We start from the raw sequence: 115,343 nt of genomic DNA, 5'->3' as shown, positions 1-115,343 counted from the left end.
GGTTTTTCGGCCTTCTGCGCTGCGCGTTTGGTTTTTTCGCTGCGGCGTGTGCGTGTTACCCCTTCGGCAGCCAGTTTCTTGGGGGTATGCGGCTCTGAGGGCTTGCGTATCGCCCGGGTGGCGTTCTCGGTTTCGGCCTTGGCTTTCTGGGCGGCAAGATCGGGCCGATAGATGATCAGCGTTTTACCCAAGTGATGAACCAGTGCGCACGATAGTGATTCGCAAATGGTTTCCAGCATGGCATTGCGCGCTTCGCGCTCTTCGCCGGCAATACGAACCTTGATCAGTTGGTGGGCGTTCAGGTTGAGGTCGATTTCTTTAAGTACAGAATCCGACAGGCCCCGGTCGCCGATCAGGACGACGGGACGCAATGGGTGGGCGGCAGCGCGCAGTGCGCTACGCTCTTGGGAAGTTATTTCGAGTTTGGGCATAGTGAGATTGTACGGGAATGGCCAAAAAAAAATTCTCAAAAGATTGGGTTATGCAGCATATTAATGACCCATACGTCAAAATGGCGCAACAAAAAGGGTATCGGGCCCGCGCTGCGTTCAAATTGACGGAAATTCTTGATGCCGAAAAGCTGATGCAGTCGGGTGATATCGTGGTCGACCTGGGGTCGGCACCTGGCAGCTGGTCGCAAGTGGCTCGTGAGCGCTTGACGGGTGCTGGCGGCGTGGTCGACGGTCGTATCGTCGCACTCGATATGCTGCCCATGGAGCCTATTGCCGGTGTCGAATTCATACAGGGGGATTTTCGCGAAGATGCCGTCCTGGAGCAACTGAAGAATCTGCTGGGCGATGCGCAGGTGGATCTTGTTATTTCCGATATGGCCCCCAACTTATCTGGTGTGAGTTCTGCTGATTCAGCTAGAATTCAGCATGTGTGTGATTTGGCCCTCGACTTTGCATGCCAGCACCTCAAGCCCGAGGGGGCACTGATCGTCAAGGCATTTCACGGCAGCGGCTTTTCACAGATCGTGGAATCGTTCAAGCGCCACTTCCAGCGAGTGGTCGAGCGCAAACCCAAGGCGTCCCGTGGCAAGTCTTCTGAAACATTCCTGGTGGCGCGCCGCCTGAAACCCTAAGAATGTGCTGTACGGACTGACCCAGGGTTTCTTAAAACATCATTCTTTCTATCAGGTAGAATGAGTTATTGACATACTTGTTGTGCTGCCGTTATTGCGGAAGTCTGGCAAGCCGAAGTTACAAGTAGGAGGTTGGCTTTGAACAACTCGTTTTCCAAAGTCGCGATCTGGATGGTGATTGCGCTGGTTCTGTTTACTGTTTTCAAACAGTTCGACGGCCGCGCCAGCACCACCGAGACCGTTACTTATACCCAGTTCATGAAAGATGCACAGGCTGGGCGCATCAACAAGGTAGATATCCAGGGCGATACGCTGCACGTCACGCCCGATGCCGGCCGTCCGTACAGCCTGACTTCACCTGGCGATCTCTGGATGGTTCCCGAGCTGGTCAAGTCCGGTGTGCAGGTGTCCGGCAAGGCTCGCGAAGAGCCTTCCTTCCTGACCAGTCTGTTCATATCCTGGTTCCCCATGCTTTTGCTGATTGGGGTCTGGATTTTCTTCATGCGCCAAATGCAAGGCGGTGGCAAGGGCGGGGCATTCAGCTTCGGCAAGTCACGCGCTCGCATGCTTGACGAGAACACCAATAATATTACCTTTGCTGACGTGGCGGGTTGCGACGAGGCCAAGGAAGATGTCCAGGAACTGGTCGACTTCCTGCGTGATCCCACCAAATTCCAGCGTCTGGGCGGCCGTATTCCGCGTGGCGTACTGATGGTGGGCTCTCCCGGTACAGGTAAAACCCTGTTGGCCAAGGCCATTGCCGGTGAAGCCAAGGTTCCATTCTTCAGCATTTCAGGCTCTGATTTCGTTGAAATGTTTGTGGGTGTCGGCGCCGCCCGTGTGCGCGACATGTTCGAAAATGCCAAGAAGCAGGCTCCGTGCATTATCTTCATCGATGAAATCGATGCAGTGGGTCGCCAGCGCGGTGCAGGCCTGGGTGGTGGCAACGACGAGCGCGAACAAACGCTCAACCAGTTGCTGGTCGAAATGGATGGTTTCGAAACGGGCCAGGGCGTGCTGGTGGTTGCTGCCACTAACCGCCCCGACGTACTCGATCCGGCGCTCTTGCGTCCGGGCCGCTTCGACCGCCAGGTCGTGGTTTCCCTGCCCGATATCCGTGGTCGCGAGCAAATCCTGAAAGTGCATATGCGCAAGGTGCCGGTGGCAACCAACGTCGACGCCATGGTGCTGGCACGCGGCACACCCGGATTTTCGGGTGCCGATCTGGCCAACCTGGTCAACGAAGCTGCCTTGTTTGCCGCACGGCGCAATGGCCGCACCGTCGACATGAGCGACTTCGAAAAGGCCAAGGACAAGATCATCATGGGCGCCGAGCGCCGCTCCATTGTCATGCCCGAAGAAGAGCGCCGCAATACCGCATACCACGAGTCTGGTCATGCACTGGTGGCACGTCTCTTGCCCAAAACAGATCCGGTCCATAAGGTCACCATCATCCCGCGTGGCCGGGCGCTGGGGGTCACCATGCAGTTGCCGGAAGGCGACCGTTACAGCATGGACAAAGATCGTCTGCTCAATACCATTGCCGTACTGTTCGGCGGTCGAATTGCCGAAGAAGTCTTCATGAATCAAATGACGACCGGCGCATCGAACGACTTCGAGCGAGCCACGGCCATTGCGCGCGATATCGTTACCCGCTATGGCATGACCGACTCCTTGGGGCCGGTAGTGTATGCCGAGAACGAAGGTGAGGTCTTCCTGGGTCGCAGCGTGACCAAAACCACGCATGTCTCCGAGGCGACCATGCAAAAGGTCGATCACGAAATTCGGATCATCATCGACGAGCAGTACAACATCGCACGCAAGCTTATCGAAGATAACCGCGACAAAATGGAAGCCATGGCAGCCGCCTTGCTCGAGTGGGAAACCATCGATGCCGATCAAATCAACGACATCATGGAAGGACGTCCTCCTCGTGCGCCGCATGTGCCCGCATCCAATAACGATGCATCCGACCACACGCCGCCTACCGGCCTGACATCGGCTGGCGGCAGCAATACTGCTACAACACCTGTATAGACTCAACCCCCAACCTATGAGTCCAAGTATGCTTTGTGGGCGCTTCGAGTTGCATCTCGAGCGCCCATTCATAATGGGGATCGTCAATGTCACCCCTGACTCATTCTCAGATGGCGATCAGCATTTCGAGGCCGACGAGGCAATTGCCCATGCACGGCTGCTGATCGAGCAGGGTGCAGATATTCTTGATATTGGCGGCGAGTCGACCCGGCCCGGCGCTGATCCGGTATCGGTTCAAGAAGAGCTTAAGCGTATCCTGCCTGTCATCGAAGCCTTGAGATCGGCCGATATCCCTCTTTCCATTGATACCTTCAAGCCCGAAGTCATGCGCAAAGCGCTTGATGCTGGCGCAGACCTTATCAACGATATCTATGGATTCCGGCAGCCCGGGGCTCTCGAGGCGGTGGCTGATTCAAATTGCGGCTTGTGCATCATGCATATGCAGGGCGAACCCAAAACCATGCAGCATACGCCGCGGTATGACGATGTCCTGCGCGATGTTGAGCAGTTCCTGCACGAACGCCTGGCGGTCATGCTGGCTGCTGGCGTCAATAAGCGGCGAATCAGCCTGGATCCGGGCTTTGGCTTTGGTAAGACACCAGAACAGAACTATCTTTTACTGCGCCGGCTACAAGAGCTGGACAGCCAGGGTTGCCCCTGGCTTGTCGGGTTGTCACGCAAATCCATGATCGGCCATGTGACTGGGCGGGTCCCGGCCGAACGGGTAGCGGGTAGCATCGCCGCCGCTTTGGCGGCTGTGGCCCGGGGTGCACATATTATCCGTGTGCACGATGTTGCGGCGACGCTGGATGCGATAAAAGTACAAAATGCAATTGAACACGGAGCTTTTTATGACTGAGCGTAAATATTTCGGCACCGATGGGGTGCGCGGTGAAGTAGGTGGTTCGACCATTAACGCCGAATTTGCCTTGCGTCTGGGTTATGCGGCCGGACGAGTCCTGGCGAACAAGCATCCGGGCAGAGGCCGCCCTGCGGTGGTCATTGGCAAAGATACCCGTATTTCGGGTTATATGCTGGAGTCCGCCCTGGAAGCAGGCTTATCGGCGGCCGGCATCGACGTACTGTTGGCCGGACCCGTGCCGACGCCCGCTGTGGCCTACCTGACGCGTGCTTTACGCCTGGTGGCAGGTATTGTGATCAGCGCCTCCCACAATCCTTATCAGGACAACGGCATTAAGTTCTTTTCAGCTTCGGGCATGAAACTGCCCGATGAAATTGAAGCCGAGATCGAGGCTGCGATTCATGAGCCACTGGGCTGCGTAAGCTCCGAAAACCTGGGCCGGGCACGTCGTATCAACGATTCGGCCGGACGCTATATCGAGTTTTGTAAAAGTACTTTTCCCAACGAGCTTGATTTGTCGGGGTTTTCCATTGTGGTCGATGCGGCCCATGGGGCTGCCTATCAAGTCGCTCCACATGTCTTTCGCGAATTGGGCGCCGAGGTATTCGCCATCGGGTGCCAGCCTGACGGACTCAATATCAATGAAGGTGTAGGCGCCATGCATCCCGAGCGCCTGATCTCCGAGGTCCAGGCCAGGGGCGCCGATCTGGGTATTGCACTGGATGGCGATGCTGATCGCTTGCAGATGGTCGATGGCAGTGGGCGTCTGTATAACGGCGACGAACTGCTTTACGCCATTGTGCGCGATCGCATGACCCAGGGGCCGGTTGAAGGCGTGGTGGGCACGCTCATGACCAATCTGGGCTTCGAAAAGCAGATGGAGGCATTAGGTATTGGCTTTGCCCGCGCCAAGGTCGGCGACCGTTATGTGCTGGAAGGCATGCAAAGTCGCGGTTGGCTATATGGGGGTGAAAGCTCTGGTCACTTGTTGTGCCTCGACTGTCATACTACCGGCGACGGTATTATTGCCGCGTTGCAAGTGCTGACTGCCATGAGCCGCAGTGGCTCGAGTCTGGCTGAACTCGTGTCGAGCATAACGATGTACCCACAAAAAATGGTCAATGTGCCGTTGGCTCCCGGCATTCAGTGGCAAAAGCATTCAGGCCTTCAGGATGCTCAAAAAAATGTCGAGCAAATGCTCGGGGATCGCGGCCGTGTATTGATACGCGCATCAGGCACCGAGCCCAAGCTGCGTCTGATGGTCGAGGCCGAGAATGCCGAGCTTGCTGAAGAGGGTGTGCAGCAGCTACTTGCTGTTGATTTAACAAACGCGTAACGTAGCCATAAAATACCTGCAACATTGTGGGTGCAGAATGGCAGGATGTTTACGGAGTTACATGCATGTTAGAGCTTACACGTATTCAATCAGACACGATGGTCGATGCCAGCTGGGCCAGTCCCGGGCCGCGAAGCCTGGTTCTGGGCTTGGCCCGGACCAACGAAGAGCTTGAAGCCATTCAGCGCTTGCGCTACAACGTTTTCACCGAGGAAATGAACGCCGTATTTCCAAATGCGGTCGACGGTCTGGATACAGACCGGTACGATCCCTGGTGCGAGCACCTGATGGTCAAGGATGTCAGCACCGACTTGGTCGTCGGAACCTACCGGCTACTGACTCCCGAGCACGCGCGTAAGGCTGGTGGCTACTATTCGGAAACAGAGTTCGACTTGTCCGGCTTGCGTCATTTGTATGGCGAACTCGCCGAGGTCGGTCGTTCGTGCACGCACCCCGATTACCGCAGCGGGACGGTCATCATGCTGTTATGGTCCGGCATAGCGAATCTGCTGCAGCGGCGCGGATTCCGGTATGCGCTGGGCTGTGCCAGCGTTAGTTTGCGCGACGACGGCGCTACGGCCGCCGAGGTTTGGCGTGTGGCCAGAAAAGCCATGGCCAAGCAGCCCGAGCTATATCATGTTGTGCCACGGCATCGTTATCCGGTAGAGCGTCTGAACAGTGTTTTGCCGGCCCGTATGCCACCGCTCATAAAGGGCTACCTCAAGCTGGGGGCCACCATTTGCGGCGAGCCTGCCTGGGACCCCGACTTCAATACTGCCGATTTTCCGGTGCTGCTCGATGTGCAGAAAATGGACACACGCTATCGTCGCCATTTCGGCATGGGCTGATTCATTGCGGGCTTAGCTCAAAGCTGAACTCGCCTTTGTTCCATTCGTCTTGCTCGGTCAGCAAAGAGTATTCAGACAAGGGGTGGGTAGCAAGCCAGTTGCTCTCGACTTTGACACATATATGGTTGTTCTTGGCGGAAATGGCAATAGGAAGCCGTTCAATATCTTCGCGGCGCCTGGCCAGCAGGACGGCCAGACGCAGGCATAGCAGTGTCAGCCAACGGTTGCGTGTGGGTTCTTGCCGTGGAAATTTGCTTAGCTTGCCATGATGGCCCAGCGCCAGTCTGGCCAGCAGCAACTGGTCATCGTTCGAGAAGCCGGGCATGTCGGCGTGTTGCAGGATGTAAGCGCTGTGCTTGTGGTACTCGGCGTGGGCGATACTCATGCCGATTTCGTGCAGATCGGCGGCCCATTCCAAGGTGCGCTCAAGATCCTGAACCTCGGTGTCGTCGGGCAGCTCCAGCTGCTTGAACAAGTTCATGGCTACCTGCTTTACCCTTGCCGACTGGCGAACGTCGACATGGTAGCGCTTGATGAATTGCCTTACCGTCTCGTGGCGCTTGTCGTGCTTGGAGTCACGGCCCAGCAGATCGTACAGCACGCCCACGCGCAAAGCGCCTTCGCCGGGGCCCATGGCCTTTATATGCAGTTCCTTGAAGGCGCCCATCATGATGGCCAGTCCGCCCGCCAGTACCAGGGAACGATCATGTTTCAGGCCTGGTAGTTCGCTCATGATGACTTTGCCGTCGCGTACCAGTTTGTCCTTGAGCTTTTCCATGCCTTCCAGCGTGATGCCTTTCTTTGACATCCCTCCTTCTTGCAGCACGGCTATCAGGCCTTTGGCTGTGCCTGACGAGCCATAAGCCTCTTGCCAGCCCGTCTTGCGGTATCGTTTCGAGATAGCTTCGATTTCGCGTTGTGCTGCCAGTTGCGCCTCTTGCATGCGCGCCTCGGTGATGCGGCCATCGGGAAAGAACCGGCGGGTATAGCTGACGCAGCCCATGTACAGCGAAGTCATGTGCTGTGGCTGAAAGCCCTTGCCAATAATGACCTCGGTCGATCCACCGCCTATATCGATCATTAGACGGTTTTTGTCGGATGGCGGTAATTCGTTCGTAATACCCGAAAAAATGAGCCGTGCTTCTTCGTGGCCGGAAATGACTTCGATGGGGAAGCCCAGTGCCTCTTCGGCCAGTGGCAATATTTTGTCGACATTGCGGGCAATACGAAAGGTGTTGGTGGCCACGGCTCGTACCCGGTTCGGGTGAAAGCCTTGCAAGCGTTCGCCAAAACGTTTCAAAACCGTGACCGCACGCTGTATGGCCTCATCGTCGAGTATTTTGTCATCGTTCAGGCCTGCCGCCAGCCTGGTGGATTCTTTGAGACGATCAACAGCATAGATTTGTGCGTTGCCATCTTGCTGTACGACACGTCCGATTGAGAGTCTGAAGCTATTCGAGCCCAGGTCAATGGCGGCAAGGAGGTGGTCCATGGTGGATAAACTCGGGTGTAAACGGATGAATTATAAAGACCGTCTACCAGTTTCTGTTTGAAACTATCACAAAACCCTGAAAATCGGGCATATTAATAAGTATTGAGTCGATAGCGCAGGTTTTTCGTGCCGCGTCATATAGGCGTAATAAAAATGAAGTAAAACGATTTCTTCCTACTGATAGGCCCGTTATATATGCTTCCTTCCTCATCCGATCCTGCATTGTTGAATCGGGAATTGTCTTTGCTCAAATTCAATGAGCGGGTATTGGCGATGGCCGAAAACAGCAGCACGCCTGTCCTGGAACGTTTGCGGTATTTATGTATCGTGAGTTCCAATCTGGATGAGTTTTTTGAAATCCGGATATCCAGCCTGAAAGAGCAACAGCGTCAGACACCTGGGGTGATTGGTGGTGATGGCTATAGTCCGGGCGAGGCTTTTGAGCGTGTGCAGGCCGCGACGCATGAGCTGGTAGACCGCCAAAACAGTCTGCTGACCAAACAGGTATTACCTGTTTTGAAGGCTGAGGGCATAGCGCTACTTGATCCCCCCGAGTGGAGCGACGCTTTGCACGATTGGGCGCATGCCGGCTTTGAGCGCGAAGTCATGCCCTTGCTGACGCCCATCGGACTGGACCCTGCTCATCCCTTTCCACGCGTCTATAACAAAAGCCTGAATTTCATTGTTTCCCTTGCTGGGCAGGATGCGTTCGGCCGCAGCGCTTCCATAGCGATTGTGCAGGCGCCACGCGCCTTGCCTCGGGTCATCAAGGTGCCGGCCGAAATTTCCGGCATTCCGCATGGCTATATCTTGTTGACGGCGCTCATCAGTGCTTTTGTGGGCGAGCTTTTCGTCGGGCTGGAGGTCAAGGGCGTTTATCAGTGGCGTGTAACCCGTAACAGTGATCTTTTCGTCGACGAGGAAGAAATCACCAATCTGCGTCAGGCCCTGCAGGGCGAACTGTCGCAGCGCAATTTCGGGGCAGCAGTCCGATTGGAAATCGACCAATTCATGCCGACCGACCTCGAGACGTTTCTCCAGCAGGAGTTCCTGCTTCAAGCGCAAGACACCTATCGGGTCAGCGGTCCGGTCAATCTGTCCCGGCTGATGCAACTATGCAATATGGTCGACAGGCCCGAGCTTCTATTTCCCGACCATCGCCCCAAGCTGCCTGCGCCCTTTGATACTGTCGGCGATTTGCCCGAGCAGCTTTTTGCCGCCATCGCTGCACAAGACAGGCTGCTGCACCATCCCTACCAATCATTTCAGCCTGTACTCAACTTTCTCACCGCGGCGGCTATGGATCCGGCCGTTGTGGCCATCAAGCAAACCATTTATCGTACCGGCGAAGACTCAGAGCTCATGCGGCTGCTGCTGGCTGCCGCCAAGGCCGGTAAAGAGGTCACTGTGGTGGTTGAGCTCATGGCGCGCTTCGATGAACAGACCAATATCAACTGGGCGGCTAAGCTCGAAGAAGTGGGCGCCCATGTCAGCTATGGCGTGGTAGGGCACAAGACGCATGCCAAGATGGCTCTGGTGCTACGGCGCGAAAAAGGATACATACGCCGCTATGGGCACTTGGGTACGGGTAACTATCACCCCAAAACGGCCAGGCTATACACTGACTTTGGCCTGCTGACCGCCGATCAAAAAATGTGCCAGGACATGGACAAGGTATTTTCGTTGCTGACCGGCCTGGGTGCGCGGCAAAATTTGAAATTGCTGCTGCAATCGCCTTTTACCCTGCATGAAACCATGCTGGCGATGATACGCAGCGAAGTCGCTCAAGCCAAGGCCGGAAAGAAAGCCCACATTATGGCAAAAATGAATTCTTTGCTGGAACCCACCATTATTGATAGCCTGTACAAGGCCAGCAAGGCGGGTGTGAAAATCGATCTCGTCGTACGGGGTGCCTGCGCCTTGCGCGCCGGCGTGCCGGGCCTATCCGACAACATTACGGTCAGGTCCATAATAGGCAGGTTTCTGGAACATTCACGCGTATTTTATTTTTACAGCAACGGTGCCGAGAACGTCTATTTGTCGTCCGCCGACTGGATGGACCGGAATTTCTTCCGGCGTGTCGAGGTCGGTTTCCCTATTCTGGACAAAGTCTTGAAGAAACGAGTCATCAGTGAAGCATTTACTTACGCTTTGCGGGATAACCAATTGGCTTGGCGTGCTTTGCCCAATGGTTCGTACGCCAAGGTGACGAGTCGCGGAAAACCTTTTAATATGCATGAGTACCTGGTCCAACAGCTGGGCGACTAAAAGTTTCATGGCTGTCACGAACATGTCATATTGCTTGCTTAATATGTCGTCTGTGCAGGCTTAGTCCTGTCTTAACCAGTCACAGATCAAGAGGATGCCTCGATGTTTAAGCGCGTTTTATTACAGGTTTCGGTCGGTATCGCCTTTGGCGCGGCCTCACTGACGGCTCATGCCGCCGACATCACTGGTGCCGGCGCGTCGTTTCCCTATCCCATTTACGCCAAATGGGCAGCCAAATACCACGAGGAAACCGGCAACCGCATCAACTATCAGTCTATCGGCTCGGGTGGCGGACAACAGCAAATCATTGCCAAAACTGTCGACTTCGGTGCTTCCGACGACCCCATGAAGGGCGATAAGCTCGACGAAAACAATTTGTTCCAGTTCCCCGCCATCGTCGGTGGAACGGTTCCCGTTGTCAACGTCGATGGCATCAAGCCCGGCGAATTGAAGCTGTCGGGCGAAATCGTTGCAGATATCTTCATGGCCAAGGTCAAAAAATGGAACGACCCTGCCATCCAGTCCATGAACCCCGATATCAAGCTGCCCGATGCCTCGATTATCGTTGTGCACCGTTCGGACGGTTCGGGTACGACTTTTGGCTGGACCAACTACCTGTCCAAGGTGTCGGCCGATTGGAAAGAAAAAGTCGGTGAAGGTAAAGCTGTAAAATGGCCCACAGGCCAGGGTGGCAAGGGTAACGAAGGTGTTGCCGCGTATGTTCGTCAGCTCAAGAACTCCATCGGCTATGTCGAGTACGCTTATGCCAAGCAGAACAACCTGTCCTGGACACAACTGAAGAACCTTGACGGCAAGTTTGTTCAGCCTACACAAGAGGCTTTTGCAGCCGCAGCCGCCAATGCCGACTGGACAAGCGCTCCTGGCATGGGTGTTGTACTGACTAACGAACCTGGTGCTGAGTCCTGGCCTGTTACGTCCGCCAGTTTCATCCTGCTGCACAAAAAGCAGGACAAGCCTGAAAACGGCAAGGAAGTCCTGGCTTTCTTCGATTGGGCTTTCAAGAACGGCGATAAACTGGCAGAAGAGCTCGATTACGTGCCTATGCCCGACAGCGTTACCAATAAGATTGCTGAGGCCTGGAAAGCAGAAATCAAGGCAGCTGACGGTAGTGCAGTCTGGAAGTAATAGGTGAACAGGGCTGCATGCAGCCCTATTTGCCTGGCAAGACGGTGCTGTGCAGACGGCGCCGTCTTTCTTATGTTAAAAACCGGCAGTTCACGTGCGATCACTTTTATTTGATGTCCGTGCATTTATCTTACTGGTCTTCGCTCAATGCTAAAAAACCGACATGAAAAATAACCAAAGTGCACTGATGGACGCCGTATTCAAGAACCTGACGCGCGCGTTTGCGTTCTTGGTGTTCGCCCTGCTGGGAGCCATCATGGTATCCCTGGTATACGGCAGCCGGGAGTCCATTGCCGAATACGGCCTGAGCTTTCTCTGGACCAACAATTGGGATCCGGTCCAGAACATCTACGGCGCCATGGTTCCTATTGTCGGTACCTTGCTTACCTCGGTCATTGCCCTGGCCATTGCCGTGCCTGTGTCTTTCGGCATCGCTATGTTTCTGACCGAGTTGTCTCCGGTCTGGCTACGCAGACCGCTGGGCACGGCTATTGAAATGTTGGCGGCCATTCCCTCCATCATCTACGGGATGTGGGGGCTTTTTGTCTTTGTGCCGCTGTTTCAGCAGTACATCCAGCCGCCTATTATCGACCTCTTCGAGGGCGTGCCCATTCTTGGTGACATCTTTGCCGGCCCCCCCTTCGGGATCGGGGTGTTCACGGCAGGCTTGATTCTGTCGATTATGGTCATGCCCTTTATCACGGCCGTCATGCGCGACGTATTTGAAGTAGTGCCTGCCATGTTGAAGGAGTCCGCTTATGGCCTGGGTGCAACCACCTGGGAAGTGGTCTGGCGAGTGGTACTGCCCTATACCAAAAATGGTGTAATTGGCGGCATCATGCTGGGGCTCGGGCGAGCCCTGGGTGAAACCATGGCCGTCACGTTTGTAATAGGCAACGCCTTTAACCTGCCCAATTCCATTTTTGCTCCCTCCAACTCAATTGCCTCGGCCCTGGCCAACGAGTTCAACGAGGCCGGGGGCATGCAAAAGTCGGCCCTCCTAGAACTGGGCCTGATCCTGTTCCTGATCACCACTGTGGTCCTGGCTTTCTCCAAACTTCTGCTGTTACGCCTGCGTAAAAGCGAAGGCACCACTCACTAGGCCGGAAAAACATTTATGTTCACTTCAGATTCTGTCGTCAACGCCTCGAACTCGGTCTACAAAAAACGCCAGCGTGTCAATCGGATGCTGCTTACCTTGTCCAGCGCCACTGTGGTGTTTGGGCTTTTCTGGCTGTTCTGGATTATTCTCACCTTGCTGCTTAAAGGCGGTTCGGCGCTTTCGCTGAGCCTGTTGACGCAATCCACTCCCCCGCCAGGCGCCGACGGAGGTCTGCTCAATGCCATATTCGGCAGCGTGGCCATGGCGGTGGTCGCCACCCTGGTAGGCACCCCCATAGGTGTGCTGGCCGGTACTTACCTGGCCGAATATGGCCAACGGGGTTGGCTGGCACCTGCTACTCGATTCCTGAACGACGTCTTGTTGTCTGCGCCGTCCATTGTTATCGGTCTGTTCATCTACGCTGTCTATGTGGCTCAGGTAGGGCATTATTCTGGCTGGGCGGGCGCCTTTGCCCTGGCCATCATTGTTATCCCCGTTGTGGTGCGCTCCACCGACAATATGCTGTCGCTGGTTCCCAACAGCCTGCGCGAGGCCGCTGCGGCACTGGGCTGTCCGCAATGGCGCATTGTGATGTTCATCTGCTATCGCGCGGCGCGCTCGGGCATCATCACGGGGGTGCTGCTGGCGATCGCCCGTATCTCGGGTGAAACCGCACCGTTGCTGTTCACCGCCTTGAACAACCAGTTTATGTCCCTGAATATGAATGCGCCGATTGCCAACCTGCCTGTGGTGATCTTCCAGTACGCTGCGAGCCCCTTCGAGGACTGGAACCGCCTGGCATGGGCCGGCGCCGTACTCATCACGTTACTGGTCCTGGGCATCAATATTATTGCTCGCAGTCTCTTTCGCAAATAACACATAGGCTCAAGGGGCCTGCCCCTTGGACTGGGAAATGACCATGCACACCACACCACCTGCAGAACGTACCAAGTTGGAAGTCAAGAACCTGAATTTCTATTATGGCAACTACCAGGCCATAAAAGATGTGAATCTGTCCATCAAGGAAAACAAGGTTACGGCTTTCATTGGCCCTTCGGGTTGCGGCAAATCCACACTGCTGCGTACCTTCAACCGCATGTACGAGCTTTACCCCGGACAGCGGGCAGAAGGCGAAATCAATCTCGATGGCGAAAACCTGCTGACCTCAAAGATGGATATCTCATTGATTCGGGCCAAGGTGGGCATGGTGTTTCAGAAGCCTACCCCGTTTCCAATGAGCATCTACGACAATATTGCCTTTGGCGTCCGTTTGTTCGAAAAGCTCAGCAAAGGCGAGATGGATGAAAGGGTAGAGTGGGCGCTGTCCAAGGCGGCTCTCTGGAATGAAGTCAAGGACAAGCTCAACCAAAGCGGCAATGGCTTGTCGGGCGGTCAACAGCAGCGGCTTTGCATTGCCCGGGGTGTGGCCATCAAGCCCGAAGTGCTGTTGTTGGACGAGCCTTGCTCGGCGCTAGATCCCATTTCAACTGCCAAGATCGAAGAGCTGATCGCCGAGATCAAATCCGAGTACACCGTGGTTATCGTTACCCACAATATGCAGCAGGCAGCGCGCTGTTCCGACTACACGGCCTATATGTACCTGGGCGAACTGATGGAGTTCGGTGAAACCGACCAGATTTTCGTCAAGCCGGCCCGCAAGGAAACCGAAGACTACATTACAGGTCGCTTCGGTTAAAGACACTACTGCGCCGATACTCGCCCGGGGTGTTCCCGGTCCAGCGCTTGAAGGCACGATGAAAAATCGACACCGATGCAAACCCATGGTCGTCGGCGATGCTGTCCAGGCTCTTGTTTGTATTGATGAGCTCGAAAATCGCGACGTCACGCCGTAAAGCGTCCTTGATGCCCTGAAAAGACGTGTGCTCGGCGGCCAGACGCCGGATCAGTGTACGCGGCGATATATGGAAGGCTTGCGCCGTCTCTTTCAACGACGGGTTTCCACGGCTGGCATTGCTCAGGAAGCCGCGTACCTTCATGGACAGCGTGTGTTCCTTGTAGGTGGTGAAGATCCAGTCGCGGGGTGCTCGCAGCAGAAAGGGGCGCAGGTCTGCGTAGGGGCGCTCAAAGCGCCGCTCGGCCAGTTCGCAATGGAAGTGGATAGTGGAGCAGGGCGCCTCGTACTCGACTTCTGCAGGAAACAATACTCGGTAGTCTTCAGCAAAATCAGGTCGGGAAAAGGTGAAGCGGACGTGCCGCAGGGGGACTTCATGGCCCACCAGCCACGACACGACACCATGGGCCAGTTTCAGCATTAGCATGTGGCCGAAGCGATTGACCTCAGACCCGGCGTGGCGTGGCAGCAGGCTCACGCCAAAGGATCCTGCTTCGGGAGTAAGTACGAGCTGGTAATCATCGAGCATCAAGTTCCAGACCTGGGTGAAGCGGTACAGTGCTACCGCCACCGAGCTGGCATCCCGCACGCTGCGACAGATGACCTTGAGGGCACCTGTACGAATAGGGCGTGACCATAGGCCCATCATCTCGTCACCCGTTTCTCCGGCGGCAATCTGATAGAAGCGCACCAGCTGCTCGTGCGTGATGCGGGCATGCTTGCGCGCCACCAGCTCAGGAAAAATACCGGCTTCGGCAAGAAAGCCGCGCAGGCGGGCTTCATCGCAAATGCCTTGCAATGCCAACAGGAGATCGCGCAGCAACTCGACCGAAACGGTCGACGTAAAGACCTGTTGGTCAATGGCTCTGCTCAAGTGGAGTCCTTGCTTTGTTGATGGGCGACAATACGGACGATTTGGCACTTTATGCAAGTCCGTCGTCATTATGTGGTATAGCTATACCACATCATGCTTTATAGAATTAAAAGCAAAACCTTACAACGAAAATCGGAGAGAGACACTATGGCTGTACTGGGCAACATGATGAATCGCCCACTTTTGGTATCGTCCATCCTGACGCATGCAGTTAATAACAACCCGCGCCAGTTGATCGTGACAGCAATGGGCAATGGTGTCATACATCGCTATACCTATACGGAGTTTGCGCAGCGCGCCAGGCAACTGGCCATCCGCTTGCTGGCGCAGGGCATTCAAGCTGGCGACCGGGTTGGCACCTTGGCATGGAACACTCATCGCCACCTTGAAATCTACTACGCCACAGCGGGGGTAGGCATGGTCTGCCATACCGTCAACCCCCGGCTGCACGTCGAGCAGATCGCCTTCATCATCAATAATGCGCAAGATACCGTGCTGTTCTACGACAGGCAATTTGCCGGGTTGGTCGAACAGCTTCGGCCACAATGCCCCAGCGTAACGCAGTGGGTGCTGCTCGATGAACCCGACGACGCTGTTGCCGACGGCCTGTCCGTCTATGCCAATTGGCTGGGCTCCGATGACACCGGATTCGAATGGCCAGAGTTCGACGAGAACACGGCTTGCGGTCTGTGCTATACCTCGGGCACCACGGGTAACCCCAAGGGAGCCCTGTATTCGCATCGCTCGACACTGCTGCATGCCTACGCTTCATGCCATCCGGACGCGGTCGGTGTTTCGTGCCGCGATGCTGTGATGCCGCTGGTGCCCATGTACCACGTCAACGCCTGGGGGCTGCCCTATTCGAGTCTCCTGTCGGGCGCAAAGCTGGTCATGCCGGGTGCAGATCTCAGCGGGCCCGCTCTACACAAACTCTGCGAGACGGAAGGCGTCACGCTTTCCGCCGGCGTACCCTCCATCTGGCAAATCCTGCTTGAGTACGTGCAGGCAGAGGGCCTGGGCTTCAGCTCCTTGTGTCGTGCCATCATCGGCGGTTCGGCCTGCCCGCCCGCCATGATCACAGCGCTTGCTCAATTGAATGTATCGGTACGGCACGCTTGGGGCATGACCGAAGTCTCGCCCTTGGGTACCGTGTGCTTTCTCTTGCCCGAGCATGAGTCCTTATCTGAAAAAGAAAAGCTGCATGTACTGGCTTCGCAGGGGCGTCCGCTGTTCGGTGCAGAGTTTCGTATCGTCAGCGAAGGCACGGTGCAGCCGCACGATGGCGTTGCCACCGGCGACCTCATGATTCGGGGTAATTGGGTAATCGAGCGCTATAGCGGCCAGGCTCAGACCGCGCTGAACAACGGCTGGTTCCACACGGGCGACGTGGCAAGTGTTGATTCTCATGGCTATATGCGCATATCCGACCGCAGCAAAGATGTCATCAAATCGGGCGGCGAATGGATTTCCTCCATCGAGATCGAGAACATCGCCTCGGAGCATCCCGACATCAAGATGGCTGCCTGCATTGCCAAGCCTGACAAGAAGTGGGGCGAGCGTCCCATTCTGGTCGTCGTAAAAAGAGAGTCCAGCTCGCCAACAGCCGAAGACATTCTGTCCATTTATACCGACCGCGTTGCCAAATGGATGATTCCCGACGAAGTGATCTTCATCGACAATATGCCCATGACGGCGACCGGCAAGGTGCAAAAGACAGCTTTGCGAAAAATTTTTTATGAATCCCAGGAGATCCATCCATGACAATGAGCAGTTTGAAGATACACGAAGTAGGTAACGTTGGCGTCGTGACGCTGGCGCGTGCGCATAAGCGCAATGCGCTTGATGACGCTACGGTACGGGAAATCGACGACTATTTTTCGAATGTGCCGTCGCATATCCGTGTCATAGTCATGATGGCGGAAGGCGATCACTTCTGCGCTGGCCTCGACCTCAAAGAACACCACGATCAGGAACGGGGCGCGGTCGAGTTTCTGCGCGTGTGCCAGGCCTGGCACCGAGCGTTCGACAAGATTCAGCATGGCGGCATTCCAGTCATCGCCTGCCTGCAGGGGGCGGTAGTAGGAGGCGGGCTTGAACTGGCCAGTGCGGCCCATATCCGTGTGGCCGATGCCAGCACGTACTTCTCGTTGCCCGAGGGCACCCGCGGCATTTTCACAGGTGGCGGTGCCACAGTGCGCACGGCGCGCATTATCTCCGCCGATCGCATGATCGAAATGATGCTGACCGGCCGCGTCGTAGGTATCGATGAAGGCCATCGTATCGGTCTTGCGCATTACGTGTGCAACACCCCCGAGAACCCCGTATCTGCACAGGATTTTGCCATGTCGCTGGCCGAGCGCATCGCACAAAACGCTTTCCTGTCCAATTACGCTATCGTGACGTCCATCAACAAGATCGCCGACATGTCAGCCACTGACGGCCTCTTTGCAGAGGGGTTGATGGCTGCGGTGGTCCAGACCGGACCCGACGTGCAGGGCCGGCTCAACGAGTTTGTCACGAAGAAGGCACACAAGGTCAAGCCTGGCGTAGACGCCATCGCATAGACAGCTTGACCCCGTCGTAGCAACCGGACTCGTCCGGACATTATTACAACATCAGGAGACACATATGATTACTGGTTTACGTACTCTGGCACTGGGATGCGCGCTGGCGTTCACCGGGCTCTCTACCCAGGCATCCACAACGCTGACGCCAAAAATCGGCGTCCTCACCGACATGACAGGAACCTATTCCGACATCGCTGGCCGGGGTTCGGCGGTAGCTGCGGAAATGGCCGTCGAGGACTTCTTCGCCAGGCATCCAGAAGTAAAAGCCAGCGTGATTTCGGGCGACCATCAGAACAAGACTGACGTGGGTGCTGCCATGGTGCGCGACTGGATCGACAACCAGGGCGTCGATGTGGTGGCCGAGCTTACGTCGTCCGGTGTGGCGTTTGCCGCTCAGCGCGTCACCAAAGAGAAAGACAAACTGTTGCTGATCACCAGTGCTGGCTCGTCTGACCTGACCGGCAAGGGCTGCAGCCCGAATACAATTGCCTGGGTCTACGATACCTATGCCACCGCCAACGGTACTGCCCGGGCCATGGTGCGGCAGGGTGGCAAGAGCTGGTACATGATCATGGTCGACTACAACTTCGGCGAAGCTCTGGCACGAGACGCCATGGATGCCGTGAAGGACGAGGGCGGCACCATCGTCGGTACGACCAAGCACCCATTGGCGGCAGCCGATCTGTCTTCCCAGATTTTTTCTGCCAGTGCTTCCAAAGCCGATGTGATCGGGCTGGCACATGCCGGGGGTGACCTCACCACCTCGATCAAGCAGGCCAAGGAGTTCGGCCTGACAGATTCCGGTCAGAAACTCGCAGCCTTGCTCATGTACATCACCGACGTACATGCCATCGGTCTGGATGCCGCCCAGGGCCTGTACCTGACCACAGCGTTCTACTGGGATCGCAACGAGGCGTCCCGCGAATGGTCCAAGCGCTTCTACGAGCGCATGAATGCCATGCCCTCCATGGGCCAGGCAGGCGTGTATTCAGGTGTAATGCACTATCTCGAGGCGGTGCGCCAGGCTGGCACCACCGATACCACGGCAGTACGCAAAAAAATGGGTGAGATCAAGGTAAACGATATGTTTGCCGAGAACGCCTACCTGCGTGAAGATGGTCGCCTGATGAACGATCTGTACCTGGTTCAGGTGAAATCGCCCTCCGAGTCCAAGTATCCGTGGGATTACTTCAACATCGTGGACACCATTCCGGCCAATGACGCTTTCCGCAAGCCTGCAGCCAGCGAGTGCCCGGTCTTCAAGAAGTAAAGGTTCATACTCATCGACCGGCGCCGATTCCCGGCGTCGGCGCAAAATGTAGCAGTTTCAACTTGACGCACCGATTGAGTGCTTGCATGCTGTCTGGATAAAAGAGCGTTGCCTTGCCCACGCTCTTTTTCGTCCCGAGGAGACCACCATGCCACTCAATAAACATAAAGTAACGGGTCGCTATTTGGTTCTGTTGTGCGAGGGCCGGACCCAGGAAGGTGTAACAAAACTCATCGATATTGCCGGCCTCAGTCTTGCCCGTGCGCCATCACGTCGAAGCAAAACGGGTAAAAGCGGCGTACTTACCGCGCAATGCGCCATTGTCTTCAACAGCATAGGCGTTGCACTCATACGTTGCACCTTAGATAAGCAACCGTTGCTGGACCGCGCCATGGCCGAAAGTGGCGGTGCGATACTGGCCATAGAACCCGAGAGGCGGGTGTACGCGACGGGGCGGCGCCAGGTATCGGTTCCCACGCCGGTCCAACCCGGCTCAAAGTCTGAAACGATTTTCGGCGACGCTTTGCTTCAGACCTATCTGAAAGGCTATCGCGATGCGGTAGACGACCTGGCCGGCCGATTAGGGGCTGTGCCGCGGCAGCCAGGGGAGCCGCGGCCAGGTGCTGCTGTGGACGAGTCTTTGTCGACCTGGGGTATTCAGGCAACTAAGGCTGTACTGTCTCAATATAGTGGAACAGGGGTGCGCCTGGCTGTCCTCGATACCGGACTGGACTTGCAGCATCCTGATTTTTCCAGTCATAGCATCACCTCCCGTTCCTTTGTTGACGGCCAGACCGTACAGGATGGCAATGGGCACGGTACGCACTGTGCGGGCATTGCATGCGGTCCTGTTCAACCGTCGGCGGCACCGCGCTATGGCGTTGCCAGTAGTGTGCAACTTTATGTTGGTAAAGTATTGAGCGACGAGGGCAGTGGAGACGATGGTGGTGTACTGGAGGGCATTAACTGGGCCGTCGAGAATCAGTGCCAAATCATATCGATGTCGTTGGGCAGCCCGGTGCAGCCAGGGCAAGGGTATTCCAAAGTATTTGAAGAGGCTGCCCGGCGGGCCTTGAAAGCCGGAACGGTGGTTATCGCTGCTGCGGGCAACGACAGCCAGCGGGATACCTTGATTGCGCCGGTATCGCATCCCGCCAATTGCCCGTCGATCATGGCGGTGGCCGCCATTGATAAGCATATGCAGATAGCTCCTTTTTCCAGCGGCGGGCTTGAGGGGGATGGTGGGCAGGTCGACGTTGCAGGCCCGGGGGTAGATATACTATCGTCCTGGCCTGGACCCGAGCATTACCGCAGCCTAAGCGGTACCAGTATGGCGACACCGTTTGTTGCCGGTGTTGCCGCTTTATTGGCCGAGGCAGACGGTGGCATCAGTGGGCATGTCCTGCTGAGCCGTATCGTCCAAAGCACGCTTCGGCTGGCGCTACCCTCACGCGATGTGGGGGCGGGCCTGATTCAGGCCCCTCATGAAGAAAAGGTGGCTCTTTGACGCATGTACAGCTATCGATATCTGTTAAAGAAGACTACTTGAGCCGATATGCTGAAGTGGTCGAAGGTTGCCGCAGGGCGGGTATGGCGGTTGAGCGAGAACTGGTCGCCATAGGCATTATTGCGGGCACGATAGAAGTATCCCGGGTACAAGAGCTTTACAAGATCGCTGGCGTTCGCGATGTCGAACCGTCACGCAGCAACTATCGCCTGGATACGCCGCAAAATCAAAAATCCTGAATCCTTTTGTCCGTATTCCTGTGATTCAGTACTCACGTTAACCCTTGGCTTTATTTTTAAAGTCTGATTCAAGATAGTTTATGTCCGTTTCAAGGGAGTGCTTGCGACTTCCTTTTGATAATCTCGGTCGCGTCCGTAGCAGATAACCATAAGCAATACGGATTCGTTCTTGATAACAACACGGCAGACAAAAACTCTTTTGCGCTGGTTTACTTGCCTCGCAATAAAAAATTCTTATGCATGGATGGAGCTTTCCCGTACCGGGAAGGGCGCAGCTTTGCACAGGAAACTTGTGTGGCGACTATCTCGCGTCACAGGAATATTAAAAGGAGACTTACGGTGGAAGACAAAAAAGTTCAAAATCAACAGGCAGAAAACACTACGAATCGTCGTGGATTTTTGAAAACCGGCTCTGCAGTTGCCGGGGGACTGCTGGTTCCGGGGGCGTACAGTTCCGCCGCGTTCGCTCAAGCAAAACAGTATCCAAAACTGGGCAATTACCCCGATGGGGTCGCCGGTGATACTGTCGTTGCAGGTCTTACTCTGGACTTGACCGGCCCCTATTCGGCCGAAGGAGCAGGGCAAAAGCGTGGCTTCGAGCTGGCTGCGGAAATGATCAACAATGGTGATCCACGCGTAAAAAAGGTGTCGCCGCTGACCAAACAGGGCATTCTGGGCAAGAAAATCGAGTTGGCTATCGGCGATGCCGAGACCAAGCCCAATAGTGCAGTACAGGCGGCTACGCGTTTCATCCGCCAGGACAAGGCCATGATGATTGCCGGCAGCGTCAGCAGTTCCGTGGCGATCGCGCTGCAAAATACCTGCGAGCGTGCCAAGACCTTGTACTTTCCCATCATCAGCGGCTCCAGCGATACCACCGGAAAAGACTGCCGGCGCTATGGTTTTCGTTTGTGTCACCATGCCTATACGGCATCCAAGGCCATTGCACCCGTCCTGGCCGAAGCCTATGGCAAGGACATGAAAGCCATTTACCTGGTCCCCGACTATAACTACGGTCACTCCATCCATGACCATATGCGTGAATTCACTGAGGCGCAGGGGTGGACCACTATCGATACGCCCCAGATTCATCCCCTGGGTGCGACTGACTACAGTGCCTATTTGCTGAACGTGGCCAACAGTGGCGCCGATATCCTTATCAACCTTGACTATGGCGCGGACGCGGTCAACTCGGCCAAGCAAGCTCACCAATTTGGCGTGCTCAAGAACATGAAGATGTGCGTGCCTTACATGCCTGCCTACATGCTCGAAGAGGTCGGGCCCGAAATCATGGAAGGCGTGCACGGCACCATGGTGTTCTGGTGGACTGAAGCCGACAAGAACGAAGTGGCCAAGGACTTCGTCGAGGCCTACGAGGCGAAATTCAACGCCAAGCCACGTGATCCCGAGCACAATGCCTATATGACCATGCTCTTGTGGGCCGATGCCGTGGAGCGCGCGGGTACTTTCTACCCCGCCGAAGTTGTCAAGGCCTTCGAGGACAGCATTAATCACAAGCGGCCTTACACCATGGGTGGCGAGGTTTACTTCCGCGCCGAGGATCACGATGGCGCAGCCAACTTTGCCGTCGTCAAGGGCAAGAAACCTTCCGACATCAAGAACAAGGATGACCTGGTCGATGTGGTCGCCGTAGCCAACGGGGTGGATACGCTGCCGCCCATAGGCTATGCCGGTTGCAAGATGTCTCCGGCAGTCTAAGCCGGGACTGTGATTCTTTCGTTGTTATAAAAATAAGGGGGAGACTAGCATGCCTAGCCTTGGCCTAATCATGTCACAAGTTTTCAATGGTCTGGCGCTGGGGGTGCTGCTCTCCCTCATTGCTGCCGGTCTGACCATTATCTACGGCACGCTTGGTGTAATCAATTTTGCACATGGCGCGTTGTTCGTAGTGGGCGCTTATGCCGGCTTTTCTGTGTTTACCAGCACAGGTTCCTTTGTGCTAAGCATTATTGGTGGCGCTGTGGCCGCCATGATCATTGGCCTCATCATGGAGCGTGGTTTGATCAAGCGCTTCTATAACCGGCCCGTCGAAGACCAGATTCTGGTCACATTTGGCGTCAGTATTGTCATCGTCGAGATCATCCGCGCCATTTTTGGCGGAGTAGGACAGCGCGTGCCGGTGCCTGTTTGGGGTGAGGGCGTGGTCGATATGGGGTTTGTCGTCTATCCCCTGTATCGCATCCAGATTCTCGCCATCGCTGCGGGTGCGTTGGGTTTGTGCTGGATGGTGCTGTATCGCACACGTCTGGGCCTGATCATCCGCTCGGGTATTGAAGATGCCCTGATGACTCGGCTGCTTGGGATCAATATACAGCGCGCCTTCCTGATCGTATTTGGTGTGGGTGCCGCCGCGGCGGGGTTTGCGGGCATGATCTACGCACCTATCGTTTCCATCGTTCCCGACATGGGTTTCCGCGTGCTGATTCAGTCTTTTGTGGTCGTTGTGCTGGGTGGTGTTGGGTCGTTCCCAGGGGCAATACTCGGTGGCCTGATAGCGGGGCAGATCCTTAGCCTGACCTCGCTGTTCAATCCGGTCTATTCAGATGTCATGCTATTTGCAGCCATGGCGGTCATTCTAATTTTGCGGCCACAAGGGCTGTTGGGCGTGGAGGGCAGAGCATGAGCCAGACTGATAACTCTGTTGCAATTGAAGCGGGCGAGAACGTGGGAGACATGCAATCTGCTCACATGCCCAAGGGTAATACAGGTGCATTCCGGGCCCGCTATGGTGTCGAAGTCATCGCAGCCATGGTGCTTTGCGTCGCGCCTTTCATGGCGCCACTTATTGGCGCGGGCCCCGATTTGCTTGGGCGCGTCCTGATCTGGGGCCTGTTCGGACTGGGCTTCGACTTGCTGTTTGGCTATGCGGGTCTGTTGTCCTTTGGTCAGGCAGCATTCTATGGAACTGGTAGTTTCGTGACGGCTTACCTGCTCACCACCGGCATTATTCCCAATATGCTGCTTGCCCTGGTAGTGGCGATGCTGGTTGCTTCGGTGCTGGGCCTCGTGATCGGTTACCTGACACTCAGGCGTAGCGGCATTTACTTTGCCATGAGTACGCTCGCTTTTGCCGAAATGATTTACTTCCTGGAGTTCGGCCCCTTGCGAGACTGGACCGGTGGTGAAAATGGTATTCCAGGCATTCCTGAGCCAGCTGTTGAACTGGGTTTCTTCAGCTATACGATCCAGCCTGGCTGGCCCATGTACACCTTCCTGGCCGTCATGTTCTTTGTCGGATTCGTGATTGCACGCCGTATTTCGCTGTCGCCGTTTGGTGTCATTCTTACTGCTATTCGGGGCAATCCGGTGCGGGCGATGGCAGTGGGCCACAAGATACAGCGCTACAAGCTTGCCGTTTTTGTTGTTGCTGCTGCTTACGGCGGTGTAGCTGGAGGCCTGCTGGGATTGTTTCAGGGATACATGCCACCTGATGCCTTCAACCTGCATACTTCAGCAGAGCTTGTCATCCAGACCGTCATGGGCGGTGCAGGGACCTTGTTCGGCCCTTTGCTGGGTGCATTTATCTGGCTATACCTGTTCGAGGTGTTGCAGTTTGTGGATGCGGTTGGTCCTTACTGGCGGCTGATATTGGGCGTGATCTTTGTCATTCTTGTCACGGTGTTTCGTCGGGGTATTTGCGGCGAATTCATCGCATGGCGCAACAAACGCATGACACGCCGCATTGCACGTGCCGAAACAGGTTCACGGCAGCAGGTCAAAGGGCAGCGTAGTGTTCCGCTCATCATGCGCGAGGCAGCTTCGGTCAAACCAGGCTCCCCCGTATTGCAGGCCAACAATATTGCCAAGCACTATGGCGGCCTGAAAGCAGTAAAGGGGGTTTCCATCTCGGTTGCCGAGGGTGAGCTACGAGGTCTTATAGGTCCTAACGGCGCGGGTAAATCCACTTTCTTCAAGATGCTGGCGGGCGAAATTCTGCCCACTTCGGGGGAAGTCTTTCTACGTGGAGGCAACATCACCGGCATCGGTGTTACCCAGGTGTGCCAATTGGGCATGAGCAAAAGCTATCAGGTCAATGAGTTGTTCGATGCGCTGACCGTGCGCCAGAACATTCTGATGTCGGTGTTGGGCCAGAAGCGGGGCTCGTTCCGTTTCGACGCCTTGGCCAGCTTGAATGGTGTCAGTGGCTACGGAGAGCAGGTCGAAGCTGCCATGGCGCTGGTGGAGTTGAGCCACAAGGCCGATACGCCGGTCCATGAGTTGTCTTATGGCGAAAAGCGCCGGGTTGAAATAGGCCTGGCGCTGGCAACCGGTGCCAACGTTTTGCTGCTCGACGAGCCCTTGGCCGGCATGAGTCCCGAAGAACGCGTGCATGCCGTGGCCCTGCTCAAAAGCATACGCCGTGGCCGTACTGTGCTGATTGTTGAGCACGATATGGATGCCATGTTCGAGCTGGCCGACAAAATCACTGTTCTTTATGACGGCAACTTTCTTGCAGAAGGTACCCCTGAAGAAATTCAGGCCAATAAGGCCGTGCAGGAAGCTTATCTCGGAGGCGTAGTCGAGTCATGAGTCTACTAGAAGTCGATGGCATCAATACCTTTTACGGCGATTCGCATATTCTGTTCGACGTATCGCTCGAGGTTAAGGAAAACGAAGTCGTGGCGCTGCTGGGCCGGAACGGTGCAGGCAAGTCCACCTTGCTGAAAACCTTGGCAGGGGCGCTTACGGCCAGGTCCGGGAACATCACTTTTTCCGGTACACCCATCCAGAAAATGCCGGCACATCTGATTGCTCGTCTGGGTTTGCAACTGGTTCCCGAAGAGCGCCGGGTATTCGGTGGCATCACCGTTCACGAAAACCTGAAGCTTGCTGCGATGACGGCCAAGAAGCCTTTGAGCTTTTCGGAAATTTATCGCACCTTTCCGCGCCTGGATGAGCGGCGCGGCAACAAGGGGCGCGAGCTGTCCGGAGGAGAGCAGCAAATGGTTGCGATTGCGCGCGCCATGATACGCGACGCTCAATTGATTCTCCTTGATGAGCCCTTCGAGGGGCTTGCCCCGCTGATTGTGCGCGATCTCATGAATATCTGCCAGGACCTGGCGCGCCAGGGGCGAACCATCGTGGTGGTCGAGCAGAACGTGGCAGCGGCATTGTCCATGGCAGATCGCTGCTATTTGCTCAATACGGGGCATATCGTGTTCGGGGGGGCTTCAGAAGAGCTGCAAAGCAAGCCCGAAATCATGAACCGCTATCTTGGAGCAGCCGCGTAACTTTCAGGTTACGCAGATTTAGGAGTATATGTAATGTCCTCTACTATTGATTCCATTCTGGTCGAGCATAGGGTGTTTTCGCCGTCGGCCAAGGCCGTTGCAGGGGCAACAGTTGCGGGTATGGAAAGCTACAAGGCCTTGTGTGCCGAAGCTGAGCAAGACTTCAACGGCTTCTGGACACGTATGGCCAATGAGCACCTTGTCTGGCGCAAGCCATTTACCAAGGTGCTGGATGAGTCTGAGGCGCCGTTCTATACCTGGTTCGATGATGGCGAACTGAATGTCTCCGAAAACTGCCTTGATGTGCATCTGACCAACGGAAACGCTGACAAAACGGCACTGATCTTCGAGGCTGATGACGGCTCGGTAGATAAAGTAACGTATCGGCAATTACACGCTCGTGTCTGCCGCATTGCCAACGGTATCAAGTCGCTGGGCTACAAGAAAGGCGACAGAGCCATCATTTATCTGCCCATGTCCATTGAAGCGATTGCATGCATGCAGGCCTGCGCCCGCCTGGGCGTGATTCATTCAGTGGTGTTTGGAGGGTTTTCGGCCAAGAGCTTGCACCAGCGCATTGTGGATGTGGGTGCAAAGCTGGTCATTACCGCTGATGCACAGTTGCGAGGCGGGCGAGCTATTGCACTCAAGAGCGCTGTAGACGAGGCGTTGGCTGATGAGGGCGGCGATATTGTTCAGCACGTTATCGTTTACAAGCGGGCCGGCAGCGAGGTCAACTGGAGTGGGTCACGCGATGTCTGGTTGCACGAGCTCGAAGATGGGCAGCCAGACAGCTGCGAAGCCGTGGCGGTCGAAGCGGAGCATCCCCTGTTCATTCTGTATACGTCGGGCTCAACCGGAAAACCCAAAGGTGTGCAGCATGCTTCGGCTGGTTATCTGCTTTGGGCATCGCTGACCACCAAGTGGGTATTCGATGTGCGTCCCGACGATATCTTCTGGTGTACGGCCGATGTGGGCTGGGTAACCGGGCATAGCTATATTGCTTATGGCACCCTGGCTGCCGGCCTGACGCAAATCATATTTGAAGGGATACCGACTTACCCGCATGCGGGGCGTTTCTGGGAAATGATACAACGGCATAAGGTCAGTATTTTCTATACTGCACCAACGGCCATCCGTTCCCTGATCAAGGCTGCACAGGCAGACCCCGATACGCATCCGCAGCGCTACGATCTCTCCAGCCTGCGTTTGCTGGGGTCTGTCGGCGAACCGATCAACCCTGAAGCTTGGATCTGGTATTACCAGAACGTGGGCCAGGGCCGTTGTCCTATTGTTGATACGTGGTGGCAAACAGAAACGGGTGGCCATATACTGAGTCCGTTGCCCGGTGCCACGCCGCTCAAGCCAGGGTCCTGCACCTTGCCATTGCCGGGCATTATCACCGGGGTGGTCGATGAGGCTGGCAACGATGTGCCCCAGGGGCGGGGCGGTTTCCTGGTCATCAAGCGGCCCTGGCCTGCCATGATACGTACCGTGTGGGGCGACGAGGAACGCTATAAAAGCAGCTACTTTCCCACAGACCTCAAGGGATATTACCTGGCAGGAGACAATGCCCAGCGTGATGCTGACGGGTATTACTGGATCATGGGGCGCACCGACGACGTCTTGAGCGTATCGGGCCATCGATTGGGTGGCACTGAGATTGAGTCGGCCTTGGTGGCGCATGAAAAGGTCGCCGAGGCTGCGGTCGTGGGACGGCCCGACGCTACGACGGGTGAGGCCATCGTAGCCTTTATTATGCTCAAGGATCCAGTGCCCGATGGGGTGCAAGCCGATGCTCTGGCCAAGGAACTGCGTGACTGGGTTGCCAAAGAGGTGGGGGCTATTGCCAAGCCTCGCGACATCCGTTTTGGCAATAATCTGCCCAAGACACGCTCGGGCAAGATACTCAGACGGTTGCTGCGTGTCGTGGCTGAAGGCAAAGAGGTTACCCAGGACGTATCCACGCTCGAGAATCCCGATGTATTGAAGCAGTTCACAGGGGTGTATTGAAATGCTGGTCGTTTACGCCTGAGAGTGGGGGTTTTCCTCCATGGTTATAACTACAGGTTCTATTAGTATCAACATGCGGATAGCGCCAGCGTAAGCAATAGCGAATCTGTCGTCTTGATCAATATGTGTTTGAAAGCCATTTTGGTTCTGGGGGTGGGTAGTCGTTATGGAAACGCAACTGGGCGTCAGCATGACGCGTAGATACGCAGGGATCCTGGCAGGCAGCATTAGCCGAGACTTTGCTGACTCCACGATTCTGTCCGATCATTCCCACGAAATGGGGCAGATCAAATACGCTTTAAGCGGAATTATGGTGGTCTCGAGTACAGACGGGCATTGGGTGGTGCCACCCACCCGCGCCCTTTGGCTTGCGCCTAACGTCCGGCATCAGGTTCGCATGCTGGGAAAGGTGCGGTTGCGTTCCGTGTTCGTGAATCCGGCTTTTTCACATGGCTTGCCCGAGCAAAGCTGCATGCTCCCGGTTTCCCCTCTTTTTCGGGAAATTATTGCGGCTGTCGCCAATGCCGGTTTCAGTACCGAACCCAGTCGCCGGGTGAAGTTGCTCATGAACCTTTTGCTCGAAGAGGTGAGCGACGAGTCCGGCTTGCCCTTGCACTTGCCCACCCCCAAAGATCATCGTCTGGCTACCATCTGTACACATATCCAGGAACACCTCGATGAGATGAAAACGCTTAAGGAGTGGTCCAGGGATATGGGCTACGATCAGCGTACCTTGCATCGCTTGTTCGTGCAGGAACTGGGTATGTCTTTTGGCCAATGGCGACAGCAGGCGAAACTGCTGACGGCACTGGAGTGGCTGGCCGAGGGTAAGCAGGTGCTTGCTATTGCGCTTGATCTGGGCTACCAGAATCAAAGCGCATTCACAGCTATGTTTCGGCGTAACCTGGGTCTTACACCCAGCGACTTTCTTAAATCCATCGAGGCAGCGTAGCCGACCGTACTGAGTTGGCTCTCTTGCCCCGTTGGGTCTGGTCAGTTAGTTCCAGCGGCCGCCGCGGCCACCAGCACTAAAGCGGCCCGCGCCCAGCATAGCTACTGCTAGTCCGCCAAACAGGTACAGGCCTTGCAGTTCGAGGCGCCATCCGCCGCTGCCTGTAAATTGTGCCAAGTGCCCCATATGAGCCAGTACGATGGCCACCAGCATATTGGCGACAATCAGCAAGCCGCCCATGCGTGTATACAGGCCCAGAATCAGGCATAGCGGAGCGATGACTTCTCCGATGTACACCGCCCAGGCAAAAAATGCCGGCAGTCCGCGAGCGGCCACCATGGCTTCGATAGGACCAATACCGTGAAAAAGTTTTGCCAGGCCATGAAAGAGCAGCAGCAGGCCTATGGCCAGACGCAAAACAAGCTTGCCCAGGTCTTCAAGAGTGGTGTTGGACATATTCAGGCCTCTTGTGTGGTGCTGCTTGTGTTACCGGTGGCGTGGCGCTCGGGTGTCTGGCCGCGATAAGTGAGTACCAGGCCTTCCAGTTGCGAGAATAAAATTGCGAAATCATCATCCGCATTGATTTTTTTCTGGCCTATTTCATCTACCAGAAGCGTTGAGCACTGCGTGTCGTTAAGCATTTGATGCAGGTTTTCGGTGCTGCCGTATGGACTGAGCGGTACAGGGATCTTGCCAGCAGCCAGTATGGCCAACATGCTGACCTGATATTCCAGCGACTGTTCGGCGCATAAGCCTACACGCGAGCCTGGCGTAGGGTCTTTGGATTGCAAGGCGACAGCCAGGGCGTTGACCGACACCAGCAGTTCGGCGTAAGTGACCTGGGTATGGTCGTTTTCAAGGGCAGCCGCCTGGCCATGTTGCTCTGCCATGCTTGTCCAGAAATCAAGTGTGCGTATCATATGCAAAAAGACCTTAGCGCTAAGAAAAATGATAGTGTCGAGTATAAGGCCGTAATATAACAATACGATCTACTTAAAAGAAAAGCAGGAGCACATGCATGTTGCCATTGAATCCCAAGAGCTACGATGACGCCCTACAGCAATTTTCCTGGGACATTCCACAGCGCTACAACATAGGCGTCGACGCATGCGATAAATGGGCCGAGCAAGATTCACGACGGCTGGCACTGATTCATATAGGGCATGATGGCTCCGTCCGGAATTACAGCTTTGGTGAGCTTCTTGAAATGTCGAACCGGGTCGGCAATCTGCTGTTGGCGCAGGGCGTCGAGCGCGGCGACAGGGTGGGTATTCTTCTACCGCAGGCACCCGAAACCGCTTTGGGTCACATTGCCGCCTATAAAACAGGCTGTATCGCTATTCCGCTGTTCGCGTTGTTTGGAGTAGAGGCCTTGCAATATCGCTTGAAAGACAGCGGTGCGCGCGTTGTCATTACCAATGCCGAGGGGGCAGCCAAGCTGGCTCAAATACGCGAACACCTGCCAGATTTGCAGGTTGTGTTCACCATAGACGGTGCCCACGACGGCACGCTGGACTTGCATCGCGAGGCAGCAAGGCATAGCTCTGACCTGACGCCTGTCGATACGGCGCCCGACGATCCCGCCGTCATTATCTATACCTCCGGTACGACAGGCCAGCCCAAGGGTGCCTTGCACGCGCATCGCGTACTGCTTGGCCATTTGCCGGGTGTGGAAATTTCACATAACCTTTTCCCTCAGGAAGGTGACCGGATGTGGACGCCGGCCGATTGGGCCTGGATCGGCGGCCTGTTCGATGTGCTGTTGCCGTCCTGGCATCATGGCATTGCCGTTGTTGCTCATCGCTTCCAGAAGTTCACACCCGAAGCGGCATTTCAACTGATGCAAGACCATGGCATACGTAATACATTCTTGCCGCCTACCGCCTTGAAAATGATGCGTGCGGTGGTTGAGCCTGAAAAACGCTGGAATTTTCAATTGCGTTCAGTGGCCAGCGGCGGTGAGTCATTGGGCGCTGAATTGCTCGATTGGGGGCGGCGCACCTTTGGCCTGACGATTAATGAGTTCTACGGCCAGACAGAATGCAATATGACGGTGTCGTCTTGTTCCGACTTGATGCCTGTCACACCCGGCGCCATTGGAAGGCCCGTTCCGGGTCACCAGGTTGCCATCGTAGACGAAGGCGGAAATGTGCTTGGGTCAGGCGAGACCGGCAATATTGCCGTGCATAGCCCCGATCCGGTCATGTTCTTGCAGTACTGGAACAATACCGCGGCTACCCGCGAAAAATACATAGGCGACTGGCTGCTCACGGGCGACACCGGTAGCATGGACGACAATGGCTACGTTCATTTCATGGGCCGCAACGACGACGTCATTACCTCGGCAGGCTATCGCATTGGCCCTGGTGAAATCGAAGACTGCATCCTTCAGCACCCATCGGTAAAGATGGTGGCCGTGGTTGGGGCTGCTGATCCGCAGCGTACCGAGATCGTGGCAGCCGTGATCGTGCTGAAAGAAGCTTATGAAGCCAATGAAACGCTAAAGCGGGAAATCCAGGACTATGTAAAAAATCGGTTGGCGGCGCACGAGTATCCGCGTGAAATATTCTTTGTCGACGAGTTGCCCATGACCACCACCGGCAAGGTTATTCGTCGCGAATTGCGTCAACAAGTCGAGGCATGGCGGCGCGATTGATTCTTCACCACCAAATAAAAAAGCCCACGCAAAAATACGTAGGCTTTTTAAGGTGTTATGTGGTCGGGGCGAAAGGATTCGAACCTTCGACCCTCTGGTCCCAAACCAGATGCGCTACCAGGCTGCGCTACGCCCCGAATTCATAACAGCCAGCTACTATAACATGAAAATCTAAGCAGCGTCTGCCTCGGCGTCATCGGCCTGCTGGTCCGAGTCCGTTGTGCGGCGCCGAACCTGTACCTTGGCGATACGCCGTCCTTCGAGTTCCAGTACCTTAAAACGAAACTCGTGGTCTCCATGCCTGAACCTGAGCTTGTCGCCTACCTCGGGCAGGCGACCGAAGCGGCTCAGCATATAGCCGGCCAAAGTGCTGTATTCGTCCTCGTCGTCGAGCAGGCCTTCTATTTCCAGTGTTTGTTCGAAATGATGCAGATCGGTGCCGCCGTCGACTATCCATTTATCGTCGCCGGCCGGGATAATGTCGCGGGTTTCATCCTCATCGGGGAAGTCGCCGGCGATGGCCTCGAAGACGTCTATGGGTGTGACCAGGCCTTCTACAGCACCAAACTCGTTGATCACAATGACCAGTTGGCCGCGCGCCGCCTTCAGGGTTTCGATCAAGTCAAGGATGCGCACGGCTTCGTGCACGATGATCGGAGGACGCAATGTGTTCTGATTTAACGTGCCGTGCTGTATCAGATCGGTGATCATGTCCTTGGCGCGGCCTATGCCCACGATGTTGTCCAATGAGCCCCGGCACACTGGAAAGAACCCGTGCGGGGTGCCGCTGATCTCTTGGCGGATTTGCTCGGGATCATCGTCCAGGTTGAGCCAGGTGATGTCGTTGCGCGGCGTCATGATGGAGTGGACGTTGCGATCCGCCAGGCGCAGCACGCCGCTGACCATATTGCGTTCTTCCACGGCGAAGGGCACGTTGTCAGGCGTGTCGAGTGCCGTGTCGGTTGCTTCGTCGGTAGCAGCAGGCCGTTTTCCAAGCATGCGCAGTATCCCTTCTGCGGTACGCTCCCTCATGGGACGCTGGGTGTCGGAGTTGCGCAGATTGCGCCGGGCAATCTGGTTGAGCGCCTCGATGGCAACCGAGAAGCCAATGGCGGCATACAGATAGCCCTTGGGTACCTTGAAACCGAAGCCTTCGGCAATCAGGGCAAAGCCTATCATCAGCAAAAAGCCCAGGCACAGAATCACCACGGTGGGGTGGGCGCTCACGAAGCGGGTCAGGGGTTTTGATGCCACCAGCATAATGCCTATGGCAATAATGACGGCGGCCATCATCACGGGCAGATGGTCAACCATACCGACTGCAGTGATGACTGCATCGAGCGAGAAGACAGCATCCAGCACGACAATTTGCGTCACAATGACCCAGAAGCTGGGATACATGCGCGAGCCGGACATGGTGTGTGTCTTGCCTTCGACGCGTTCATGCATCTCCATGGTGCCCTTGAAAACCAGGAAGAAGCCACCCAGAATCAGGATCAGGTCTCGACCCGAAAAGTCCAGAGAACCTACCCAGAATAGGGGGGACGTCAGCTTGAACAGCCACGATATGCCTGATAGCAGCGCCAGGCGCATGACGAGCGCCAGCGACAGACCAATGACGCGGGCGCGATCGCGCTGGGAAGGTGGTAGCTTGTCTGCCAGAATGGCAATGAAAATCAGATTGTCTATGCCCAGGACAATTTCCAGGACCACTAGTGTCAGTAAGCCGACCCATACGGAGGGGTCAAGCAGCAACTCCATTATTAATTCCTTTCAGTTTGGTGTAAGTATTGTAGTGTGCTTATTATTTTTTTACATGGCATGACTGGGAAAAGGCAGGAGCTTGAGGTCAGTGTATCTAAGTTTTTTGTCGTAAATGTGGCAGGGTGTAGGCTTGATTGCGGTAAGCCCAGTACGGCCAGAGCACATGAGCCAACGCCTCGCGTGACAGATCGGGATCCAGGGTGATCGGTGTATAGATGGCCGGCGCAGTGTAGCGAAACTGCGTAGCCTCTTTGTAGGGTTCCAGGACAATCAGTGCATCGTCCTTCAGATACCCATAGTTTTCGCCATATTGCATCATGGCCCTGCCTCCGCCGGTTTGCGTAAGGTCGTGGCCTATCATGGGGTGTTCCGTATTCAGTCCCATCAGCGACAGCAAAGTGGGGGGGAGATCTATCTGGCTGATCAGGCGATCGTCGCGCCTGGCGGTGACATCTGCGCCGAGAATCAGGGCAGGTATATGAAAATGCCGTAAAGGAACCAGGCTGGCGCCACCCACCCGGGAGTCGTGGTCGGCCACAATCAGGAAAACGGTATTTTCCCAGTAGTCGGATTGTTTGGCCTGCTCGAAAAAGCGACCGATAGCCCAGTCGGCATAACGTACGGTGTTCTCTACGGTGGCTGGGTTGCCGTCTGGAACAATGCGGCCAGCGGGGTATTCCCACGGTGAGTGATTGCTGACCGAAAAGGCCAGGGTCAAGGTGGGCTGACTGGGTGGCTCGGCAAGCAGACCATGCAGCTTGTTGAACATATCTTCATCGCTGGCGCCCCATGTTCCTATAAAGGCCGGATTTTTGAAGGAAGAGCGTTCATGCAGTTCGTCGAAACCATTACCCAGGAAAAAGCTCTTCATGTTGTCGAAGTGCGCTTCGCCGCCATAGATGAAGCGGGAGCGATACCCATGCTGCTTGAGCAACTGAGCCAAGGTAAAGAAATTGCTTTGGGCACCCGACAAACGTAGTACGGCGTCTGAGATAGTGGGAGGAAAGCCTGCCGTGACGGCTTCGAGGCCGCGTACAGAGCGCGTACCCGTGGCATAGGCGCGCGTAAAGTTCCAGGCTGTCTTGGCCAGCTCGTCAAGTTCGGGGGTCAGGCCTGCACCGCCCAGGTTGCCTACATACTGGGCGCCCAGGCTCTCTTGCACGATCAGAACCAGATTCAGTGGTCGGCTGCGCGGTCGTATGGAGGTTTGTTGATGCAGTGTGGGAATGTCGGCCGGCCCGGCGGGCAGCCCTGAGCATTGCTGAACGATGCGGTTGGTTTCATCGCTGGACAGCTTGCCGTATATGTCGGCAGCCGAACGCTCATTTTTCATGCTGTATATGGCATATGTGACGCTGTACAGTGAATTCAGCGGCAGCGTGTTGAGCATGCTGTCACCGCAGTAAGCCACGGTGGACGGGTTGATAGGCCTGTGTTTCAGCGTGCCGCGTATAGCCAGAAAGATCAGCGCTGCAGCCACCAGGAAAAACAAAATGTCTTGCCACCATGGCATGGTCGCATCGGGCATGCCGTGCCCGAACAGGTAGTGGGCCAGCCAGGCAAACAGTCCCAGTACCACCACAGCAGCCAGTATCACGATCTTGTAGCCCTTCCAAAGCATGCCGAAGACCTCTTGCGGATGCTTTAGGTATTCGACATACAGACGATTGGGGCGCGTGTCGTATTCGTAAATAAACTGGGGTGTGGACACTTCCAGCAAAACCAGCAGAAACCAGGCAATCTGGAACCAGATACCGGTCAGCTCGACAGCCGGGATGGAATGCCCCAGCCAGGGGGCCAGCAGCAGAGGGATGCCGACAATGATGGCGATCTGGTTCGCATCGATGCGCAGGCCACCTATTAATATAGGCAGCAAGCCACCAGCTTGCTGAACGCGTTGCCATTGCCAGGCCGCCAATGCACATCGGCTAAGGGTAAGCAAGCACAGACTGGAAATAATAAAAACAAGAGAAAGGTCGAGCATGGGCGGGCGAAAAAGCCTTGTGTTAATGGATTATGCCGGCTTGTGCAGCCAAGTACACGCTGCCATGCTGATATTGCGTACAATTTATCAGGTTTTTCTCGTACGCAACGCTCAGGAACTCGTTATTATGCACTCAGCCATACCTTATTTGAAACTAGCGGGGGCTATTACCCTTGCTACAGCCAGCGCCCTGGCCTATTCCCAGGACGTCATCAAGATTGGCGAGCTTAATAGTTACAAAACACAACCGGCCTTTCTGGGCCCTTATAAAATGGGTATGGAGCTTGCGGTCGAACAGATCAATGAGGCGGGCGGCGTCAACGGGAAAAAACTCGAACTGATCGTCCGTGACGACAACTCCAATCCGGGCGATGCGGTGCGCGCCGCCGAAGAATTACTCACGCGCGACAAGGTCGACGTCCTGACTGGTACCTTTCTCTCGCACGTGGGCTTGGCTGTTACTGATTTTGCCAAGCACAAGCAGCGGTTTTTCCTGGCCAGTGAACCCCTGACCGACAAAATCGTCTGGGAAGACGGAAATCACTACACCTATCGCTTGCGTGCTTCGACCTATATGCAGGTGGCCATGCTGATCCCCGCGGCCGTCAAAATGAACAAGAAGCGTTGGGCTATTGTTTATCCTAATTACGAGTATGGACAATCGGCCGTCACAACCTTCAAGACTTTGCTGAAACAGGCCCAGCCAGACGTTGAGTTCGTGGCTGAGCAAGCAGCGCCACTGGGCAAGATCGACGCAGGTAATGTCGTACAGGCACTTGCCGATGCCAAACCCGAAGCCATGTTCAATGTGCTGTTTGCCACCGACCTGGCCAAATTTGTGCGTGCCGGTACGCAACGTAACTTCTTTGAAAATCTTTCGGTGGTCAGCTTGCTTACGGGCGAGCCCGAGTATCTTGACCCTTTGGGGGCCGAGACGCCGGTAGGCTGGGTCGTTACAGGTTACCCATGGTATGCCATCGATACGCCTGAGCATAACCGTTTCCTCGAGGCCTACCAGAAGCGCTACGACGATTATCCCAGGCTGGGCACCATCATAGGATACAACGCCATTCTGTCGTTGGCTGCGGGTATCGATAAGGCTGACACAACCGAAACCGAAGCCCTGGTAGAAGCGTTCAAAGGACTAGAGGTCGACACGCCGGTTGGTCGCATCACATACCGTGGCATCGATCATCAATCGACCATGGGTGCTTATGTAGGTACTCTTGCCATCAAGGATGGCAAGGGCATCATGACCGATATTGAATATATCGATGGTGCAAGCGTCCTGCCATCTGACGAGCAAGTCAGGCAATGGCGGCCTGCATCGGCCAACTGATTGACTTCTTTCCCTAGCGAGGCCCGGTGTTGGTAGACACCGCCACACTATGCAGCTTACTGGTTACCTCGTTCAGATTCTGAACGGCCTGGCGGAGGCGTCGTCACTGTTTCTGGTAGCAGTGGGCCTCTCGCTGATCTTTGGTGTCAGCCGCATCGTCAACTTTGCCCACGGCTCCTTATATATGCTGGGCCTGTATGTCGCCTACACCATAGTCGGCATGTGGGGGCACAGCCCATTGGGATTCTGGTTCAGCCTCCTTTGTGCGGCGCTCATCGTGGGCGTATTGGGTGCACTGATTGAAGCCATACTTTTGCGGCGCATCTATCATGTACCCGAGATGTTCCAGCTTTTGGCTACCTTCGCCTTGGTGCTGGTGTTCAATGACATGGCCTTGTGGCTGTGGGGTCCCGACGATCTGTTGGGGCCGCTCGCGCCCGGGCTGAACGGATCCATACAGATATTCAATCGCTATATGCCGGTGTACGACCTGGCCTTGATTGTCATCGGTCCTCTGGTGCTGTTGATGCTTTGGCTGATGCTTACACGCACGCGCTGGGGTACGCTGATACGCGCAGCAACACAAGACCGCGAAATGCTGGGCGCTCTGGGTGTGAATCAGGAGTGGCTGTTTACCAGCGTGTTTGCCCTGGGCGCCTTCCTGGCCGGCCTGGGAGGCGCACTGCAGATCCCGCGCCAGCCAGCCAGCCTGATGCTGGACCTGAGCGTAATAGGAGATGCCTTTGTAGTGGTGGTGGTCGGAGGCATGGGTTCCATACCTGGTGCTTATCTGGCCGCCTTGATCATTGCCCAGCTTAAGGCTTTGTGCATTGCCCTGGGTGTGGTCGATGTTGCAGGAATCAGCATAGCCTTCCCCAAACTGACTCTGGTGGTGGAATTTATCTTCATGGCTTTTGTGCTGGTGTTCAAGCCATGGGGCTTGCTGGGCAAGCCGCTGGCCTTGGTGCGTCAGGCCGCCATGCCCGATATGCCACTGCGTCCGGCCAATCAGGCATTCAAATGGATGGCAGCCATCTTGCTGATCATCTTTCTGGTCTTGCCCTTGTTGTCGGCCTCTTTCCCCTATGCGGCCGTACTGGCCCAAGACATGTTGGTTGCCGTGCTGTTCGCAGTCAGCTTGCATTTCATGATGGGGCTGGGAGGTATGCCAACTTTCGGCCATGCCGCTTATTTTGGTATTGGCGCCTATGCCGCTGCCTTGTTGTTCAAATCGCTGGGGCTGGGGATGGTAGGTTCCATGCTGGCAGCCCCGCTGGCGGCCGGCCTGGCTGCCATTGTGTTCGGGTGGTTCTGCATACGCTTGACGGGTGTCTACCTGGCCATGCTGACGCTGGCTTTTGCGCAGATCGTATGGTCTATTGTCTTTCAGTGGGACGACGTTACTGGTGGCTCCAACGGTATAGTCGGCATCTGGCCCGAAGCCTGGTTGTCGGGCGATGCCTATTATTACTTTGTGCTGGCCGTGGTGGTGCTGGCTGTGGCCGCAGTGCGGCGTATGGCGTTTTCTCCTTTTGGCTACGCCTTGCGCGCGGTGCGCGACTCGGCCTTGCGGGCTGATGCCATAGGCATACATGTGAAAGGCATGCAATGGGCCGCATTTGTGGTGGCGGGTTTGTTGGCGGGTTTGGCAGGTGCCCTGTATGTTTTTTCCAAAGGCAGCACATCGCCTGAAGTCATGACGGTGGGCAAATCAGTAGACGGCCTGGTCATGGTGCTGCTGGGCGGCATTCAAACCTTGTTTGGCCCGGTGGCGGGCGCGGCGGCCTTTACCGTGATGCAGGATTATTTTGTGGGCGTTACCGAATATTGGCGAGCCCTGTTTGGCGGAGTCATTCTGCTGATCGTACTGGTGTTTCCGCAGGGCATTGCCGGCTTTGCCGCCTTGTGGACGCAAGGCAGGAGGTCGGCATGAATCTGCTTGAAGTCAGGCAGCTCAGCAAGCACTTTGGCGGCAATGCCGCCGTCGATCAAGTCAGCTTTGTCCTGAACCCAGGTGAGCTGCTGGCGTTAATCGGACCCAATGGGGCGGGCAAATCGACGACCTTCAATATGGTGGGAGGGCAATTGCCGGCTTCGGGAGGGTCAGTCCTGCTCGATGGTGAGGAGCTGCGGGGCCTGAGCTCCAGAAGTATCGCGCATAAGGGGGTAGGACGTACCTTCCAGATTGCCGCCACGTTCGCCTCTCTGACCGTTATTGAAAATGTACAGATGGCCTTGCTGTCACATCATCGGCGCGTGTTTTCCTTTTGGCGCCCGGCTGCTGGTCTGTACAGGGACGAGGCCATGCAATTGCTGGACCTGGTCAGCATGCAGGATCAGGCAGATCGTCCTTGCAGCGAATTGGCTTACGGTGATGTGAAGCGCGTGGAGTTGGCCATGAGCCTGGCAGGCAAGCCCAGGGTCTTGCTTATGGATGAACCCACCGCAGGCATGGCTCCGGCTGAACGTCGTGCCTTGGTGGGCCTGGTCAAACAGCTGGTCATGCAGCACAGACTGGCGGTCCTCTTTACCGAGCACAGTATGGATGTGGTGTTTTCTTATGCGGATCGCGTCATTGTGCTGGCGCGTGGCAAGTTGATTGCTGAAGGCAGCGTAGAGCAGATACGCCAACATCCCAAGGTTCAGGAAGTGTATTTCGGTACCGGTAAAACCATACAGACAGATGCCGTGCAGGAAGCGGTGCCATGAGCCTTGATAAGCCATCCGCGATGCCCGTGCTGTCGGTCTCCGGGCTACATGCCTGGTACGGCGCGGCGCATATCCTGCACGATGTCAGCCTGGAAGTAGGGCGTGGTGAAGTGGTGGGCCTGATGGGACGCAACGGCGCGGGCAAGTCGACGACGCTCAAGGCCATCATGGGTTTGCTTGCGCGACGCCAGGGTGACGTACGCTTCATGGGCCAGCACCTGATGAAGCGGCAGCCATACGAAATAGCACGTCTTGGGCTGGGTTATGTGCCTGAAGAAAGGCGCATTTTTACTGAGCTGACGGTAAAGGAGAACCTGATCGCCGGGCAGCAGGCTCACCGAACCTGGCCTGACGGTACGCCGGGCCTGAACTGGACTTTTGAATCGGTATTCGACTTGTTCCCGCCGCTGGCCGATATGCAGGAACGGCCGGCGGGAGACATGAGTGGCGGCGAACAGCAGATGCTGGCCGTTGCCCGTACTCTGATGGGCAATCCATATTGCCTTTTGCTCGACGAACCGTCCGAGGGTGTGGCGCCATTGATCGTGGAGCAAATGGCCGAGATGATACTGGCACTGAAGATGCGTGGCGCAAGTGTGCTGCTGTCCGAGCAGAATATTCATTTTGCCCAGTTGGTGTCCGATCGTGCCTATGTACTTGAAAAAGGCGTGATTCGATATAGCGGCACGATGCACGAACTGGCTGGCAACGAGGTCGTACGCCGGGAACACCTGGCGCTGTGACGAGTGTGGGCCAGGCACAGAGCCCGGCCCACGCCTTTAAGCGACCTTGTTCAAGTCACCTGTCTGCCGGTAGGCGTCCAGCAGTTGCAGGCGCCGCGCCTCAGCTTGCTTCATATTGCTTTCTTTAATATGGCCGAAGCCCCGGATGTCTTCGGGGAGCCTGGCCAATTCAATGGCTGCAGCCAGATTCTGGTCTGTCAGGCTGTTGAGCAGTTCGTCGACAAACTGGAAATAGTCATCTATCAGTTTGCGCTCCTGGCGTCTTTCATGTGTTTTACCGAAGATGTCGAGCGCGGTGCCGCGCAATCCTTTCATGCGTGCCAGCAGCTTGAAGACCGACATTACCCAAGGTCCGTATTGCTGCTTGATGAGCTCGCCTCGCTCATTTTTTTTGGCTAACAAAGGGGGGGCCAGGTGAAAGTGCAGCTGGTAATCCTTGCCTGGCTCACCCTCGAACTGTGCCCTGAGCTTATCGGTGAATGCGGGATCAATATACAGTCGCGCAACTTCATACTCGTCTTTGTAAGCCATAAGTTTGGCCAGATTCCGGGCCACCGCTTGGGTCAGATGCATGCCCCGCGCGGTGGGTAGTGCAGCTTCGCGTACGCGAATTTTGTCTATCGCCTCGCGATAACGGTCTGCATACGCAGCGTTCTGGTAGTCGGTGAGCCAGCGTGTATTGCGCTCGATGGTGTTGTCCAGTGTTTCGGGTAGTTTGAGTACCCGGGCAGGGGCTTGTGCTGGCATGATCACTTGCTCACCCAGGTGGGCTGCTGCACGGCCCCATTCGAATGCGGCCAGATTTTTTTCTATCATTATCCCGTTGAGCTCGATTGCGCGGGTCAGGCTTTCGTGCGAAAGAGGTATCCAGCCTTTTTGCCATGCGTAACCCAGCAACAGCGGATTGGCATAGATGGCATCGCCCATCAGCTGGACAGCAAGCTGGTTGGCATCGAGAAAGTCGCAATGAGTGCCGATGGCTGTGGTCAGTTCGCCCTCGATCGCAGCCTCGGGGTATTGCCAGTTGGCATTCTTGATGATGGCGGCCGTGGGAACATTGGCCTTGTTGACGACCGCGGCGCTCACATTTTTCTGTGCCCGGGAGAGTACGTCGGCCGAACTCGTTACGATGGCATCGCAGCCTATGATCAGCGCGGCCTCGCCAGTAGCGATGCGGGTAGCGTGGATGTCTTTGGGTTCGTTGGCAATCTGGACGTGGCTGAGTACGGCACCGCCTTTCTGGGCCAGGCCTGCCATATCGAGTACGGTGACGCCTTTTTGTTCCAGGTGTGCCGCCATACCCAGTAGCCCACCAATGGTGACCACGCCCGTACCGCCTATGCCGGTAATCAGGATGCCGTAACTGCCTTCAATGGCGGGCAGGGCAGGCAGCGGCAGCGAGGTATCTTGCACTTGGCTGTCTGCCGTAGACGACGGCTTGGGTTTCTTGACTTGTGCACCCTCGGCCGTGATGAAGCTGGGACAAAAGCCATTCAGACAGGAAAAGTCTTTGTTGCAGGACGATTGGTTGATCTTGCGTTTGCTGCCTTTTGCCGTATTGACTGGCTCCACCGACAAGCAATTGGACTTGGCTGAGCAGTCGCCACAACCCTCACAGACTTCATCGTTGATGAAAACACGACGGGCGGGATCGGGGTAGGTGCCGCGTTTGCGGCGCCGGCGCTTTTCGGTGGCACAGGTCTGGTCGTAGACCAGCACTGTGGTGCCCTCGATGTCACGCAGTTCGCGCTGTACGCGATCGAGCTCGTCGCGATGGTACACGGGTGGATTGCCCACCAGCGCCACACCTTTATATTTTTCGGGTTCATCGGTCACGACGACGACCTTGCGTGCGCCTTCGGCGTGAACCTGCGCGATCACATCGGTGACCTTAAGCACGCCATCAACAGGCTGGCCGCCTGTCATGGCCACGGCGTCGTTATACAAAATCTTGTAAGTAATGTTGGCATTGGCAGCGATCGCTGCCCGAATGGCCAATATGCCCGAATGGAAGTAAGTGCCGTCGCCCAGGTTGGCAAACACATGCTTCTCGGTGGTGAACGATTTTTGGCCTATCCACGCTGCGCCTTCGCCGCCCATATGGCTGAAGGTTTCAGTGTTGCGATCCATCCAGATCGTCATGTAGTGGCAACCTATGCCGGCCAGCGCACGTGAGCCTTCGGGCACTCGGGTCGAGGTGTTATGCGGGCATCCCGAACAGAACCATGGTTTGCGATCGGTTGATACCTGGGCCTGAGCCATTTCGCGCTCTTTTGCGTCGATAACGGCAATGCGCGCGGTGATGCGGGTGCGTAGCTCTGCAGGCAAATCGGCTTTTTCCAGCCTGCGGGCAATTGCGCGAGCGATCAAGGCCGGAGAGAGTTCTCCGCGTGCGGGCAGCAACCATTGGCCGCGTGGTACAGACCATTCTCCGCCCGCATTGTCTTTTTCGTTGAACTTGCCATAAACCTTGGGACGTACGTCGTCACGCCAGTTGTAGAGTTCTTCCTTGAGCGCATACTCAAGTATCTGGCGCTTTTCCTCTACCACCAGGATTTCTTCCAGACCTGTGGCGAACTCGCGTGCATCCTGTGCGTTCAGGGGCCAGACACAGCCGACCTTCATGAGGCGGATGCCCGCCTGGGCACAGGCGGTTTCATCGAGCCCCAGATCAGCCAGTGCCTGTCGGGTGTCCAGGTAAGCCTTGCCGGCGGCCATGATGCCAAAGCGGGGGCGAGGTGAGTCGATGACCACCTGGTTCAGTTTGTTGGCTCGGGTATAGGCTAGTGCCGCGTACCACTTATAGTCCATCAGACGGGCTTCCTGCTCGAGCGGAGGGTCAGGCCAGCGTATGCTCAAGCCCTCGGGCGGCAGTGTGAAATCGTCGGGTATGACGATGCGGGTGCGATCGGGATCGATATCGACCGATGCCGTCGACTCGACGATCTCGGTGACGCATTTCATGGCCACCCACAGGCCCGAGTATCGGCTCATGGCCCAGCCATGCAGGCCGTAATCCAGATATTCCTGGACATTGGCAGGATACAGAACGGGTATGCCTGCCGACAACAAGTCGTGCTCGGATTGATGTGCCACGGTAGATGACTTGGCACCATGGTCGTCGCCAGCCAGAACCAATACGCCGCCGTGTCTGGAGGTGCCTGCAGAATTGGCGTGCTTGAAGACGTCCATCGAGCGGTCTACCCCGGGACCTTTGCCATACCACATGCCAAAAACCCCTTCGTGTGTGGCGTCAGGGTAGAGTGTGACCTGCTGGGTGCCCCAGATGGAGGTGGCAGCCAAGTCTTCGTTCAGGCCGGGTTGAAAGACGATTTCGTGGTCTTGCAGGTGTTGCTTGGCTTTCCATAAGGCCTGGTCGAGCGCGCCCAGTGGGGAGCCCCGGTAGCCGGAAATAAAGCCGGCGGTGTTCAGCCCGACGCTCTGATCCCGTGCCTTTTGCAGCATGGGTAAGCGTACTAGTGCCTGGGTGCCGCTCATGTAAGCGCGGCCACGCTCCAGCGTGTATTTATCGTCGAGCGAGACGGAAGCAAGTTTCGATAACGCGGCCTGACTCAAGGGGGCGTTCATTGGGGTAGTCTCCTGTGGTGTTTCTTTGTTGCTACCCCTAAGTGTATGCACTTCCTGTCTAAGGCACCAGAGCTATCCCCACGCGCACCTGTCCGGAACTTCTTTGGTTGTAGCCCAGCAGGGTTTCACCATAGCCTTCGAAATACTGGACATGGAGATAGCCATTCATATTTAGGAAGGTTCGCCTCAAGGGCCAGGCCGCTTCAATCTGGGTAGTGTTGTGGCCATTGCTGCCGTGGCGATACATACCCGTCAGGACCAGGCCGTTATCCTGGGCATAGCGCAGTCGCCAGTCTATATTGCCGGCATAATCCCTATAGTCGGCATTTTCATCCTCGACCCCAAAATAGCCTTTGATGCGAGGCGCGAAGGTCAGCGTGCTGCCGCCGTCGAAACGGTAGTTCAGTTCGGGCTGTATATAGCCATAGTTCAAAGACCGGGAGTCTTCGTCGTTTTTGCCATTGGACTCGTGCTGAACACCGGTGGCCAGCCCCACAAACCAATTTTTCTGAGGTGATTGCCACAAGGCGCCTTTGTGCCAGAACAGGCTGGGTTTGAATGAGGTATCGACAAAGGGGAGAGAGTCTGACTCGAGATCCCACAGGGCAGTTTGGGTATAGCCCAAGTAAAGGTTGTCGAAAAAGCCTGGATCTTCAGGATTATTGGGTGTGAACAGGCGATATTTGAAGCTCACCTGGAAGCGGGCGTTATTGCCGTGCTTGGTGCCGACGTCAAAGTAAATAGGCTCGTAAGCCGAAAAGGCGCTGCGGAATTTCTCGAACTCCGAATGGGTGTTGCTGGCCAGCTGGTGAGTGGAGTTCACCGATGGGCCTTGCTCAACGGAAGCGCCGGCTGCGGCAACGACGTTTTCGGGCAATGGGGGATCGTGACGGGCTCCATCGTCGGCGGCGCCTGCATCAATGACGGGTACAGCGGCCGGGGTGCCTGCGATCAGGCTATTCTCGCGTGGGCTGGTGTCCAACGCAAGGAGGATGGGCTCGCCTTCAATGTTGACGGCTTGCAAGCCTTCAGCTTCAGTAGGTACCACCGCTCGCCAGGACAATTTGACGAAATTGTTGACTGGCACGTTGATGGCAGCGGGCGTGCCATCGAGGTAAGCCATGCTGCGTATGGTTTGATCTCTTTCGTTACGCCACTGCAAAACCAGGTTCTTGGGAGAACGCCATTCTATGGCGTTCTCGGTGTCGTTGAACAGCACCGCCTGAATGTTGATCGTCTCGCCGGGAACGGCGTGCGATTGCTTTAATGTGTAGGTGATGCCAGCGGATGCCGTCGAGGCCAGGAGCAGTACGCCAAGTAGGGTAAAGAAGAGGAACAGAGTGCGGGGATTGCGAAGTAGCAGTGCCATAACTGGTCGGCGTTGGTGGGAAGACGAAAGAGACTGTAGCATTCGTCGGGAATGTTTGCGCTACCTAATGTAAAATGCGGGCCTCACGCTGATTAGCGACGCGGCAGTAGCTCAGCTGGATAGAGCACGGGCCTTCTAAGCCCGGGGTCGGGGGTTCGAGACCCTCCTGCCGCGCCATTATTTTTTTGCTGGTTTTTCGGCCACCGGAAGCCCTGCTTCCTTCCATGCCTTGAAGCCGCCCTCAATATGGCTTACGCGAGGCAGGCCCATGTCGGCCAGTGCCGCCGTAGCCAGGCTTGAGCGCCACGCCGAAGCGCAGTACAGCACGAACTCTTTGTCCTCGGCAAAAATAGGCTTGTGGTAGGGGCTTTCTGGGTCTACCCAGAATTCCAGCATGCCGCGTGGTGCATGGAAAGCGTTTGGGATAAGGCCTTCACGCTCAAGCTCACGTACATCGCGAATATCCACGAAAACAGTGTCGGGGCTGCCCAGCTTGGCCTTGGCTTCGTCGAGCGATAACGTGGTGATCCGTTCGCGGGCTTCACGGATGAGATCTTTGATTCCTTTAGTGACTGGCATGTTGTTTCCTTCGGATGGTCGTTGTGACAAGACTCGATGAATCTGTTTTACCTTTACCTATTGGCAGATGTCTGATGCAGTACTCATACGCCACCATACATCATCTTTCTGAATTCTTTCGAAGATCCCAGCCTGCCTGAAAGTTCACTGGCAGCCTTCAACAGAATGCATTCAAAACGCTGGGCATCTACAGTACGCAAACGCTCCGAGGGGCCTGCCAATGTCAGTGCCCCTGCAAAACGATCCTCTACTCCAATGATAGGCAAACTCCACGATGATGTGTAGGGATCACGCACGCCACATGAAAAATAAGGTAGCGGAGCATCTTCAAGTGTTTCGAGCTGAGCCCATTTTTTGAAGACACGGCCCGTGGCAGAGTTGTCAGGGATCATGACGCTACCGGCCAGAACGTTGGGGTGCAGTCCTTCGTGAGGCTGTGCTCGAAAAAGACATAAGCGTGTTCCGGTTTCAGCGCCTTCGACATAATAGGCTGTGCTTTCTCCGGTGTCTGCCGACAACTGTTCGAGTACCGGCATGACTGCGCCTGACAAATCGAAGCTGCGCTGATAGACGCGGCCCAAAAACAGCAGGCGGGGGCCAGGTGAATAGCGGCCATCGTTGCCACGGACTGCGTAGCCACATCGAACCAGTGAGTTCAGGAGACGGAAAATAGTCGTTTTGTGTAGCGGCAGACGTTCTGCAAATTGGGCCAGGCTGAGTTTTTCGTCGCCTGGCTTAAAACAATCGAGTACTGAAAGTGCACGTTCGACCGCGGTAACGCCGTCATTGCTCATTGTTGTATGCCTTGATTTCTGAGATATTTACGATGTGTGTTGTACTGGATACAACGGCATTGTACAAAATTACAATGCCGTTGTTTACTAACCTATTGTCAGAAGAGGGTTCAAAAGCATGTCGTCATCTATCGTTGTAGTGACCGCTCATGTCGGTGATTTTGTATGGCGCTGCGGTGGGGCGATGGCTTTGCATGCCGCACAGGGGCACGACGTGCATCTGGTCTGCCTGAGTTTTGGCGAAAATGGTGAATCGAATCTGGTCTGGAAAGAAGAGGGTGCAACGCTGGATAAGGTCAAGGAAGCTCGACGCCTGGAAGCGCTTGAGGCGGCCAAGATGCTGGGAGCAAGCTCATCAGAGTTTTACGATCTTGGCGACTACCCACTTACCATCACTCCGGAAGTGGTTGATCGCTTGTCGCGTGCTTTCCGACAGCATCAGCCTAGCCTGGTGATCACACATCCCGAGAAAGACCCGTCGAATCTCGATCACTGCCGTACGTTCGAGGCCGTGCTTCTGGCACGCATGAAGGCAATTGCGCCAGGGCATGGAAATGACTTCATCAAACCGCCACAAGTGCTGTGTTTTGAGCCGCATCAGTCAGAGCTATGTGGGTTCAAGCCAAACATGTTGCTCGATATCACCAGCGTTTGGGATCAAAAGAAGGCAGCCATGGAAACCATGCATGCCCAGCGGAATCTTTGGGGTTACTACGAGCGGGTAGGCATGCAGCGTGGGGCGCAAGCCGGCCGGCGTGCCAGTACTGGCCAGTTGTATGGCGAAGCCTACCAAAGCATTTTCCCGTCGGTGCATACATCGTTTATATCCAATTAAATCAGGACAGGTATGACAGAGCTATCAACCCAAGATCTCAACCAGTCTTCTGCCCAGTGGCTGGCCAGTACCTTGCTTGCCGATCGTGGCGCTTGTGTGCTTGACAGCCGGATCAAGCCATTGCGCCGTGACGTTCGCCTGCACGGACGTGCTTTGACCGTATCGGTGCCACAAGGGGACAACCTTGCCATTCACGCTGCCTTGGCCTTGGCCAGGGCCGGAGACGTTCTTGTGATCGACGGCGCGGCGTATACCGAGCGGGCACTGATGGGCGGCATCATGTGCACTCAGGCGCTCAAGGCAGGTATTGCCGGCATAGTCATCGACGGCGCCATTCGTGACGTGACAGAGTTGCGAATGATGGACTTGCCGGTATTCGCAATCGCTGCCGTTCCAGCAGGCCCGGCCAAGAATGGATCAGGCAGTATTTTGCGACCAATCGAATGTGGAGGCGTGTCTATTAATCCTGGCGATTGGATTTTTGGTGACGATGATGGTGTTGTGGCCTACCGGCATAGTGACCGTGAGAGTTTGCTCGATGCGGCTAAAGAAAAGTATGCCGCCGAGCAAAAGCGGCTTGCTGCAATAGCAAGCGGTGTTCTGACACCGCCCTGGCTGCAGGAAGCACTGAGCAAAAGCCCAATAGATGTGGCTGCACGCTCAGATTTTTAATGCCAAGTGAATTTAATTTAGGAGACCTTATGATGAAAATACACAAGATAATCATGGCTGTGGCCTTGTCTTTTACCTCTCTCGGTGCGTTTGCCCAAGCAAGCTACCCTGAGCGCCCGATTCGCATGATTATCCCGTTCGCCGCCGGTGGCCCGGCTGATATGGTTGGTCGAGAAGTTGCGCAGTTGCTGAGCCAGGAGTTGGGGCAGCCTGTTGTTGTGGCAAATGCCGGAGGCGGTCATGGCGTGCCTGCGCTCAACCAATTGCTTGGAGCGCCTGCTGATGGTTATACCTTGCTCATGCCTGCATCGGGCAATATGACAATTCCATCCAAGGCGATGGAAGGCAAGGACGTGCTCAATTTGCTGGACCCAGTCAGTCAGGTAACGCAAAGTCCCCATGTGCTGGTGGTCAGCAAATCGATTCCTGTTACCTCCGTCCAGGAGCTGATCGATTACGCAAAGGCGAACCCCGGTAAGGTCAATTTTGGATCGGCAGGGGTAGGTGGTGTTGCCCATCTTGCCATGGAAATGTTTAAAGATCAGGCAGACGTGGATGTTGTGCACGTGCCGTATCGAGGTACATCGAAAGCTGTTGTCGATCTTGGAGCGGGTCAGATACACGCCCTGTTCAGCAGTATGCCGTCTTTGAAGCCCATGATAGATAGGGGTGTCGTCACACCTATAGGCATGAGCTCGGCAAGCTCAGGCTCCGAGACATCAAAGCTGCCTGTGATTTCCGAAGCAGGCCTGCCGAATCTTGAATATACGACTTGGTATGGTGTTTTCGCCAAGAAAGGCACGCCAGAGGAAATTATTCAAAAGCTGAATAAGGCTGTGCTCAGCGTAGTGGAAAATCCCGAGCTGAACAAGAAGTTTGAGCCTCAGGGTGTTGAGTTCGTGTCAAGTACGCCTGAAGAATTGGCTGCGCTTGTACGCAAGGACAGCGCCAAGTGGCAGAAAATCATTGATGAAGCGGGCATTCAGATCGAATAAAAAGGAGCAGGTGGCTTGAACGCCACCTGCCACACTACTAAAGAATACTTTCTTCCGCCTCTTCGCGCTGCAGATATTCCCGCACGGGCACCTGTGGCTTTTTCTTGCTGGCAAACATGCACTCGTGGTCAATTTGATGCATGTGCTTGCAGCCCGACATCAGCGCGCAATGCTGGAATAGTTCGCTGACCCAGTCAACGAACACGCGCACCTTGGGTGATAAATGCCTGTTGTGCAGGTAGACCACCGAAATTGGTTGAGGCGGCGGAGTCCATTCGGTAAGGATTTCACGCAGTTGGCCGGACTCAAGTAAAGGGGCGACCATATAACGGGGTGGCTGGATCAGGCCAAAGCCCTTGAGGCCGCACTGCACATAGGCTTCTGCATCGTTGACCGATACCTTGCCATTGACCTGTACGTCTATCGGCTTGCCGTCGACCGTAAAGGACCAGTCTATGACTCTTCCGGTGCGCGAAGAAAAATAATGGACAGCATGGTGATTGACAAGGTCTTCAATATTTCTTGGCTCGCCATGTTGCTCCAGATAAGCGGGGGCAGCGCAGGTAATGCCTTCGAATGTGCCGATGCGGCGCGCCACCATGCTGGAGTCTTCCAGTTCGCCGACACGAATGACGCAATCGACGGCGTCTTGCACCATGTCTATGACTCTGTCGCTCATGCCGATGGCCAATTCTATGTCGGGGTAGCGAGTGTGAAAATCACACAAGGCCGGCAAGAGGATCAATCGGCCTATTGATGGTGGTGTGTCTATACGCAGGCGCCCGTTCGGGCCCTGGGTGACGTCCCGAAATGCGGCGTCCATGTCTTCAATGTCGGCCAGAATCTGCACGCAACGCTCGTAGTAGGCGGCACCATCAGGTGTCAGACTCAGGCGGCGCGTTGTTCGGTTCAACAGACGCAGTTTCAGGCTGCGCTCAAGGCTTTGGATGGTGGTCGTGACCGTGGAGCGGGGCAGGCCCATGCTGTCTGCGGCCAGCGTAAAGCTGTTGGCATCGACGACACGAGTAAAAACCTGCATGGCCTGAAATCTGTCCATGGGAATCTCCATTGTTTGTTCTGGACGAATAGTGATAGCGAAAAATAGCTATTTAACTGTTTTTCCAAAAAATGAATAATACATCCTCTTTAGTGTTGTGAACAGCTGCTTGTGATTGCGCCTCACGACCATTTCCCAAAAAAGGATTTTCCATGTTTTTATTCCGTAATCGTTACGCGCTTGGCGTAGTGACCCTGGTGTTGTTGGGTGCTGGAGTGTTCTGGTTTCGTTTGGAGACTGGAGGTGCTGTTGCGGCGCTTGCCCCGCCGCCCAATGAGGCGGTGGCCGTCGACGTTGCGCGGGTAAGTAGCCGCAGTGTCACGGACTGGCGTGAATACTCGGGGCGCCTGGAGGCGGTGGATCAGGTGCAGATACGGCCTTTGGTATCGGGAACGATTACCCAGGTGCATTTCAAGGATGGCAGCCTGGTCCAGGAAGGCGATGTGCTGTTCACCATTGATCCCAGGCCGTATCAGGCCGAGGTGGACAGGGCGCAGGCCGAACTTGCCGCCGCCAAGGCACGCATGGCATATACCGGAGCTGATTTGACCCGTGCGCGCCGCTTGCTGAGCAAAAATGCGATCGCCAAGCGCGATTTCGAACAGAAGCGCAACGCATCGCGTGTTGCCGCCGCCGAAAAGCTGGCGGCAGAGGCCGCAGTGGCAACCGCCAAGCTGGATCTGGAGCACACGCAAATTGTTGCTCCAGTGTCCGGGCGAGTGTCGCGTGCCGAGGTAACCGAAGGCAATATTGTTTCCGCCGGAACTGGCGCGCAGCCCCTGACCACTCTGGTGTCGGTCGACAAGATGTATGCATCGTTCGAAGTCGACGAACAAAGCTTTCTGTCGTTTGTGAGTCCAGCCAGCAACGGAGGGGCCGGGCAAATATCAGTCAATATGGGATTGGGCAATGAGCAGGGATTTCCTCGGGCTGGCGAGGTTGCCTCTATCGACAATCGGCTGGACACCTCATCTGGAACGATACGGCTGCGAGCGGTATTCGACAATTCGGATGGCATGCTGGTGCCCGGCTTATATGCCCGCATCCGGCTGGCCGGGGGGGCGCCGCGCCCCGCCGTGCTAATCAAAGAGAGTGCCATTGGCACCGACCAGAGCAAGCGTTTCGTTGTGGTGGTCGATGAGCAGAACCAGACTTCGTATCGTGAAGTTCAGCTTGGGTCTACTCAAGATGGTTTGCGTGTAGTCGAAGCGGGACTCACGCCGGGCGAGCGTATTGTCGTCAACGGCTTGCAGCGGATTCGGCCAGGTGATGCTGTCACGCCTCATATGTTGCTGGCGGAGGGCGAGGAGCATCTGGCCGATGCGGGCACGGCGGATGACAGCGCACGTGGGCTGAACCAGAAAACTGCATCCTGATCGGAATTTCCATGAATATCTCCAAGTTTTTTATCGATCGCCCGATATTTGCGGGTGTGCTGTCCGTCCTGATCTTGCTGGCCGGCGGCCTGGCAATGATGCAGTTGCCCATCTCGGAATATCCCGAAGTCGTGCCGCCGTCTGTTGTCGTACGGGCTCAGTTTCCGGGCGCCAACCCCAAGGTACTGGCAGAAACCGTGGCGGCGCCGCTCGAAGAGTCGATCAACGGTGTCGAGAATATGCTGTACATGCAGTCTCAGGCCAATAGCGACGGCAACCTTGTGGTGACGGTGAATTTCCATCTGGGTGTCGATCCCGACAAGGCGCAGCAATTGGTGCAGAATCGGGTCACGCAGGCGTTGCCTCGCTTACCCGAAGAGGTGCAGCGGCTGGGCGTGACGACGACCAAATCATCTCCAACACTCACGATGGTCGTGCATCTGATCTCACCCGACCAGACCTATGACACGACTTATCTGCGCAATTACGCAGTACTCCACGTCAAGGACAGGTTGGCCCGCATTCAGGGAGTGGGTGAAGTGCAGGTCTGGGGTGCAGGCGACTACTCCATGCGGGTCTGGCTGGACCCTGGCAAGATGGCGCAACGTAATCTTACGGCGATGGAGGCGGTTGCCGCCATTCGCGAGCAGAACGTCCAGGTGGCTGCCGGCGTGATAGGTGCCTCGCCGACGGCGTCTGACGTGGCCCTGCAACTCTCGGTCAATGCACAGGGACGTTTGCAAACCGAAGAACAATTCAGCGACATCATCTTGAAAACCTCGGCCGATGGCGGCGTTACAAGGTTGGGCGATGTGGCGCGTATAGAGCTGGGGGCGGCGGAATATGGCTTGCGTGCGCTGCTGGATAATCAGCCGGCTGTGGGTATCGCCATCTTGCAATCGCCTGGTTCGAATGCACTGGATATTTCAGACCAGGTACGTGCCGTCATGGATGAGTTGTCGGCCGATTTTCCGGCTTCGCTGGAAAGCCGCATTATGTATGATCCGACGCAGTTCGTCCGGTCCAGCATACACGCGGTGGTCATGACGCTGCTGGAGGCCATTGCCTTGGTGGTGCTGGTGGTCATCGTCTTCTTGCAAACCTGGCGCGCTTCCATCATTCCCTTGCTTGCGGTGCCGGTATCGATTGTTGGTACGTTCGCGTTGTTGCTGGCGTTTGGCTATACGATCAATGCGTTGTCCCTCTTCGGCCTGGTGCTTGCCATAGGCATTGTGGTCGACGACGCCATTGTGGTGGTCGAGAACGTCGAGCGCAATATTGCAGCGGGTTTGTCGCCACGCGAAGCCACTTACCGCGCCATGCGTGAAGTCAGTGGCCCCATTATCGCTATTGCGCTGACATTGGTTGCCGTGTTCGTGCCACTGGCCTTCATGACGGGGCTTAGTGGACAGTTCTTCAAGCAATTTGCCATGACGATCGCGATTTCGACCGTCATTTCCGCCATTAACTCACTGACCTTGTCACCTGCGCTGGCTGCCTTGCTGCTGAAAGGGCACGACGAGAAGCAGGACTGGCTGACCCGGGTCATGAACCGTTATCTGGGTGGTTTCTTCGAGCGCTTCAATCGTTTCTTCAGACGTTCATCAGATCACTATGCGATAGGTGTGGCCGGAGTGATAGGCCGCAAGACTTCGACGCTGGGTGTGTATGTATTGCTGGTGGCGATGACGGTGGGTGTTTCCTATATTGTGCCAGGTGGCTTCGTACCGGCGCAGGACAAACAATACTTGATCAGCTTTGCGCAACTGCCCAGTGGTGCCTCACTGGACCGCAGCGAGGCGGTGATCCGCAAGATGTCTGATATTGCGCTGAAGCAGCCGGGTGTGGAAAGCACTATTGCCTTTCCTGGCCTGTCCATTAACGGATTTACCAACAGCTCGAGTGCCGGCATTGTTTTCGTGACGCTCGATCCCTTCGAGCAACGTCAGGACGACGCGCTGTCGGCAGCCAATATTGCCACGGCCCTCGGCCAGCAATATGCCGGGATCAAGGACTCATTCATTGCTGTGTTTCCGCCGCCGCCCATCATGGGCCTGGGGACAGTTGGTGGGTTCAAGCTGCAACTGGAAGATCGCGCAGCGTTGGGCTATGCGCAATTGGATGCAGTGGCCAAAGAATTCATGGCCAAGGCGGCAGAAGCGCCTGAGCTGGGTCCGGCATTCTCCAGCTACCAGATCAACGTACCGCAACTCGATGTGGAGCTGGACCGCGTCAAGGCCAAGCAGTTGGGTATTCCTGTGGATGAAGTGTTCGATACCATGCAAATATATTTGGGGTCGCTGTACGTCAATGACTTCAATCGGTTTGGGCGCGTATACCAGGTAAGGGCACAGGCGGATGCGCAGTTCCGCTCGCATCCCGAAGATATTCTTCAGCTTGAAACGCGCAGTCGTAACGGACAAATGGTGCCCTTATCAACGCTTGCGTCGGTGAAGCCAAGTTTTGGCCCTGAAATGGTCGTGCGCTACAACGGCTATACCGCTGCTGACATCAATAGCGGTCCGGCGCCGGGTTACTCCTCTGACCAGGCGCAAGCAGCGGCCGAACGCATCGCGCAAGAAGTCATGCCGCGTGGGGTTAAGTTCGAATGGACTGACCTGACTTACCAGCAAATTCTGGCGGGTAATGCGGGTGTATGGGTATTTCCCATTAGCGTATTGCTGGTTTTCCTGGTGCTTGCGGCGCTTTATGAAAGCCTGGTGTTGCCGTTGGCGGTAATTCTGATTGTTCCCATGAGTATTCTGGCGGCGCTGACGGGTGTCTGGTTGACGGGGGGTGACAACAATATCTTCACACAGATAGGCTTGATGGTGCTGGTCGGCCTGGCGTGCAAGAACGCCATTCTGATCGTGGAGTTCGCCCGTGAACTGGAACTACAGGGTATGAGCACGTTGAAGGCTGCTATCGAAGCAAGCCGTCTGCGTCTGCGCCCCATTCTGATGACCTCGATTGCTTTCATCATGGGGGTGGTGCCTTTGGTTATTGCGACGGGAGCAGGCTCGGAAATGCGTCAAGCCATGGGTGTGGCCGTGTTCTTTGGCATGCTCGGCGTCACACTATTCGGACTATTCCTGACTCCGGTGTTTTATGTTGTGCTGCGCCGCCTGGGGCGGCGTTCGCTGCACGCTGCGGCTGCCCACGAAGCGCCAGCCATAGCTGCTCACGAATAAGGGAATGATGATTATGAAAAGATTACGCTTGCATCTCACAAGTCTGGCGATGGCCTTGTTCCTGGCTGGTTGCGCCGTGGGGCCTGACTATCAGCGACCTGACGTCGACATATCCGGTGCCTTCAAGGAAGCGTCGCTGTCGCCTGAAGCGGCCAAACAGTGGAAGATGGCCCAGCCTGCCGAAGCGCTGGCGCGTGGACGCTGGTGGGCGATATTCAATGAGCCTGTTCTGGATAAGCTGGAAGATCAAGCCATGAATGCCAACCAGGATCTCAAGGCGGCAGCAGCTCGGCTGAGGCAGGCCAGGGCGTTGCGCCAGGGGGCGGAGTCGGAGCTGCTGCCGAACCTGGATGCCGGGTTTGGCCCCATGCGGCAGCGTCAGTCCAATGCCGCACAGGGCTTGACGGAAGGGGCGGACAATTCGGCACAAACGCTGTGGCGAGCTCAGGCAGGTGTTTCCTATGAGGTCGATTTATTTGGGCGAATTGCATCCGATGTGGATGCCGCCACAGCGGATGCCGAGCAAAGCGCCGCGCTCTTTCAATCGGTAAGGCTGGCTTTGCAGGCCGATGTGGCCCAGGCTTATTTTCGTATTCGGCGTCTGGACGCCGAAGAGGCTCTGTACCGGCGTACAGTGGAACTGCGCGGCAAAACGCTGGAACTGGTCCAACAACGCTACGACGAGGGCGAGATCGGAGGGCTGGATCTGGCCCGGGCCAAGTCTGCACTTTCATCGGCCAGTTCGCAAGCCTTGGGAATAGAGCGTGAACGGGCTGTGGCCGAGCATGCACTGGCAACGTTACTTGGGAAGACACCGGCACAGTTTGCTCTGGCACACGAACCTTTGGGCCGCGTGTCGGTGGATATTCCAGCCGGTTTGCCGTCTTCGCTGCTGGAGCGTCGCCCTGACATTGCCGCGGCAGAGCGCGCCATGGCCGCAGCCAATGCGCGTGTAGGCGTTGCCAAAGCGGCGTTCTTCCCGCGTCTGACGCTGACAGGCGCTTTTGGCTATGAGTCCGACGAGTTGGGCAGCTTGCTGGAATGGTCCAGTCGTACTTTTCTGCTGGGGCCGCTGGTAGGCACCGTGCTTACGTTACCGATTTTCGATGGTGGGCGCCGCGAGGCCGGTCTGGAACGGGCACGCGCGCGCTATGAGGAAGACGTGGCTGCCTATCGCCAGACTGTGCTGCGCGCTTTCCGCGAAGTTGAGGATGGTTTGTCCAGCCTGCGTATATTGAAGGAGCAGACGACAGTGCAGGACGATGCCGTGCAGCAAGCATCGCGTGCTGCAGAGCTATCACAAATTCAATATCGGGAAGGGTCTGTCAGCTATCTGGATGTGATTGATGCCGATCGTCAAGTGCTCGTGCAACAGCGCGCGTCGTTGGCGCTGGACGGAGAGCGCGCGCAGACCGCAGTGGCCCTGGTTCGCGCTATTGGTGGTGGTTGGAATATTGACGGCCGTGAGCTTGCCAGTCGTTAAGGAGCGTAGGGGCGCGCTGGCAGCGGCCCCGTATGGGCTAGTTGCGAGCGCGCAGCGGTGAATATTCGGCCGCTATCCAGCGATAGCCGTCTCCTTGCTGGCCAACATGGCCTATGCCGGGAAAGGGTAAGTGAGCGCCTGCAATCCAGAGCTTTTCTTGTGTGGCCTGTGCAAGTATTTTTTTGCGTGTGGCAATAGCCTGTTCTTGATTGCTATCGAAGTCTATGGATACCTGCGGATTTGGAAATTGCACCGCATGGCTGTGGATGACATCACCCCATACCAATAATTGCTGGCCTTCGGAGGTAAACATATACCCTTCATGGCCGGGCGTATGGCCAGGCAAGGCAAGCGACGCCACGCCTTCAGCCAGGGTATCGCCGGCTGCAAATTGCTTCAGCTTTCCGGCAGCCTGATAGGGAGCGACCGCCTCTTGTGCGAATTTGAAAAATGGTTGGGCTTCTTTCGGCGCCTTGGCGGCGGTTTCTTTGTCTAGCCAATGAGCGGCTTCGTCCTGGGAAACATAGACTGTCGCATTGGGAAAAGCCATTTTTCCGTCGTTTGTGATGCCGCAAGCATGATCACCATGCAGATGCGTCAGGAAAACTTTATTGACTTGCGCAGGTTCGTATCCCGCAGAGCGCAGGCTGCCGTTCATGGCGCCAAGCGTAGGCCCAAAGCATGCTGCTGCGCCCGCATCGACAAGAATCAGGTCTTTGCCTGTGTTGACCAAATAGCCATTGACTGCGGTTTGTACACCCTCTTTGCTGGTGGGTACAAACAGGCCGGCCAGCATGGCCTGGATATCGCTTTCACTGATGCCGTGCAATAGTGCGGTGGGGAGTGAAACAGCGCCGTCATACAGGGCGGTCACCTGGAAGTTGCCCAATTGCATGTGGTAGTAGCCGGGAACTTGCTGGGTGGATGGGGCGGGAGTTTGGGCGGCGCTCACGTTGGGCAATAAAGCCACACAGGCGGCAGTTGCCGCGAAGAGTCCGATGGAAAGCAGGCGGCGTGCCAATGGCGATGCCCCTGGGATGATGGAAATTTGCATGGCGGCCATCCTGGATATCGTTAAGGATTGCCGATCATGAGCAGAACGCTCTTTTGAAGATCAGCAGGACTCACTATATCGCATATAGCGGCTGCCGATGCATTGCAGCGCTTCCGCAGGAAGGGCTGCAATGCGGTCCGTCAATCAGGCTTCGATGTGACGGTCGAACCAGCCGTGGGCGGCGGCCTCGGCCAATTCGGTACGGACTTCCGCACGCGTCTTGCTGTCTACATCTTGTTGCGCGTACTGGTTAGGAAATTGTTCGTTCAGCTTTGCGCTGCTTTCACCCACTACGATGTTGCCGCTGCGGATGGCGTCGGCCAGCTCAGCCTGAACCTGGGTACGGGTCACTGTGGAGTGTGTTTGTTGCTCGGGGTACAAAGCAGGGAACTGTTCGTTCAGCCTGGCGCTGCTTTCGCCGGTCACGATATTGCCGGTCCGAACGGCGTCGGCCAACTCGGCCCTGACTTGATCACGGGTAAGCGTTGCGTTGGTATTGGCGGCCATGGCCTGTCCGGCAAACAAGGCGGAGAAAGCAAAAGCAATGGCGGAAACTTGAGTGCGTGTCATGATATTTATCCTTTCATTCAAAGTGTGGGTTAGGCCAGTGCGGAATCGTTTTCCGATGGCTTCAGCGAGTGGCTTAACTGTTTAGCTCGTCGATGGAGTAACTTTAATAGCTCTGTAATAATGAATAAATAGCTTGAAATGAAATATACTATTCATGATAATGAAATAATCGACGGAAGAGAGAAGACGCCATGGACCGTTTGCTTGCCATGCAGGTGTTTGAAAGGGTGGCCAATGAAAGCGGCTTTGCTGCGGCAGCACGCAGCCTGGATATGTCTCCTCCGGTCGTCACTCGTTTGGTTGCCGAACTTGAGGGCCATCTTGGAACACGCCTGTTCCAGCGCACCACACGCAAGGTATCGCTGACGGATGCAGGTGTGGCCTACCTGGCTTGCGTGCGGCAGATTTTGCAAGATGTGGACGAGGCCGATGCGCTGGCTATTGCACATACAAACCGGCTGGCGGGCCGCTTGCGTTTGCATACTTTGCCGGTACTGGCCAGTTATGTGGTCGCCCCTTTGTTACCGGAGTTTCGACGGCGTCACCCTGGCATAGTGATTGAGCTTGAAGTCGAGTCTTACAGGGATCCATCCATCGAGGATTTTGACATCACCTTGCTGGGGACCGATGCAAGTTTCGATGCCAATATCGTGGCCCGCAGAATCGTTGAATCTGATGTCATACTGGTCGCATCTCCCGAATATGTAGAGCGCAAAGGTGCGCCTCAACGTCCCGAGGATTTGGTCCAGCATGATTGCTTGCGTCTTAAAAGGCCAGATGGCTCGCTACGGGCATGGCGTATGTGGCGCTGTCAGAGTCCCGATCAGGTGGTTGAACGCGATGTCGAAGCAGTCCTTGTCGCAAACCACACCGATACTTTATTGCGCGCGGCAATTGATGGCGCCGGCATTACATCGATAGCGCTGGATATCGCAGCGCCTTATCTTACCCGTGGTGATCTGGTACGCGTACTCAGTCCATGGGTGACAGGCAGGCTCGCCATGTATGCCGCAGTGCCCAGCCGCAAATTCATTCCGCAGCGGTCGCGCGTATTCCTGGATTATCTGGTGGAGCAAATTCGTGAGCAGCACGATAAGGCATTACATGCATGCACGGCGTGTTGATTTGCCCGGATTGGCTTTGTTCTGGCCGGTGCGGCCGGTCCGTGAGGGGTGACAAACAGAGACGCCACATCGCATGGCTGGATGACGCAGCCTTGATAGACTTTTCCCGGGCTAATAATTAGACTGTTCCCACACGAACAAACAAAAAGGAACGACCCCATGACGCCACAATCGCTCGATATGATTACCAGGCTGGTGGGTTTTGATACCGTGTCGCGCAACTCCAATATGCAGTTGATTGAATACGTGCGCGATTATCTGGCAGGCCATGGCATAGACAGTCAATTGGTTAAAAGCCAGGATGGCAAGAAATCGAATCTGTTTGCATCAATAGGGCCTGATGTCGAGGGTGGTGTAGTCCTGTCGGGACATACCGATGTGGTGCCGGTAGACGGTCAACCCTGGGATACCGATCCTTTCGTCCTGACAGAGAAGGATGGCAAGCTATATGGGCGTGGCACTTGCGATATGAAATCCTTTATTGCTGTCGCGCTGGCTGCGGTGCCCGATATGTTGAGCGCTGGTCTTGCGCGCCCCATACACTTTGCACTGAGCTACGATGAAGAGGTTGGTTGCGTGGGGGCGCCCGCACTGATCGAACGCATGGTGCATGAAATCGCAAAGCCCAGTGCGGTCATTGTCGGCGAGCCGACCAGCATGCAACCGATCAGTGCGCATAAGGGCTTGGGTGCTGTGCGTACGACCGTCATAGGGCACGAGGCGCATTCCAGCCAGATGCAGCGCGGCGTAAGCGCGGTCATGACGGCTGCCAGGCTCATCACATTCCTTGACGACATGATGCTCAGCAACAAGGCCAAGGCCAGACCTGATTGTGCTTTCGTACCGCCGTACACTACTGTGCATGTAGGGTTAGTCCATGGTGGGACCGCCCTGAATATCATTTCTCGTGAATGCTCATTTACCTGGGATGTGCGCACTTTGCCAGATGAAAACTGGCGTGATTATCTTGACAGTTTTGAGCGCTACGCCAACAGTTTGCTACCTGCGATGCAGGCTATTTCTCCCAGTGCGTCCATTACGACTGAAGTGCTGGCAGAGGTACCGCCGCTGATTGACAGCGATAATGACGAAGCACAGCGGATCGCCATGAAACTATCGGGCTGCTCGTGTTGCGGTGTGGTGCCTTATGTTACCGAAGGCGGCCAGTTCAGTGCGCATGATCTGTCGGTGGTGGTATACGGCCCTGGCTCTATAGATCAGGCGCATCAACCCAACGAGTACATCGAGGTATCTCAGGTTGACGAGTGCGAGGTGTTTGTAAGCAAGCTGATAGATCAGCTAAAGCAATAGCAAGTGCTTATGGATAAGGCTTCTTATATGGTTGAGGTCACAATGTCAGCCTGATTAAGGCACCATTGGCCAGTGTCTGCCGGGGCATGCCTCCTTGTCGCCCCTCCTGCAACAGCTGTAGACCGCCCAGCCACGCACCGTGGCCAAAGGCCAGCACGGGTCCTTGCGCCCCCCTTATACGATCACGTACGCGAGCAATACGGGTGCTGAATTCGTCCATGGATTCGCCCAACGGAAGGGTATGCAGCGCATTTTGCCATGCGCCGGGGTGGGCGGCTTCCAGCTCGTCCCAGGTGCGGCCCTCCCAGTCACCAAAGGCGATTTCGGCCAGGTCAGGATCAGCTTCTGCACCGGGAAACCCATACAACTCTGCGGTTTGGCGTGCCCGGCTCAGCGGTGAGGTCAGGACCAGGGCGAAATCCTGATCAGTCAGTGCCTGCCGATTGGCGGCCAGCATGGCCAGGTCCTGGGGCCCCATTGGGTTGTCCAGCGCGATGTCGCGCTGGCCCTGCAGGCGGCCCTGGCTGTTCCATGGTGTACGGAAATGGCGAATAAACCAAAGCTCTACCATGTGTTTAGTCCGTCAATAAAGGGGCACTGTGGCTGTCTATGGTCAGGAAGACGGGAGCCCCTTCGTCGTACGGTGGAATGCCCGTCGAGTGCAGTGTATCAACGATGATCTGGCCATCGGGAGTTTCGACCAGGTAGCGGATCTGGCTGCCCAGGAATTCCCTATGTGTGACTTTGCCAGGGATGTCGCCACCTGCCGCTGTCAGTTGAACGTTCTGCGGGCGCAGTACGATGCGACTGGCATTCTCGACAGGCTTGGCAACGCTCAGTCGTTGTCCGCCAGCGGTCATGAAACTTTGGCCTTGAATCGTTCCGTTCAGAATGTTTGCCGTACCAAGAAAGCCCGCCACAAACGTATTGGCTGGATGGTCATAAAGCGCTTGTGGAGTACCGATTTGCTGGATGACGCCTTTGTTCAGCACGGCCATCCGGTCGGAGGTAGTGTTGGCTTCCTCCTGGTCGTGAGTTACAAAGATGGTGGTCAGGCCAAGCTTGCGCTGCAGGGCCAGCAGTTCACGCCGCATCTGGACGCGTAGCGCGGCATCAAGATTGGACAAGGGCTCATCCAGCAGCAGCACTTGTGGTTCGATAGCAATAGTGCGGGCCAGTGCCACGCGCTGTTGTTGACCGCCCGATAGTTGCGCGGGCATGCGGTCTGCCAGATTCAGCAGATTTACGGTTTCCAGCGCGGCTTCGACCTTGGGGCCGATTTCGCGCGCAGGCATCTTGCGCTCCTCAAGGCCAAAGGCGACGTTCTTGCGCACCGACATGTGTGGCCACAGGGCGTACGACTGGAACACCATGCCCACATTGCGCTTCCAGGGGGGCAGGTTGGCAATATCGCGATCGCCGATCAGGATGCGGCCGTGCGGCGTAGGGCCAAAGCCTGCAATGGCGCGCAGCAGCGTGGATTTTCCGGAACCCGAGGGGCCCAGGAATGCAAAGAATTCACCTGGTTCGATCACCATGTTGATGCCTTCCAGCACCTTGGTGGCACCGAAGGACAGGTGCAGATCCTCGATACGGATTCCTGCTTTGCTTGATGTCATATTTGGTCTCCGAAACTTAGTGCTGTCCGTCGCCGGTCATGGTTTGACGTGCACGCTCGCGCTCGATGATGCGCTGCGAAAGATAGGTGCCAATTGCCACAATCACAACGGCCAGGATGCCAAGGGCAGCGCCGGGCCCGCGTCCTGCAGGCGATTGCATGTAAAGGTAGATGCCGTAAGCAAGAGGTGCGTCGGACGAGCGCGCAACCAGCATGATGGTTGCCGAGAGTTCGACGGCTGCCGTAGCGAAACTGGTCACGAAGCCGGCAAGTATGCCTCCCGTCATCAAGGGCACCACGATGCGCCGTATGGTGCTGGTGCGTGAAGCGCCCAGGCTTTCGGCGGCCTCTTCAAGCGAGAGAGAAATCTGTTGCAGTGCCGCCATGCATGCCCGTAGTGCGTACGGCAGGCGACGCACGGCCAGCGCAACGATGATGATGCCCCAGAAGCTGGACATCTGACCCAGGCCAAAGGGGAGCTGAATGCTGTGGAACATGCGCAGATAACCTATGCCCAGCACTACACCTGGAACGGCCAGTGCTGCAGTTGCCATATAGTCCAACCATTTGCGTCCGGCCAGCTTGGTGCGGATCACAATATAGGCAATGGCTGTGCCCAGGACCACATCGATCACGGCGGCCGAGCTGGCATAGATCAGCGTATTCCAGACATACTGCGAGGATTGGGTGAAGATGGTGCCGAAGTGCTGGAGAGTGAACGCGTCAGGCAGCGGTGCAAAAGACCAGATTGTGCCAAATGCCAGCAGCAGCAGTCCAATATGCGGCGATAGCACCATGGCAAGTATCAGTCCGATCACGGTCCATGCCAGCCATTTCTCACGCGGCTTCAAGTCGCGGCGCGATAGTCCGCCGCCACCCTTTTGTACTGTCGCATAATCTTTGCCTCGCATGAACAGGAACGAGGCCCAAAGTGAAAACACCGAGAATGCCACCAGGATGAAAGAAATCACATAGCCCATGGGGTCATTGATTCCGACACCGGTGACACGCAGGTAGGCCTGCGGCGCCAGCATATTATTGACGTTCAGCAGCAGGGGAGTGCCCAGGTCGTCGAAGACCTTGATGAAGACCAATGCAGCGCCAGCCAGATAACCGGGCATGGCCAGCGGGAAGACGATGCGGCGGAACATCCGCATGCCATAAGAACCCAGGTTCTGCGCCGCCTCTTCCATGGAGCGGTCGATATTGCGCAAGCTGGCTGACAGGTTGATCAGGATAAAAGGGAAGTAATGGATGGACTGAACCAGAATGACGCCGGACAGTCCTTCCATGAACGGAATTCGAAAGCCGAAATATTCGTTCAGGAGCAGGTTGATGGAACCGTTGCGGCCAAACAGCAGTGACATAGCCACCGCGCCCACGAAGGGGGGCATGATCAGCGGAATGATTCCTAGTGCCTGAATTGCAGCAGTGCCGGCGAAGTTAAAGCGTGTGGTGATATAGGCCAATGGCAGTGCGATCGCGGTCGCGACCACCACTGACATTGCAGAAACATAGAACGAGTTTACGAAGCTTTCGCGAAACAGCGTCGTGTTGAAGAAATCCTGAAAGTTCTGCAGTGTAAAGACGCCCGTGCGCGCGTCCAGAAAGGCGACATAAATCACCTGCGCCACCGGCAGGATAAGGAACGCCATCAGAAAGATCGCGATCAGGATGCCGGCGACTGCAGCACCTGACAGGCGCGGGAACAGCGTGAAGCGGCGCGGGGCGGCGTCCCGGAAAGTAATGTCTGTCATGCTCGTCCTAAAGGGAATGGGCGGGCCAAGACCCGCGCTCGATCAGGGCGCGGGTCTTGGCGGAGCTGAGCGTGTGTATTACAGCGCTGCTGCTTGCTCGGCCAGTTCGCGGGCCTTGCGATAGTTTTCCACCGCAAAGCTGTCCCAGCCCTGTTCAACTTCAGCCTGACGACCGACGACCTTGGTTTCGGCCTTGGCACGCGAGGTGGTGAAGACGTTTGCGAATGCAGGGTCTGATGCTTGCTCTGCGGTAATAGGCATGGCTTCGATCAGCTTGCGGGCCTCGGCGATGAGGGCAGCAGCCTTGTCGTTGCCGTTTTTCTCATGTGCTGCTTCGGCTTTATGTATGGCCGATACTGCTTCGCGCAGATCTTCCAGGCGGTAGGTTATCAGCACATCGAACAAGGAGTTCACGAGGTTATAGCGTTCGCCCGATGTATCCACATCGAACTCAATCGCACCGGGTGCGAAATCTTTGGAGAAGGGGTTGGGGAAGCCTTCAGGTGTGTTCTCGTAGGCGGCAGGATTGACCGGCAGGCGCATGATGGCCGGGTTCAGCAGTATTTGCTGGCCCTTGGGTGACAGCAGGAACTCGATGAACTTCACCGCACCTTCTTCATTAGGCGCATTTTTGATGACGGCGATATTCGCAGGTACGATGGCGGTCACGCTTGGGTAGACCAGCTCGACCGGAAAGCCTGAGGCCTTGGATGCCAGACCAAAGAAGTCGATCACAATACCGAAGCCGGTAGCGCCCGAGTTCACTGCATCAGGTACGCCGAAGCTGCGTTCGGTCACGGTGTTCATATTGCCCGCGATCCATTTCCAGGTGGCCCAGCCCTTATCCCAGCCTTCGCCCTGCAACAGGGTTTCGACCGTCAGGTGGGTGGTGCCGGAGCGTGAGGGCGCGGACATCGCGACATGGCCGCTGTATTCTGCACGTTTCAGATCGTCCCATTCTTTGGCTGGGGGCAGGTCGTTGGCTTTGGCATAGCGGGTGTTGTACATGATCCCATAGCCTGAGGCCGCGAAGCCATAATAGTAGCCATCGGCATCATTAATGGGATAGCCACCGATCGCATCGGGAATGCCTTTGGAATCTATATCAACCTTGGCCAGGAGTCCATCGGCTTTCAATACTTCGAAGGCGTCGGGCGCCGAGGCCCACATCAGGTCTACACTATTGGCGCTCTGGGTTTCCTTCAGGTGAGAAACAGCAGCATTGGTGTTGCGGCTGACCACTTCCAGCGTGGTGCCCGGATTGGCGGCCTCAAAGGCGGTCTTGAACGGATCGGTCAAGTCTCGCGGGAATGATGTGACGACTGTTACCGTATCGGCAAAGGCCAAGGCAGACGTCATCAGTAGCGCGGCGGCAGTGGCGCTGAGGGTCAAGATTTTCTTCATTTACTCCTCCTGGTGTTTGTTTGTTCTTTCCATGCTGTGTCAGACGGATCATGGCGATGCAGAACCGGATTACGCCTGTACGGACAAGACTATGCATGAATATTCTAAAACACTCAAGTATTTGTTTTTAAAGAATAAAATGGGTTAAACCTGACTCATTTCATGGGTCACTTCTGACCCGAATCTGCGCCCTCCAGTAGCTTGTGATGACGCAACCGCAGATAAAGCCGCTTGCGCGGAATGCCCAGCAAGTTGGCTGCCTCGGTTTTGCGGCCGCCGGTTTCCATCAGTGCGGCGCGCAACAAGCGCGATTCGAAATCTTCCATAGCGGCGTCATAGCCAGGGTGGCTGGTTACCGCCGTGCGCTCACCCTGAGCGGGTAGGCCGGGATCCATGCCTATAACCAGGCGTTCGGCCAGATTGCGAGCCTCGCGCACGTTGCCGGGCCAGTCATGCCAGGCTATTCGGCGACGCAGGGCTTCGTCGATATGGATTTTGGGCAGGTTGTGGCGTGCGGCGGCATGAGTGGCAAAATGGGCGACTAGCAGTGCTGCGTCGTCGTTGCGCTGGCGCAGTGGCGGCAGTTGCAGTGCGGCATTGAAGCGGTGAAACAGATCGGGTCGCAACAAGCCATCAGCCATCAGCGTATCGGGCGGGCGTTTGACACTGCCGAAGATACGGAGGTCGACGGGGCGTGGTGCAGCACCTAGCGGTGTGATTTCGCGTGCATCCAGTACTCGCAGCAAACGTACCTGAAGATCTTCAGGCATGGATTCCAGCTCGTCCAGATACAGCGTGCCACCCTCGGCCCGTGCAATAAGACCGAGGGAGTCGCCGGTGCCAAACAGTTCGCGGTCAACCTCGGCCGCATTCAGCGCTCCGCAATTGATCGCAATAAAAGGGCCGTCTGCGCGTGCAGACATGGCATGCAGTACCTGGGCGACAAGTTCCTTGCCAGTGCCGGTTTCGCCTGCGATCATTAAGTCGACCTGCAGGCCGGCGAGTGTCTGTAATTGTCTGCGCAAGTCCTGCATGGCCGGGGAGCGCCCGATCAGTTGTTCCTCGGGTATCGTGCTGCGATCCAGGCGATCGCGCAAGTGGTGGTTTTCCAGCTGCAGGTTGCGCATGGCCTGCGCACGTCGCAGTACATCAAGCATCAGTTCGGGTGGGCAGGGTTTTTCCAGAAAATCATGCGCGCCTGCGCGCATGGCACGGATGGCGGCTGGCACGTCACCGTGTGCAGTGATCAGGATGAAGGGAACATTCGCTGCCAATTTTTGAGCCCGATCCAGAAAGTCCAGCCCCGAAAGACCAGGCATGCGCAAATCCGAGAGAATTACACCGGGAAAATCGGGATGTAGCGCCGCCAGTGCGGGCGCGGCATTTTCGAACCCCAGTACTTGAAATCCAGCCAGTTCCAACGTTTCTATTGTGGCCAACCGCAGGTCGGTGTCATCTTCGACCAGCATTACCTGTGCAATGTCACTCATTATTTTTTTCCTGCCAGCGATTCAGGCGTAGCCGTACCATGGCTCCGCCTTCCGGCTGTTGTTCTATCTCCAGGTGTCCGCCCATATCCTGCATGACGTTAAAGGCAATTGACAGGCCTAAACCCAGCCCCTTGCCTGGTTCTTTAGTCGTCACGAATGGGTCGGTCAGCGTCTGCCCGCTTTGTCCGCCCAGACCTATACCATTGTCGCGGATCGATAGCCTGACGGGATCGCCCTCATGTAATTCTATGTGTATCAGCCCCGGCTCGAGTGCCGCTTCGCGCGTAGCGATGGCATCCAGCGCATTGCCAAGGATGTTCAGCAAAACTTGCTCAAGCAGAATTTCGTCGCCGGCGACTTGCAGATCGCTGAGATCATGGCATTTTACGCGCACCCCTTCGGCACGCAAGCGGTGGTCTAGCAGTTCCAGCGCAGCCTGCATAGGCTCGGCCAGCGGTACGCAGCCATTGCGGTGAGCCGACCGACGAGCGATGCGGCGTAGATGTCCAATGGTGCGCGTGATGCGTTCCAGCAGAGCGTCAATTCGAGCAATGGCGGGGCGGGCGTCAGGATGAGCCGCACCCAGATTATGCAATCGGTGGCCGATGGCAGCCAGAGGCTGGTTGATCTCGTGACTGATGGCGGCCGACATCTGCCCAAGGGCGGCCATTTTGCCCGCCTGCACCAGATCGCGTTGTGTCAGCTCCAGTCGCTCTATGGCTTGCTGGCGCTCGCGGACTGAAGCGCGAAACACGCCTACGGCATGTGTCATATCGGTGATTTCGTCTCTTTCGTTTGGTTCAGAGGCGCTTGCATCGTGAGTCTGCAGGCCCCCTGTCAGGTCTCCTTGGGCGATGCGACGCAGATCGGCAGACAACGCTTCTATCCGCAGCAGGATACGGCGATGGACAAAAATTGCCAAAATGGCGGCGGTTGCTATTGCCCCGATCAATGTCACCAATGCCAGCCAGATCGAACCGCGTTCGATAGCGGCTGCTGCCGCATCGGCGCTTTGCTGGGCCCCAATGCGTTCGGTCCGGCCCAAGTCAGTCAGTGCAGCTTGCATCCGGGCCAGGCTCGACTGAGCTGCATGTAGTTCGGTAACGGCGGCACGATGAAAATCCAGCCGCTGCTGCTGCTGGGCGAAGACGTTGCCTTCACCTGTCGCCAGTGCCTTGAGCTTGTCCAGTGTCTGGACCAGCAGCTTGATGTCCACGCGCGATGGCAGGTTCAGTTGTGCCAACGCCAGCCTGTCCAGTGTGTCGCGGCCAAGTCCACGAGCTTGCTCCAGCGCATCGAGATTGTCAGCTGACCGCGCCTGCAACAAAAGCGCGGTCAGTGTGGCGGCCTCTGACCCAATCTGCTGCATCCGGTCACGTAGCAGCCAGTCTCGCGATAAGGCTTGCTCGGCTCGGCTGCGGGTCACTTGGTCAGCCGCGCTGACCAGGGCCGCCAGTTGGGTGTCCATATTGAAGGACAGATCGCTAAGAATTCCTTGCACTTGATCCTGCGCATCGGCATGGACCCAGCGTAGCTCTATGCCAGCCCTGGCCTCGGCCCGGGCATGCTGGGCCAGATCTGCGCTGATCCGGCTGAAATCGGTCAGGGCACGTCGCAGGTCCCGTTCAGCCACACTGGTTGCCGCGCGAGTCGCGGCCCGTTCTGGTGCTGCCTGCAGTACCGGTGAGGCCAGAACTGCCTCAACCCCTCTTGCTGCCTTGTCTATGGCCTGTTGCATCGGTGTTGCAGGCATGGCGGGATCTGCGACCATTTGCATGGCGAGTGCGGCCAGATCACCTGTTGCCTCGGCCAGCTCGCCCGCCAGGGCAACGGCAGGAATGCGATCCTGGGCCAGCGTGCGGAAGTCGTTTTCGGCCCGCAACATCACGCCCATGCCCACTGCCAGTACACCTGCAGCAATCAGCACTACCAGTATCAGTGCGGCCAGCAAGCGCCCTCTGATGGAGCCGCGCCAGTGTCTCATGGTTGTTCCAGCAAGCGGATGAGTGCCTCGGCATCACGCAGTATGGTGTGAGAGCGCTCCGACCATTCCACCAGTGTCTCGCGATTTTGGGAGGTTGAGCGCGCCTGGTGCTCGGTCAGTGGCATCCATGTCAGCAGGCGCCGGATGCGAGTGCGTTCCGCTGCGGGGGCCTGGCTCAGCGCCCGCAGGCGTCGCCACAGGTCGCGGCGCAGCAGCAGGTCGCGTGCAACAAAGGCTTCGAAGATCTGATTGACCTCCCAGTAACGCCGTGCGGCCAGCTCGGGATCGTAGCGTGACCAGCTGAAATTCAATGCCGCCCTGACTTCAGGGTTGAGGGATTCGGCCAGTTCCGCACGGACATCAGGATTGACGGGAATGCGGCGCACATCGGGACGAAGCAATATGCGCTGTCCGTCCTCGGACAATACGAAGTCCATGAAGGCGTGAGCAGCCTTATTGTGCTGACTTCCCCGCAATGCTGCGATTCGCGCCGGGATCATGATCACCGGGCGGCCATAGCGGAACACCAGTCCATCTGTGCTACGTGTGAGCGCCAGGAAGTCTATGGTCAACCCTATGGTGAAATCACCCCTGACAACGCCCTCCAGCACGCCAAAGCTGCGGGCGGAAATGGTGTTCAGTTGGCCAGTCAGCTCCAGAACCCATGCCCAACCCGCCTGCCAGCCGCGATCCTGCAGTATGGTCTCCAGTAGAGAATGCATGGTGCCTGACCGCATAGGGTGCGACATTGCGATGCTTTGGGCAAAGGCGGGATCCAGCAGATCGTTCCAGTCTTGCGGCACCGGGAATTGACCTGTGGGACCGTGGGGGCTGCGCCATGTCCAGCCCACTGCCGACCAAGCGAAATCGGCATGCGGCCCATGGCCCAGGTCCACCAGCAGGCCGGCGTGTTCCAGCACCACGAAAGCTTCGGGGGCCGACGCCCAGAACAGGTCAAAGCGTCGCTCGTTGCCAGCTAGCATCTCATCGACGGCGGCGTGCGTGTTCTTGTTCAGCACCCGGACGTGGATATCCGGATAGCGCTGCTGGAATGCCTCTAGCATGGGGTGGGTCATACTGGGCTGGTACGAGGTGATAATCCGCAGTTCTTCTACTGCCATGGAGAGGGCGGGCAGGGCCAGTGCTACCAGCAGGGATGTCAGTCTGAAAATTCGGCCGACGGCTCTGGCTGACCGGTTCTGAGTTGAACGTCGCATCTTTTTCGTGCTGCAAAGTTTTGTTGTGCTGCGGTGTGTCAGCGCAGCCAGGCGTCCTGTGCGACGCCTTCCGCATCGGCCAGCTCAGCGATAAACGGCCGGATTGCTTGAGCAACTTTCAATAGTGCAGACATATCTTACCGAAGTGTCTGGCGGCTTTCTGGTGAGCAAAGGCCTCGGCAATCTGTTCCAGCGGGTAGCTGCTGTCGATGATGGGGCGCCAACTGAAGTTTTCCAATGCGCGCACCATGTCTTGCTGTTGCTCGCGGCTGCCGACGATCAGACCACGCAGCGTTTGCTGCTTGCGCATCATTTCAGCGCTGGGAATGCTGCCCGAAAAGCCCGTAAGCACGCCGATCAGCGCAATGTGACCGCCGGGAGCGCAGGCGCGAATGGACTGGGGCAAGGTGCCAGGACCGCCCACTTCCACCACCATGTCGACACCCCGGCCTCCGGTAGAGGCCAGCACCACGTCGCCCCATTCGGGCTGGTCGTTGTAGTTGATGACCTGATCAGCCCCCAGTGCGAGCAGGCGCTCTTTCTTGGCGTCGGACGAGGTCGTGGCTATCACTCGTGCTCCCATGGACTTGGCCATTTGCAGTGCAAAGATGGAGACGCCACCGGTGCCCAGTACCAGCACGGTGTCACCTGCCTGTATGCGAGCGTCGACCACCAGCGCTCGCCAAGCGGTAAGGCCAGCCGTTGTCAGTGCGGCGGCTTCTTCGTGGGTGTACCCCTTGGGCGCGAGCGTGAATGCATGAATGGGCATGTTGACCCACTCGCGCGCAAAACCGTCTACGCCATCGCCTGGGACGGTTTGGAATGTGCTGGGCACGTCCCGGCCAGATTGCCAGTGTGGGAAGAAACACGAAACAACGGCATCACCCACGGCAAACTCTGTTACGCCGTCGCCTACGGCAGCGACAACCCCTGCACCATCGGCCATCGGAATACGGCCATTCTCTGCGCGGCCGTGGCCAGTGACTACGCCAAGGTCATGGTAATTGAGCGAGCTGGCATGGATGCGCACCTGGATCTCGCCCGCTTTTGGAGCACCCGGAGGGGCCATATCGACAAGACGCAGGAGCTCCAGACCACCGGGATGCTGGATTTGAATGGCTTTCATGAATGTCCTTGATACGTTTCGTGCTGCGAGCGCACGCCGTGAGTTTAACTACAGCCTCGCCTATCCGGGGCATTTTGCCTTCAATGGATAGGCTCCGCAAGGATAGGCACATTGATGCTGAAGCATGTCCCGGATAGGCGCAGAAAGAATATTCTGATCAATCACCAATAGAAGCCGGCGTTTCAAAGCGTTGCAGCCGTCCGCTGCCTTCGGCAATATCGGCCCAGTGATCCACCTGGAAATCTATGACGGCCAGGCCCGATGTCGGGTAGCCGCGTTCAAGCCGAGACAGGGCGGGCGAGGCTTGGTCAGTATTGATCAGACTGTACGCTACTTCGGCAAACCCTGGGTTGTGGCCGATCAGTAGCAACGCCTGCGCTGCGTCGTCGGCTTCGCGGATGACTTTTAATATATTCTCTTTTGGTGCTTCATAGATGCGAGCGTCGTTGCTTTTGCTGATGCTGGGCGGGAAGGCCGGTGCAACCAGCTCCCAGGTTTCCTGTGTACGTTTGGCTGTAGAGACAATGGCTCTATCTGGCACCAGGCCCTCTGCAGCCATGAACCTGGCCATCTCTGGGCCTTGACGCTGACCTCTTCGTGCCAGTGGACGTTCATGGTCGGCAACACCATCGGGCCAGTCGGCTTTGGCATGGCGCAGCAGCATGAGTCGGCGCATATCGATTTTTCCTTTGTCTGGATGGGTGATTCGAAATCTCATTCTAACGGGCGGGCTTTTAATTCTCTACCGCACGTTCGGCTACATAGCAGTGTGAATTTCAGGACAGTGCTTGTAGTGAAAGGCAATGAGTTGTTAACCAATAAGGGAAAACCCGATATCTGTTAACACCTGGAAAAGAGTCGTGATGGCTCATTGCATGCGTCAAGAGGCTGCGTGTTAACTCTACATTGTTTTATCAAGTGGAGCCGGCATGTCTCAGATCCGAAGTACCTTTAGCACCGCCATGGATACCGCCAGGGTGGGCGCGTGCTTTATGGTGGTGCTGTTGCATGTGGCTGCAGTCAATTTTTCTGTTTTTGACGAGCAATGGTGGGCCAGCAACTTTTATGATTCCCTGACGCGCAGCTGCGTGCCGATTTTTCTGATGATTACCGGGGTTTTGTTACTCGCCAGGGAAGAATCCATGCCCGTTTTCTTTAGAAAGCGTTTTGCGCGTATTTTGCCACCGCTTTTGTTCTGGTCGCTGTTTTACATGGCCTGGAACACATGGGAAGGCGAGCGATACGGCGCCTGGTACAACTGGATCAAGGCGCTGCTGAACGGGCCGGTCACGTTTCACCTGTGGTATCTGTATGCCATCGTTGGTATTTATTTGTTCGTGCCTTTCTTGCGAAAGATATGGCATGCGACGCAGCCTTCCGAGAAAAAAACCTATCTGATTTTTTGGGCAACAGTGTGCGCCTGGCCAACCTTGCGCGAGGCGCTGCATATTGAAGCTGATTTGTTGCAGGTTTACGGCTTCGATTCTTTTTTCGGCCTGGTCGGCTATTTATTCCTGGGTGCCTACGTGCACGAGGCTTACATGCAGCATCCCGACAAGCGCAAGTACTGGTTCGCGAATCTTGCTCTCTTCCTGCTGTTCAGTATGCTGACCATGGTGGCAACCTATGCTTACTCAACACAATCGGGTGAGCCAGAGACCCTTTTTTATGACTACCTGTCTCCGTTTGTGCTGGCTTCGTCCGTATGCGCCTTTAATGTGCTGTATGGTGTGGGGACCAAGGTGAGCGAATATTCCGGTCCAGTACACAAGGTAGCCGCCTGCACGCTGGGTATTTACTGCATACATATTTTTGTGCTGAATCTTATGGGCGATGCAACAGGGCTGACGGATACCACAAAGTCATCGTGGTGGGCCATTCCGCTTACCGCTGTTTGTGTATTTGCCGTGTCACTGGGCATGATCATGGCGCTGCGGCGCATCAGGCCTTTCCAGTACGTGACCTGATGTCGTGGGCCCGGCGGTTGCCGGGCTGCCCAGGAATTGATATTGCCGGTGCAGTGTCTTAGCCCGGCTGGTTTAAGGCCTGGTCAAGATCGCTCTTAAGATCATCGATATGCTCGACGCCCACTGACATACGGACGAAATTGGGTTCGATGCCAGCTGTCTTCATTTGAGCCTCGGTCATGGTGCCCGCCCACATGGCAGCGGTGTGCACAGCCAGGGTCTCGACGCCACCCAGACTGACTGCATGCGTGGCCAGCCTCAGGCTTGACACGAAGCGGCTGGTGGCATCAAAGCCACCTTTGACCGAGAAGGCAATGACTGCGCCAAACCCGCGCATCTGCTTGAGGGCCAGCGCATGTTGCGGGTGACTTTCGAGGCCCGGATAAAACACACGTTCTATTTGTGGCTGGGCTTCCAGCCACTGAGCCAGCGCCAGTGTATTGGCATTAATGCGTTCTATTCTTAATGACAAGGTACGTAGGCCGCGCAATAGCAGCCAGGCGTCCATGGGTGATAGCACCGAACCCAAAGTGGTGTGCATATCCCAGATCTTCTCGGCGTGTGCCTGGCTGCAGCAGACGGCTCCGGCGGTAATGTCGTGATGGCCGCCAAAATACTTGGTTGCGCTGTGCAGAACAATATCTATGCCCAGGGCATGCGGCTTTTGGTTAAGCGGCGAGGCAAAAGTATTGTCGGCGACGGTGATGATGTCTTTGGGCTTGGCCAGTGCGGCGACTGCACGCAGGTCGGTCAGCGACAAAGTTGGATTAACCGGCGTTTCGACCATGATCAGTCGCGTGTTGGGTTTAATGGCGGCTGCCATCGCTTCCAGGTCAGTCTGGTCAACGATGGTCGACTCTACGCCAAAACGGGGCAGGACTTCTTCAAATAGCCGGGAAGTGCTCATGTAGTGGCGGCGTTGTGCGATGACATGATCGCCGCGCGATACCAAGGCCAGTATGGTTGTGCTGATGGCGCCCATGCCCGATGCGGTAAGCAGGGCGGTTTCGGTTCCTTCGAGGTCGGCCAGTATGGCCTCTACACGCTTGTGCACGGGGTTGCCGTAGCGGGTATAGAAGTTCGGGTGGCGGGGCGTGTTGGCCATATCGGCAAATTCTTCCGCACTATTGGCTTTGAACGTGGCGCTGTAATGTATGGGCGGGACCACCGAAGCATCACTGGACAGCCAGGAATCGCCATGTAACACCGCAGTTTCATCGTGCCAGTCTGGTTTGTCTGGGTGGGTTTCCGGGCGTGCGGCGTCCTTCATTGCATGGCTCCTGATCAAAATAAGCGAAAAAAGAAAATGAACGCACGCAATCGCGCGCCCAAGGCTTGAATAACAAGTGATGGTGAGATGAGACTAGTTTAGACCTTCCTAGGGTTAACAATAGGAATTTGCTTATTGCCTTATCACGAAATTTCGCCATAATTATGAATTATGGGCATGCATCACATTTACGTAAACGGCCCATAACGGAGGGCACGTACGTGGGTACCCGTATCGTTCAACAAGTGCTTTACCTAGAGGTTGCCGACAGATTGCGCGCCATGATTGCGTCGCGCGAGCTTGAGGCAGGCGCCTGGATAGACGAAGTCAATCTGACCCAAGAATTGGGCATCTCGCGCACTCCGCTGCGTGAGGCTCTTAAGGTGCTGGTGGCAGAAGGCCTGTTGCGCCTTGAGCCCAGGCGCGGGTGCTTCGTCAACGAGCTATCAGCCCGCGATCTTGACGATATCTTTCCATTGATGGCCATGCTCGAAGGCCGTTGTGCCCACGAAGCGGCACGCAAAGTCACCGATGACGATCTACAGCGGCTCGAGCCACTGCATCAAGAGTTGCAGTGGCGCGCCAAGGCGGGCGATATTGATCAGTACTACGCTACGAATGCCCTTATACACGAAGCCATACAGGCATTGGCCGATAACCGCTGGCTATCCGACCTGGTCGATAACCTGCGCAAGCTGCTCAGTTTGTCACGGCATAAAAGCCTAGCTTATCCAGGGCGGGTGCAGGAGTCTTGCGCCGAGCACCTGGCCATTTTTGCAGCACTGAAAGCACGTGATTCCGACGGCGCGGAGGCCTTGACGCGCAAGCACCTGATGCGCCAGCTCAATGCGCTGCATGCCCTGGCTGCCCAAGACAGCGGCGCCTTGACGGTTGATCCGCTGTCGTCATCCGCCTTACACGACTCAGGAGTTTGATCATGACGGTCACCGATACCCGAAAGCAGGAAAATGCCGTTGCCGTAGTCGAACCTACCAGCGAGAACGATACTGACAAAGCAGCCGAAGGCTTGATCGCCCGCCTGAGCCGTTGGCTCGACCGCGATCATTTGCCAGCCCCGCTTGAAGTGCAAACCTTGTTCTCCGCCCGGCTGACTGATGTGGCGGCCAATCGCCTGGCAAAGCAATGGAGCGCGCGCTACCTGGCTGCCGAGGCCAAAGAGCGAAGAACCATGCTGACCGGCCTGGTGCAAGCCAGCGGTGGACTGGAGCCGCGAGAAGATCAAGGGCTGCGCCTGTTCCGGCGTCTTTATGCGCAGGCAGAAAGCCTGAATCTGCTGGTCGAGCTGCGTGCCGATATGCTGCGCTGGCGCAAGCAGGTATCTGGGCTGGGTGTGCTCGAGCGTGAGCTCGAGGGTTTGTTGTCCAGCTGGTTTGACGTCGGTATGCTTGAGCTGCGTCCGATCACCTGGGATTCGCCCGCTTCTTTGCTTGAAAAGCTGATTCAGTACGAAGCGGTGCACGAAATTCGTTCCTGGGAAGAGCTCAAGCACAGGGTGGCCAGTCATCGCCGCTGTTATGCTTTTTTTCATCCCCGCATGAGCGGCATCCCTCTGATATTTGTAGAGGTTGCCTTTGCAACGCAGATGGCCGGCAATGTTCAAGTATTGCTCGATCCGCAGTCGCCGCCGGACGATACCGGCAAAGCGCGTTGGGCTATTTTTTATTCCATTTCAAATACGCAACCGGGCTTGCGTGGCATTAGTTTCGGCAATTTCCTGCTTAAAAGAGTCATTGACGAGCTGTTGCGCGAGCTGCCGCGGCTTAAGTCGTTTGCAACACTATCACCCATGCCGGGCTTTGCTGAATGGCTGGGCAAGCAAGACGGTAAAGCCATGCAAGAGCTGCTAAGTGACAAGGCTGACAAGCAGCAGGCGCAAGATGACCCCGAGGCTGGGCTAAAGTGGGTAGACAGGCTTAGGTCGGCAGCGGCTGGGCAGGCTTCCGACGCGGTGCAGCGTACTGGCTTGCGTCTTGCCGTCCAATATCTGAAATCCATGAAGAACGGTCAGCCCCTTGATCCTGTGGCACGCTTTCACCTGGGTAATGGTGCACGCATAGAGCGTGTCAATTGGGCTGCCGACTGCTCAGCGAAAGGCATGGCGCAATCTTGCGGAATCATGACTAATTATCTGTATGAACTTGATCAGCTGGACGATAACCTCGCCCAACTGGCTGCCGGAAAACCAAGGCTGGGCATGAATCTGAGGTGGCGATGAGTGTTGCCGATACCAGCCTGTCGCCAGGGCGCATCCTGCTCGACTACGAGGGCCCTATTGCCTTCGTCACGCTTAGCCATCCAGGTAGGCTGAATGCCATTACCGTGTTCATGTGGCAGGAACTGCAGCGTATTTTTACCGAGCTCTCGGCTAATTCGGCGCTGCGCTGCGTAGTGTTGCGGGGCAATGAAGGTAATTTTGCGGCAGGTGCCGATATACGCGAATTCCCGGACTGCCGGGCCGATCTTGACGGCGTCCAGCATTATCACACCCAGATTCTGGCACCAGCGCTCACTGCCATCGCTTCCTGCATGCACCCCGTGATAGCGCAGATTCATGGTGTTTGTGTGGGAGGAGGGCTAGAGATTGCCGCACAGTGTGATATGCGTATTGCCTCGTCTGGTGCGCGTTTCGGGGTTCCCATCAATCGCTTGGGTTTTCCTATGGCGCCAGATGAAATGCGTGGTTTGCTGGCCTTGGTGGGACGTGCCGTCACGCTGGAGATTTTGCTTGAAGGCAGGGTGTTTGATGCCGCAGAGGCCATGACCAAGGGTTTGCTGACGCGCGTATTGCCCGAGAGCGAAGTAGATGCCGACGTCATGCGCACAGCTCGGCGGCTTGCCGACGGAGCACCATTGGCGGCGCGTCTCAACAAGCAAACTGCAATGCGCTTGTGTGCGACACCCAAGCCCTTGTCTCACGACGAGCTGCAACATTTATTCAGTTATGCGCAAAGCCGCGATCATCATGAAGGCGTGCAAGCATTTTTGGCCGGTGCCAAACCGGTATTCAAAGGAGAATGATTTGGAAGGCAATGCCAATTTGTATGCTTTGCTGGCTGCGGGCTTTCCGCAGGATCGCCAGCAGGTAGCCATAGAAACACCAGAGCAAACCTATAGCTGGAATGATATCGAGGCCATGAGCGGTCGTCTGGCGTCTTTGCTGCAGGCTTTGCACTTGCCCTTGGGTGCCAGAGTAGCGGTTCAGGTAGAAAAATCGCCCATGGCTCTGATGCTTTATTTGGCGACGATCCGTGCCGGGCTGGTCTATCTGCCGCTGAATACTGCCTATAAGGCAGCAGAGGTTGAGTATTTCCTGACCGACGCCGAACCTGCCATGATTGTCTGCGACAGCAAGAATCTCGACTGGGTGACTGAACTAGCGCGTAAAACGGGCACGACGCACGTCCATACCCTGGATCAGGACGGCAATGGCAGCCTCGCAGTCGCAGCTGCCAGCCAAAGTGACGAATTTCAGACCATGTCCAATCGGCCTGATGATCTGGCGGCCATTCTATATACCTCTGGTACGACGGGGCGCAGCAAGGGCGCCATGCTGTCTCATCGCAATCTGTCGTCCAATGCACAGGTGCTGAAAGAGTTCTGGGGCTGGCGGTCTGATGACGTGCTGTTGCATATGTTGCCAATTTTTCATGTGCACGGATTGTTCGTGGCGTCGCATGGCGCCTTGCTGGCCGGCGCCAAAATGATCTGGCTGCCCAAGCTCGACATTGATCAGGCTTTGCAATATTTGCCCGAAAGCACAGTCATGATGGGGGTGCCTACATACTATGTGCGTTTACTGGCTGATGCCCGTTTCACACGGGAAGTGTGCCGCAATATGCGTTTGTTCATTTCGGGTTCAGCGCCATTGCTGACCGAAACGTTCGAAGATTTCAAGGCTCGCACCGGGCTGACCATACTCGAGCGCTACGGCATGAGCGAAACCATCATGCTGACGTCTAATCCGTACGACGCAGCTTTGGGAGAGCGTATAGGCGGAACCGTAGGCCAGCCCTTGCCGGGCGTGTCGGTGCGTATCGTTGACGATAAGGATGGCAACGTGCTGGCAGGAACGGTAGGTAATGTGCAGGTCCGCGGTCCAAACGTATTTGCGGGCTACTGGCGCATGCCTGAAAAGACCCGTGAAGAGTTCACGGCTGACGGCTGGTTCCGGACCGGCGATGTTGGCCAGTTTGGTGGCGAAGGTGTTCCCGACAATTACCTGACTATCGTTGGGCGCAGCAAGGACTTGATTATTTCTGGTGGATACAATGTGTATCCTAAAGAGATCGAGCTGGTCATTGACGAAATGCCTGGCGTGAACGAGTCGGCGGTAATTGGTGTACCGCATCCCGATTTTGGTGAGGCAGTGGTGGCCGTGGTGGTGCCGCGCACGGGCGAGACTATAGATGTTGAAGCATTGATCGTTGCCCTGAAATCGCGACTGGCCAATTTCAAGGTACCCAAGCGCATACATGTGGTAGACCAGTTGGTGCGCAATACCATGGGTAAAGTACAAAAGAATGTATTGCGTCAGCAATATAAAGATCTATAACGAAATGGGCGGCAACAGGAGGCGTTCAGCAATATCGTCCAGCAAGGCAGTTCAGGCAACAAGGCAACTCGCATAGATAGCAAGCAGTCCTTATTAATAATTTCAGGAGACAAGCATGAAAAGCCTATTAAGCATCGTAGCAGTGGCTGCAGCCCTGGCTGCGGCAGCGCCTGTGTCGGCGCAAACCACACTGCGCGCGTCGCATCAATTTCCCGGTGGGCAAGGCGACCCGCGCGACGAGATGGTGCAGATTATTGCCCGTGAAGTGGCGGCAGCAAACGTAGGGTTGACCATCCAGGTATTTCCTTCGTCATCTTTATACAAGGCCAAGGAGCAATGGGGCGCTGTCACGCGCGGGCAACTCGATATGGCAGCCTTCCCGCTTGATTACGCTTCTGGCCGTGTGCCTCAGTTTTCGGCGACCCTTATGCCGGGCTTGGTACGCAACTACGACCACGCTCAGCGGCTCAATAAGTCCGACTTCATGAAGGACATCAAGGCATTGGTCGAGAAAAGTGGCGCCATCGTCATTGCCGATGCGTGGCTGGCAGGTGGGTTCGCATCCAAAAAGAACTGCATTACCAGTCCAGACACCATAAAAGGACAGGTCATACGCGCCGCAGGTCCGGCTTTCGAGCAGATGCTGGCAGCTGCCGGAGCCTCGATCTCTTCCATGCCGTCGTCTGAAATCTATACCGCCATGCAGACCGGTGTGCTTGATGCTACCAATACATCCAATGACAGCTTTGTGTCGTACCGGATCTACGAGCAGGTCAAGTGTCTGACGGCACCTGGCGAAAACGCACTGTGGTTTATGTACGAGCCTGTCATCATGTCCAAGAAGGTCTACGAGGGCTTGAAGCCCGAGCAGCAGCAGGCCATTATGGCGGCCGCCAAGAAGGCCGAAGAGTACTTCATTGGCGAGTCGCGCAAGGGCGAGCAGAAAATGATAGACACTTTCACCAAGGCTGGCGTTGAAGTGGTCAGCATGAGTCCGGAAGACTTCAATGCCTGGATGGAAGTCGCCAAGACATCGTCCTACAAGAACTTCGCCGAGAAAGTCAAAGGCGGAGAAGAGCTGTTGAACAAGGCACTGGCTGTCAAGTAGCAGCGGCCATATCGGGCGTCACTCAGGCATGCTGCACTCTGCTTGGGTGGCGCCCGGTAGTTCAAGTCTTCACAATAAGGATTCCTATGGCCCTAAGATTCATCAATGTGGTCCAGGCGCTATCGCGTGCCTGCGGCGTGCTCGCCGCACTGCTGTTGACCTTTTCAATGGTTGTGGTGTGTCAGATGATATTGATGCGCTATGTGTTTCGTGCTGCAACCATCTGGCAGACCGAAGCGGTTGTTTTTAGCGCCACAGCGGCAATTTTTCTGGGTGCTCCCTACGTGTTGCTGACTAAGGGGCATGTGGGGGTCGATGTCGTTAAGCTAATGGCCAAGCCACGCACGCAGCTTAAGCTGGACTGCATAGGCTCCATCATGGGCCTGCTGTTTTGCCTGATTATGGTGGTGGGTACTGGGATTCATCTCTATGAAGCGCTGGAAGGCGGCTGGACCACGCCCTCTGTGGCGGCAGTTCCCTTGTGGATGCCGTTGACCCCTATGCTGGCGGGCTTTGTGTTGTTAAGCCTGCAATACCTTGCTGAGCTGATCAAATTAGCAGGAGAACCATCATGACGCCGACTATGGCAGGTGCTGCGCTTGTTCTAGGACTTTGCGCCCTTTTGGCTACCGGAATGCCTATAGCTTTCGCTCTGGGGCTGGCTGCGCTAGCCGGCCTGTTTCTTGATATGGGCTTCGACGTCATTTACGTGACGGCCGAAACCATGTTTGCCGGTATCGCGAACCTGGCCTATGTAGCCATTCCGATGTTTGTGCTGATGGGTGCTATTGTCGCTGGAACCCCGGCAGGGGGCGATTTATATAAATCACTGGACCGTTGGCTTTACAAGGTGCCGGGTGGACTGGTGCTGTCCAATATCGGGGCTTGCGCCATCTTTTCGGGTATGACAGGCTCCAGTCCGGCAACTTGCGCCGCAATCGGAAAGATGGGCATTCCAGAGATGCAGGCGCGCGGCTATCCCAACTCGGTTGCCACGGGTTCCATCGCAGCAGGCGGAACACTAGGCATTCTGATTCCGCCTTCGGTCACCATGATCGTCTACGGGATTTCCACGCAAACATCCATCGGCCGCCTCTTTCTGGCCGGCGTGCTGCCGGGGTTGATGTTGACGGCGATGTTCATGGCCTGGGCGCTCATCGATGCACGTCGCAAGGGTTTTCATTTCAGGGTGGAAGGCCTGCAGTACAGTTGGAAGGAAAAGTTCGCCAGTCTGCCCAAGGTGTTGCCTTTACTGCTGATCATTGCCGGCATGCTCTTTGTTTTGTACGGTGGTGTGGCTACGCCTTCCGAGGCAGCAGGTGCGGGTGCCTTCCTCACTCTGGCAGTGGTTATCGTGGTGTACAGGCTATTCCGCATCAAGCCTTTTATCGGCATTTTTGGCTCTGCCATGCGCGAAAGCGTAATGATCATGATGATCATGGCGTCAGCCGAACTCTTCGCCTTCGCACTGTCGTCGCTGTATATCACGCAGTCGCTGGCGGCAACCATTGCCGCGCTTGAAATCAATCGCTGGGCCTTGATGGGCCTGATTAATATCTTTCTGCTGGTGTCCGGCATGTTTCTGCCGCCGGTAGCTATTATTGTGATGTCGGCGCCTTTGCTGTTTCCCATCATTACGCAAGCAGGCTTTGATCCTTACTGGTTTGCCGTAGTGCTGACCATCAACATGGAAATCGGCTTGATCACCCCGCCGGTAGGCTTGAATCTGTTCGTGCTTAACTCGATTGCGCCAGATGTCCCCACTCGCGATATTCTTTGGGGGGCCGTGCCTTACGTATTGGTCATGATGCTGGGCATACTATTGTTGTGTGTATACCCCGAGATTGTCACAGCATTGCCCGAGCTGATCATGGGGCCGGCGATTTAGTATCGTCGCAATTGGCTTGAGCTTCTGGGTTTGCCAAAGCAATACCCAGGGCTGTTAAAGATAAGGGCTGGCCAGCCATATGATTCGGTTACGCAAACGCTTGCGAAACGGTATGGCGGCCAGATCTTCCAGAGTAACCATGTCTGAGTTTTCAATTTCACTATCTATCAGATTTTCGATTTTGGCGGCCAGTTCATGGCCGTAGACTTCCATATCCAGTTCAAAATTCAATCGTAGGCTGCGTGGATCCATGTTCGATGATCCGACATAAGACCAGGTGCCGTCTATGGTGATCAGCTTGGAATGATTGAAATTGCCGCTAGCCCGCCATACACGGCAATTATTGTGTATGACCTGGTCCAGTTGTGCCGTCATGGCGTAGTTCACCAGCCGTAAATTATTGCGGCCTGGAATGACAATATCGACAACAATACCGCGTCTGGCTGCAGTATTGATTGCGCCCAGCAGCACCTGGTCGGGCAGAAAGTAGGGGGACTGTATGCGTATGTGCTTTTGTGCGACGGCAAAAGCACCCAGCAGCATATTGTGGGTACCCACAATATAGCGGTCGGGGCCTGAACGAATGGCGCGTGCCGGTACCTGCGGCATCGATGCGCCCCGTGTACTACCGCACCATGTCTTAAAAGGCAGATTCTCTTTAGTAGTGAATTCCCAATCGTGGACAAACACTGACAACAGTTGCAATACAACAGGGCCTTCAACCTTGAAATGGGTATCACTGCAAGTGTTGGCGCCAGCCACAGCGGAGACGAACTCCTCGCGTATATTCATGCCGCCGGTAAAAGCGATGCTACCGTCAATGACGAGTATTTTGCGGTGGCTACGCAAGTTGGCATAAGGCATGCGCATGAAACCCAGCGGATTGGTCATGAACAGCGCAGCGGTAATCTTTTTCTTGCGCAGCAGCCGAATGATGGGGGGGCGTGAATATTTTGACCCGACGGCATCGATCAGTACTCGCACCTGTACGCCGCGCGCTACCGCTCGCGTCAGCGCATCAACGAATTTACGGCCTTCGCTATCGTTGTCAAAAATATAGGTTTGCAATGCAATGGATTTGCTGGCCTGATCAATCGCCTCAATCATGCTGGGATAGGCTTGGTCACCGCCCAAAAGAAGCTGGATGTGATTTCCATCGCACAGTGGAAAATGACTGATACGGTCACCCAGCACACGCAATGATTCGAATTGTGCAGCTGCGATATTGCTGATGTCGGCGAGTGGAATCGCCGGGTTGGCCATGCCGTGCTTTAGGCTCTTGTTGCGCTGTTCGGAAATATGGTCGTGGCGTATGCGATTGATGCCGGCAATCAGATAGATGAACGGGCCGAGCAGGGGAGACATCATGATGATGCCAACCCAACCTATGGCCGCACGCACATCGTTTTTGGTCATGGCGGCATGAACGGCAGCTGTGCCGCCCACCGCTATGCTCAGCAACAGCGCCAGGTGTGGCCAGTATTCTGAAGCGAGGTATTCCAAATAGGCCATGTCCATAAACTGAGCCATTCCTTCCAGGGGAGATCAAAGTCCAGCCTCGGGCTGCGAGTGTGTCTAATATTTGCGGCAGTTGAGCCAGTGCAAGTATATAAGATCGCCTGAGTCACGAGTTTTCTGGGCTACATTGACCCGTTCAATCTGTAGGTGGGCGTTCTTGCAGGGTTTCGTACCATAGTGGGTTGGGTGCACCTTGCACGGCAAAAGCCTGGGCACGCGATGGTGCGCGCCATACACCACCGCCTATCCCGGGGGTGGGTGGCACGCCATACCAGAACCAGCGGCCATCTTCGTCTTGGGCGGCCCAGTTCCATGTGGGTGGGGCGAGCGACCAGTCGGGCTGAAAAGTATCGGTATCGTTCATGTCAGTCACGGTAGAATCTGCGCCATTAGTAGGATCCATTATGCACAAAGTCTTTCTTTAATTGGGCTAGATGGAATTTTCAGTGGATGCCTTTACTATCGACCAAGCTATCGGCTTAATATGGCAAGCCCATGCATCCGAATTTGAATGCACGAACCAACCAAACAGCACACTAGACGCTTTTTTGTATTCAAGAGGCCGTTTTAAGACGGATACGTTCCAATGAAATCAAAGATCCTGGACAGTCGGATGCCGTTGTATCTTCAGTTGGCCGAGCTGATGCGCCAGCGTATTGTGCGCGGTGAATGGCCACAGGGCTGCAAGTTGCCCGCGCTAGAACAGTTGGTCAAGGAGTTCGGGGTTGCGCGCGTAACGGTACGGCATGCGCTCGGTATGTTGGATCGCCAGGGCTTGGTGTCGCGCCAGCAAGGGCGGGGCACCTTCGTCACGCATCAGCCTGCCAACGATCGGTGGGTTAATGTCGTCACCACGCTCGATGAGCTGGCCAAGGTTTATCGCGATACCAGGCCCACTATCGTCAATATCGATGAGTCCACAAAGTTGCCAACCTTTATACCGGCTGAAGGGTTGGCACGGGAACGTTATGTGTTCATGCGGCGCATCCATTCGCGCGATGGAAAACCCTACTGCGTGATCAATATTTACATGGATGATGAGCTGTTCCGACGCAATCCCGATGGCTTTCGAAATCAGACGGTCATTCCGTTGCTGGCCTCCATGCAGGTGGTGGCCGATGCACACCAGACGCTGACCATAGGCAGTGCGGACATCGAGGTGGCGCGGTGCCTTGATCTATCCATCAATGCTCCGGTGGCCGAGGTTCGGCGCATCTTTCGCAACGCAGCGGGAGAGGTCATTTATCTGGCCGAGGTCACCTATCGCGGCGACGCCATTCGCTTCGAAATGAATCTGAAGCCATAGATCGAAAGGGCTGGCATGCACCAGCCGTCCAAAAGCATTTTTGTAACGCCCGGCAATTAATGGCGGCTCTATAGTTGTTAAAGACATAACGTATGGCTTATAGTACCAATTGGTGCAACTATAAATATAGATGATGCGGCCTGCGCCGTGGTCATTAATCTGGAGCGAGACAAATCATGATCAAGATACATGCCCCTCTTGTCGCTGCGCTGGCGGCAGTCATTGCAATAGCGAGTGCTCCCGCACAGGCGGCAAGCTTTCCGGAAAGACCTGTCCGTGTCGTCGTGCCATGGCCAGCAGGTGGATTGGTGGATCTGCTGGCGCGTTCAGTGGCCGAGAAGGCGCAGGCCAGCCTTGGCGTTTCCATGATCGTCGAGAATAAACCGGGAGCGGGGGGCGCCATAGGAGCAAGTGAAGTGGCGCGCGCCGCTCCCGATGGCTATACCATCATGCTCACCACCAGTGCCATGAATATGAATGCGGCGATACGCAAAGGCCTTACCTATGATGTTGAAAAATCCTTTGTGCCTATTGCCGTGGCCGCCTACACATCGTTGATTCTGGTGACAAGTCCCGATGGCCCTGATTCGGTACAAGCGCTCATCAACAAGGCACAGGAGCAGCCGGGTCAACTGTCTTATGCTTCTGCGGGTATTGGCACGCCAGGCCATTTTGCGGGTGAAATGCTGAAGTCCGCACAGAATATCAATGTGGTGCACGTACCCTACAAAGGCGGGCCACCGGCCATGGTGGATCAGATATCGGGGAGGGTGGACTACCACTTTGCCAATGCAGTTGTTGCACTTCCCCAGCTAAATGGTGGCAAGATCAAAGCGCTGGCTGTTGCCAGTGCGAATCGCGTACCGCAATTACCCGATGTGCCCACCATGGCGGAGGCTGGTGTAAAAGGCTTCAATCTGGATCAATGGCTGGGCTATCTGGCGCCGGCGGGTACACCGTCCGATGTCACCGCAACTCTGCACAAAGCCATTGTTGCTGCAGCGCAAGACAAGGATTTGCAGGCCGCTTTGGTCAATAACGGCATGAGCGCTGCCGATCCTATGTCGTCGGAGGCATTCAAGAGCTACCTGTCGGAAGATTTTGCAAAATGGAAATCAGTGGCCAAGGCATCTGATATTCATCTGGAGTAAGTGATGCGTACTGTATTCCTGTTATTTGATTCCTTGGTGCGCAGCGCATTGGAGTGCTATGGCGGTACGTCGGTCCACACGCCGAACTTCAAGCGCTTTGCCGAGCGAGCTGTCACCTTCGATAATCATTATGCCGGCAGCCTGCCCTGCATGCCTGCACGGCGCGACATGCATACAGGTCGTCTGAATTTCCTCCATCGCAGTTGGGGTCCGCTTGAGCCTTTCGACCAGTCCTTCTCCGAGTTGCTCCGTACAGCGGGTGTCTACACGCATTTGGTGTCAGACCACTATCACTATTGGGAAGACGGAGGCGCCACCTATCACAACCGGTACACCTCCTGGGAATTCATTCGCGGGCAGGAATGGGATAAATGGAAGGCCATGGTAGAGCCGCCGCTTGAGCGTTTCAAAACCATGTATCACGCTATGCAGCAGCCTCAGGGTGCGCAGGATGGACGTGTACAGGCCATGGTCAATCGCGAGTTCATGCGTGATGAAAGCGAATTCTGCTGCCCACGCTCTTTCGATGCGGCGTTTGAGTTCCTGGACTGCAATCGCAATGCGAAGGATTGGTTGCTGCATCTGGAATGTTTTGATCCTCACGAGCCTTTTTTTGCACCGGCCCGGTTCAGGGAGCGCTACCCTACAGGTTATACGGGGCCTATCCTTGACTGGCCACGCTATAAGCGCCTCGAGGAAAATGGCCAGGAGGTGCAGGAATTGCGTGCCAATTATGCTGCCCTGCTCAGTATGTGTGATTTCTACCTGGGCCGCTTTATCGACTATATGGACAAACACGATCTGTGGCGGGACACGGCTGTCATTCTGACTACCGATCATGGCTTTCTGCTGGCCGAGCACGATTGGTGGGGCAAGAACCGCATGCCCTTCTACAACGAAATCTCGCACATACCCCTGATGGTGCACCACCCTGATTTTGCCGGTCAGGCAGGTACTCGGCGCAAGGCCTTGACGCAAACCATGGATATCATGCCCACGCTGCTGAACTGCCATGGCGTTCAGGCCCCGGATACCGTGCGCGGTCATTCATTGCTGCCTGTGCTAGAGCGCGATGTGTCCGTACGAGAGGCCGCTGTGTTCGGTATGTTTGGCGCAGGCACCAATATCACCGATGGTCGTTATACCTATTTCCGGTATCCCGAAGACATGGCGCAACAGATGCTGTATGAGTACACCCTCATGCCCATGCACTTGAAGAGTATGTTCCATGTCGATGAGCTGCGTGCCATCCAGTTGGTGGAGCCGTTTGGCTTCACACAAGGGGTGCCGCTCATGAAAGTGCCAGCGCGTCGAAATGTGAAGGGGCAGCCGACGGGGCATCAAGGGCAGGGAGGAGGCTACGAAGATACCACCACTGTGCTATACGATCTCGAAACCGATTATGCGCAGCAGCATCCATTTCGCGATGAGGCCATCGAACAGCGCTTGCTGAATACTATGGCGGATATCATGCATGCTCATGAGGCACCGCCCGAGGCCTTCACGCGCTTGGGCTTGGCGGCGTCCTCTCGGGCAGAGCAGGGTTAAGCGTGTGCGTTGCGGCAACGCTGCATCAAAACTGTCGAGCTTGTGTCGAAACTGCCTAGGACGAGAAGTACCAGTTCGAGCATTGTCGACAGACGCAAAAAAGCCCGCTCAATGAACTGCATTCCAAAAGTTGGACTGGTGTTCAACTTTTGGAATGCAGTTCATTGAGCGGGCTAGTTCGGCACATGTCACCAAGTTCGGTTTATGTCACCATTTCGGGGTTTTGTGAATCTCTCAAAACCCGCATGTTTGTTGGGGTGACCGATGGGGCTCGAACCCACGACAACCGGAATCACAATCCGGGACTCTACCAACTGAGCTACGGTCACCATTGTTGCTGCACAAACAAGGTTTGCGCATTATGCTTGCTAGTTGCTGCAAGCCAGTGCTGGCCTGCAAGTATAGCAGCTTTCAGTAAGGCCATGCCTAACTGAAAGAACGGCATTCTAGCATGAATGCGCAGAGTGGTGGGGCTACCCATTTCAAGCTGCCTGGCCTTTTCTGCGTCTGCCTTGAAGGGGCGTGAAGGCTATAGGGCCGTAGCGCCAAAGGTATCGCATTGTGCTGGATCGCCGGCTTCGAAGCCTCTACGGAACCAGCTCACCCGTTGGGCCGATGTGCCATGCGTAAACGAGTCGGGCACCACATAGCCTTGCCCGCGTTTTTGCAGTGTATCGTCGCCAATGGCGCTGGCTGCGTTCAGGGCCTCTTCGATATCGCCCGGCTCGAGTGTGCTGCGTTGAGCATCAGAATGATTGGCCCAGACGCCTGACAGGCAATCGGCCTGCAATTCCACACGCACAGACAACTGGTTGGCGGCTGCCGTGCTTGCGCCGCGGCGCGCCTGGTCAACCTGGTCCATGACCCCCAGCTGATGTTGAACATGGTGGGCAACCTCATGGGCAATGACATAAGCCTGTGCAAAGTCGCCCGGAGAATTCAGTTCTTGTGCCATCTGCTGGAAAAAGCTTAGATCCAGATACACTTTTTGATCACCCGGGCAATAGAATGGACCCATGGCGGATTGGCCGGTGCCGCAGGCGGTAGGTGTGGCGCCATTAAACAGCACCAGCTTGGGTTCTTGATATGAACCCCATCCTTGTTGCTGAAAAACGGCCGTCCAGGCGTCCTCGGTGTCGGCCAGCACTTTTGACACGAATTGGGTTTGCGGGGTGTCGGCCGGTGCTGGCGCAGTTTGTTCGGTGCTGGTTGGGCCCGCGACGTTTTGCAGCACGACGCTGGGGTCGACGCCAAAGTAGATGGCCACCAAGGCCAGTACGATCGTACCCAGGCCTATTTTTCCACCCCGTCCGCCTATGCGCATGCGTCGGCCGCGTCTATCTTCTATATTGCGGCTTTGGCGAGAGTTATTCAGTCGCATGATTGCTCCTTGGGCTGACATGGCATGCAGTCGCAGCCTTGAACGCTTTATATTAATGAAGAGCTGATTTTATTGCCTGCAGCGTGCAGGAACCTTAAACTCACCCGTCAAGAATGTTAGGATACGTTAAATGGCTCAATTTTTTGTCGTTCACCCGCAAAATCCTCAACCGCGCTTGCTCAAGCAGGCGGGGCAGCTGCTGGCCGATGGTGGCTTGGTGGCAGTGCCCACCGACTCCAGCTATGCAGTGGTAGCGCGTCTCGACGACAAGCCAGCCGCCGACGCGCTGCGCCGCCTGCGCGGTCTCGACGAACGCCATCACCTCACCCTGCTGTGCCGCGATCTGGCTGAAATAGGTCATTTTGCCAAAGTAGATAATCGTCAGTACCGTTTCCTGAAAATGGCTACACCGGGTCCCTGGACCTTCATCCTCGAGGCAACCCGGGAAGTACCTCGACGGGTTTCTCATCCGTCGCGCAAGACCATAGGCATACGGGTGCCTGACCACAAGATTGCCCTGGCCCTCATCGAGGCGGCAGGTACTCCGCTGATGTCCACCACGCTAATACCGGAAGATGAAGAAGATCCCATGAATGACGGGCAGGCCATATACGACCGCTATGCCAATCAGCTTGCCGCCGTCATAGACGGTGGTGCGTGCGTGTTGGCGCCTACCACGGTGCTGGATCTGACTGGCGCCAGTCCCGAAGTTGTTCGACGCGGGCAGGGCGATTTGTCCACCTTGGGTCTGGACTGACGAGCTTTTTTGACCCTTTCCGGATACCTATGGACGCGTTGATACAAACGATAACGATTTACGCTTTGCCAGTGCTCTTTGGCATTACTCTGCATGAGGCCGCACATGGCTATGTCGCCCGGATGTTCGGCGATCCGACTGCCTGGCAGGCTGGACGCATCAGCTTGAATCCCATACGCCATATCGATCCAGTGGGCACCATTATTGTGCCGCTCGTGCTCTTGTTCAGCACCAAGTTGCTGGGCGGAGGCGGCCTGCTATTCGGATGGGCCAAACCGGTGCCGGTGGACTGGGGGCGCTTGCGCCGCCCCAAGCGCGATATGCTGTGGGTCGCCCTGGCGGGCCCAGCCTCTAACTTGGTGATGGCCATTATTTGGGCCTTAGGCTTGCGGATGCTAGCCGAAACCGGTGCCAGCCAGGGTGACTTCTGGGTGCAAATGACTATTGCAGGCATACAGGTCAATTTGATTCTGATGGCGCTGAATCTGGTGCCGTTGCCGCCGCTGGATGGTGGGCGGATCGTGTTCAGTCTGTTGCCCAGCCGCATGGCCTGGCAGTTCTCCAAAATTGAACCTTATGGCTTGTTGATCCTCATAGTTTTGATGCTGACGGGCATTCTCTGGATTGTACTGGGGCCCTTATTGGCTTTCGGTCAGCTAATTGTTAACTGGTTTTTATAAGTTTGCCCGCTTATCCGGTAAACTTGTGAGTTGATAAGTTCCCCATTACGGTGAGTTCAAGGAGATCATTCTCATCATGGCAACAAGCACGGATCCTGCGATTCCTACTTTCCGGGGCAGTTTGGTAGCCCTAATAACTCCTATGCTGCCCGATGGCAGCCTTGATTTCGATGCCTATCGAAAGCTGATCGATTGGCATGCAGAGCAGGGTACCGATGGCTTGGTCGTCGTGGGCACGTCGGGTGAGTCGCCCACGGTCAGCGTTGAAGAGCATGTAGAGCTCATCAAGGTGGCAGTCGAGCATGCTGCAGGAAGGTTGCCGGTCATTGCCGGCATAGGTGGCAACTCCACATCCGAGGCCATCGAGCTGTCGCAACACGCCAAGGCGGTGGGCGCACAGGCAGGCCTGTCTGTGGTGCCTTACTACAACAAGCCAACCCAGGAAGGCTTGTATCAGCATTTCAAAGCTATTTCCGAAGCGGTCGACCTGCCAGCCGTCCTGTATAACGTACCGGGCCGTACCGTTGCCGACATGAGCAACGACACCATACTTCGTCTGGCCCAGGTGCCAGGCATCATCGGTGTCAAAGATGCTACTGGCGACATCGCTCGTCTCGGTCTGTTGCTGCGCGACGTGCCGTCCGGGTTCCAGGTCTTCAGCGGAGACGACCCTACGGCCGCCGCCCTGATGTTGCTGGGCGGGCACGGCAATATCTCCGTTACTGCCAACGTGGCGCCCAAGCTCATGCACGAATTGTGCATGGCTGCGATTGAAGGCAACGTGGCCCTGACCCGCCAGCTGAATGCACGCCTGGCTACCTTGAACAAAGTACTGTTTGTTGAAGCCAATCCAATTCCTGTCAAATGGGCTGTTGCTGAAATGGGTCTGACCAAATTGGGTTATCGTCTACCGTTAACCGCCTTGCACGAGCAGTACCATAATCTGGTACGTAGCTCCCTGAAAGAAGCAGGCTTACTCTGAAATGATCTATATGCGTATGAATAAACGTTGCGTCGGCATTACGCTGGGCTTGAGCATGTTGGCAATGTCGGGTTGCTCCACCCTGAACCAGGCGCTGGGCAGCGAAGAGGCCGTAGATTATAAAAGCACGGTGACGGGCGATCCGCTTACCATTCCGCCCGATCTGACTCAAGCCAATCGCGATGCCCGCTATCGCGCGCCCGAAGGCACGACCACCTTTAGTCAGTACGCGCAGAATCAACAGGCTCAGCAGAATTCCAGCGCCAGCGAAAACATTCTGCCCCAGACCGAAGGCATCCGTGTCATGCGTGATGGTGACGTGCGCTGGCTGGTTGTCGACCAATCAGCCGAAGATGTCTATCCGAAGATTCTCGAATTCTGGGGTGAGCAAGGTTTCACCATCCACTCGCAAGATCCACGCGCTGGCCTGATGGAAACCGACTGGGCTGAAAACCGCGCCAAGATTCCCGAAGACTGGATACACAGTGCCTTGGGCTCCATTCTTGAGTCGGTCTACGATAGTGGCGAGCGTGAGCGCTTCCGTACACGCCTGGAGCGTGTCAACGGCAAGACCGAGGTCTATATCAGCCACGACCACATGGTCGAAACAGCAGTTGGCGCTGGCGGCACCGGCGATACGGCTTCCAGCTTCAAGTGGGTCATGGGTAAAGAAGACCCAGGCTTGAATGCCGCCATGCTTGCACGTCTGATGGTGTACCTGGGTACCGATGTCAATAATGCCAGGGCCATGGTTGCACAGGCTGAACGAGAAGGCAACGAACCCAAGGTTGTGCAAGCCACTGACGGGGGCTCCTCCCTTACTCTGGCCGAATCCTTTGATCGGGCATGGCGTCGTGTAGGGGTTGCTATTGATTCAGCCGGGTTCTCGCTTGAAGACCGCGATCGTTCCACGGGCGACTACTACATCCGTTATCTCGATAGCGATACAGGCGAGAAAATCGAGCAGCAAAACTTCATTGGACGTCTGTTCGGTACCCGTAATACGGCCGAGGCCGTGCCTTATCGTATTCATGTGGCAGACCAGGGGGCGAGTTCTCTCGTCACCGTGCTCGATCAGAATGGTCAGGTACAAGATACCGAAACGGCGCGCCGCATTATGTCGGTACTGGCTACGCACATGAATTAGGTCAGGTCCGATTAACGCTACAAGTGCAGCAGCACTTGCAGCGCTAATCGGTTTTGTCGGTACGGATACTGGCGCCAAACCATTCGAGCTTTGGCGCCAGCGCGGTCACTTCCCCAATCAATAATAATGAAGGCGCCTTAATATTATGTTGAAGTGCCAGTCGGGCCATGTTTTCCAACGTGCCTTGCAATACTCGCTGTGAGCTGCGGGTACCATTTTCAACAATAGCAAAGGGCGTTTGGCCCGATCTGCCATGCAATATCAATTGCCCGGCAAGCCAGTCCAGTTGGCTGACACCCATGTAAAAGGCCAGTGTTTGCCTTGGTTGAGCTAATGCAGGCCAGTCTTCAAGCATGGTGTCCTGACGGCAGTGTGCAGTGACCAGCCTGACTGATTGCGCATGATCGCGATGGGTCAAGGGGATGCCTGAGTACGCAGCACAGGCCAGCGCGGCTGTAATGCCAGGCACTACTTCGTAGGGCACTTGATGCTGGCGCAAGAACTCCAACTCTTCTCCGCCACGCCCAAACACAAAGGCATCGCCTCCTTTCAGGCGCACGACCAGCTGTCCTTGTTGCGCACGCTCCAGCATGAGCGCGTGTATTCTGGCTTGCGTGGCGTTATGGTCTTCACCCGGGGCCTTTCCCACTGAAATTTGCTCAGCATCGCGGCGGGCCAGCTCAAGTATCGGTTCATCGACCAGGCGATCATACAAAATGACATCTGCTTCATTCAGTGCACGCAGTGCCTTCAGTGTGAGCAGGCCAGGGTCGCCGGGTCCGGCTCCCACCAGCAGTACTTTTCCGGTGACGGTTGCTTGCGGCTGTTGCAGGGCCTCTTCAAGCAGTTGCTGCGCTTGTTCTGGTTGTTGTCCACGCAGGGCGGCGGCGACGGGGCCGTCCAGCAGCCAATCGTAGAACTCACGACGAGGGCGTAGCTCTGGGCGTGCCTGTCGTATGGCCGAACGATACTTCGCGGCCAATGTCGCCAGCGAACCCAGGGTGTGATCGAATAGGGTTTCTATACGCTCGCGCACACGACGCGCCAGGACGGGTGCACTGCCTGCTGACGAAATGGCAATAGTCAGGGGTGAGCGGTCGACAATGGAGGGAACCTGAAATGAGGACAGCTCGGGGTCGTCGACCACATTGATAAACAGACGCCGTTCATTGGCCAATGCTGCAATTTGGCGGTTAAGCTCGCGATCGTCAGTGGCGGCAACAACCAACCAGACGTCAGCCAGCCAGTCCGGCTGAAAGTTGTTACACAGCCATTCTATGCGGTCTTGAGCCTGTAGTTGCTTTAGCGCTTCGGTGGTTTCTGGTGCGCCGACGGTGACCAGAGCACCTGAGGCCAGGAGGCTTTTTACTTTTCGTTCGGCAACAGGGCCGCCGCCCACGACCAGCACGCGCCGTCCTTTCAGATCGGCGAAAAGGGGGAATAATCTCATGAGGGATAGGGAATTAATCAGTGTCCGTGTGTTATACCACTGCGTCCAGGATGATCGGTATCAATTTTTGCGAAGGTGCCGGAATGACCTCGCTGCGAACCAGAAAATCACCGAACTTTTCTTCGGGTAGACGCTTTTGGGCATACGACGCAAACAGAGTATCCAGCGTACTGAGTATTTCCGACTCATCAATATTTTGGCGGTAGATGACGTTCAAGCGTTCGCCAGTATAGTTTGCCCCCAGACGCAGGTCGTAGCGACCCAGCGCCCGGCCTACCAGCGCGATCTCGCCAAGATAAGGTCGCGAGCAGCCATTGGGGCAACCGGAAAGCCGCAGCAAAATGGGTTCGTTTACCAAACCATGCTGGTCGAGCAAGGCCTCGATTTTGGGTAGCAGCACGGGCAGGTAGCGTTCGCTTTCAGCCATGGCCAGACCACAAGTGGGCAAGGCCACGCAGGCAATGCTGTGGCGGCGTATGCCACTTTGCTGTTTGTATCCATCCAGTCCGTACTTGGCAACCAGCTTGTCGATCTTGCTGCGATCCTTGGTGTTGACATTGGCAACGACCAGATTCTGATTGCATGTCATACGGAACTCGCCTTGATGAATCTTGGCAATTTCTCGCACACCGGTTTGTAGTTGAAGGCCGTCTTCATCCCAGAGACGTCCCGACTCTATGTATAAACCCAGATGCCATTTCCCGTCGTCCCCTTCTTCCCAACCGTAGCGGTCGCCATTCTGGTCGAAATGATAGGCGTGCACGGGTTGCAGCGTTATACCCGTGCGTTCTTCCAGTTGCCCCTTGAACCAGTCCAGGCCATTGTGGTCGATGGTGTACTTCAGGCGTGCGTGCTGGCGTTCTGTGCGATTGCCATGGTCGCGTTGCAAGGTTACGACCCCTTCGGCGATGGCAATCACCTGTTCGGGTGGTACGAACCCAATCAGACTGCCGAGGCGCGGATAAGTGCTGTCGTCTCCATGGGTGGCGCCCATGCCGCCTCCGATGGCCACATTAAAGCCCAGCAATACGCCATTTTCCACGATGGCGATCAGGCCCAGGTCTTGTGCGAAGACGTCGATGTCATTGGTGGGTGGGATAGCGACACCGATCTTGAACTTGCGTGGCAGATAGGTGTCACCGTATATGGGTTCTTCTTCTGGCTCGCTGGTGATCTTCTCGCCATCGAGCCATATCTCGTGGTAGGCCCGGGTGCGGGGTATGAAATGGTCGGACAGTTTTTGGGCCCAGTCCTGAACCAGCTGGTGCTGGCTGGACAACTGGGGGTTGACTGAACTGACAACCTGGCGATTGACGTCGCCACAGGCAGCGATGGTAGTGGCCATCGCGTTATGAATGGCCTGCATGGTGGGTTTCAGATTGCGCTTGATCACTCCATGCCACTGGAAGGTTTGCCTTGTGGTGATGCGCAGACCGCGTCCGGCGTAAGTGCTGGCAATATCGTCGAACACCAGCCATTGGGCGGGTGTAACAACTCCTCCGGGCAGGCGGGCGCGGATCATGAAGGAGTAGGCAGGCTCCAGCTTTTGCTTGCGCCGCTCATCGCGAATATCGCGGTCATCCTGCTGGTAGCTGCCGTGGAACTTCAGCAGCTTGTTGTCGTCGTCGCTGATGGCGCCGGTAATAGCATCATTCAGCCCCTCTTCGATGGTGCCGCGCAAGTGTCGGCTATCTGCTTTGATCTGCTCAAGGTGTGAAAGAGTGGTGTTGCTCATGACTTTCCTGATTAATAAACGTCGCGGGCGTAGCGGCCCTGGGCTGCCAGTTCATCCAGCCATTCCTTGGCCTGGGCGGCGTCGAATCCACCTTCTTGCTGGGCTATTTGAAGCAATGCCTGGTGCACGTCTTTGGCCATACGAGTGGCATCACCGCAAACATAAATATGGGCACCGCCTTGAATCCAATCGAACAGATCACCGGCATTTTCAAGCAGTTTGTCCTGCACATAAATTTTGTCGCTCTGATCCCGGGAGAAGGCCAGGTCCAGTCGGTTGAGGCTGCCGTCCTTGAGTGCTTGCTGCCACTCTGTCTGATACAGAAAGTCCGAAGAAAAATGTGGATTACCAAAGAACAGCCAGTTGCGACCGCTGGCTTGCGCGGTGCTGCGTTCCTGAACGAAGGCGCGGAATGGCGCTACGCCGGTGCCAGGCCCTATCATGATGATGTCGCGCGAACTGTCGGCTGGCAGGCGGAAACGCGGATTCTCTTCGACAAAAATCGAGAGCTGGTCGCCTTCGTCCAGTTCGGACAGAAAACGCGAGGCCGCACCCCAGCGCGCTTCGCCTTCGTATTCGTAAGCGATATTGGCCAGCGTCAGGTGAACTTCTTCGTCGACCACCGTCTGGCTGGAGGCGATTGAATACATGCGTGGCGTAAGGGGACGCAGGGTTTTCACAAGCGCTGACGCCGACCAGCAGGCTGGGTAGGCTTTCAGTATGTCCACGAGTTGACGGGTTTCCAGCAGGGCACGAAAATCATCAATAGCCTCGGGTTGCAGCAAGGTTTTGAGCTCATCGCTTTGTGCAAGTTCGGCGTGAGCCACGAGGAATGGTTTCGTTAATTGGGTGAGTTCGCGATGCTGGCCCAGCCACTCTTTTACGCTGCGAGTCGTGTTGCTGATAGTTACGGATTCGTCGGGGGACAGATTCTGAATGGCCAGGACCTGGTCTACCAGGGCGGCCGACTGAGTGGGCCATACACCAAGTGCATCACCGGGTTGATAGCGTAGTCCGCTGCCTTCCAGCGAAATCTCCAAATGGCGTATGTCTTTGCTACTGTCGCGGCCAGTGATGGCCTGATTCAAGAGCAATTCTGCACGAAAGGGCTGATCGCGTGTGGTTTTGCCTGCCTTGGGATGCAGCGGCGTCACACTGGCGATGGGAGCGTCTTCTGATTGCTTCAATACCTTTCTGGCTTCTTCGATGGCTGTTTCTTGCCAGGGCAGGGCGACAGTTTCGATGTCTAGGTCTGCTGTGCCAACTTCATGCAGACGTGTTGCCCCCAGTTCTTGCAGACGTGCGTCAATACGCTGCGCAATACCGCAGAATATGGGGTAGCTGGAATCGCCCAGGCCCAGCACGGCATACTTCAGCTGGGGCAGCTTGGGCGCGCGCCGACTGCTCAAGAACTCTACAAAACTTAATGAATCGTCGGGCGGATCACCATCGCCCTGGGTACTCATGACGATATACAACAGTTGTTCGTCTTTGAGCTCACGCGTGGTGTAGCTGTCGGCGCGAACCAGACGGGTATTCAGTCCATGCCCGCCTGCTTGCTCGGCCAGTGATTCGGCCACGCGCTTGGCGTTGCCGGTTTGGCTGCCATACAGGATGGTGAGCTGCTGCGCCGTGCTGGTTCCGGCAACGGCGGCCACAATAGGAGGGGCAACAGGTACTGCAGCAGGGCGTGCGCTGAATTGCCGCCCTTGGGCAACCCCGGCAAAATAGCCTGATAGCCAGCTTAAAGCGTTGGACTCCAGGCCATCGACCAGTTCGGTGGCAAGTAACTGTTTTGATTCGGGCAGATAAGACGGGGCCAGCATAGCGTGCTCATGGATAATGGATTCATGCCCATTCTATGAAGCTTGGCACCGCGAACGAACGATAAGATTATTATTTCTATATCTCTTATATGTTTATATATTCATGCGTATATGCCGGTGCTGCAGGCCCGCCAAAGCCGGCCGCGACGGCCCTTGGCGGGCTGCGAGCTTAGTCAGCTGTATAGTGCAACCAGCCTTCTTCCAGCCATTCGCCTAGTGCCTGCAACTCATTTGGTTTCAATTTTTTGGCGAATGGGGTGCCGCACTCGATTTCACGCGTATCGGCCAGCCTCTGCATGGCTGTGGTCGCAGGCACATGAGCCACTTCACCATTAATGAACAATTGCCGTTTGCGATACATCAGGCGAGTACAGCGGTCCAGCACCAGGCGGCCATCTGCGGGCAGGCCTTGGGAAAGATCGATGTCCTGATCGCCCTCCTCGAAGTACGCGTTGCCGGGTGGTTCGGTCAGCCATTGACCCAAAAAGCGTTCGGCCAGTGCCGCATCAAACTTGATTTTATTGATGGCCTTGAGGGTGGCGTCTATGAGTTCTTGCGGCAAGGCTGCCGGTTGGGTGGTGGCTGGCGTGCCGGCGTCTTTGTAGGTTTGCGCCAGAACGGGGCCTCGAATGACGGGAAGCGCATACAGGCCGCCGGTATCGCCCAGATTGGCCATGATCTGATCGTTGGCAGCTTCCAGCATGCCGCTGGCCAGCGTGGCCTGAGTGGGGGCGCGAAAGCCTATGGAAATCGTCATGCAGTCGCCTTGAGCGATACCGTCGTGGGCAGCATGAGGCGGCAGATACAGCATGTCGCCGGGTTCGAGCACAAACTCTTCTTCCGCCTTGAAATGCTTCAGAATTTTGAGTGGCAGGCCTTCTTCCAGCGTCAGGTCGTCTTGCTGGCTGATGCGCCAGCGCCGCTGCCCATGCGCCTGAAGCAGGAAAACATCGTAGCTGTCGAAGTGTGGCCCTACGCCGCCGCCATCTGTAGCGATGCTGATCATGGCGTCATCCAGTCGCGCATCAGAAATAAAGCGAAACTGTTGCATTAGGCTGGCGGTGGCATCGTCGTGCAGGTCAACGCTTTGCGCCAATAAGGTCCAGTTGGAGCGGCTGGCGGATGGCAGGCGTGAAAAGGGGCCGGTTTTCATGCCCCAGCCTTTGGCATCGTGCCAAATCAGCCGTGACTCAACCTCCTCGCGCCGGACCAGCTTGCGGATGTCAGAGATGGATAGCGATGGCTTGAAGCCCGGGATGGCCTGTCGTATAAGCAGTGGTTTGCGTTGCCAGTAATCACGCATGAAGGCGTGTGGCGTCAGTCCGCCAAGTAAGGTTAAGGGCTGGTCAATATTCATTAGAGGTGCTCGTTACGCAAGCGATAAAGTAAATCCAGTGCTTCGCGGGGCGTCAACTGGTCGGGGTCTATGTCGTTCAAAGCTGCTTTCAGGGCCGAGTCGCCTTCGCTGGTATTGCTTGTTGCATCATCGGCGTCGGCCGCAGCGGAAAAAAGGTCTAGCTGCGGTGTGGGTGCGCCTTGCGCCTCCAGGCGCGATAGCTCCCGGCTGGCGTGACGGATAACGGCAGCCGGGATGCCCGCGCGTTGAGCCACTTGTATGCCGTAGCTGCGGCTGGCTGGGCCTGGCTGAACCTCGTGCAGAAATACAATGCCGGATGATGATTCTGCGGCGGCCAGGTGCACATTGGCGGCTCCAGGGGCCTCGGCCGGCAGGCGCGTGATTTCGAAGTAGTGTGTGGCGAACAGGGTCAGCGCCTGGTTATGGCTGAGCAGGCGGTGGGCGATGGACCAGGCCAGGGCCAGGCCGTCGTAGGTGGAGGTTCCTCGGCCGATTTCATCCATCAACACCAGGCTTTGTGGCGTGCTGGCCGACAAAATGGATGCCGCTTCGGTCATTTCCATCATGAAGGTGGACCGCCCGCCCGCCAAATCGTCAGCCGCACCGATACGGGTAAAGATACGATCGAGCCTGCCTATGCGTGCCAGGCGTGCCGGCACAAAACTGCCTATACGCGCCAGTAGGGCAATCAGCGCTACCTGCCGCATATAAGTTGATTTACCGCCCATATTGGGGCCGGTGATCAGCAGCATGCGTCGTTGCGGGCCCAGTTCGCAATCGTTGGGCGTGAACCGTTCTATGCTGTGCTCGACAACGGGGTGGCGGCCAGCCTCAATCAGGATTTCATTACCCTCAAGCAGCTCCGGCGCTGTCCAGTCATTGGCCTGGGCATGTTCGGCCAGCGCCGCCAAGGCGTCGACCTCGGCCAGTGTGGTCGCGCATTGTGATAATGCGGATGCATAGTCCGCCAATTGCTCCAGCAAGTTTTCAAACAACCACTTCTCGCGGCTCAGACTGCGATCCTTGGCTGACAAGACCTTGTCTTCCCAGGTTTTGAGCTCGGGTGTAATGTAGCGCTCTGCATTCTTCAGTGTTTGCCGGCGACGGTATTCTGCGGGTACCTTGTCGGCCTGGCCACGCGACACTTCAATATAGAATCCGTGCACACGGTTGTATTCGACGCGCAAGGTTGGGATGCCGGTGCGTTCACGTTCCCGCGCTTCCAGTTCAAGCAGGAATTCTCCGCTGTCGCTCGCCAGACGGCGCAATTCATCCAGCTCACTGTCGAAGCCAGTGGCAATGACGCCGCCTTCGCGTATCAACAAGGCGGGCTCCGGGTCTATGGCCTTTTGCAGCAGATGGGCGATTTCCGGATCCAGGCTGAGGTTTTGTATAAACGCATCCAGTGCTGGCTCGTGAACGAAAGCCTGCAACAAATGCTGAGCGACATCGGGCAGCAGCGCCAGCGCTTCGCGCAGGCTGGCCAGTTCGCGAGGGCGTACCGAGCGCAGGGCAATGCGTGTGGCAATACGCTCCAGATCCGGGTAGCGCTCCAGCATGTGGCGCAATGTGTCCAGCGGTGCCAGGGCATTCAGGGCGTCGTCGCCTGGCGGTGCCGAAAGAAAGGTGGCGATGACTTGCTGGCGTTGCTGCGCCGGTGTGTTATCGCGCAGGGGATGGTGTATCCAGCGCCGCAGCAGGCGGCTGCCCATAGGCGTTTGGCAGTGATCCAGAGTCGAGAACAGTGTAGGAGCACTCTCTCCGCTAATGGTTTCCGTCAGCTCCAGGTTCTTGCGTGTAACCGGATCAAGCACAACGTATTCGCCAGCCTGGTCGACGCGTATGGTCTGAATGTGAGAGAGTGATTGTGCTTGCGTGCGACTTACATAGCGCAGCAAGGCACCCGCCGCGCAAGTGGCTACGGGTAAATCGGCCAGACCAAAGCCTGCCAGCGTATCTACAGCAAAGTGCCGGTGCAGGACGTCGCGTGCACCGTCACTCTCAAAGTGCCAGTCGGGCAGTGCGGTAACGGCCATGCCGTTACCGTCGCCGGGGCGTCGGCTTTCTGCACAGAGCATCTCGGCGGGTTCAATACGGTGCAGCTCGGTGTCGAGCATGTCTGGTGCACACTCGGTAACCCGGAACTCACCGCTGGCCAGGTTCATCCAGGCCAGTCCGCTGCGTTCGGTCCGGTTGGCGCGGCTTGTGAATATTGCCGCAATCATGCGGTCTGCCTTGGCCGGCAGCAAGGCCTCGTCAGTCAATGTGCCCGGTGTGACAATGCGTACTATCTTGCGTTCGACCGGTCCTTTGCTTGTAGCCGGATCACCGATCTGCTCGCAAATGGCGATGGATTCTCCCAGGGCCACTAGCCGGGCCAGGTAGCCTTCCATCGCATGGAAGGGTACCCCGGCCATGGGTATGGGTGCACCATTGGAGGTACCCCGTTTAGTGAGTGTCAGATTGAGCAGACGAGCGCCGCGCTCGGCGTCTTCGTAAAACATTTCATAGAAGTCACCCATGCGATAGAACAATAGGTGCGAGCCGGCTTCGGCTTTTAATCGCAAATATTGCTGCATCATGGGGGTGTGGCTGCTGGTGTCTGATTTAGTCATTAAGAAATCAATGAGTTATGTTTATTTTTTGCTGGGTATTTGGCAAAGCTTTGGTAGCCAGGCACTGCTTTTGTTCAGAAATATACGAAAGACTTGCGTGCATACGAAATGACATTGTAGTAAGAGTCACTCAATAAGGCTTTGAGAAGCGCACTACTTTCAATTCATTGTTTAAGCTTCTCGTAGCTTGGCTAGGGAAAACCGGATTTCCCCCCTTCATTTGCAGGGTGTCAGCGAGAGCGGTTTCTTCTAGCATGGGACGATACTCTATTGAATAGCAGGCCTCATGTATCTGTTTATGCGTAAATATGACGGGCGACGTAGAGTACTCGGGCTTAGCCTGGGTATCCTGGCCCTCTTTGTCGTGTCAGGCTGCGCCACCATGAGTGAAGGCGAATGCCTCACCGCAGACTGGGTGGATCAAGGGTATAAGGACGGTCGTCGTGGCTACTCGGCAGCACGTGTGGTGGATCATCGCGAGGCCTGCTCCAGTGTGGGCGTTGTGCCCGACATCGTGCAATATCGCAAAGGCTACGATCAAGGTCTCATGCAATATTGCAGGCCCGCCAATGCGGTGGCAGAAGGGCGGGCTGGGCATTCTTATGGGAATGTATGTCCGGCCAGGCTCGAAGATCCGTTTCTGATGTATTACCGCCAAGGGCGAGCGGCGTACGATGCCGAGCAACGTGTCGACCGACTTAATAGTCAGTCACGCCGATTGCAACGCGAGCTGGATGAAGAAAAAGACGCGGAGGCACGGCGCCGCTTGCGCAGCGAACTTCAGCGCCTGGATCGCCGTCTGCGCCGGGCACGCGATGAGCTGGCTGAATTTGACAGGCGTTTGCCCTATCGCTGAGCATCTCTATCCAGTTATTGCACCTTATTCTTCGAGACTTGGAAAACCATCTCGCGTTGCGCAGAGGACTGCTACGATAGCAATCATGCAGGCTTGCCGCACCGATTTTGATTGCTGCGTGTATGCAGGCCGTTCAGAAGCCGTCGCATAGATCCAGCATCTGTGTAGCGGCGGCCAACAAAGCTTGAAAGCACATCATGAGCAACAAAACATCTTTGTATTCTCCCCATAGGGCAAGCACGATCGAGCAAGTCCGGATCAGGGGCGGTGTGTCGTATCGCATTCGGCGGTGGTCCGCACAAAAAAATGCTGCATTCAATGCGCCTCCTTTTCTTCTTGTACATGGCTGGATGGACGTGGGCGCCTCGTTTCAGCGCTGTGTGGATTATCTTGGTGCAGGCCGGGATGTCATTGCTCTCGACTGGCGAGGCTTCGGAGGAAGCCGTGCTTCGCATCTTCAGGATGGCTACTGGTTTTACGATTATTACGCAGACCTCGATGCAATCATCGACCACGTCTCGCCTGAAGCCCCTATAGATCTTCTTGGCCACAGTATGGGCGGTAACATCGCGATGATGTACGCGGGGACGTGCCCCGGGCGTATTCGTCGCCTGATCAATGTCGAAGGGTTCGGGCTTGCACGTACACAGCCATCCGAAGCGCCGGCCCGACTCGCTCACTGGCTTGCACAATTGAAAGCACCGGTGTCGATTCGGACGTTTTCAAATCTGCAGGAAGTAGTCGATAAGCTGATGAGGCGTAGTCCGCATATGGAGGAAGGCTTTGCGGTCTGGCTGGCACAGCAATGGGCCGAGCGCAAAGAAGACGGTTGTTGGCATGTGGTCGCTGATGCCGCACATAAGCGTGTGAATCCGATCTTGTATCGATGTGATGAAGCTCTTGCAACCTGGGAGTCCATTGACGCACAGGTCCTGTGGGTGGAAGGTGATCAAGCTGATCAGACCCATTGGAAGGATGGGCGTTACACACGTCAAGAATTTGAAGGTCGTTTGAGCAAGCTGAAGTCGTTTGAGCGCATGAAAATCAGTGACTGTGGGCATATGGTTCATCTTGACCAGCCAGCCATCCTGGCCCATGCGGTAGAACGCTTTCTTGGCGCCTGAGCTTGCCGGACATGGCGCCTGGCGTGCTGCCACTCGTGCAGGAGTATGATGCTATCGCATCGATTATTTGGGAGACAACGTGAATTTTATTTTCCGGGGCGACGAGATCCTCTTGCATGAATCCAGCATAGCCTTTCCAGAGGCTGATGTCTGCACGTGTGTGGGTGCTGCAGCCGATGCACTTCAGCCTTTATGGGTTACCGCAGATTGCAGTCATCGTACTTGTCATGTTGCCCGCGATGCCGAAGCGCCAGCCGGTTTTGCCTTTCGCAAGCTCAGGGCCGTACTGGCCGAGCTAGGTGAATATGGCGCGCTGGCAGGACGTGCATTTCAGGTGTCGGAGTGGATACGTACTCATCGTTATTGCGGTGTGTGCGCGACGCCCATGCGCAAGTCAGAAAAAGAACTCTGTTTTCACTGCCCCGCATGCGGTTTTTCTGCTTATCCGCGCATATCACCAGCAATGATGGTGCTCATCAAGCGGGGTAATCAAATTCTTCTGGCGCGTCATGCAACCTATGCGACGGCACGCTACACCGCGCTGGCAGGCTTTGTCGAGGCGGGCGAAAGCATCGAAGATGCCATTCACCGAGAGGTGCTGGAAGAGGTTGGTCTTGAGGTCAATGACTTGCGTTATTTTGGTAGCCAGTCGTGGCCATTTCCGCATTCGCTCATGATTGCTTATACCGCAGAGTATGTCAGCGGAGAACTAAGCATTCAGGAAGACGAAATTGCCGATGCGCGCTGGTTCGGACCGGGCGATGCGCTACCCGATATCCCTATGCTCGAGTCCATTGCGGGCCGTTTGGTTCGGGCAAATCTGCCATAGATTGTCAATATCTGCGTGTACTGCAGCCGCCGCAGGCATGCACCGTTGCAGGTCTGTATTAGCCAAAGTCAGAGATTTGAGCCATACTGGTGTATGGCTAATTTTTTTATATTTTTCAATAAGTTATTTTCATGACGGCGCTGGGCTATCAAACCAAGCTCGAGCGTATCGCCGTTGCCGGCGTCGAAGATCTACTTATCAGGTCTTTGCTTGATCGTCAGCAATATCATGACCCCACAGGAGTCGCGCAGCGGCTGGGAATTTGCTCCGCCGCGTGGCCCTTATTCGGCATGCTTTGGCCTTCAGGCATACAGTTGGCTGCGCGCATGGCACAACGACCGGTCTGTCAGAACGAGCGCATTCTAGAGATCGGCTGTGGCCTCGCCCTGGCCAGCCTGGTTGGACACAGACGTGGGGCACGCGTAACAGCCAGTGACTGTCACCCTCTAGCCTCCACTTTTCTTGATCATAATCTGCAGCTTAATGATCTGGATGTACTGAAGTATCGACATGGGCAGTGGGGTGGAGGGCTTATTTCGTCCGAACTCATCGATATGGGCGTCGAGGTCCTGTCGGCACGCTATGACCTGATCATGGGCAGTGACCTGCTTTATGATCGCGATATGCCTGCAAAACTAGCCGATTTTATTGATGACCACGCTTTACCCAGCGCAGAAGTATGGATCGTCGATCCTAACCGGGGTCATCGGCCCGCTTTCAATCGGCAGATGGCCTCTTTTGGGTTTGAGTTAACGATTGACGAACACCTGCACGACAAAGCAGATGTTGATGTAAGCGGTGTACCGACTGAGGCGTATAAAGGTCGTCTGCTGATTTATCGACGGGCAGCAGCAGGGTTTTCCGGCCAGTAATAGTCGTCTCCGTAGATGCGGCCACCAAAGATGGCTGTGCCTATACGTACTTCGGTGGAACCTTCCTCGACGGCGATTTCAAAGTCGCCGCTCATGCCCATGGACAGGCGATCAAGTTCGATGCCGGCAATGGCCTCCTGGCGCATTTGGTCGCGTAAGTCGCGTAGTTTTCGGAAGCACGCACGTACGGCGGCTTCGTCCTTGGCATTGATGGCCAGAGTCATCAAGCCCTTGATGCGCAAGGTGGGGAGGTCGCGCGCGACCTGACGCAGGAAACCGGGTAGCTCTTCGGGAGGCAGGCCGTATTTGCTGGGTTCTGATGAGGTCTTTACCTGCACCAGCGCATCGATGGCGCGGCCTTCTTGTTGTAGACGGCGGTCTAGCGCAATGGCAAGATCGATGCGATCGAGGGACTGGATTTCAGAAGCCATACGGGCCACATCTTTGGCTTTGTTGGTTTGCAGATGACCTATCATGACCCACTCTATGCCGCAGTCGGCCAGTGGTTCATATTTGCTACGGATTTCCTGAGCCTTGTTCTCGCCGAAACGCCGGACCCCAGCCTTGACGGCTTCACGTATGGCCTCTTCGCCAAAAGTTTTGCTGACAGGCAATAGCGTGACCGAATCTGCGGCGCGCCCGACCTTGAGGGCAGCATTGCGAATCCTATCCTGGACCTGGGCAAGGCGAGATGCTATGGAACTGTCTTGATTCATGTTGACGTACTCGAAATAGCAGACGCCCTGCATGCAGGGCGTCTGAACATGGCAATACCCTATTGTAAGCCGCCATACCCGTTTGGCCATACGGGTGCCGCTTGGAGGGCTAAAGCGTGCTGCGTACTTCGGCAGTGATTTCGTATGAGCGCAGTCGCGCGGCGTGATCGAACATATTTGATGTGATCATGAGTTCGTCGGCGCCGGTCTTGTCAATGAAGGCCTTAAGTTGTTTGGCAACGGTATCGGGCGCGCCGATGGCAGAGCATGACAGCACATGATCAAGCAGATCTTGCGCTGCCGGGCCCAGCTGATCAAGATAGTTGTGCATAGGCGGCGGTAAACGCGTAGGACGGCCGCTACGCAAATTAACAAAAGACTGTTGCCATGAGGTAGCAAGGTAGCGTGCCTCATCGTCGGTGTCGGCGGCAAAAACATTGAAACCCAGCATGACATATGGTTTGTCCAGGTGGGCCGAGGGTTTGAAAGTATTACGGTATATCTGAATGGCCTGCATCATTTGCTGCGGGGCAAAATGCGAGGCAAAAGCATAGGGCAGACCCAGGGCCGCTGCCAATTGAGCACCGAAAAGACTGGATCCCAGGATCCAGATAGGAATATTCAGACCTCGTCCGGGTACCGCCTGTACGGGTTGGTGGGCTTCCTCTGAAAAGTAATCCATCAGTTCCAGAACGTCGCGAGGGAACTCGTTGGCATCCGAAGCCAGATTGCGGCGCAAGGCGCGCGCGGTGGTCTGGTCTGACCCTGGTGCACGACCCAGACCCAGGTCAATGCGCCCAGGGAACAGTGATTCAAGTGTTCCGAATTGTTCGGCAATGACCAAAGGGGAGTGGTTTGGAAGCATGATGCCGCCGGCTCCCACCCGGATACTGCTGGTGCCGGCGGCAACATGTCCGATCAGCACGGAGGTGGCGGCGCTGGCAATGCCGGGCATGCCATGATGTTCGGCCATCCAGTAACGTTGATAACCCCATTTTTCGCCATGCTGGGCAATATCCAGGGTGTTACGGAACGATTCCGCGGCGGTGCCGCCTTCGGTGATTGGTGATAAATCAAGTATGGAAAATGGAGTCATTTTCCATATATGAGGGCGGCACCTGATAAATCAAGTATCCCCTTCATGAGTACATTGTGCATAAGCGGTAGACGCAATGAAAAGGGGAAGTAAGCAAATAGCAACAGCTGGAATCTTTCCCATACGGTTTCTTCTGGTTATTGACTAAAAGGTCATTTACCATGTAGTAAAGAGCTGTGCCTGGTCAGCGGGTGATGTTGGTCGGGTATGGTATTTGCTACAAAGCCTACGATAATTGGCTTTGTTCCGTTGAACCATTGAAAGAGGTATTGATATGAATAAGACGAAAAGAATCGCAAGCACGGCGCTAGTATTGTCTGCAATGCTTAGTCTTGGTGCATGTAGCGGTATGTCGAAGCAGGGGCAAAATACAGCTATTGGTGCGGGTGTTGGCGCGGTGGGTGGCGCCGTCCTGACGGGTGGCAGCACATTGGGCACTCTGGGTGGTGCAGCGGTAGGCGGTGTGATAGGGCACGAAGCCAGCAAATAATAAAACAGCTGCCTGTACACGCTCCATAACTAAAAAGGAACTTGATATGCTCTATACCATTGCAGTCATTTTGTTGGTTCTATGGCTTTTGGGTATGGTCTCGTCCTACACCATAGGTGGATTCATCCATATCCTCATAGTGGTTGCCATCATCATGGTGCTGGTGCGTCTGATTTCGGGCCGGTCGCTCTGACGCCCTGTTGGCAACAACGTTAAAATGCCCGCCTGGCGAGAATCCGTCAGGTGGGCATTTTTAACTCGCAGGCGCTAAGTGCTTGTTATTGTCCGCATAATTCACATAGCTAAATAGTTGTCCCTGGAATTATCCACAATTTGCGTGGATAACTCACTGTTGCCAGTCGTTTGATCTGTAAACGGTATGATGTTTTGGATATTGAATCCCTACTTAATTCTTTTGCGGATCACATATGATGGAAAAATTGAAAGACCTGACGGCCCTGATGCCCGCCGTCGAGCATTTGGCGTTTAACCTGGTTTTCACGCTTGCCATTCTGGTATTGGGTTGGGCTGCGTCGTCATTTGCAGGTCGCAGCGTGCAGAAACTGGCTGCCCGCTCACCCAAAGTGGACCCCACCATTGTCCCAATGGTCTATACCGTAACGGTATGGTCCATTCGGATTTTTGTCATTATTGCCGTGTTGGCTCGATTTGGTGTACAGACAGCCAGCATCATTGCTGTGCTCGGTGCCGCCGGCCTGGCGGTAGGCCTGGCTTTGCAAGGCACACTACAGAATATTGCAGCAGGAATCATGTTGCTGGCCTTGCGGCCATTACGTACAGGTGAGTATGTTTCGGTTGTGGGTAAAGGTGACGGCACGGTAGCCGAAGTCGGCCTGTTTCTGACTCGCCTGGTCCAGATCGATGGCATTCATCTAACCCTGCCAAATAGCCTCGTATGGGGCAACCCCATCATCAATTACAGTCGCAATGCCACGCGCCGTCTTGATGTAGAGGTATCTGTCCGCTATGGCGATGACCTCGAACTGGCCTTGCGCGAGCTGGGTTCTTTGGTACAGAACCATCAGTATGTGCTGGCCGATCCCGAGCCGCAAGTCATGGTAACCGGCTATAGCGAAAGCGCAACCACCGTGAATATGCGGGTTTGGGCTGCTGTCGACAACTATTGGGATCTGCGCTTCGATCTGTACCGTAACGCCCTGCAGGTTTTGGGACGTGCAGGCTTGAGCATGCCCATACCGGTGCGCGAGGTTCAGGCCAAGACGGTGGCAGAAGCCCTGGAGCAAGGCGGCGCCATCGAGCCCTGAGACCCGCAGGCCTGCTGCGGGCGCCGGCCTCAACTCAAAGGTTGGCAGCCAGAGTATTTAATTTTTCCTGTATCAGCCCGGCAATCTTACGTTGGCGGGTGGCTGGCATGCGATCGGTAATGGCAGTTACGCTGATGGCCAGATAAGGCCTTTGTTCCTTATCGCATAAGGCGCAACCCACGCCCAGTGCGCCACGCACTGCGTAGTTGCCCACAACCGAATAGCCTCGCGTGCGCGTGTTGTCTACCAGTTGCCGCATTTCGCGTGAGCTCATGCCACCGTATTGTTCTAGCTGCTTGCTGTTGCGCGCGATGATGCTGTCGACTTCATCATCTTCCAGCTTGGCCAGCAGAGCCAGTCCGCCGGAACCCACTCCCAATGGCTGGCGCTTTCCTGCAAAGGTGGCAAGAATCTGCACGGGGTAGGGACCGATTTCCCGCCACAAGCTGAGTGACTCGTTGTCGTCGCGCACGACCAGAAAAACGGCGTCACCGGTTTCTGCGGCCAGTTCCCGCATGGTAGGCAGAGCGAGCTTGATGCGTGGATCCTGGTCCAGAATAGTGGTTTCGGCCAGATTGCTGGCTGCGAAACGCTTGGTGCCACCTATGTTGTATGCAAAGCCTTCTTCGAGCAGCGCGGCCAGCAGGCGATAAATAGTTGGGCGCTGCAATCCCGTCAAGCGAGCCAAATCAGTGACGCTCAATCCCCCATCGGGGTAATCCCGTAACGTGCGCAAGAGATGCAGGCCTCGCCTGAGGGTGCGGGGTCCTGCTGCTGCCGAATCTTTGTTTGATGTGTCCACGGCGTGTACAGTTGGTTTGGAAAAAAGTTCATTGTGTCAGAAAATTAAGCTCTTAATTATAGAATTGTCCATTCCGTGGACACTAACAGGAGGACATCGTGTCAATCCATACAAAATTGAAGACTGGCGTAAAGGCATTGGCCGGCAGCTTGATGCTTGCTGGCGCATTGGGTTTTTCAACGACGGCTGCGGCCGCCTATCCCGACCATGCCATCAAGATGGTCGTCGGCTTCTCGGCGGGCGGCACCACTGATACCGTGGCGCGTATTATGGCCAAGGAAATGACCGAGGCCTTGGGCCAAACCGTGGTTGTTGACAACCGTCCGGGTGCAGGCAGCAACATTGCATCCGAAATGGTTGCGCGCTCAGATCCCGACGGCTACACCATATATATGGTGGCCGTTACTAGCGCTATCAACCAAACCTTGTACAAGAATCTGCGTTTCAACCTGGTCGAAGACTTCACACCGGTTGCGCTGGCGGTTCGCGTGCCCAATGTGCTGGTCGTCAATCCCAAGGTCCCGGCCAAGTCCGTCAAAGAGCTGATTGACTATGCCAAGGCCAATCCTGGTAAATTGAATTTTGCCTCATCGGGCAGCGGCACCTCCATACACATGGCGGGCGAACTCTTCAAACAGTCGGCCGGCATCGATGTGGTTCATATTCCGTACAAAGGCAGTGCGCCCGCCCTGGCTGACCTGATCGGTGGTCAAGTCGACTACATGTTCGACAACATGCCTTCGGCATGGCCGCATGTTGAGTCCGGTAGCTTGCGTGCATTGGCTGTCACTACGGCAGAACGCTCCAAGACAGCGCCCGATCTGCCCACCATGCAAGAATCCGGTTTTCCGAATTTCGATGTCTCTTCCTGGTTTGGTGTGATTGCACCTAAAGGCACGCCAGACGAGATCGTCAACAAGCTGAACGAAGTCATGTTGGCTGCACTGGCCAAACCCGAAGTTCAAAAGAGTCTGGAAGATTTGGGGGCGATTCCCGCCAAGACGACACCTGCTGAGTTTGGCACTTTCATCAAATCTGAAGTTGACGGCTGGGCCAAGGTGGTCAAGGCTTCCGGTGCAACTGTAGACTGAGTCCGTAAGCTGTAGTAGTCCAATGGCCGGCCACCTTTGGCCGGCCATTGTCTTGAATGCTGCTGCATTGTGTACAGACAATGGATATGACATGATTTCCAAAATTTTTGACAGTATGCAGGCCGGCCTGGCCGACGTTCCTGATGGGGCAACCATCATGGTGGGCGGTTTTGGGCTGGCTGGCCAGCCCAAAGAGCTCATAGACGCATTGCTCGACCAGGGTGCAAAAGACCTGGTTATCATCAATAACAATGCGGGTAATTGCGACACTGGCCTGGCAGCTTTGCTGGCAGCAGGGCGCGTGCGCAAGATCATTTGCTCTTTCCCGCGCCAAAGCGACTCACATGTATTCGATGGTTTGTATCGCTCGGGCAAGATCGAGCTCGAACTCGTGCCACAAGGTAATCTGGCCGAGCGCATCCGTGCGGCGGGTGCCGGTATAGGCGGCTTTTACACGCCTACCGGAGCAGGAACTCCTCTGGCTGAAGGCAAAGAGCAAAGGCATATCAATGGTCGCGACTATTTGCTTGAGTATCCGCTGCATGCTGATTATGCGCTTATCAAAGCCTTGCGCGCCGATCGCTGGGGCAATCTGGTGTATCGCAAGACAGCCCGCAATTTCGGGCCCATCATGGCTACTGCCGCCCGGGTCACAGTGGCACAGGTTGACAGCATCGTCGAGCTGGGCGAGCTCGACCCTGAAATCATCGTCACGCCAGGGTTGTTTGTCCAGCGCGTGGTCGCCACCGGAGGCACAATATGAACCGACTGACACGAGACCAGATGGCCGCCCGTGTTGCGCAAGACATCCCGGAAGGCAGTGTGGTGAATCTGGGCATAGGCCTGCCCACCAAGGTGGCCAACTATCTGCCGGCCGATCGCGAAATCATGCTGCACAGCGAGAATGGTGTGATAGGCATGGGGCCTGCGCCTGAGGCGGGCGCCGAAGACCCTGATCTGATCAATGCAGGCAAGCAGCCGGTAACGCTGCTTCCGGGTGGTGCTTTCTTCCATCACGCCGACTCTTTCGGCATGATGCGCGGCGGACATCTCGATGTTTGTGTGCTGGGCGCCTTCCAGGTGTCGCGCACGGGCGACCTGGCGAACTGGCACACAGGTGCTGCCGACGCCATACCCGCAGTCGGTGGCGCGATGGACCTCGCCATAGGGGCCAAGTCGGTTTATGTGCTGATGGAGCTTCTGACGCGCGATGGTCACAGCAAGCTGGTCGAGCAGTGTAGCTACCCCCTGACCGGTGTAGGCTGCGTGACCCGTGTTTATACCGATCTGGCCGTATTCGACCTGAAGGACGGGCAGATTGTGCTGGTTGACGACGTTTCGAAGGCTGGCATTGCCGAGTTGAGCCGCTTGGTGGGTATGGAGATCGTTACCGCCTAGCCTGAGGCGGTAACGGCGCTGCAGCGGCCTGGGCCGCTGCCAACCGCGGGACACCCACCCTATCTTTTCCTGGCGGCCTTGATCATGGCTGTGCACAGGCCGCGCAGCATATCCACCTCGTCGTGGCTCAGCGCATTACGGCCAAACATATGTCGCATGCGTGGCATCAGTTTCTTGGGGTGTGCAGGATCCAGAAAACCCACCTCGGTAATTGCCTGCTCCCAGTGCGTCATGAATGCCTGCACTTTTTCGCCGGGGGCGGCCTGATCACCTTCATGGGCCTGACCTTCGGTGCTGGGCAGCAGCGGAACCGATGCAGCGCTGGCCAGTGTGTAGCGTAGCTCCCAGGCGGCTAATTGCAAGGCTTGCGCGACATTCAAGGAGCTGTATTCCGGATTGGCCGGAATATGACAGACGCGCTGACATAAGGCGACGTCGTCATTGGTAAGCCCTGATCTTTCTGTACCCAACACGACTGCGACGCGGGCATTGCTGGTGTCCTGAATATGCTGGCAGCTGATTTGTGCGGCTTCCCGGATGTCGCAGACGGGCGGTCCCAGCACACGAGCCCGGGCAGTCAGCGCAAAAGCCAGCGTGACGGGCGCAAGGGCATCTTCCAGGGAGGGAACGATGCGGACTGATGCCAGGACGTCGGTGGCGCCACTGGCAAGCGATTGCGCATCGGGTTGCTCAAGTACATCTGGAAATCTTGGGGCGACCAGGCATAAGTCATGGAAACCCATGGTTTTGATGGCACGCGCGGCTGCACCGACATTGCCTGGATGGCTGGGGTGTACCATGACAAAACGTACTTGTTCAAAGGGTTTGTTCATGGCTGCATGGCCTGATGCTGAGTTTTGGGCGAAATCGTCAGCAATTCAAGTGAAATCATCGACAACTCGAAAGAAATTGCGAGTGATCCGGACAAAAACAGCTGTGTTTCGGGATAAAACGACTGAGTCATTTAAAATAGATGTTTTCTTGTGTTGATTGCCGGGTCTTTTACCGTGCCAGAGTTCAAATTCGGCCAGGCCAGGCGCCAACAATTTTTGTTAAATACGGAATTTTATGCACCCGATGCTCAATACCGCCATCAAGGCGGCACGCCGTGCTGGCACTATCATCAATCGCGCCAGTCTCGACCTGGAACGCCTGACTGTGGCACGCAAAGGGCCTAAAGATTATGTCACGGAAGTGGATCATGCTGCAGAAGAAGCCATTATCGATATTTTGCGAACGGCTTATCCCGACCATGGTTTTCTGGGCGAAGAGTCGGGTACGCATTTAGCGGCAGAGCAGGCCAGCGACGAGCCGGCTGCGTATCAATGGATTATCGACCCTCTCGACGGCACAACAAATTTTATCCATGGCTTGCCCGTTTATGCGATCTCGATTGCTTTGGCACAACACGGCCAGATCACCCAGGCGGTCATTTACGATCCTTCGCGAAATGAGCTCTTTACCGCAAGCCGGGGCGGCGGCGCTTTCCTGAACGACCGCCGTATCCGTGTGTCGGGGCAATTGCGGTATCACGATGCCTTGTTGGGTGCCCATGTGCCGGGTTCAGCCTCCGCGCCGACCACCGACGTCAAGTTTTCCAAGCTGTTGTCCGAGTGCGCCGCGGCACGCCGTCTGGGGTCGACCGTACTCGACCTGGCTTATGTAGCGGCAGGCCGGCTGGATGGCTTCTGTGGTGTCAGGCTGAAGCCCTGGGATCTGGCCGCCGGCAGCTTGCTCATTCTGGAAGCCGGAGGGCTGGTGGCCGACTTCGACGGTGAGCAGACATGGCTTAAAAGCGGCAATGTACTGGCAGCTACCCCCAAGTTGTTTCCCCAGATGCTAGGTTATTTGCACGACTGATTTCTCTGTTCGGAGCCCTTGATGGAGTGGATGCTGGACCCATCGGCATGGGTGGGCCTGTTAACCCTGGTCATTCTTGAAATAGTCCTGGGTATAGACAACCTGATTTTCATTGCAATCCTGGTGGAAAAATTACCGCCCGGATTGCGTGATCGGGCCCGTGTCATCGGACTGTCGCTGGCCTTGCTGATGCGGCTGGCACTGCTCTCCATCATGTCGCGGCTGATTCAGCTGACTGCGCCGCTCTTTGCTCTCGGACCGCTGGAGTTTTCGGGTCGCGATCTGATACTTATTGTTGGTGGATTCTTTCTGCTGTTCAAAGGGACGCTCGAACTGCACGAGCGTGTCGAAGGCCGTAATGTGCACGGGTCCGGCTCACGTATGCAGGCTACTTTCTGGATCATCGTCACCCAGATCGTGATTTTGGACGCAGTGTTCTCGATCGATGCCGTCATTACGGCAGTGGGCATGGTTGACCACCTGCCCATCATGATGATCGCGGTAACAATTGCCATCGGATTGATGCTGATTGCCTCCAAGCCGCTGACGCGTTTTGTGAACGCCCATCCAACGGTAGTCATTCTTTGTCTGGGTTTTTTACTGACCATTGGCTTTTCACTGGTGGCCGAGGGCTTTGGTTTTCCGGTGCCCAAAGGTTATTTGTACGCAGCCATTACCTTCTCGGTCATCATAGAAACCCTGAATCAGCTTGCCAGGCGCAACTTGCGACAGGTTGATTCCAGGCGCCCGCTACGAGAAAGAACAGCCGAGGGTGTGTTGCGCATGCTGGGTAAACGGCCTGTTGCTGGAGCCGAGCAGCCCCAGGTGCAGCAGCCGCCCGAGCAGGTTTTTGAAGACGAAGAGCGTTATATGGTCAGTGGCGTGCTGACGCTGGCAGACCGAACCATACATTCGATCATGACACCGCGTACTGATGTTTCGTGGATAGACCTTGACGATGAGCCCGATGTACAACGCGAGCAGATTGCCAAGTCACCTCATAGCTTTTTCCCGGTATGCCGTGGTTCGCTCGATGAGGTTATAGGCATAGGGCGTGCCAAGGAAATGATTGGCGACCTGATCCTGCATGGCAATATACGCCTGTCCCGTCTGCGGGAACCCATGATTGTGCACGAATCCATAGAGATTCTGCAGCTGATCGATACGCTTAAGCGTTCACGTGGTCAGTTGGTGATGGTGACTGACGAGTTTGGCGCAATTGAAGGCGTGGTGACTCCGATTGACGTGTTTGAGGCCATCGCAGGCGAATTCCCCGACGAAGACGAAGCCCCCGACATAGTTGTGGAAGGCGATAACCGTTGGCGTGCAGATGGTGCGGCCGATCTGCATCATCTTGAGCTTTTGCTCGATACCGACGGTCTGGTTGACGATAAAGAAGATTATTCCACGCTGGCGGGCTATTTGCTTGAGCGGTTTGGCCATCTGCCCGCCTCCGGCGACAGTTGCGAACTGAAACAAGGGCATGCTAGTTTCCGGTTTACCGTACTGCATGTCGACGGCCGGCGCATTGCCGCCGTGCGTATTGAACGCTTGTATGAACAGGCAGACGAAATTCCCAATGAGTGACTATGATTGAAAATAGCTGGTTTATGCTGAAGGCCCTGTTCTTGGGCCTGATAGAGGGTTTTACGGAATTCATTCCAGTGTCGAGTACGGCACACTTATTATTGATAGGCGACTGGATCAATTTCTCGTCCAGCAGCGATAAAGTATTCGAAGTGGTCATACAGTTCGGCTCTATCCTGGCTGTCATGTGGGTATTTCGGGCACGCTTGTGGCAATTGATACATGGCACGTTTACCGGCGTACGCAGTGAAGTCATGTTTACCCGCAACCTGCTTATTGCCTTTTTGCCCGCGGCCGTGATTGGTGCGTTGGCAATCAAATACATCAAGATGCTGTTCCATAGCCCTGCTGTATTTGTAGTTACCCTGATTGTGGGCGGCATCATCATGCTGTGGGTCGAGCGCAAACCGCAGTACGCCAAGAAGACCGAAGTCCAGTCGGGTACTCAGCTCGAGCACGACGATAGTCGCGCCTCGCAACTGGCTACTGCACACACCCTCGAGGAGATCACCTGGAAACAAGCCCTGGTGGTGGGTTTTGCGCAATGCCTGGCCATGGTGCCGGGCACTTCGCGTTCAGGCGCTACG

The 115,343-nt window shown here is 56.0% G+C and carries 98 protein-coding genes and 3 tRNA genes (2 of these 101 cut by a window edge); 63 read left to right on the top strand and 38 right to left on the bottom strand.

The annotated features are described in order from the left end of the window. Positions 1–431, bottom strand: partial view of a YhbY family RNA-binding protein gene (locus ERD84_RS14290; protein WP_130040334.1) — the 5' portion only. It extends 142 nt beyond the left edge of the window; only the first 431 of its 573 coding nucleotides appear in the window; it begins with the start codon at positions 429–431; its stop codon lies off the left edge, out of view. Between the two features lie 17 nt (positions 432–448). On the opposite strand from ERD84_RS14290, the gene ERD84_RS14285 reads away from it, so the two are divergent. The 5 genes from ERD84_RS14285 (at position 449) to ERD84_RS14265 (ending at position 6,167) form a co-directional block, all read left to right on the top strand. Continuing rightward, on the top strand, positions 449–1,084 hold the full coding sequence (locus tag ERD84_RS14285) for an RlmE family RNA methyltransferase (protein ID WP_130040333.1): 636 nt from the start codon (positions 449–451) through the stop codon (positions 1,082–1,084). A gap of 138 nt (positions 1,085–1,222) precedes the next feature. Beyond that, positions 1,223–3,121: an ATP-dependent zinc metalloprotease FtsH gene (ftsH, locus tag ERD84_RS14280; protein WP_130040332.1), complete on the top strand. Its 1,899-nt coding sequence runs from the start codon at positions 1,223–1,225 to the stop codon at positions 3,119–3,121. Positions 3,122–3,137: 16 nt separating this feature from the next. Further along, positions 3,138–3,980: a dihydropteroate synthase gene (gene folP / locus ERD84_RS14275; RefSeq protein WP_130040331.1), complete on the top strand. Its 843-nt coding sequence runs from the start codon at positions 3,138–3,140 to the stop codon at positions 3,978–3,980. Beyond that, positions 3,973–5,319: a phosphoglucosamine mutase gene (gene glmM / locus ERD84_RS14270; RefSeq protein ID WP_130040330.1), complete on the top strand. Its 1,347-nt coding sequence runs from the start codon at positions 3,973–3,975 to the stop codon at positions 5,317–5,319. Before folP ends, glmM begins: the two co-directional genes overlap by 8 nt. Positions 5,320–5,384: 65 nt before the next feature. Continuing rightward, positions 5,385–6,167, top strand: a complete 783-nt coding sequence (locus tag ERD84_RS14265; RefSeq protein ID WP_130040329.1) for a GNAT family N-acetyltransferase — start codon at positions 5,385–5,387, stop codon at positions 6,165–6,167. Position 6,168: 1 nt separating this feature from the next. Here the strand turns inward: ERD84_RS14265 and ppx are convergent, their stop codons facing one another. Continuing rightward, positions 6,169–7,659, bottom strand: coding sequence for an exopolyphosphatase (gene ppx, locus ERD84_RS14260; protein WP_130040328.1), 1,491 nt, complete (start codon positions 7,657–7,659; stop codon positions 6,169–6,171). Between the two features lie 195 nt (positions 7,660–7,854). Here ppx and ppk1 point away from each other — a divergent pair, with 195 nt between their 5' ends. The 5 genes from ppk1 (at position 7,855) to pstB (ending at position 13,871) form a co-directional block, all read left to right on the top strand. Further along, complete coding sequence (ppk1, locus tag ERD84_RS14255) at positions 7,855–9,927, top strand: polyphosphate kinase 1 (RefSeq protein WP_130040327.1); 2,073 nt, start codon at positions 7,855–7,857, stop codon at positions 9,925–9,927. 102 nt (positions 9,928–10,029) lie between these two features. Next, the gene (gene pstS / locus ERD84_RS14250) at positions 10,030–11,073 is read left to right on the top strand and encodes a phosphate ABC transporter substrate-binding protein PstS (RefSeq protein ID WP_130040326.1); all 1,044 of its coding nucleotides are present in this window, start codon (positions 10,030–10,032) and stop codon (positions 11,071–11,073) included. 163 nt (positions 11,074–11,236) lie between these two features. Further along, a complete protein-coding gene (pstC, locus tag ERD84_RS14245; protein ID WP_130040325.1) occupies positions 11,237–12,175 on the top strand; it encodes a phosphate ABC transporter permease subunit PstC in 939 nt (312 codons plus the stop codon). A gap of 15 nt (positions 12,176–12,190) precedes the next feature. After that, positions 12,191–13,051: a phosphate ABC transporter permease PstA gene (gene pstA, locus ERD84_RS14240; RefSeq protein ID WP_130040324.1), complete on the top strand. Its 861-nt coding sequence runs from the start codon at positions 12,191–12,193 to the stop codon at positions 13,049–13,051. 43 nt (positions 13,052–13,094) lie between these two features. Then, entirely contained in the window at positions 13,095–13,871 is a 777-nt protein-coding gene (gene pstB / locus ERD84_RS14235) for a phosphate ABC transporter ATP-binding protein PstB (protein WP_130040323.1), read from the top strand. Here pstB and ERD84_RS14230 read toward each other — a convergent pair. After that, a complete protein-coding gene (locus ERD84_RS14230; protein WP_130040322.1) occupies positions 13,852–14,901 on the bottom strand; it encodes an AraC family transcriptional regulator in 1,050 nt (349 codons plus the stop codon). The two genes, pstB and ERD84_RS14230, sit on opposite strands and share 20 nt — an antisense overlap. 147 nt (positions 14,902–15,048) lie before the next feature. Here ERD84_RS14230 and ERD84_RS14225 point away from each other — a divergent pair, with 147 nt between their 5' ends. From ERD84_RS14225 to ERD84_RS14175, 11 genes are all read left to right on the top strand, one after another. Beyond that, entirely contained in the window at positions 15,049–16,662 is a 1,614-nt protein-coding gene (locus ERD84_RS14225; protein ID WP_130040321.1) for a long-chain-fatty-acid--CoA ligase, read from the top strand. Continuing rightward, a complete protein-coding gene (locus ERD84_RS14220; protein ID WP_130040320.1) occupies positions 16,659–17,465 on the top strand; it encodes a crotonase/enoyl-CoA hydratase family protein in 807 nt (268 codons plus the stop codon). Before ERD84_RS14225 ends, ERD84_RS14220 begins: the two co-directional genes overlap by 4 nt. A gap of 64 nt (positions 17,466–17,529) precedes the next feature. Next, complete coding sequence (locus ERD84_RS14215; protein WP_130040319.1) at positions 17,530–18,738, top strand: ABC transporter substrate-binding protein; 1,209 nt, start codon at positions 17,530–17,532, stop codon at positions 18,736–18,738. Positions 18,739–18,886: 148 nt separating this feature from the next. Beyond that, positions 18,887–20,245, top strand: a complete 1,359-nt coding sequence (locus ERD84_RS14210) for a S8 family peptidase (protein WP_130040318.1) — start codon at positions 18,887–18,889, stop codon at positions 20,243–20,245. 38 nt (positions 20,246–20,283) lie between these two features. After that, a complete protein-coding gene (locus tag ERD84_RS14205; protein ID WP_130040317.1) occupies positions 20,284–20,484 on the top strand; it encodes a hypothetical protein in 201 nt (66 codons plus the stop codon). A 339-nt stretch (positions 20,485–20,823) separates the two neighbouring features. Continuing rightward, positions 20,824–22,203, top strand: a complete 1,380-nt coding sequence (locus ERD84_RS14200) for a substrate-binding protein (RefSeq protein WP_245150711.1) — start codon at positions 20,824–20,826, stop codon at positions 22,201–22,203. A 70-nt stretch (positions 22,204–22,273) separates the two neighbouring features. Then, on the top strand, positions 22,274–23,128 hold the full coding sequence (locus ERD84_RS14195; RefSeq protein ID WP_245150710.1) for a branched-chain amino acid ABC transporter permease: 855 nt from the start codon (positions 22,274–22,276) through the stop codon (positions 23,126–23,128). Further along, entirely contained in the window at positions 23,125–25,035 is a 1,911-nt protein-coding gene (locus tag ERD84_RS14190) for a branched-chain amino acid ABC transporter ATP-binding protein/permease (RefSeq protein WP_245150709.1), read from the top strand. The genes ERD84_RS14195 and ERD84_RS14190 overlap by 4 nt, the downstream gene beginning before the upstream one ends. Beyond that, positions 25,032–25,736, top strand: a complete 705-nt coding sequence (locus tag ERD84_RS14185; RefSeq protein ID WP_130040314.1) for an ABC transporter ATP-binding protein — start codon at positions 25,032–25,034, stop codon at positions 25,734–25,736. The genes ERD84_RS14190 and ERD84_RS14185 overlap by 4 nt, the downstream gene beginning before the upstream one ends. Before the next feature lie 33 nt (positions 25,737–25,769). After that, positions 25,770–27,749: an acetate--CoA ligase gene (gene acs / locus ERD84_RS14180; RefSeq protein WP_130040313.1), complete on the top strand. Its 1,980-nt coding sequence runs from the start codon at positions 25,770–25,772 to the stop codon at positions 27,747–27,749. Positions 27,750–27,915: 166 nt separating this feature from the next. Further along, positions 27,916–28,701, top strand: coding sequence for an AraC family transcriptional regulator (locus ERD84_RS14175; RefSeq protein ID WP_130040312.1), 786 nt, complete (start codon positions 27,916–27,918; stop codon positions 28,699–28,701). Between the two features lie 45 nt (positions 28,702–28,746). On the opposite strand, the gene ERD84_RS14170 is transcribed toward ERD84_RS14175, so the two are convergent. Beyond that, positions 28,747–29,157: a DoxX family protein gene (locus tag ERD84_RS14170; protein WP_130040311.1), complete on the bottom strand. Its 411-nt coding sequence runs from the start codon at positions 29,155–29,157 to the stop codon at positions 28,747–28,749. A 2-nt stretch (positions 29,158–29,159) separates the two neighbouring features. After that, positions 29,160–29,591, bottom strand: a complete 432-nt coding sequence (locus tag ERD84_RS14165) for an AMP-binding protein (protein WP_209019835.1) — start codon at positions 29,589–29,591, stop codon at positions 29,160–29,162. A 128-nt stretch (positions 29,592–29,719) separates the two neighbouring features. On the opposite strand from ERD84_RS14165, the gene ERD84_RS14160 reads away from it, so the two are divergent. After that, positions 29,720–31,357 carry an acyl-CoA synthetase gene (locus tag ERD84_RS14160; RefSeq protein WP_130040309.1) on the top strand — a complete coding sequence of 546 codons (1,638 nt, stop codon included), beginning with the start codon at positions 29,720–29,722 and terminating at the stop codon, positions 31,355–31,357. A 60-nt stretch (positions 31,358–31,417) separates the two neighbouring features. On the opposite strand, the gene ERD84_RS14155 is transcribed toward ERD84_RS14160, so the two are convergent. From ERD84_RS14155 to ERD84_RS14145, 3 genes are all read right to left on the bottom strand, one after another. Then, positions 31,418–31,494: transfer RNA gene (locus ERD84_RS14155), tRNA-Pro, on the bottom strand. Positions 31,495–31,528: 34 nt separating this feature from the next. Beyond that, on the bottom strand, positions 31,529–33,118 hold the full coding sequence (locus ERD84_RS14150; RefSeq protein WP_130040308.1) for a TerC family protein: 1,590 nt from the start codon (positions 33,116–33,118) through the stop codon (positions 31,529–31,531). A gap of 97 nt (positions 33,119–33,215) precedes the next feature. Next, the gene (locus ERD84_RS14145) at positions 33,216–35,105 is read right to left on the bottom strand and encodes an LTA synthase family protein (protein ID WP_130040307.1); all 1,890 of its coding nucleotides are present in this window, start codon (positions 35,103–35,105) and stop codon (positions 33,216–33,218) included. Positions 35,106–35,232: 127 nt separating this feature from the next. Between ERD84_RS14145 and ERD84_RS14140 the strand changes: the two genes are divergently transcribed. Genes ERD84_RS14140 through ERD84_RS14125 form a run of 4 tightly spaced genes read left to right on the top strand, consistent with a single transcriptional unit; the run spans position 35,233 to position 39,896 of the window. Next, entirely contained in the window at positions 35,233–36,444 is a 1,212-nt protein-coding gene (locus ERD84_RS14140; protein ID WP_245150708.1) for an ABC transporter substrate-binding protein, read from the top strand. A 49-nt stretch (positions 36,445–36,493) separates the two neighbouring features. Continuing rightward, entirely contained in the window at positions 36,494–38,377 is a 1,884-nt protein-coding gene (locus ERD84_RS14135; RefSeq protein WP_130040306.1) for an ABC transporter permease, read from the top strand. Continuing rightward, complete coding sequence (locus ERD84_RS14130; RefSeq protein WP_130040305.1) at positions 38,374–39,153, top strand: ABC transporter ATP-binding protein; 780 nt, start codon at positions 38,374–38,376, stop codon at positions 39,151–39,153. The genes ERD84_RS14135 and ERD84_RS14130 overlap by 4 nt, the downstream gene beginning before the upstream one ends. Continuing rightward, positions 39,150–39,896, top strand: coding sequence for an ABC transporter ATP-binding protein (locus ERD84_RS14125; RefSeq protein ID WP_130040304.1), 747 nt, complete (start codon positions 39,150–39,152; stop codon positions 39,894–39,896). The genes ERD84_RS14130 and ERD84_RS14125 overlap by 4 nt, the downstream gene beginning before the upstream one ends. A gap of 36 nt (positions 39,897–39,932) precedes the next feature. Here the strand turns inward: ERD84_RS14125 and ERD84_RS14120 are convergent, their stop codons facing one another. Continuing rightward, on the bottom strand, positions 39,933–43,484 hold the full coding sequence (locus tag ERD84_RS14120) for an indolepyruvate ferredoxin oxidoreductase family protein (RefSeq protein WP_130040303.1): 3,552 nt from the start codon (positions 43,482–43,484) through the stop codon (positions 39,933–39,935). A gap of 58 nt (positions 43,485–43,542) precedes the next feature. Continuing rightward, positions 43,543–44,853, bottom strand: coding sequence for a phospholipase A (locus ERD84_RS14115; protein WP_130040302.1), 1,311 nt, complete (start codon positions 44,851–44,853; stop codon positions 43,543–43,545). A 100-nt stretch (positions 44,854–44,953) separates the two neighbouring features. On the opposite strand from ERD84_RS14115, the gene ERD84_RS14110 reads away from it, so the two are divergent. Next, positions 44,954–45,030: transfer RNA gene (locus tag ERD84_RS14110), tRNA-Arg, on the top strand. Here the strand turns inward: ERD84_RS14110 and ERD84_RS14105 are convergent. Together ERD84_RS14105 and ERD84_RS14100 are read right to left on the bottom strand one after the other, a co-directional pair. After that, positions 45,031–45,432, bottom strand: coding sequence for a rhodanese-like domain-containing protein (locus tag ERD84_RS14105; protein WP_130040301.1), 402 nt, complete (start codon positions 45,430–45,432; stop codon positions 45,031–45,033). Between the two features lie 83 nt (positions 45,433–45,515). Further along, positions 45,516–46,226: an IclR family transcriptional regulator gene (locus tag ERD84_RS14100; protein WP_130040300.1), complete on the bottom strand. Its 711-nt coding sequence runs from the start codon at positions 46,224–46,226 to the stop codon at positions 45,516–45,518. 118 nt (positions 46,227–46,344) lie between these two features. Between ERD84_RS14100 and ERD84_RS14095 the strand changes: the two genes are divergently transcribed. Genes ERD84_RS14095 through ERD84_RS14085 form a run of 3 tightly spaced genes read left to right on the top strand, consistent with a single transcriptional unit; the run spans position 46,345 to position 48,728 of the window. Further along, positions 46,345–47,061 (top strand): PIG-L deacetylase family protein, encoded by a 717-nt coding sequence (locus ERD84_RS14095; RefSeq protein ID WP_130040299.1) that lies wholly within the window; start codon positions 46,345–46,347, stop codon positions 47,059–47,061. A gap of 12 nt (positions 47,062–47,073) precedes the next feature. Beyond that, positions 47,074–47,733, top strand: coding sequence for an RraA family protein (locus tag ERD84_RS14090; RefSeq protein WP_130040298.1), 660 nt, complete (start codon positions 47,074–47,076; stop codon positions 47,731–47,733). A 29-nt stretch (positions 47,734–47,762) separates the two neighbouring features. Continuing rightward, complete coding sequence (locus ERD84_RS14085) at positions 47,763–48,728, top strand: Bug family tripartite tricarboxylate transporter substrate binding protein (protein ID WP_245150707.1); 966 nt, start codon at positions 47,763–47,765, stop codon at positions 48,726–48,728. A 37-nt stretch (positions 48,729–48,765) separates the two neighbouring features. Here the strand turns inward: ERD84_RS14085 and ERD84_RS14080 are convergent, their stop codons facing one another. Next, a complete protein-coding gene (locus tag ERD84_RS14080) occupies positions 48,766–49,785 on the bottom strand; it encodes a LysR family transcriptional regulator (protein WP_130040297.1) in 1,020 nt (339 codons plus the stop codon). Positions 49,786–49,937: 152 nt separating this feature from the next. Here ERD84_RS14080 and ERD84_RS14075 point away from each other — a divergent pair, with 152 nt between their 5' ends. From ERD84_RS14075 to ERD84_RS14065, 3 genes are read left to right on the top strand one after another with little or no spacing between them, the layout of a single operon-like run. Next, on the top strand, positions 49,938–51,161 hold the full coding sequence (locus ERD84_RS14075; RefSeq protein ID WP_130040296.1) for an efflux RND transporter periplasmic adaptor subunit: 1,224 nt from the start codon (positions 49,938–49,940) through the stop codon (positions 51,159–51,161). 11 nt (positions 51,162–51,172) lie between these two features. Then, on the top strand, positions 51,173–54,352 hold the full coding sequence (locus ERD84_RS14070; protein ID WP_130040295.1) for an efflux RND transporter permease subunit: 3,180 nt from the start codon (positions 51,173–51,175) through the stop codon (positions 54,350–54,352). A 7-nt stretch (positions 54,353–54,359) separates the two neighbouring features. After that, on the top strand, positions 54,360–55,835 hold the full coding sequence (locus ERD84_RS14065) for an efflux transporter outer membrane subunit (RefSeq protein ID WP_280634406.1): 1,476 nt from the start codon (positions 54,360–54,362) through the stop codon (positions 55,833–55,835). Positions 55,836–55,872: 37 nt separating this feature from the next. Here ERD84_RS14065 and ERD84_RS14060 read toward each other — a convergent pair whose 3' ends face one another. Both ERD84_RS14060 and ERD84_RS14055 read right to left on the bottom strand, forming a co-directional pair. Beyond that, complete coding sequence (locus ERD84_RS14060) at positions 55,873–56,889, bottom strand: MBL fold metallo-hydrolase (RefSeq protein WP_180001939.1); 1,017 nt, start codon at positions 56,887–56,889, stop codon at positions 55,873–55,875. A 144-nt stretch (positions 56,890–57,033) separates the two neighbouring features. Further along, on the bottom strand, positions 57,034–57,459 hold the full coding sequence (locus ERD84_RS14055) for a DUF4148 domain-containing protein (RefSeq protein WP_130040293.1): 426 nt from the start codon (positions 57,457–57,459) through the stop codon (positions 57,034–57,036). A 191-nt stretch (positions 57,460–57,650) separates the two neighbouring features. Between ERD84_RS14055 and ERD84_RS14050 the strand changes: the two genes are divergently transcribed. Together ERD84_RS14050 and argE are read left to right on the top strand one after the other, a co-directional pair. Beyond that, positions 57,651–58,583: a LysR family transcriptional regulator gene (locus ERD84_RS14050; protein ID WP_130040292.1), complete on the top strand. Its 933-nt coding sequence runs from the start codon at positions 57,651–57,653 to the stop codon at positions 58,581–58,583. 159 nt (positions 58,584–58,742) lie between these two features. Further along, positions 58,743–59,894 carry an acetylornithine deacetylase gene (gene argE, locus ERD84_RS14045; RefSeq protein ID WP_130040291.1) on the top strand — a complete coding sequence of 384 codons (1,152 nt, stop codon included), beginning with the start codon at positions 58,743–58,745 and terminating at the stop codon, positions 59,892–59,894. Between the two features lie 37 nt (positions 59,895–59,931). On the opposite strand, the gene ERD84_RS14040 is transcribed toward argE, so the two are convergent. From ERD84_RS14040 to ERD84_RS14000, 9 genes are all read right to left on the bottom strand, one after another. Continuing rightward, complete coding sequence (locus ERD84_RS14040) at positions 59,932–60,465, bottom strand: histidine phosphatase family protein (protein ID WP_130040290.1); 534 nt, start codon at positions 60,463–60,465, stop codon at positions 59,932–59,934. Positions 60,466–60,469: 4 nt separating this feature from the next. Beyond that, the gene (locus tag ERD84_RS14035; protein ID WP_130040289.1) at positions 60,470–61,513 is read right to left on the bottom strand and encodes an ABC transporter ATP-binding protein; all 1,044 of its coding nucleotides are present in this window, start codon (positions 61,511–61,513) and stop codon (positions 60,470–60,472) included. 16 nt (positions 61,514–61,529) lie between these two features. Further along, on the bottom strand, positions 61,530–63,167 hold the full coding sequence (locus ERD84_RS14030) for an ABC transporter permease (protein WP_245150713.1): 1,638 nt from the start codon (positions 63,165–63,167) through the stop codon (positions 61,530–61,532). Positions 63,168–63,347: 180 nt separating this feature from the next. Next, the gene (locus tag ERD84_RS14025; RefSeq protein ID WP_130040287.1) at positions 63,348–64,673 is read right to left on the bottom strand and encodes an ABC transporter substrate-binding protein; all 1,326 of its coding nucleotides are present in this window, start codon (positions 64,671–64,673) and stop codon (positions 63,348–63,350) included. Positions 64,674–64,840: 167 nt separating this feature from the next. Continuing rightward, positions 64,841–66,163 carry a sigma-54-dependent transcriptional regulator gene (locus ERD84_RS14020; RefSeq protein ID WP_209019834.1) on the bottom strand — a complete coding sequence of 441 codons (1,323 nt, stop codon included), beginning with the start codon at positions 66,161–66,163 and terminating at the stop codon, positions 64,841–64,843. After that, a complete protein-coding gene (locus ERD84_RS14015) occupies positions 66,156–68,147 on the bottom strand; it encodes an ATP-binding protein (RefSeq protein WP_130040286.1) in 1,992 nt (663 codons plus the stop codon). The genes ERD84_RS14020 and ERD84_RS14015 overlap by 8 nt, the downstream gene beginning before the upstream one ends. Continuing rightward, positions 68,144–69,364 carry an ABC transporter substrate-binding protein gene (locus ERD84_RS14010; RefSeq protein ID WP_130040285.1) on the bottom strand — a complete coding sequence of 407 codons (1,221 nt, stop codon included), beginning with the start codon at positions 69,362–69,364 and terminating at the stop codon, positions 68,144–68,146. The genes ERD84_RS14015 and ERD84_RS14010 overlap by 4 nt, the downstream gene beginning before the upstream one ends. 118 nt (positions 69,365–69,482) lie before the next feature. Beyond that, a complete protein-coding gene (locus tag ERD84_RS14005; RefSeq protein ID WP_130040284.1) occupies positions 69,483–70,490 on the bottom strand; it encodes a zinc-dependent alcohol dehydrogenase family protein in 1,008 nt (335 codons plus the stop codon). 157 nt (positions 70,491–70,647) lie between these two features. Beyond that, on the bottom strand, positions 70,648–71,166 hold the full coding sequence (locus ERD84_RS14000) for a SixA phosphatase family protein (RefSeq protein WP_130040283.1): 519 nt from the start codon (positions 71,164–71,166) through the stop codon (positions 70,648–70,650). 253 nt (positions 71,167–71,419) lie between these two features. Here ERD84_RS14000 and ERD84_RS13995 point away from each other — a divergent pair, with 253 nt between their 5' ends. Then, positions 71,420–72,457 (top strand): acyltransferase, encoded by a 1,038-nt coding sequence (locus tag ERD84_RS13995; protein ID WP_130040282.1) that lies wholly within the window; start codon positions 71,420–71,422, stop codon positions 72,455–72,457. A gap of 58 nt (positions 72,458–72,515) precedes the next feature. On the opposite strand, the gene ERD84_RS13990 is transcribed toward ERD84_RS13995, so the two are convergent. Further along, on the bottom strand, positions 72,516–73,727 hold the full coding sequence (locus ERD84_RS13990; protein WP_130040281.1) for a trans-sulfuration enzyme family protein: 1,212 nt from the start codon (positions 73,725–73,727) through the stop codon (positions 72,516–72,518). A gap of 221 nt (positions 73,728–73,948) precedes the next feature. On the opposite strand from ERD84_RS13990, the gene ERD84_RS13985 reads away from it, so the two are divergent. The 7 genes from ERD84_RS13985 (at position 73,949) to ERD84_RS13955 (ending at position 81,296) form a co-directional block, all read left to right on the top strand. Further along, positions 73,949–74,662, top strand: a complete 714-nt coding sequence (locus ERD84_RS13985; protein WP_130040280.1) for a GntR family transcriptional regulator — start codon at positions 73,949–73,951, stop codon at positions 74,660–74,662. Positions 74,663–74,664: 2 nt separating this feature from the next. Continuing rightward, complete coding sequence (locus tag ERD84_RS13980; protein ID WP_130040279.1) at positions 74,665–75,963, top strand: malonyl-CoA decarboxylase domain-containing protein; 1,299 nt, start codon at positions 74,665–74,667, stop codon at positions 75,961–75,963. Further along, positions 75,960–76,766: an enoyl-CoA hydratase/isomerase family protein gene (locus ERD84_RS13975; protein ID WP_130040278.1), complete on the top strand. Its 807-nt coding sequence runs from the start codon at positions 75,960–75,962 to the stop codon at positions 76,764–76,766. The genes ERD84_RS13980 and ERD84_RS13975 overlap by 4 nt, the downstream gene beginning before the upstream one ends. Before the next feature lies 1 nt (position 76,767). After that, complete coding sequence (locus ERD84_RS13970; RefSeq protein WP_130040277.1) at positions 76,768–78,300, top strand: malonate--CoA ligase; 1,533 nt, start codon at positions 76,768–76,770, stop codon at positions 78,298–78,300. A gap of 115 nt (positions 78,301–78,415) precedes the next feature. Beyond that, positions 78,416–79,408 (top strand): TRAP transporter substrate-binding protein, encoded by a 993-nt coding sequence (locus tag ERD84_RS13965; protein WP_130040276.1) that lies wholly within the window; start codon positions 78,416–78,418, stop codon positions 79,406–79,408. An 86-nt stretch (positions 79,409–79,494) separates the two neighbouring features. Further along, a complete protein-coding gene (locus tag ERD84_RS13960) occupies positions 79,495–79,983 on the top strand; it encodes a TRAP transporter small permease subunit (RefSeq protein WP_130040275.1) in 489 nt (162 codons plus the stop codon). Next, a complete protein-coding gene (locus ERD84_RS13955) occupies positions 79,980–81,296 on the top strand; it encodes a TRAP transporter large permease (protein ID WP_130040274.1) in 1,317 nt (438 codons plus the stop codon). Before ERD84_RS13960 ends, ERD84_RS13955 begins: the two co-directional genes overlap by 4 nt. 54 nt (positions 81,297–81,350) lie before the next feature. Here the strand turns inward: ERD84_RS13955 and ERD84_RS13950 are convergent, their stop codons facing one another. Further along, a complete protein-coding gene (locus ERD84_RS13950) occupies positions 81,351–82,814 on the bottom strand; it encodes a phospholipase D-like domain-containing protein (protein ID WP_130040273.1) in 1,464 nt (487 codons plus the stop codon). 136 nt (positions 82,815–82,950) lie between these two features. Further along, complete coding sequence (locus ERD84_RS13945) at positions 82,951–83,217, bottom strand: hypothetical protein (RefSeq protein ID WP_245150706.1); 267 nt, start codon at positions 83,215–83,217, stop codon at positions 82,951–82,953. A 183-nt stretch (positions 83,218–83,400) separates the two neighbouring features. Between ERD84_RS13945 and ERD84_RS13940 the strand changes: the two genes are divergently transcribed. The 3 genes from ERD84_RS13940 to ERD84_RS13930 all read left to right on the top strand — a co-directional run bounded on the left by ERD84_RS13940 (position 83,401) and on the right by ERD84_RS13930 (position 86,819). Beyond that, positions 83,401–84,120: a GntR family transcriptional regulator gene (locus ERD84_RS13940; protein ID WP_130040272.1), complete on the top strand. Its 720-nt coding sequence runs from the start codon at positions 83,401–83,403 to the stop codon at positions 84,118–84,120. A 176-nt stretch (positions 84,121–84,296) separates the two neighbouring features. Beyond that, positions 84,297–85,271 (top strand): Bug family tripartite tricarboxylate transporter substrate binding protein, encoded by a 975-nt coding sequence (locus ERD84_RS13935; RefSeq protein WP_130040271.1) that lies wholly within the window; start codon positions 84,297–84,299, stop codon positions 85,269–85,271. Positions 85,272–85,274: 3 nt separating this feature from the next. Beyond that, positions 85,275–86,819 (top strand): sulfatase, encoded by a 1,545-nt coding sequence (locus ERD84_RS13930; protein WP_130040270.1) that lies wholly within the window; start codon positions 85,275–85,277, stop codon positions 86,817–86,819. 253 nt (positions 86,820–87,072) lie between these two features. Here the strand turns inward: ERD84_RS13930 and ERD84_RS13925 are convergent. Both ERD84_RS13925 and ypfJ read right to left on the bottom strand, forming a co-directional pair. Beyond that, positions 87,073–87,148, bottom strand: a tRNA-His gene (locus ERD84_RS13925). A gap of 200 nt (positions 87,149–87,348) precedes the next feature. Beyond that, on the bottom strand, positions 87,349–88,200 hold the full coding sequence (gene ypfJ / locus ERD84_RS13920; protein WP_130040269.1) for a KPN_02809 family neutral zinc metallopeptidase: 852 nt from the start codon (positions 88,198–88,200) through the stop codon (positions 87,349–87,351). A gap of 130 nt (positions 88,201–88,330) precedes the next feature. On the opposite strand from ypfJ, the gene ERD84_RS13915 reads away from it, so the two are divergent. The 4 genes from ERD84_RS13915 to bamC all read left to right on the top strand — a co-directional run bounded on the left by ERD84_RS13915 (position 88,331) and on the right by bamC (position 91,766). Further along, positions 88,331–88,957: an L-threonylcarbamoyladenylate synthase gene (locus ERD84_RS13915; protein ID WP_130040268.1), complete on the top strand. Its 627-nt coding sequence runs from the start codon at positions 88,331–88,333 to the stop codon at positions 88,955–88,957. A 29-nt stretch (positions 88,958–88,986) separates the two neighbouring features. After that, a complete protein-coding gene (locus tag ERD84_RS13910; RefSeq protein WP_130040267.1) occupies positions 88,987–89,637 on the top strand; it encodes a site-2 protease family protein in 651 nt (216 codons plus the stop codon). 76 nt (positions 89,638–89,713) lie between these two features. Beyond that, complete coding sequence (dapA, locus tag ERD84_RS13905; RefSeq protein ID WP_130040266.1) at positions 89,714–90,619, top strand: 4-hydroxy-tetrahydrodipicolinate synthase; 906 nt, start codon at positions 89,714–89,716, stop codon at positions 90,617–90,619. 16 nt (positions 90,620–90,635) lie between these two features. Further along, positions 90,636–91,766, top strand: a complete 1,131-nt coding sequence (gene bamC, locus ERD84_RS13900; protein ID WP_167667481.1) for an outer membrane protein assembly factor BamC — start codon at positions 90,636–90,638, stop codon at positions 91,764–91,766. A gap of 43 nt (positions 91,767–91,809) precedes the next feature. Here bamC and cysG read toward each other — a convergent pair whose 3' ends face one another. The 5 genes from cysG to mutS form a co-directional block, all read right to left on the bottom strand. Next, a complete protein-coding gene (gene cysG, locus ERD84_RS13895; RefSeq protein ID WP_130040264.1) occupies positions 91,810–93,216 on the bottom strand; it encodes a siroheme synthase CysG in 1,407 nt (468 codons plus the stop codon). A gap of 31 nt (positions 93,217–93,247) precedes the next feature. Next, positions 93,248–94,951: an assimilatory sulfite reductase (NADPH) hemoprotein subunit gene (gene cysI, locus ERD84_RS13890; RefSeq protein ID WP_130040263.1), complete on the bottom strand. Its 1,704-nt coding sequence runs from the start codon at positions 94,949–94,951 to the stop codon at positions 93,248–93,250. Between the two features lie 11 nt (positions 94,952–94,962). Further along, positions 94,963–96,777, bottom strand: a complete 1,815-nt coding sequence (locus tag ERD84_RS13885) for an assimilatory sulfite reductase (NADPH) flavoprotein subunit (protein WP_130040262.1) — start codon at positions 96,775–96,777, stop codon at positions 94,963–94,965. A gap of 169 nt (positions 96,778–96,946) precedes the next feature. Beyond that, positions 96,947–98,134 carry a cupin domain-containing protein gene (locus tag ERD84_RS13880; RefSeq protein WP_130040261.1) on the bottom strand — a complete coding sequence of 396 codons (1,188 nt, stop codon included), beginning with the start codon at positions 98,132–98,134 and terminating at the stop codon, positions 96,947–96,949. Beyond that, complete coding sequence (mutS, locus tag ERD84_RS13875; RefSeq protein WP_245150705.1) at positions 98,134–100,749, bottom strand: DNA mismatch repair protein MutS; 2,616 nt, start codon at positions 100,747–100,749, stop codon at positions 98,134–98,136. Before mutS ends, ERD84_RS13880 begins: the two co-directional genes overlap by 1 nt. Before the next feature lie 298 nt (positions 100,750–101,047). On the opposite strand from mutS, the gene ERD84_RS13870 reads away from it, so the two are divergent. From ERD84_RS13870 to ERD84_RS13855, 4 genes are all read left to right on the top strand, one after another. After that, the gene (locus tag ERD84_RS13870; RefSeq protein ID WP_167667478.1) at positions 101,048–101,605 is read left to right on the top strand and encodes a DUF2799 domain-containing protein; all 558 of its coding nucleotides are present in this window, start codon (positions 101,048–101,050) and stop codon (positions 101,603–101,605) included. Positions 101,606–101,802: 197 nt separating this feature from the next. Continuing rightward, on the top strand, positions 101,803–102,729 hold the full coding sequence (locus ERD84_RS13865) for an alpha/beta fold hydrolase (RefSeq protein WP_130040259.1): 927 nt from the start codon (positions 101,803–101,805) through the stop codon (positions 102,727–102,729). Between the two features lie 79 nt (positions 102,730–102,808). Further along, on the top strand, positions 102,809–103,558 hold the full coding sequence (gene nudC / locus ERD84_RS13860; protein ID WP_130040258.1) for an NAD(+) diphosphatase: 750 nt from the start codon (positions 102,809–102,811) through the stop codon (positions 103,556–103,558). Positions 103,559–103,689: 131 nt separating this feature from the next. Continuing rightward, positions 103,690–104,430 carry a class I SAM-dependent methyltransferase gene (locus ERD84_RS13855; protein ID WP_130040257.1) on the top strand — a complete coding sequence of 247 codons (741 nt, stop codon included), beginning with the start codon at positions 103,690–103,692 and terminating at the stop codon, positions 104,428–104,430. On the opposite strand, the gene ERD84_RS13850 is transcribed toward ERD84_RS13855, so the two are convergent. Both ERD84_RS13850 and ERD84_RS13845 read right to left on the bottom strand, forming a co-directional pair. Beyond that, positions 104,394–105,146 carry a YggS family pyridoxal phosphate-dependent enzyme gene (locus ERD84_RS13850; RefSeq protein ID WP_130040256.1) on the bottom strand — a complete coding sequence of 251 codons (753 nt, stop codon included), beginning with the start codon at positions 105,144–105,146 and terminating at the stop codon, positions 104,394–104,396. The genes ERD84_RS13855 and ERD84_RS13850 overlap by 37 nt on opposite strands. Positions 105,147–105,255: 109 nt before the next feature. Beyond that, positions 105,256–106,242, bottom strand: a complete 987-nt coding sequence (locus ERD84_RS13845) for an LLM class flavin-dependent oxidoreductase (protein ID WP_130040255.1) — start codon at positions 106,240–106,242, stop codon at positions 105,256–105,258. 274 nt (positions 106,243–106,516) lie between these two features. On the opposite strand from ERD84_RS13845, the gene ERD84_RS13840 reads away from it, so the two are divergent. The 3 genes from ERD84_RS13840 to ERD84_RS13830 all read left to right on the top strand — a co-directional run bounded on the left by ERD84_RS13840 (position 106,517) and on the right by ERD84_RS13830 (position 108,018). After that, a complete protein-coding gene (locus ERD84_RS13840; RefSeq protein WP_130040254.1) occupies positions 106,517–106,732 on the top strand; it encodes a glycine zipper 2TM domain-containing protein in 216 nt (71 codons plus the stop codon). 46 nt (positions 106,733–106,778) lie between these two features. Continuing rightward, positions 106,779–106,925 (top strand): lmo0937 family membrane protein, encoded by a 147-nt coding sequence (locus tag ERD84_RS13835; RefSeq protein WP_130040253.1) that lies wholly within the window; start codon positions 106,779–106,781, stop codon positions 106,923–106,925. 235 nt (positions 106,926–107,160) lie between these two features. Next, a complete protein-coding gene (locus ERD84_RS13830; protein WP_130040252.1) occupies positions 107,161–108,018 on the top strand; it encodes a mechanosensitive ion channel family protein in 858 nt (285 codons plus the stop codon). Positions 108,019–108,052: 34 nt separating this feature from the next. Here ERD84_RS13830 and ERD84_RS13825 read toward each other — a convergent pair whose 3' ends face one another. Then, the gene (locus ERD84_RS13825; RefSeq protein WP_167667477.1) at positions 108,053–108,820 is read right to left on the bottom strand and encodes an IclR family transcriptional regulator; all 768 of its coding nucleotides are present in this window, start codon (positions 108,818–108,820) and stop codon (positions 108,053–108,055) included. A 152-nt stretch (positions 108,821–108,972) separates the two neighbouring features. On the opposite strand from ERD84_RS13825, the gene ERD84_RS13820 reads away from it, so the two are divergent. The 3 genes from ERD84_RS13820 to ERD84_RS13810 all read left to right on the top strand — a co-directional run bounded on the left by ERD84_RS13820 (position 108,973) and on the right by ERD84_RS13810 (position 111,309). Continuing rightward, the gene (locus ERD84_RS13820; protein WP_130040441.1) at positions 108,973–109,911 is read left to right on the top strand and encodes a Bug family tripartite tricarboxylate transporter substrate binding protein; all 939 of its coding nucleotides are present in this window, start codon (positions 108,973–108,975) and stop codon (positions 109,909–109,911) included. Positions 109,912–110,002: 91 nt separating this feature from the next. Beyond that, positions 110,003–110,674 carry a 3-oxoacid CoA-transferase subunit A gene (locus ERD84_RS13815; protein WP_130040251.1) on the top strand — a complete coding sequence of 224 codons (672 nt, stop codon included), beginning with the start codon at positions 110,003–110,005 and terminating at the stop codon, positions 110,672–110,674. After that, the gene (locus ERD84_RS13810; protein ID WP_130040250.1) at positions 110,671–111,309 is read left to right on the top strand and encodes a 3-oxoacid CoA-transferase subunit B; all 639 of its coding nucleotides are present in this window, start codon (positions 110,671–110,673) and stop codon (positions 111,307–111,309) included. The genes ERD84_RS13815 and ERD84_RS13810 overlap by 4 nt, the downstream gene beginning before the upstream one ends. A gap of 59 nt (positions 111,310–111,368) precedes the next feature. Here ERD84_RS13810 and ERD84_RS13805 read toward each other — a convergent pair whose 3' ends face one another. Continuing rightward, positions 111,369–112,142: an RNA methyltransferase gene (locus ERD84_RS13805; RefSeq protein ID WP_130040249.1), complete on the bottom strand. Its 774-nt coding sequence runs from the start codon at positions 112,140–112,142 to the stop codon at positions 111,369–111,371. A gap of 235 nt (positions 112,143–112,377) precedes the next feature. On the opposite strand from ERD84_RS13805, the gene ERD84_RS13800 reads away from it, so the two are divergent. The 3 genes in view from ERD84_RS13800 to ERD84_RS13790 are tightly spaced (at most 21 nt apart) and all read left to right on the top strand, a layout consistent with a single transcriptional unit that may run on beyond the window. Then, the gene (locus tag ERD84_RS13800) at positions 112,378–113,169 is read left to right on the top strand and encodes an inositol monophosphatase family protein (RefSeq protein WP_130040248.1); all 792 of its coding nucleotides are present in this window, start codon (positions 112,378–112,380) and stop codon (positions 113,167–113,169) included. Between the two features lie 21 nt (positions 113,170–113,190). Further along, positions 113,191–114,756 carry a TerC family protein gene (locus tag ERD84_RS13795; RefSeq protein ID WP_130040247.1) on the top strand — a complete coding sequence of 522 codons (1,566 nt, stop codon included), beginning with the start codon at positions 113,191–113,193 and terminating at the stop codon, positions 114,754–114,756. Positions 114,757–114,758: 2 nt separating this feature from the next. Then, positions 114,759–115,343 carry the 5' portion of an undecaprenyl-diphosphate phosphatase gene (locus ERD84_RS13790; RefSeq protein WP_130040246.1) on the top strand. It continues 294 nt past the right edge of the window, so the window shows 585 of its 879 coding nt (coding positions 1–585); its start codon is at positions 114,759–114,761; its stop codon lies off the right edge, out of view.

It is taken from the genome of Pollutimonas harenae, assembly GCF_004153685.1.
Classification (GTDB): domain Bacteria; phylum Pseudomonadota; class Gammaproteobacteria; order Burkholderiales; family Burkholderiaceae_B; genus Pusillimonas_C; species Pusillimonas_C harenae.
This window is presented reverse-complemented; position numbering and strand designations above follow the sequence as displayed.

What these genes read in the sequence shown, in the direction of transcription:
- ERD84_RS13910 (WP_130040267.1), top strand. Translation starts at nt 88,987, where the DNA reads ATGGACGCGTTGATACAAACGATAACGATTTACGCTTTGCCAGTGCTC.
- ERD84_RS14025 (WP_130040287.1), bottom strand. Translation starts at nt 64,673, where the DNA reads ATGAAGAAAATCTTGACCCTCAGCGCCACTGCCGCCGCGCTACTGATG.
- ERD84_RS14160 (WP_130040309.1), top strand. Translation starts at nt 29,720, where the DNA reads ATGTTGCCATTGAATCCCAAGAGCTACGATGACGCCCTACAGCAATTT.
- ERD84_RS13940 (WP_130040272.1), top strand. Translation starts at nt 83,401, where the DNA reads ATGAAATCAAAGATCCTGGACAGTCGGATGCCGTTGTATCTTCAGTTG.
- ERD84_RS13850 (WP_130040256.1), bottom strand. Translation starts at nt 105,146, where the DNA reads ATGAATCAAGACAGTTCCATAGCATCTCGCCTTGCCCAGGTCCAGGAT.
- ERD84_RS14225 (WP_130040321.1), top strand. Translation starts at nt 15,049, where the DNA reads ATGGCTGTACTGGGCAACATGATGAATCGCCCACTTTTGGTATCGTCC.
- ERD84_RS13945 (WP_245150706.1), bottom strand. Translation starts at nt 83,217, where the DNA reads ATGGATCCTACTAATGGCGCAGATTCTACCGTGACTGACATGAACGAT.
- ERD84_RS13995 (WP_130040282.1), top strand. Translation starts at nt 71,420, where the DNA reads ATGTCTCAGATCCGAAGTACCTTTAGCACCGCCATGGATACCGCCAGG.
- ERD84_RS14195 (WP_245150710.1), top strand. Translation starts at nt 22,274, where the DNA reads ATGTCACAAGTTTTCAATGGTCTGGCGCTGGGGGTGCTGCTCTCCCTC.
- ERD84_RS14210 (WP_130040318.1), top strand. Translation starts at nt 18,887, where the DNA reads ATGCCACTCAATAAACATAAAGTAACGGGTCGCTATTTGGTTCTGTTG.
- ERD84_RS14085 (WP_245150707.1), top strand. Translation starts at nt 47,763, where the DNA reads ATGATGAAAATACACAAGATAATCATGGCTGTGGCCTTGTCTTTTACC.
- pstA (WP_130040324.1), top strand. Translation starts at nt 12,191, where the DNA reads ATGTTCACTTCAGATTCTGTCGTCAACGCCTCGAACTCGGTCTACAAA.
- ppx (WP_130040328.1), bottom strand. Translation starts at nt 7,659, where the DNA reads ATGGACCACCTCCTTGCCGCCATTGACCTGGGCTCGAATAGCTTCAGA.
- ERD84_RS14020 (WP_209019834.1), bottom strand. Translation starts at nt 66,163, where the DNA reads ATGAGTGACATTGCACAGGTAATGCTGGTCGAAGATGACACCGACCTG.
- ERD84_RS13975 (WP_130040278.1), top strand. Translation starts at nt 75,960, where the DNA reads ATGAGTGTTGCCGATACCAGCCTGTCGCCAGGGCGCATCCTGCTCGAC.
- cysI (WP_130040263.1), bottom strand. Translation starts at nt 94,951, where the DNA reads ATGAGCAACACCACTCTTTCACACCTTGAGCAGATCAAAGCAGATAGC.
- ERD84_RS13930 (WP_130040270.1), top strand. Translation starts at nt 85,275, where the DNA reads ATGCGTACTGTATTCCTGTTATTTGATTCCTTGGTGCGCAGCGCATTG.
- ERD84_RS13820 (WP_130040441.1), top strand. Translation starts at nt 108,973, where the DNA reads ATGCTTGCTGGCGCATTGGGTTTTTCAACGACGGCTGCGGCCGCCTAT.
- ERD84_RS13870 (WP_167667478.1), top strand. Translation starts at nt 101,048, where the DNA reads ATGCGTAAATATGACGGGCGACGTAGAGTACTCGGGCTTAGCCTGGGT.
- ERD84_RS14170 (WP_130040311.1), bottom strand. Translation starts at nt 29,157, where the DNA reads ATGTCCAACACCACTCTTGAAGACCTGGGCAAGCTTGTTTTGCGTCTG.
- ERD84_RS14105 (WP_130040301.1), bottom strand. Translation starts at nt 45,432, where the DNA reads ATGCCAGTCACTAAAGGAATCAAAGATCTCATCCGTGAAGCCCGCGAA.
- ERD84_RS14115 (WP_130040302.1), bottom strand. Translation starts at nt 44,853, where the DNA reads ATGGCACTGCTACTTCGCAATCCCCGCACTCTGTTCCTCTTCTTTACC.
- ERD84_RS13815 (WP_130040251.1), top strand. Translation starts at nt 110,003, where the DNA reads ATGATTTCCAAAATTTTTGACAGTATGCAGGCCGGCCTGGCCGACGTT.
- ERD84_RS14285 (WP_130040333.1), top strand. Translation starts at nt 449, where the DNA reads ATGGCCAAAAAAAAATTCTCAAAAGATTGGGTTATGCAGCATATTAAT.
- ERD84_RS13960 (WP_130040275.1), top strand. Translation starts at nt 79,495, where the DNA reads ATGGCCCTAAGATTCATCAATGTGGTCCAGGCGCTATCGCGTGCCTGC.
- ERD84_RS14000 (WP_130040283.1), bottom strand. Translation starts at nt 71,166, where the DNA reads ATGCGCCGACTCATGCTGCTGCGCCATGCCAAAGCCGACTGGCCCGAT.
- ERD84_RS14125 (WP_130040304.1), top strand. Translation starts at nt 39,150, where the DNA reads ATGAGCCTTGATAAGCCATCCGCGATGCCCGTGCTGTCGGTCTCCGGG.
- ERD84_RS13840 (WP_130040254.1), top strand. Translation starts at nt 106,517, where the DNA reads ATGAATAAGACGAAAAGAATCGCAAGCACGGCGCTAGTATTGTCTGCA.
- ERD84_RS13855 (WP_130040257.1), top strand. Translation starts at nt 103,690, where the DNA reads ATGACGGCGCTGGGCTATCAAACCAAGCTCGAGCGTATCGCCGTTGCC.
- ERD84_RS14215 (WP_130040319.1), top strand. Translation starts at nt 17,530, where the DNA reads ATGATTACTGGTTTACGTACTCTGGCACTGGGATGCGCGCTGGCGTTC.
- ERD84_RS14010 (WP_130040285.1), bottom strand. Translation starts at nt 69,364, where the DNA reads ATGCGACGTTCAACTCAGAACCGGTCAGCCAGAGCCGTCGGCCGAATT.
- ERD84_RS14075 (WP_130040296.1), top strand. Translation starts at nt 49,938, where the DNA reads ATGTTTTTATTCCGTAATCGTTACGCGCTTGGCGTAGTGACCCTGGTG.
- ERD84_RS14080 (WP_130040297.1), bottom strand. Translation starts at nt 49,785, where the DNA reads ATGGACAGATTTCAGGCCATGCAGGTTTTTACTCGTGTCGTCGATGCC.
- ERD84_RS13880 (WP_130040261.1), bottom strand. Translation starts at nt 98,134, where the DNA reads ATGAATATTGACCAGCCCTTAACCTTACTTGGCGGACTGACGCCACAC.
- ERD84_RS14165 (WP_209019835.1), bottom strand. Translation starts at nt 29,591, where the DNA reads ATGGCAGAGCAACATGGCCAGGCGGCTGCCCTTGAAAACGACCATACC.
- folP (WP_130040331.1), top strand. Translation starts at nt 3,138, where the DNA reads ATGAGTCCAAGTATGCTTTGTGGGCGCTTCGAGTTGCATCTCGAGCGC.
- ERD84_RS14050 (WP_130040292.1), top strand. Translation starts at nt 57,651, where the DNA reads ATGGACCGTTTGCTTGCCATGCAGGTGTTTGAAAGGGTGGCCAATGAA.
- ERD84_RS13865 (WP_130040259.1), top strand. Translation starts at nt 101,803, where the DNA reads ATGAGCAACAAAACATCTTTGTATTCTCCCCATAGGGCAAGCACGATC.
- ERD84_RS14175 (WP_130040312.1), top strand. Translation starts at nt 27,916, where the DNA reads ATGGAAACGCAACTGGGCGTCAGCATGACGCGTAGATACGCAGGGATC.
- ERD84_RS13955 (WP_130040274.1), top strand. Translation starts at nt 79,980, where the DNA reads ATGACGCCGACTATGGCAGGTGCTGCGCTTGTTCTAGGACTTTGCGCC.
- ERD84_RS13950 (WP_130040273.1), bottom strand. Translation starts at nt 82,814, where the DNA reads ATGGACATGGCCTATTTGGAATACCTCGCTTCAGAATACTGGCCACAC.
- ERD84_RS14190 (WP_245150709.1), top strand. Translation starts at nt 23,125, where the DNA reads ATGAGCCAGACTGATAACTCTGTTGCAATTGAAGCGGGCGAGAACGTG.
- bamC (WP_167667481.1), top strand. Translation starts at nt 90,636, where the DNA reads ATGAATAAACGTTGCGTCGGCATTACGCTGGGCTTGAGCATGTTGGCA.
- ERD84_RS14035 (WP_130040289.1), bottom strand. Translation starts at nt 61,513, where the DNA reads ATGACATCAAGCAAAGCAGGAATCCGTATCGAGGATCTGCACCTGTCC.
- ERD84_RS13800 (WP_130040248.1), top strand. Translation starts at nt 112,378, where the DNA reads ATGCACCCGATGCTCAATACCGCCATCAAGGCGGCACGCCGTGCTGGC.
- acs (WP_130040313.1), top strand. Translation starts at nt 25,770, where the DNA reads ATGTCCTCTACTATTGATTCCATTCTGGTCGAGCATAGGGTGTTTTCG.
- ERD84_RS14145 (WP_130040307.1), bottom strand. Translation starts at nt 35,105, where the DNA reads ATGCTCGACCTTTCTCTTGTTTTTATTATTTCCAGTCTGTGCTTGCTT.
- ERD84_RS14090 (WP_130040298.1), top strand. Translation starts at nt 47,074, where the DNA reads ATGACAGAGCTATCAACCCAAGATCTCAACCAGTCTTCTGCCCAGTGG.
- cysG (WP_130040264.1), bottom strand. Translation starts at nt 93,216, where the DNA reads ATGAGATTATTCCCCCTTTTCGCCGATCTGAAAGGACGGCGCGTGCTG.
- ERD84_RS14220 (WP_130040320.1), top strand. Translation starts at nt 16,659, where the DNA reads ATGACAATGAGCAGTTTGAAGATACACGAAGTAGGTAACGTTGGCGTC.
- ERD84_RS14005 (WP_130040284.1), bottom strand. Translation starts at nt 70,490, where the DNA reads ATGAAAGCCATTCAAATCCAGCATCCCGGTGGTCTGGAGCTCCTGCGT.
- ppk1 (WP_130040327.1), top strand. Translation starts at nt 7,855, where the DNA reads ATGCTTCCTTCCTCATCCGATCCTGCATTGTTGAATCGGGAATTGTCT.
- ypfJ (WP_130040269.1), bottom strand. Translation starts at nt 88,200, where the DNA reads ATGCGACTGAATAACTCTCGCCAAAGCCGCAATATAGAAGATAGACGC.
- pstS (WP_130040326.1), top strand. Translation starts at nt 10,030, where the DNA reads ATGTTTAAGCGCGTTTTATTACAGGTTTCGGTCGGTATCGCCTTTGGC.
- pstB (WP_130040323.1), top strand. Translation starts at nt 13,095, where the DNA reads ATGCACACCACACCACCTGCAGAACGTACCAAGTTGGAAGTCAAGAAC.
- ERD84_RS14185 (WP_130040314.1), top strand. Translation starts at nt 25,032, where the DNA reads ATGAGTCTACTAGAAGTCGATGGCATCAATACCTTTTACGGCGATTCG.
- ERD84_RS13990 (WP_130040281.1), bottom strand. Translation starts at nt 73,727, where the DNA reads ATGAAGGACGCCGCACGCCCGGAAACCCACCCAGACAAACCAGACTGG.
- ERD84_RS13980 (WP_130040279.1), top strand. Translation starts at nt 74,665, where the DNA reads ATGACGGTCACCGATACCCGAAAGCAGGAAAATGCCGTTGCCGTAGTC.
- ERD84_RS14150 (WP_130040308.1), bottom strand. Translation starts at nt 33,118, where the DNA reads ATGGAGTTGCTGCTTGACCCCTCCGTATGGGTCGGCTTACTGACACTA.
- ERD84_RS14070 (WP_130040295.1), top strand. Translation starts at nt 51,173, where the DNA reads ATGAATATCTCCAAGTTTTTTATCGATCGCCCGATATTTGCGGGTGTG.
- ERD84_RS13845 (WP_130040255.1), bottom strand. Translation starts at nt 106,242, where the DNA reads ATGACTCCATTTTCCATACTTGATTTATCACCAATCACCGAAGGCGGC.
- ERD84_RS14130 (WP_130040305.1), top strand. Translation starts at nt 38,374, where the DNA reads ATGAATCTGCTTGAAGTCAGGCAGCTCAGCAAGCACTTTGGCGGCAAT.
- ERD84_RS14060 (WP_180001939.1), bottom strand. Translation starts at nt 56,889, where the DNA reads ATGCAAATTTCCATCATCCCAGGGGCATCGCCATTGGCACGCCGCCTG.
- ERD84_RS14265 (WP_130040329.1), top strand. Translation starts at nt 5,385, where the DNA reads ATGTTAGAGCTTACACGTATTCAATCAGACACGATGGTCGATGCCAGC.
- ERD84_RS14140 (WP_245150708.1), top strand. Translation starts at nt 35,233, where the DNA reads ATGCACTCAGCCATACCTTATTTGAAACTAGCGGGGGCTATTACCCTT.
- argE (WP_130040291.1), top strand. Translation starts at nt 58,743, where the DNA reads ATGACGCCACAATCGCTCGATATGATTACCAGGCTGGTGGGTTTTGAT.
- ERD84_RS13835 (WP_130040253.1), top strand. Translation starts at nt 106,779, where the DNA reads ATGCTCTATACCATTGCAGTCATTTTGTTGGTTCTATGGCTTTTGGGT.
- ERD84_RS13810 (WP_130040250.1), top strand. Translation starts at nt 110,671, where the DNA reads ATGAACCGACTGACACGAGACCAGATGGCCGCCCGTGTTGCGCAAGAC.
- ERD84_RS14055 (WP_130040293.1), bottom strand. Translation starts at nt 57,459, where the DNA reads ATGACACGCACTCAAGTTTCCGCCATTGCTTTTGCTTTCTCCGCCTTG.
- ERD84_RS14065 (WP_280634406.1), top strand. Translation starts at nt 54,360, where the DNA reads ATGATTATGAAAAGATTACGCTTGCATCTCACAAGTCTGGCGATGGCC.
- ERD84_RS13805 (WP_130040249.1), bottom strand. Translation starts at nt 112,142, where the DNA reads ATGAACAAACCCTTTGAACAAGTACGTTTTGTCATGGTACACCCCAGC.
- ERD84_RS13885 (WP_130040262.1), bottom strand. Translation starts at nt 96,777, where the DNA reads ATGCTGGCCCCGTCTTATCTGCCCGAATCAAAACAGTTACTTGCCACC.
- ERD84_RS14135 (WP_130040306.1), top strand. Translation starts at nt 36,494, where the DNA reads ATGCAGCTTACTGGTTACCTCGTTCAGATTCTGAACGGCCTGGCGGAG.
- ERD84_RS14015 (WP_130040286.1), bottom strand. Translation starts at nt 68,147, where the DNA reads ATGAGACACTGGCGCGGCTCCATCAGAGGGCGCTTGCTGGCCGCACTG.
- mutS (WP_245150705.1), bottom strand. Translation starts at nt 100,749, where the DNA reads ATGACTAAATCAGACACCAGCAGCCACACCCCCATGATGCAGCAATAT.
- glmM (WP_130040330.1), top strand. Translation starts at nt 3,973, where the DNA reads ATGACTGAGCGTAAATATTTCGGCACCGATGGGGTGCGCGGTGAAGTA.
- pstC (WP_130040325.1), top strand. Translation starts at nt 11,237, where the DNA reads ATGAAAAATAACCAAAGTGCACTGATGGACGCCGTATTCAAGAACCTG.
- ERD84_RS13965 (WP_130040276.1), top strand. Translation starts at nt 78,416, where the DNA reads ATGAAAAGCCTATTAAGCATCGTAGCAGTGGCTGCAGCCCTGGCTGCG.
- ERD84_RS14040 (WP_130040290.1), bottom strand. Translation starts at nt 60,465, where the DNA reads ATGGTAGAGCTTTGGTTTATTCGCCATTTCCGTACACCATGGAACAGC.
- ERD84_RS14030 (WP_245150713.1), bottom strand. Translation starts at nt 63,167, where the DNA reads ATGGCGTTCCTTATCCTGCCGGTGGCGCAGGTGATTTATGTCGCCTTT.
- ERD84_RS13935 (WP_130040271.1), top strand. Translation starts at nt 84,297, where the DNA reads ATGATCAAGATACATGCCCCTCTTGTCGCTGCGCTGGCGGCAGTCATT.
- ERD84_RS14095 (WP_130040299.1), top strand. Translation starts at nt 46,345, where the DNA reads ATGTCGTCATCTATCGTTGTAGTGACCGCTCATGTCGGTGATTTTGTA.
- ERD84_RS13915 (WP_130040268.1), top strand. Translation starts at nt 88,331, where the DNA reads ATGGCTCAATTTTTTGTCGTTCACCCGCAAAATCCTCAACCGCGCTTG.
- ERD84_RS14100 (WP_130040300.1), bottom strand. Translation starts at nt 46,226, where the DNA reads ATGAGCAATGACGGCGTTACCGCGGTCGAACGTGCACTTTCAGTACTC.
- ERD84_RS14120 (WP_130040303.1), bottom strand. Translation starts at nt 43,484, where the DNA reads ATGAACGCCCCCTTGAGTCAGGCCGCGTTATCGAAACTTGCTTCCGTC.
- ERD84_RS13795 (WP_130040247.1), top strand. Translation starts at nt 113,191, where the DNA reads ATGGAGTGGATGCTGGACCCATCGGCATGGGTGGGCCTGTTAACCCTG.
- dapA (WP_130040266.1), top strand. Translation starts at nt 89,714, where the DNA reads ATGGCAACAAGCACGGATCCTGCGATTCCTACTTTCCGGGGCAGTTTG.
- ERD84_RS13830 (WP_130040252.1), top strand. Translation starts at nt 107,161, where the DNA reads ATGATGGAAAAATTGAAAGACCTGACGGCCCTGATGCCCGCCGTCGAG.